The sequence below is a fragment of the Vibrio sp. 10N.286.51.B11 genome (genome assembly GCF_041469245.1).
Lineage (GTDB): Bacteria > Pseudomonadota > Gammaproteobacteria > Enterobacterales > Vibrionaceae > Vibrio > Vibrio crassostreae_C.
In genome coordinates, this window is sequence record NZ_JBFRKI010000041.1 from 14,426 (window position 1) to 124,141 (window position 109,716).

Consider the following 109,716-nt stretch of genomic DNA (forward strand, 5'->3'; position numbering starts at 1 on the left):
TCCAAAGTCCAAAGTCCAAGAGATTTTACGATTAATATCTTGAATATCAGCAGTTGTGTCTAATTGTTTAGATATGTGGAAAAAAGATGATAAAGAATTACGTGTTTTAATCGTTTTCTATTCATTAATATTATTCTGTTTCGAAACCCAGTGAAAGGGAATTCATTGGTTGCTAAGGGTAAAGGATGTGTAAAAACAATAAATACTATTCTTAGATAGGCAGTTAAATACAATGTTAAGAAAAACAACAATCACAACAGTTACAACAACTCTCCTGATGCTAGCTTCTGCTGTACATGCAAACCCATATATTGGAGCATCTGTTGGTCAAGCAAATTTCGAAAGTGCAGACTTTTCTGTTGATTCTCCACTTGGTTCTAGCATCTCTTCATTAGAGTTAGATGATGATTCAAGTTTAGCGGGCAAAATCTACGGTGGTTATCAGTTCAACCGTTATATTGCTTTGGAAGGCTCCATTGGAGGTTATGATGCTTTGGACAGTGGTTCAGTGACAGTCGGCGACATGAAATTTGCAGCGATTCAACCTAAAGTTATTTTACCGATTAATGACCGTTTTAACCTTTTTGCGAAAGCTGGGGTAGCATATTTTAATGCTGAGTTTAAGGTAAGTAATTCTTTCGTTGGTGCTGCTGGCCATTCAACACTTTCTGACACAACAGTGGCTGCCATATATGGCTTAGGGGCTGATTTTTCATTGACAGATAATCTTCGTATTGAAGCAACATGGGATTATATGATACCAGAACTAGAAGTGGCAAAAGGGCTTGGTGCGACTGCCACTGTGGATGCTGAGATTAGTGTTTTCTCTCTTGGAATGAATTACCACTTCTAATATTGAAATTCTAGGGAGCTAGGAATATATGGCTCCCTTTGCTATGTTTTAGCTGAGATAAATAGCAGTGGAATTGTTGTGAATGATGTAAACCTTAGACACTTAGATCAGTTGCTTAAGCATTTTGAGATTCACTTATCCCATTCCATAGGCTTAGGTGAATTAGAGGTTGCGCTATGCACCTCTAAACGTAATGCATCAATTGTTATGAAAAAGCTCTCCGAACAAGGTTGGATAGAATGGATCCCCGCAGTCGGTAGGAGTAATCCGAGTAAACTTACGATTAAAAAATCGTTGCAACAAGCGATTACCGAATTATTGATTAACGAACTAATTAAAGGCAGTTTTAAATTAGTATCCCGCCTCGTCGACCTCTACGGTTCGACAGCCGTCCGAGCTCTTACTATAGCAACTGAACAACTCAATCAAACCAATGAATCAAGTAATGCTGTATTGATAGCTTCCTATCCGTGGGTAAACACTATTGATCCAATTAAGACATTTCGCCATGCAGAACTGCATATAGCAAAAAGCGTATATGATGTATTGTTGGTTCAGAGTCCAGATGGTGATCTAATGCCTTCCTTAGCTCACGATTGGGTGATGGAAGATACAAGGATGACTCTATGGCTACGTCCCGGCGTTTACCGACATGATGGTGAGCTTTTGCAAGTTCAAGATGTAGTTTGGAGTATTAGACGTTTAATTGAGGGTAATGGCCCTATAAAAGAGTTATGGCAATGTGCCGAACGCGTAGATGCAGTCGCACCCAATTGTTTAGTTATTACTCTCAAGTACGCCAACAAGTTTTTTCCTTATATGCTAGCTATGTCTAACGCATCTATTGTTTGTCGAGATCAGCAAAGTTTCGGTGATAAATACAGTTACCATATTGGAACAGGGCCGTTCAAGATTGAACACTGGTGTGAAGACAGTATTCAACTTCGAGCACATAAAGACTATTTCTCTACTCGAGCTTTGTTAGAACGAGTTACTTTGTCGCATGCCGATGCCGATATGCAAAATATGATTAGCTTTAATTGCCCGTCGGACCAAGTTGAAGTTCAGGGTATTAGTGCTTTATTCTATTTAACTTATCGAGAAAGGGTTGACTCGAACATTTCGCGAGATACTTGGCGCCAACTAGCCGATTATATCCATCAGCAAAAACAGCTACATGATCCTATTAATGCGGTCGAAAGCTTAGCTTTTGATCCCTGTAAAGCTAGGCCAATGATAGCAAACGCCCCAAGCTTGACAGGGAAGATTGTCTTGGCTGAGCCCAAATGGACTATTCCATACTTAATTCGTAATTCTCAATGGTTACATAATGTTATCCGTTCAACAGGAGTGGAGTTGGAAGTTGTTATCGTCAGTAACATTAGTAATCCTCATTTGGTGTCTGAACTAGCTGATATTCTCCTTATTGAAGATGTAATAGAGACACCTGTTGATTACGGAACTTACGAATGGTTAAGTGTGTCAACGGGATTACGATTTAGTTTTGACCGTTTTAAAATGGATGAGCATCAAGCTAAGATAAAACGGGCGATAAGTGGCGAATCACCATCTAGTGAGTTGATGGAGATGGAAAGGGATTTACGTTTAAGTTATACCTATTTACCGTTATTTTCTGGTTATGAAGAAATGTCTAGAACTCAACAAGTCAGAGGGGTTCAAGTAAGAAACACAGGTTATAGTGACTTTTATCGACTTTGGGTCGAACAGTGATTGTTGAGGTTAGAATTCTCTACTAGAAGGAGCACAGCCAAGATGCTGCAACAGCACATAGATGCTTTCTTGATCGAGTGCCACACGACGAAATAGATCCGCAAACGTCTGGTCACCACCAAAACAAGTTTGGATGTAGTGGTTAATTTCGTTGCTGTCGTAGCCTTCGACGTACAAAGTTCTAACCCATTGGTACTCAACCGCCTTTAAATTGTTCAGTGTAGATTCGCTAAGAGTGGGACGTGTGACGCTCAAGAGTGGCTCCAGGAAATTCAAATACATCCATTATGATTGGCGGTATTTAAACAGAGCAAAATGACGACTTTATTACAGTCAAAATAAATCCGCGAACAAGTGCCGATTCATTTCAACCTTTGGCTGGGCATCACGCTCTCATAGGTCGTATTAGATCTACTGAGGCTTTGCTTGTAAATATCGAGGGTATTAGATCAACCAATGCCAAGCAGGTGCTTGGCATTGTAATAAGGTTTTGTAGGGGGAGGGCAGCTGGTGGACCTTACTTAAGGTACTTCACGTGAGCTTCCATCTCTTCACCAATCTGTTTTCGCATGTTCATTAGGCGAATAGCCGAATCTCGTAATTCGATGTCTTCTGGTGTCTCTGGCACCCATTCTGGCACCTTAGTCGGGTTACCATTTTCATCAACAGCGACCATAATAACGATACAGTGAGTCGTTAGGCGGTTGTTGAGTTCTTTAGGGTCGCTGGCTTGAACGTCGATAGCGATGTGCATAGAAGATGAACCGGTATAGATGACCTTCGCACTTACCTCAACAAGGTTGCCAACATGGATCGGAGCTACGAATCGAATCCCCCCTGCGTAAGCGGTAATACAATATTTACCACTCCACCCAGCAGAACAAGCGTAGGCTGCTAAATCGATCCACTTCATTGCTGCACCACCATGAACTTTACCACCAAAGTTCACATCCCCGGGTTCAGCTAAAAAACGCAGAGTAACGTCTCGTTTACCATCTTGTTGGCTATTGCTACTGCTCATCTATCTTCCTTCATTATTATTTTGCTGCGTAACATGCTTGTTACTTGCTAGTAACAATATACTTAAGATGACATAAGTTAAAGCGGATAATCTCATGGTTAAGACTATTTTTCAAACAGATGATCAGTTGATGAATATTGGTGCTTAAAGGCGTATCAGGCGAATGGCAAACATGGATGAAGTGATATCAAGCAAGAGAATAGAAATACTGATTAAGTCACTAGATAGGTCGATTGCAAAAAAAACACCTAGCGTAATGCTAGGTGTTTCTAAGCCGTGTGGTACTCATGTCGGTACTCTTTTGTGTTAGCCAACCAACCGCTGTTGATTTGGTTTAGTTAAAGTGGCTGTATCTCAGATACCACTAAAGTGATAGTGATTATTGTTTTCTTATCAGCTCACTTTTACTGTTTTAAAAAGTATAGATCCTTCGCGTAGATATTTCCTTTCGGATTATTGTTTGGGAAGCCTTTTAGTGTATTTCGTACTAATCGTGTGTGATTGTAATGATATAAAGGTATAACTGCTGAAGAATAGTTGAGTAACGACTCATCGTGCTGATATAAAGTAAAGCGTTTAGACTAATCTTCCGTTTTACTCGCTTGCTGTAAGGGCTCATCATAGTATGGATTACAGTAGCCACTCTCATTTGCTGTGTGAAACGTGAGTTGGAATTTTTACCCTAATGTGAGCGTTGGGTAATGCGTTTAGCTTTGTTGAGGGAGAGGAGCCTCAAGCCTTGGTTTTCTTCTGATTTGAGCAAGGATGACACCTGAAATCACCATCACACCACCAATGATGTGGAACTGGTTAATCTCTTCACCAAGCCATGTCGCGGCTAATACGATCGCAACAACCGGAAGCAAATTCATGAACATCGCACTTGAGTCAGCACCAATGGTGTCAATTGCTTTCACCCACATCCAAGGCGCTAAAATCGAAGCGGCAACCGCGGCGTAAGCTATCAATGGGATCGCTTGTTGCGGTGGTAACAGTTGTTCGCTGGTAAGCCAAAGTGGCGTAAGCATCGCGACAGCAAACAGACCCTGAATGTAAATCACCACCCAGCTACTGATGGGCATTTTCCAGCGTTTCAATAGCACACAGTAAGAAGCATAAACAAAGGCCGCAATCAGCATATAGCCATCGCCTTGAGTCAATTCTTGATGCATGAAGAACAAAGGGTCGCCTTTGCCTAACATCAGAGCTAAGCCTGACAGTGACAACACACCGCCAACAATACTTAAACTAGAAATGGACTTGTGCAACAAAGGAACGCTTAGAAATACACTGATCAACGGGACTAGAGACGTGATCAATGCCATGTTGGAAGCGGTTGTGGTTAAGCCGGCGTAGTAACCTAGAGATTGGTTCAACACCATGCCCAAAAAGCCGAGGAACGCTAATTTCGATAGGTTTGGCTTAATGACAGCCCACTGCTTCATCACCGGGCGAATACAGAAAGGCGTGAGAATTAACATCGCAAAAAACCAGCGGTAAAAACTCATCGCGCTAGGTTCTATGGTGTTTGCAGCAAGCTTGTTGACGATTGCATTGGCGCCCCAGATACAGACTGTAAAAAATGGTAATAGGTAATGCATGTGAATTCCGTGGCGAATGAGTTGATGCGGCTAGTTTGACAGGTCGTTATACTTACAAGTATCTTTATAAAGACATTAAGCGCGATAGGAAGACAAGTTTGAAAAAACACTCCAGAAACCTTCATCCATCCTTATTAATTGATAAGGCACCATCCAACGTATTTATGAATTTTGAAGCGTTTCTTTCGAACACTGAAACCCGAGTTCATAGCCACTCATGGGGACAGGTTCAATTGATCAGTGGTGGTATATTAGAGATGGAAGCGGAAAGCACTCGATTTCTAGCGCCACCACATCTAGCGATTTGGGTACCGGCCGGGGTGATGCATTGCAGTTATAACCGTAAGCCTTTGGACTACTGTTCACTAAATATCGCCCCAGAACTCACGCAACACCTGCCAGATAAAACCAGCCTTATAAAGATCACGCCGATTGTGTCTTCTATTATCGATGATTTTCGCGATCGTGGGATCAATGTTGCGGAAACCGAGCAAGACCAAAGGCTCGTTCAGGTACTGCTTGACCAACTTGCGCAGCGTGAGGTTGAACACCACTTCTTGCCTTCAACCGATAATAAGTATCTAGCGCCTATATTGGCTTCTGTTGAAGAGAACCCAACCGATGAAGTGACGCTGAAAGATTGGGCTGAACGTGTCCACACCACGGAAAGAACCCTTTCTCGCCACTGCCAGACCGAGCTTGGAATGAGCTTTACCGAGTGGCGACTGCGAGTGCGCTACCTATACTCAATGGACTTGTTGAGAAACGGCCAATCGGTTAAAGAGGTCGCTCTTACATTGGGTTATAACCAAGCAAGCCCATTTATCACCATGTTCAAACGTTACGCGAACCAAACGCCAGAGCAGTATAAGAACCGTTTGTTGTAGCTCGGTCTTGTTGCCAAAAGAACGGATGTTTGTGCTAGTTAGTACGTAGATAGACCACAAGTGAATAGATAGACCATAAGTGAATACGTGCAGTATGAGCTTATGGAATCGCCCCTAACAGCCCATATATTTCGCTCTGTTGTTCGGTGACATCCTCATAGTGTTGGTTCAATAGAGCACTGTTGCTGCCCACTTTGAACAGTATGTACGTTTCTCCGTCGACCTCGAACCAATTGAAGGTTCCATGCTGGTTATACGTGGTCATTGTTTTGTTTATCTTCATGAGATATACATTAGCAGCGCAAGACATGCAGACGTACATAAGCCAAAGAAAGAAAAGAAAAACCACGAGCCTAATACTGTTTTTTCTTTTCCTACCTCTTCATTACTTTGCTGCCAACCAAGTTCACGAACCTGATCCTTGGTAAGGTTTAAGTCTAGTTTCTCGATGTATCTGTTGAGTTCGTCATTGTGCACTGAGCTAAGCATGTTCTATCTCCTCTAACCATTTGATTGGTATTTTAGGGGAGCCCAGTGTTTGGTTAAATTAGATATTTTTCAACAGGCGTTAAGGTAAATAGAACATATGGAATAACAAAAAACCTCCGTGGTGGAGGTTTTGGTTGAAAGTGTTTTAGTTGATGGTTATCGCGATGTATTTGTTGTTAGATTCCACCTGTATTAATACACAATCTAATACCCAGTCAACTCCATATAGCCAGACCCAGAATGAGAACCTTTGATTTCAATTGGCCCTTCCCAATAAGGAACCGACAGCGGCATTTTGGCATTTGGATTGAGTGCCGAGACGGTCAGTTCTATTTGCTGGCTTGGAATCGAAACTTGCCACTCTGTTGGGTAGTCACGCCCGTCGATTTTAGTTTGCTTGATGGCGGTTAAGCTGATGTCTTGCTGCTTAATCGCGATGCCGGAGCCATCTTGATTCATCAACCTCGCATGAGAATAGCTGGCTTTGCCTGTAGTTGAGTTTCGAAGTTGAAATACCACCAAGCTGGTTTCATCACTCAGCCTTAGCGCAAACCAATCCCAACCTTGTTGCGAGTCGAGTAAGAACTGCGAGCTCCACTCTCTGTCTATCCAACCTTTACCAGACACCTGATGTGTGACTCCATCAATGGTTACCTCGCCCGATACATCGATGAATGGTTGGCTGTAGTAATAAGAAGCCACTTTACCATCGCTACTTTTAGTGCTGTAGCCTTGTTCGCCTTGCTTTTGATAAGGCGCGTTGTTGGTTAACTTAAGCGAATATCCAAATTGATCCGAGTTGGCGACCAATGTAGCTGGGAACAGGTCATCGGTCGTCGACGTCCATTGCCAATCATCAAGATAGACACGAAACGGCGAATCGCTTACACCCGCCAGTTCAGCTTGGTCACGTGACCATTTTTCATCGGCATAGTGTTTGTCTTCGGTGGTGACGGCACTATGTGCCATGTAGATCTGCTGACTTTGCCACGCGGTTTGCTTAGGCTGCTTGGCTTGATTGTCGTTTTCTTGTCGGGCAGAGGCGAAGCGAAACTGTGTCCATTGCACGCCTAACGTATTGCCTTCTTCATCAATCAAGTTTGCGGTTAAATACCACCATTCATGACGAAAATCAGGGTGTGCTTGATGGTCGGCAGGGAAGGTGATGTCGATACCTTTTACTACCGGGGTGAATTGCTCAGTCTCTTTTTGTACTTCATTCTCGGTTTGTGTTCCAGTGCCGAGTATCGAACCCATATTTTGAGCTGCTGGTTGAGTGGACTCGTCGCACCCTAAAAGGAGCAAGATGCCAATTGTGAGAACGAAAATTCTCATTGTTCGATTCATCACAACACCTCGCTCTGTAAACTGGATACCACGGGTTTGCTGACCAAACGCCACAGTGGAATCAAGGTCGCAATCACTGCCACTAAAATGGTGATGGTTGCGATGCTGAGTGCATCACTCCAATTCCATACGTAATTTAAGCTCCAACCAAAGGCGCGTAGGGTAACGATGTCCGTCAACACATAACCGACCATAGCGCCGAGTGGTAAAGCGATAACCAGAGTGAAGGCGACCAGAACAAAGATTTGCCCGACCACCATTGCCATCAATTTTTTCTGACTAACACCGAGTGCATACAGCCTTGCAATGGCGGCTTTACGTGCATCGAGCAACATGAAACAGGCGCAGAACAACCCAATCACCGCCACCATTAATGTGACGCCATTAAGCGCCCGCGTGATGGCAAAAGTTTGTGAGAATATATCCAACGCGATCGATTTGATCTGTGCTTGATTGTAAAGCTGACCTGGGTGCAGATTGAGTTGTTGGCGTAACTGTTCGTACACCACTTGTGGGTCGCCAGAGACTTTGATTCCCAAGCTGGTGGGTAAGTCAGTAAATCCGCTTTCGATCCACAAATTAGGTGCAAGTAACACTTCGCCATTCGGTGAGCCGTAATCGTGGAAAATCGCCCCGACGATGAGCGCTTTGTCTTGGATCGCGTCGAGCTTGAGTCGGCTTCCAAGCGGCAAGCCGAGCTTCACTGCCGTAGGTTCGCTGATCGCCACGAATTCACCTTGGTAAAAGCGCGTCCAGAAATCATCAAGGTGGGATTGAAATACCATGGTTTGCTCAAGTGTGTCTTTGTCTTTGGTGCCGAGCAAAGTAGGTAAGCCCTGCAAGTTATCATCGACATAATATTGCTTATAAACGGTTTCAACATTTTCAAACTGCTCTAACGCACGTTCCACATTCGCGATTTCACCTTGGGCAGGGCTAACGTAAATATCGGCATGTAAGCGCTGTTCAAGCCATTGCTTTAACGTGGATTCAAAGCTGCCGACTAAGGTATTCATTCCGATATTGGCGGTGACAGCGAGAAGCAACGCCATCATGGCAAGGGAGAGAGGGGAAATAAGTTCACGTAGCTCAGCAAACAGATATTGTATTAACCCCGATTGGGTGCGTTTTTCGCTCCAGTTCGCTAGCACGCTTAGCGTTTTGGGCAGGTACAAAGGAATCGATACCACTAACACACCGAGCCATGCCATGGTGAAGCGATGATGTTCGCTCATCCATAAACCTGCTAACGCGAGAATAGTTAATACTGACCCGATAACAAACAGCTGATTTTCGTTAGACGTTTCCGGCGCTTGATAGAAACCGCCATGGGAAGAGAGGGGTTGTCGCACCCGCTGTTTAAAGTGTTGCCAACAAGCGACAAGCGTTGCGGCCAGCGTGAGTAGCAGTGCCTGCACTAACCATTGCCACTGCCATGTACCGGGAAGCAGTGTTGCACCATAAAGTTGCTCAAGTGTTATCGCGACGGTTGGGTGTAGCCAATGGCTGAGTTGAATGCCGAAAATGAAACCAAGCGACGCGCCTAGTGTGACTAAAAGAGTCAGCTCGACTAACAGAGCTGAAAATACGATGCTTGGCGCAATGCCGGCTTGTTGAATTTGCACCAACAGCCGATTACGTTTCAGCAGACTATATTTCACACCGTTGTAAGCGATGAATAGGCCAACCAAAAACGCCAACAAACTCATGGCGGTGAGATTGAGGTGAAAGCTATCGGTAATTGAACCGAGATCTGTGCTTTGGTTGTTGGAAATCCATTGCCCTTGCTCGCCAATAAGGCTTTGCCATTTATCCTGTGTATTGCTGTTCGTGTCGCTCTTAGTGTCAAAAATAGCGATGTAGCTCAGTTGCCCTTGCTTGTTAAGCAGTTGCTGAGCGAACCCAATATCCATCAACATTCTGCTACCGAGCTGCCATTCATCTGGTAGCACTACCACTTGAGTGAGCACTTCATCCAAAGTGAGTGCGTCTACTTCGTCCAAACTCTGGTGCTGAGATTGGCTAATCATCACAATGGGTTCTCCCGCTAAGAGTTGCGGCAAAGGTAAGGCATTGTCGAACAGGGAAATGTTTGGCTCTTTGGCTTGAGTATTGCTTTTTTCGTCGATGCGAGCGTGGCGAGCTCTTGAAGTGAGGGCGGCGATTAGCTCACTGCCTTGAACTGACCAGCGTCGGCCTTGTTCGTCTCTTACTCGTCCTTCAATTACAGGTAGCGCAGCGCTTAATCCACTTTGTCTTAAGCTGAAGTAGAGCGATTCCGGCAAATAGTTTTGCCCTGGTGGTGGAATGATAAGGTTCTGCGCTTGAGCGCTAAGTTGCTCGGTCGATTCTGCATAACTGCGCTTGGCATTGAGGTTGATGGCTTGCACCGCGACAAACAAGGTGACCGCAAGCACAATGCCGATCAGAATCGCTGCGGCTTGCAATGGTGACTGACGATAGTGTGCCGCGAATAGATTCAGAGTCAGTTTGGTATGGGTGAGCTGGTTCTGAGCGAAGCCAGTTTGCTTCATTGGATTACTCACAACGCTGCTGCTCTTGGGGTTAGATCGGCGTTCCTTAAACAACCATCATCTAACACCAATTTTGTCTGCATAAAGCTGGCGCATTCTGGGCTGTGCGTAACCAAAAGCACCGCAGTGTTGCCTTGTGTGGTGATTTCACTCAGCAGCTTCATTACCTCAATGCCTGCTTTGTGGTCGAGGTTACCTGTGGGTTCGTCGGCAAGCAATAGTTTGGGTTTATGGGCTAGCGCGCGCGCTATTGCGACTCGTTGTTGCTGACCGCCAGAGAGTGCGGATACATGTCTTTCGAGTAACTCGTTGATACCCAATGTATCAACTAAATAATCACACCAGTTGTCCCATTTTTGTTGATTTAAATGGAGAGGGAAGGCGATGTTCTGTTTTACGTTGAGTGGCGTCAGCAAGTTGAACTGTTGAAAGATAACGCCTAATTTTTGATGGCGGAATCGGCTCCATTGTGGATCTTTCCAATTTGATGTGTTCTCGCCATCAAGCCACAATTCTCCACCGGATAGAGGTTCAAACCCCGCAATGATGTTAAGCAGAGTACTCTTTCCACTGCCACTCGCCCCTGTCAAAGCCACGCTTGCCCCTGTTGCCAAAGCGAAGTCGACATTTTCCAACACGCTATGAGTGTCTTTACCATCAACAAAGCTTTTGCTGGCATGTGTGAGTGTGACAATTGGGCTTTCCATTTCCTTTCCTTATAACCAAAACCTACCATCAAAAGGTGTCGTTACTTGTGGCAATTACTGAAGCGACAAGCTCTATAAAACTGTAGACAACAATTTGAAAAAGAAAGCGATTTATATCGAATAATTAATAACTTGTACTGCGAAAAGAGAGAAATAGATCAGTGTGAGGAGGAATACAGATGTTAGTGGGAGCTATGAGTCACCGAGGAGGCTTTTGGGGCTGTTTATAGATAATAAATATCTATGTTAAAAATTGTCCCAATTCCAATTCGTTTTAAAAGAAAACGCCCCCGATTGGTTGAAGCCAATCAGGGTTAGCAAGGCCCAAGAAAATCTAGTTACTTGGACTTTATTGCGAGGATTAATTTTGCTAAGGCACCTAACAAAGCAGCGATAGCGAAAACCAATTCAGGGTTATTCATATTATTACCTATAAAGAAGCTCTCGCCTTATGTGAGAGATTCTTCGTATTATCAACATGCATGTGATGGAAGGCAAGATAAAGAAATGGGGCTACCTGTGGATAACTATCTGATTTATTAGGTTTTACTAAAAGGGGGGGAGGCGGTGTAGCCTTCAAGTTGCAAAGTACTTGCTTACAATAGTAATGAGTGTGTCAAAGAGTCTGCTTTTACTTCTATTTTTCAACGTCACTTAATATGGATCGTACTCAACTTTCCGTAATCAACGACCTAACCACGCTCTAAGCGTTGTTAAGTCGTTATTGGTTGAGGTCAGGGGTTAATTGAGCGCTTCAATCAGAGTGATTTCGCGTTTGATCTGCTTACTCTCTTGCTCAGTCGCCTGCGCCAGTTTCTTTTCGCGTGTGGTTATGGCTGCTTGTTTGGCTTCGTCAGATTTGAACATCAGTTCTTTTACGTTGATAGAAGCGATGTTTGTGTAGCGGCCATCGTCACTGGTTGGGATTGATATGGTTTTATCATTAATCAATGATTTTACGATCTCACGCTGTTCATTGTAACGACTCTCTAAACCAGAAAGTGCCCATCGTTGTTGAGGCTTACCCTCATACTGGCCGTTCTTTTCTTCTTTAAGATACTTGATAGTCATGTTACGAATCGTGCCTGCTTCTTCTCCATACTCTGCTTCCGTATCAAAGAGTACAGGGAATGATTCACCTTCTAGCACGCCGCCTTTCTTGGTTAGATGACCCATTCGATAGCTATTCATACCAATACGGATCTCTGTTTGATCAGTAACCGGTGTGCCATCAGCAAACGCGAGGTTGGTGATGCGGGTACCTGCAGGTTGAGTGAGGTCGATGGTATAAGTCACGCCCGCGAAGAAGTCATTGGTCGAATATTTTGAAGCTCTACGTTCAGGGTTAAAGCTGTAGGTCACATCGCCAGGTTGTACTGAGTTGAAGTAGCCTGCAGACCATTCCATGTAGGTTCTCAGCTCTTTGCCTGTCATCTGATAGACAGTGATTTCGCCACCTGCGTATTGGTAGTTGTACGCGATGTCTTTGGCTTTGATTGGGCCAACATCGAGCTCTGCATTGTCGTTGTCTATTTGAAGTGCAATGACATTGGCTTTGGGTGCATAGAAGAAGCTCGCTTCTTGGAATAGCGCACTGATGCCTGTGTCTTGAACATGGACTTGAGGGATACCGCGGATTTCGTTTTCTGGGACTAAATCAACGCCGGTAAGTTGAGCGACAGGTCTGTTCGCCATTTCTCGGAGTTGTTTGTGGTAAGGCTGGTATAACTCGTCCATATTCTCATCAGAGTCGATACCTTTAATTTTATAGGTGAAGCTGTCTTTGTTGACGAGAGTGAATGTGCCATCGCGCTCTTCAAATTGAAGATCGATACGAGATAGGGCGCGGCCATATCTGTCGGGTTCAGTAATAATAACGCCATTTACAACGGCTTTATCGATGCGAGTGTGCATGTGGCCAGCGACGATGGCATCAAGCTCTGGGTTTGCATTGGCAATGTCGGTGACACCGGTGTCGGCAATGTCATTCTCGTTCTCAATTCCCATATGGGCAACCAATATGATGGCATCCACTTTATCCTCAATCTCTTTGACGATTTTCTTCACTTCCAAGGTTGGATTAGTGAAAGTGACGCCTTCTAAACGGTTGGTACCTTGCGCAAAGACTTCCGTCATTGGGGTATCCATTCCGATCACGCCGATCTTAATGCTACCGCGTTCTAGGATGGTGTAACCAGGCAGGAATGGGTTTCCGTTTTTGTTCTTGATGTTGCCACCGAGAGACTGCCCTTTAAATTGGGTAACGGCCCTGTTGAGGGTTTTGAGGCCAAAGTCGAATTCGTGGTTACCTAAAACCCACACATCGTATTTCATGTGATTAAAGCCAAGCATCATTGGATCAACGGGCTCGTCTTTGAAGGTTTCTACGAAGTTGCCTTGGATGGTATCGCCAGCGTCGACAAGGATAATGTTAGATTGCTCTTTGCGGATCTCACCAACTTTGGTCGCGATTTGGCTCAAGCTACCACGAGTGTTGAGTTTATCTGCCGCGTAATCCCACGCCATAAAATGACCGTGGATATCTGAAGTACCCAGTATCGTGACATCGTGTATATCGCCATCAGCTGCAAAGGTGGGAAAGGCTAGAGAGAGTAGGATGGCGCTTGATAGTATGTGTCTTTTCATAAGTATGTTCACATCGTGGTTTTAAGTATGACGCTACCATATAGAATCGAGGTTATCTTATGGGTGATCAGTATCATATTTCTAGTGATACAAATTATTGATGTTTCAAATAAATGTGACTCATGACCATCTCGTAACCACTTAAGTTATGGAGAAATGCACCACAACTCTTCGCTATCTTTTCAATCTTCGATTTCTTTAATCAAACTTCCTAAGCGATGGTGTATTAACAAGCACGCTTGTAAGCTGTTGAACGTCTTGCCTGTTGAAATAAACAAGGTATATATCGTCCAACTCTCACTTACTGTGGCAGTAAGATGATCTTGCCCTCTAGGCGTGTGGTTTTCGATTCAATGAGATCAATCGCGGTTTGCACTTCATCGAATGGTAGATAGCGGTCAACGTCGAGCTGAATGTCGTTTGTGATGAAGTGATCTAGCATGGTCGTGAACTTATCACGGCGAACATCTTTACCTTCTGCTTCCTCCCAATAACGCAAGAAGAAGGTGCTGAAATCGATGTGTTGGTTTTTCGCGTACTCAAAGAAGCGTGGCTCGTAAAAATCCAACGACAGCGTCCCATAGTTGATAAAGCGCCCGTTGTTGCCAAGGGTGTGAACAAGATCGGTTCCGGGTGAGCCGCCAATCGCATCAAAGGCAACGGTTGGCATAGGCAAGCCTAATGCCTTAATTTGAGAAACTAGATCAGCGTTCGCATCTATCACCCAACAGGAAGTGGCAGGGTATTGTGTCTGCTGTGATGTAACGACAATGATGTTGAAGCCGAGTGATGCTGATAACTGGGAGAAGATCTTACCGATGGCTGAACTGCCCGCGTTGATGATCAACACATCCTCTTGGGTCAGCTTGGCTATTTCTGTCGTTAGCACCCATGCGGTTAGCGCATTAATGTACAACTGACAGGCGTAGCCATTGTCTAAATGTTGAGGAATTTGGAACAGATCATCTGGTGATACATCGACATAGTTCTGCCATGTTCCACTGGTTGCCACAAGCACTCGTTGATTCACTATAAACTCAGCACTGCTGGATTCTACAATCCTTCCTACCGCTTCAAATCCCGGTACTCTCGGCGGCTGATGGCTATGTTTGTATTGGCCCACACCATAAATCGACAACAGATCACTAGGGTTGATGTTAGTCGCTTCAATTTGTACGCGAACTTTATCTTTGTCTAGTACCCCTAAAGCGACATGTTCTAACTTGAGAGATTCTTTTGGCTGACCGAAACGGAACTGGCTAATTCGGGTATTTTGCTTAGTGTCAGTCATAGTTTGGGCACCTTTATGGATTATGAGTACTGCATTGATTTTAAGTGTAGCGTGTTCATAAACAACCTTGGGTCGCTAATATTGCTTAACATAGCTGGCGTCGGTAAACAGTCGTCATCAACGTAGTCGACATAGTCTGCCGCCGAATCGAAGATCAAAATATCCAAAGCCAAACGATCCAAGCCATATCGGCCTCGGTGGATCATATCCGCTGAAAACACCAATAAGTCACCTGCGGCTAACGGTATCTGCTTACCACCAGAGATGTCATCGCTGCTCACTTTGCCGTTTTCTTCTTGGCGAACATTGTACTCTTCTTCGTTATCCCAACGTTTGTGCGTGCCGGGGATAAGTTCCATGCCGGGCTCATCAAAAAGGGGCACTCGCAGATGCAATACTTGGGTTTCCATGATGACTTTCATCTGGTCATCAATGTCGTAGTCGTATTGACAGTCACGATGCCAGAAGTCTTTTTGCTGCGGGTTTACTGGGTTGAAGAACAGCTGTGTATTCATGAATGCCGGCTTGTTCGGAATCACCGCATCAACCACATCCATCACTTGTTTCGAGCTGATGAAGTCGAAAAGCACGCTTCTATCGTCGGCAGGCAAATACTCGCTTCCCGTAATTAAAGACGAGTTAAATGCTTCTTCTTTATAGAATTCTTCGTTGTCTGCTTTCCATGATTCATGAAATTTCAGCACGACTTTTCTAAGCGATGCAATTTGAGCTTCATTGAAATAATTTCTGATAACAAAGTAACCATGTTCGTCGTAACGGTCACTTAATTGTTGGCTGTTTTCTACCACTGACTACCTTCGTTCATTCTTTGCTGTATAATAACTAAGGTCAACAGCCCCTAGAGATTTCTTGGGCGCATAATGCCAGACAGTTGTCGTTCAACCAAGTAACGAGTGAAGAAGCCTGTAGATTCGGTGATGCTATGAAGCAATATTGAGGGCGAGTGTTACATGCCTATCCACATCATGGACTCATGCGATAAAAATCTCCGCATATGTGATCTATCCCTTATTTTGTAAAATACAAGGATTCATATAGTGAATGTTTCTTTTGTTTGTATGATTATTAACCATGTTGTGATTTGGTTTGCGTATGGAAGATAGAAAATAATGGATGGTTTTTCGCTGGATATGAGAACACTTAATTTCATTATTATTTTGTTCTCTTTCATTTACTGTATTGGCTTATTGTTATTTCAATTCACTCAACAGCCGATTAAAGGGCTTTCAATCTTTTCCATTTCAATATTTGTTATCGGAACTGGGCCGTTGATGTTGAGCCTAAGAGGGGAATTCCCTGATTGGGTCACCGTTATTGGTGCCAATATGGTCATTGCGCTTGGTTTTCATCTCGCCTTGTATAGTTTATGTCTGTTTCGAGAATATTCTCTCAAATGCACTTACCTCAGTAGTCTAATGATGTTGGCTCTTTTGCCATGTTTTATTTACTTCACGTTCTATGAGCCTTCCATAAAGGCTCGAATTATCCTCATTAGTTTATATCTGGCTTTTGTGACTCTTTGCACTGCCTTTGCGGTATTAAAGGGCCGGCGTGATGACTTGACTCTAGGTATTCGGATGATGGCCTTGTCATTTACGATATATGGCGGGTTTATGGTTTTTCGAGTTGTGGTGACACTATTTTCCGCTGAGCTCCAGGATTTCATGGCGGCCACTCTCATTCATCAACTTGCCTTTTTAGTGAGCATCGTTCTTATTGTGTCGATGAGCTTTACAATGCTTTGGCTGATTAACGCAAGGTTGCTTAGTTCTATTCACGAGCTGTCCTACAGCGATCCTCTAACGGTACTGGGAAACCGCAGAGCATTAGATGAGATGGTTCCAGTTATCATGAAGCAGGCGGAAACTGCACCTGTTAGTGCCATTATGATGGATATTGATAATTTTAAGTCGATCAATGACCAACACGGACACATTGTAGGTGACCTCGTGATCAAGTCTTTTGCTGAAATGGTTCAAAGTGCAATCAAAACATCGCCAACAGCCAGTGCGTTTCGTTTTGGCGGAGACGAGATAATGATTTTATTGCCCAATGTTAATTTCCAACAAGCTCAGGTTATTGCCTGCAAGTTACGATTGTCTATTTCAGAGGTATCAGCAGTACAAGAACATGAGATGTTTCTGACATCGAGTTTTGGTGTTGCTCAGCTTCACCCGCATGAGAGTTGGAATGGGTTTATTAGCCGAGCCGACAAAGCGTTATATCAAGCGAAAACAAACGGTCGCAATATGACTTCAATTTGTCCTAGTCATATTAACGAGCTCGTCACTGCCACATAACCAATACTGCTGCGATAGAAAGCAAGATGAGCGCAAGAATGTCTTTGCGCGCGATGCTTTGCCCTAACCAGAAATAGGATATCAACACCATGAAGATCACTTCGACTTGCCCGAGTGTCTTTACGTACGGCACGGCTTGAAGCGACATCGCGCTAAACCAACCCAGAGAACCGATAACACTCGCTAAGCTTGTCATGATGACTAGTTTCGACTTCTTGAATATCAGGCGCAGCGTGTCGCGTTCTCTGAAAAAGAGATACGTACAGATAATCACTGTCTGAAGGGAAATGACGAGGAACAGCACCCAAGCAGCGCTATGAGGGAAGGGCAACCCTATGCTCAAACTTGCTTCCCGTACCCAAAGAGACGTTAAAGCAAAGGCGGTGCTACACGCCATACCTAATAAGAACACTTTCGGGGACAAGCTTCGCCAGCCAGAAGCGCTACTCATGATTAGCACGCCTAAAGTACCAATAAGTACGCCGACCCAACCTGTTAGTGTCAAAGCAGTACCAAAAAACAATACGGATAGCACAGCAGATACGGGGGCTTCACACTTGGCTAAGCCTGCGCCTATCGCATAGTTTTCGAGCTTGAACAGCATCACCATTAAGCCGGTCGCGAGGATCTGCATGATGGCGGCAGCAACAATATAGAAAACAAACTCACCCGAAAAATCCGGTGCGGATACGGGCTGCCATTGATAGAGGGCGCAGAGGTAAATAAGGGCGATAGGGCTAGCCCAAATAAATCGCGCTAACGTTACGCCAGCCACGCTCATGGTGCCACTTAATTTACTTTGAAAGGCATTGCGCCAAGATTGGCTAAAGGCGGCAAGGAGAGTAAAGGCTATCCAACTAAAAGACATGACGCGTCCATGTGTTATGTAATTTGGTGGTGATACTAACAAAAAATCACTTGATAAGAAGTGTCATTATCTGTTTATAGCCACAGGCTCACCTTTATTCTCTATTCGGCAGTAGAGATATCTTCAACAGTTCGATGCTTTCTTCAGAAGATCGGCTGTTTCTTGTTTTTGAAATAGAACAGCGCGCTGATCGAAATGAACAGTAAGGTGAAGTAATAGAAAAACGAAGACAGTGAGGCCAAGAAGGCAAGGTTCTGTTCTATTTCTTGTTCGGTGAAGCCCTGAGACACCAACTTATAGTAGTAAGCGTACAAGATCCCGATCAGCCCGTATCCGAGGTTAAACATTAAACCTTTGAAACTAAGAACGGTGGCTCGGTTGTGCGATTCGGTCTTTTTATTCAGGTGGTAGCTGATGAAAATGTTCATCGTCATGATGATAAAGATTAACACCAACGCCGGAATGACCCCGTAAATCGACCAACCTAAACTGATCCAGTAATAAGTCGCCATGCTTGCTAAACCCATGACCACAATGAAGGTTTTAGGCTCAATACTCTCTGCTAATCTTCGGCTTTGTCCTGCCAATATAATCTTAAGCAAACTTATACCCGCACCAATAAAACCAAAGTAGATAATTGGAATATCAATCGCCAGATAGTATTGGCTGTTCATGGTTAGGAACATGCGTGAGGTGTGTTCGAATAGGCTGTAGTAGAGCAAGATGAACAGCACGTAAGGTGTAGCGAATACCCATTTACCCGCATCGATCGTCAATTTAAGACTTGAGATGGTGGTTGCCAATTTGGTTTGGTCGCTTGGCATCACCTTTTTCTCTTCGCGCATATTAATCGCGGCATAGATGGCGATCATCGCTACAAATAGGGTGGCGAACACAGGAATACGCATCAGATCTTTGGTGCTTTCTGGTTCGGCTAGTCCAAGGAAATGAAAGATGTTCGTCATAAAATTCACGTCGTACATCGCCGCACCAATTAGTGTGACAAAGATACCGACCGTTGAGGCGACACGAAGCTGGATTTGCAGCACTCGAGGCCACAACTCTTCATTACCTTGTTCTTTTAAGGTGTCGTAAGCCAATGCCTCGTCGGCGCCGCTGGCCAGTGCCATCGCTAAGCCACTGAGAATCCGGTTAATCAGAAAGACTATGAACACCAAGTCGGGGTTTCCGGTTGGCACTAAGGCGATCATTGCGATCTCAACAAACATCACAATCGAAGACAGCACCACCAGTTTCTTGCGGCCTAAGGTATCGGCGAATGCACCCGACGGTACTTCAGCAAGCACAATGGTGGCCGCCCAAACTACATTGAGCATCGCGAATTGAGACAGGGTTAACCCGTAATCTAAATAAAGTAGTGTGAATATAGGGTAGTAAAAACGCGCAAAGTAGCTGCTTCTAAACATCAAGAAGTAGCGGACATTGGGAATTTTAAGGATCTCTTTGAGCGTCATGATAATTTCAGTAATTTAGATAACACATTATTATGTATAACCCTTTTACTCTTTTAAATCATGGAATTGTTGCCAAATCCCTAAAATATCTGGTTTGGGTGATCTTCGAACTCATTGTTCATAGTGGGTTATAGGTTTCTCGTCTTCAAATCACTTTCCCCTATTCATTTAGTTTGTGGTGCCGTTTCACTTGTTCGACTGATTTTGGTGCAAGATCGAACTTCTACAACGTCGCTCTCGTATTTACATCTTATTGTATGATTTAATTATTGGTAATAACGATACGCAATGAATCCAATGTAATTGAGGAAGCGAGCATGATCTTAGAGTCATTCAGTCTGGAAGGTAAAGTAGCGATAGTGACGGGCTGTAACACGGGGCTTGGGCAAGGTATTGCATTAGGCCTAGCGGAAGCCGGTTGTAAGGTTGTCGGTGTTAACCGAACAGAGCCTGAAGAGACTATTGAGAAAATGAGTGCAGCAGGTCATTCGTTCCTAAACGTGAGTGCTGATCTTCTCGAGCAAGCGTGCATTCCAGGGGTTATAGAGCGCACTTTGGCTGAGTTTGGCCAAGTCGACATTCTCGTGAACAATGCAGGAATTATTCGCCGCCAAGATGCTATTGAGTTCTCAGAGCAAGATTGGGATGACGTAATGAACGTGAACACCAAGACGGTGTTCTTTATGTCTCAGGCTGTTGCAAAGCAATTTAAGGCTCAAGGTACTGGCGGAAAGATCATTAACATTGCATCGATGCTCTCATTCCAAGGTGGCATTCGAGTTCCTTCCTATACGGCTTCAAAAAGTGCTGTGATGGGCGTGACACGTGCGATGGCGAACGAATGGGCGCGCGATAATATCAACGTGAATGCGATAGCCCCCGGTTATATGGAAACGAACAATACTCAAGCTCTGCGTGAAGATGCTGAGCGTAATCAAGCGATTCTTGAGCGTATTCCGGCTGAACGTTGGGGTAAACCGCAAGATATCGCAGGTCCTTGTGTGTTCTTAGCATCATCAGCATCGGATTACATTAATGGCTATACCATTGCTGTTGACGGTGGTTGGTTAGCACGCTAGTTGGTTTTTTATTCTAAATTTTGAGTTTGCAGCAATCTTGCAGGAGAAGATAAATGAAAATCGCTTTAATGATGGAAAACAGTCAGGCAGGTAAAAATGCCATGGTTGCAGCTGAGCTAGAGTCAGTGGCGGGTGGCATTGGTCACGATGTTTTCAACTTAGGTATGACCGACGAGAATGATCACCACTTAACGTATATCCACTTAGGTATCATGGCCAGTATTCTGATCAACTCAAAGGCTGTGGACTTTGTTGTGACGGGATGTGGAACAGGGCAAGGTGCTTTGATGTCACTGAACCTGCACCCGGGTGTGGTTTGTGGTTACTGCCTAGAGCCATCAGATGCTTTCTTGTTTAACCAAATCAACAACGGCAATGCTCTCGCTCTCGCTTTTGCTAAAGGCTTTGGCTGGGCAGGTGAACTCAACATTCGTTATATCTTTGAAAAAGCGTTCACAGGCGAGCGTGGTAATGGGTATCCACTAGAACGTGCAGAACCACAGCAACGTAATGCAGCAATTTTGAATGAAGTGAAAGCGGCGGTGGTAAAAGATAACTTTATTGATTCTCTGAGAGCTATCGACCAAGATCTAGTGAAAACAGCGGTTGGCAGCGAGCGTTTCCAACAATGCTTCTTTGAGCATTGCCAAAACCAAGAAATCGCTGATTATGTTCGTTCACTTTTAGATTAATTAGAGCGTTTAGTTCTGATAGAGCCAGCCTTGTTCGGCTGGCTTTTTGATGAATAATTAAAGCAATGTAATGAGACAAACAGTAATCAGCTGGCTAAATTGCGATTCGTGTTTTCCTGAATTTACTCTTCATCTTCGGTTTCTTTGGGAGCATTCGACGCCCAGTCTTTTTCAAGCCAGTTATCGAGCACGTGTTGCAGTACGTTCAAGGAGGTTGGTTTCTCTAGGCGACCATCCATCAACTTGCTGATCATATCTAACTCGTGCTGTCCTGATTCGCCAGACAAAGCAATGATTGGCGTTTGAGGAGAGCGTGCCTTGATGATTTGGCTTGCGTCAAAACCATTCATTATCGGCATTTGTACGTCCATTAAGATCAAATCGACCTTGTGTGTTTTGAACAGCTCGACGGCATTCTCGCCGTTTTTAGCTTGTAAGCTATTTACGCCAAGTCGACTCAGGTACATCTGAACAAGCGTGCGTTGCACTTCTTTATCATCGACGATAAGCACGGTTGGAGCCAAATGGTTCTCTGGGGTTAGCGTACTTGTTGGCTCTGAACTTTGCGTTTCCGCTTGGTTATCTGGCTTAACTTCTGCGTTGGGTTTGTTTTCAGTTGTGGTTTGATTACTTTTCCAATCATTGAAGTAAGGCGTACGAAGTGCGTCTGCTTTGGGTGCATTGGGTACTACCGGGAAGTACAGGTGGAACTCAGTAAACTCCCCAAGTTTAGAGTGGCACTCAACTCGGCCGCCAAATGAACGCATCACACGTTGGCAATAGCCAAGCCCTAGGCCGCTACCACCGCTTTTTTGGTAAGAGAAGAAGTCATCAAAGATCTTATGTGCAATGGCTTCGTCAATGCCAGGGCCGGTATCTCGGAATATCAGAACGTTCTCGTAAGGCCCTGTGTTGGTGCTGATCTCAATTTGGCTTTCTGGATAAGAATCAAAGTAATAGATTGCATTACGTATCAGGTTGAAAATAACGAAATTGAATAAGGTTTCATTGAGCTTTGCTACAAAATCAGCGTGTTGTGGTAAACGAATGCGTTCAATGATCTTTTCATTCTCAAAACCATAGTGGCTTACGGCTTGATCTACGGCTTTGTGGATAGAGGTCATGGCCACAGGGCCGTGTTCAGGCGTACTGTCACTGACTTCGCGCAGGATGATATCAATCAGTTGTCGCCCGCGTTGAATCGCCGCTTGGCCATTCTCAATATCCTTTAGGATTTGTTTAGCTGGGGCTTGGTTATCAATGTGCTGTTTTAACACCTCAAAATGCAGCTGCACTTGAGCCAGCGGGTTACGCATTTCGTGTGCGATAGAATTAGCAAGCGCGCGACTTTGGCGAATGCGTCTATCGGCTTCAATGGTGCTTTGTACACGAGTTAACAAGGTTTGCAGTGCAGAGATCTCTTCGTTAGAGAACATCTTATCGTTGCTCTTATGTGATGAGACCAATAAGTGCGTGACCGATTTCCCCTGACCAAATAAAGGCATCACCAAAGCGGTGTCGTTTGAGCTCATCTTGTCATATAGGGCTTTTATCGAGCGCTTGGCTGGTGCGGTGTAATCAAGCTCCTGAGACAGCTCATCGAACACTAAAACGGACTTGTTGGTAGACAGGTAATCTTCGTAGAAGGTTTCGTTGTAGTTGCTGTTCACCAGACGCAACTTGTCTTCGGGAATCTGCAATAGGCTACCTAATCGACGCATTGCATCATCAATCGACAGCTTGAAATCGTCTTCTAGTGAGAGGATCTGTTGTACTGGCGTTTTCTTGTTTCCGTAGACAAAGAACGAGGCGTAGTGGCTTACGCGCTTGTAGAGAACATGCCACGTGATGCCGATAATCGCGCAGATTGGGATAGCAACAAGCCATTGACTGTCGTCTGTCAGCGGGATAAATATCGCGCCAAAAGGGATCACCAAAATAGCACAAACCAACATCGCATTTAGGCTCATGTACGCCAGGTATTTCACGCTGTAGAAGCGCGAGGTCAGCAGGGCATAGCCAACGAACAACATTTCACTTATCGACAAAGCTGGTGGCAGCCAAGTGAGCGAGAAATCACGCAAGAAGTAGGTCATGCCTAGGTGGATCGTCGCAGTAGACAGCATGAAGACTAAAATGCCGGCGATCATATAGTTGGTTTTGGCTAAAGTTAGCTTGCTGCTGTTGGCGCGCATGGCCACCAGGTTGAGTAGTGTTAGCACTACAAAGCTAATCATCCCAATAAAGAAGTACGGCGTATGCGGGCCAAACTCAATCACGAACTGGCTTGGGCCTGCAATGGTGACGTGTTCAACGGTTAACCCCGGACTTAAATTGATAAAGAAGGAGTAGACGGTCAGGGTGACGAAAATGGCTTGCTGCCACACATGAACCTTACCATTACGTTGTTCAGCGGCGAGTTTGCACGAGAAGTAATAGGCAAAGGCAAACGCAAAGAACGAGGCGAGGTTGGCAAACTTTGCGGCGAACACGGCGGCCGAGGCCCCAAGTTCCGGTAATAAGTCGGTATGGAAATAAGCGTTACTGCTGATCCACGCAACAATGCAGATCGAATACGCGATGTAAGGGGCATGGTGTGTCCCTGCGATCACTTCGTTCTTCTGTTTCAGGCGATAGCAGTAATAGAACAACCACATGACAACCACAGCCACGGTTGCAAGCAGTGTGATTGCTTTTGCATAGATGATCGCCTCTAGGCCGAAATCAAACATGTTCATCCTTTTTCACCGAGCTAGTTTTTCCTGCCGAGCGCGACTTTTCTAATGACTTTCTGCTTTCTCGCACTGCGCGTTTGTAGCTTCGAAAATCGACATTATTGAACGCTTTTACCATCATCTCAAAATTCCAGAATCCACGATAAATTGTCGTGCCATCGTCATTTAATTCGCAATATCCAGAATGGAAGTATGCATTGGAATCAATGGTTTGATAAAACTGAAGCATGAAAGGTTGCTCGATAATAGTGAAGCCAATCTTATAGCCTATTTGGTGTAACACACTCATCAGCTCTTTTTGAGAAAGGTAGAGGAAATAGAGCTTTTGTTGGGTATTGCCACTGACTGTCAGACGTAACACCTCACACAGGGCATCTTTGTCGGACAATTGTAACTGGAATTGTTGGTCAAATTCTGGGAGAGAGTAACATTTTGACAGTGTAGGCGGTGTGAAAAGTTGTAACCCTGCGAGTTCATCGTTGCCGTAATTGGGTAAACAGTATTGCCATTGCTCATTGCTGAACGGCGGTGCGTAACTTAGCCAAGTGTCATTCTTAGACCAGTCTTGAATCAGCGCAGAGGAAACCAGTGTTGGAAAGGCTTCATCGACTGGATGCTTGAGCAGAATAAAATGCTTACCTGCCTGAGAAAGGTGTAATAAAGGCAGCATCTCAAACCATTTCTCGCCCTTGATGAACACCTCGAGATTGCTTAAAGCAATGGCATCGCTGATTGGCATTCCTTGTGGGTGACTCGGTGTTTGTACCAAAAGTGGCTCATGTTCTATCTGTTCGATGATCGCACCGTAATAAGCACTGTCATTGATAGGGAGGTCGACATGAGAAATGGAGCTTGGATTTAATGGAGATTTTGCTTTGATCGCAGCAATTTCACACTCACACCAGAAATCTAGCCAATGCATATAGCACTGCCCTACAGCCTGCTCTAGAAGAGCAATCTCTGCAGATAGTGTATTTGGATAGCGCAGAATCAGATCGCGGTAGTCCATCACCTCAAACAATACAGAGTAGCTTTTGTTTTGATGCTCTGGGAAAAGCAATTCTAATTGGCTTCTACGATATTCAGTCACGCTTTGAAAAAGCTCAGTGCGCTCATGTGGCTGATAAGTGTTGATGACGAGCTCTATCAGCGCTCGCTGTTTTATTTCGATAGACAGACTGCTAGCCAACAGTGAGCCTAAAGACGACGTTAATTTCATGTTTAACCTAGCCTAGGTTTATATAATTATTTTTATTTGATCTGCACTATCTATAGGACACTGATTTTAGGTATGTGTTTGAAGTTACGTTACTTTGAGAGAGCCAATCGTAACTTTACTTGTGTCCATGTTGTGAGAAGTAAGTTGCATAATCGGGTGAGATTTTACTACTTGCACCCACCCTTAACAATAAAGATTTTCCATATTTGAATGAATTCACAGATGAACAAAGTACATTATTATCAACAACTTGTAGGGATGGATCACAGTTTTAAAATCAGACATGATTAAGCCGAGCATAAACTTTTGAATTTATAAAATAATCTCAAATATCTATTTTTTGAACCAATATCATAATCCAAATCAACATGAGCTCATCTTATTAATTACAGCGTGAATGTATTTGGTGTGAGATATGTAATTAACTGATGCATTATATCTGTCTTATACTCGCTTATTCTCTCGCTACTCATTTTAATGATTTAAATATCAGGTGGATAAAAGCAGAGCTCCAGTGCTCGTCTTGTTTTCCTGACAATCTCCTGTGTTTATAGAGTAGTTACACCATAATCTCTGATGAAGTGATGACATTCGAGGTTTAAGCTTGCCTGCATATGAAACATTATTGCGAGTAATCCCTCGTAAATGATTGAGGTAGAGAGAATTTATGAAGAACGTACGATTAACATCATTACTTGGAACAGCAACCTTGTTTAGTGTCGTGGCGTTAGCTGGGTGTAGTCAGAAATCAGAAGTACCAACTCAACCGCAAGAGAATGCGAACCCCATCTGCAGCACTAAAAACCTGACGGGTGGTTGGTCGAAAAGTGAGATAACACCAGAAGCCAAGCAAGCTTTAAACGCAGTTCTTAGCCAAATGAACACTTCAGCTGAGCTCAAGCAGATCTTGAGTGTTCGAACTCAGGTTGTCGCGGGTTTGAATTACGCTATTGAGTTTGAAATGGATAATGGTGAAGTGTGGAACACCATCGTTTACCGTTCTCTACAAGGTGACATCGAAATGACGCAACCTGCACAGAAAGGTCTTCTGTGCTCATAATCTAGATGTGCCAGTGTCTTGTGAGATAGGCTGATAGCAAATAAAAATGGCTCCGTGTTGGGAGCCATTTTTGTTTTTAAGAAGACTGATTTGTTGAACGTTTTCAGTCGGCCAACTCGGGCTCAGCTAACTCCTGAACACAAGCACGGCTGATGTCTTCATCAATGTAGGCCATACCGAGTTTATTGAGGTAGTCCATGCGATCGGCAGTGCGAAGCTCGATGTCGGGGCCTGCAATGTTGTTGGCTTGATAAATTTCAGTGAGATGAGACATGAATTGCTCGCCCACACTCATCATCAATAGACTCATTGCGCCTACGTCCGGTCTTACTTTGGTGCGTTGCTTTTCAGATAGGTTTACCGCTAGTACGATAGGTTGTTCTTCACCTTCGAATCGAACGCCTCGCTCACGAACGGTTTGTTGAGCCCAGTAGTACGCCAGTTCTTTACTCTGAGTGAGAAACACTGGCTCAACCGATTCGGTATAGTTGTTGCCGATGGTTGCCATAGTTTTTGAAGCTGCTTCGTTGAGCGCTTTGTCTCCAGAACGTTTTAAACCTTGGCCTTGAATCGAAGCCAATAAAGCTGAAGATGTGCCGTGATACCAAGTATCACCCGTCGCGAAACCATTCTCTGATAACAGTGTTTTTGCATCTTGTAGGTGTGTAGGTATTGAAGTCATAGGCACTCTCAACAAATAGGAATCTGAACAAATATGTATACAGTTAGCTTAAACAGAAGTTGTTCGGTTAACCGTGGTGTGGAACACAAATCTGAGGCTTTGAGATAAAGCTGGCAGTACAAGCTTTATCTCAAAGCCTTCCCCCGGATCTTACCTAAGTAAGAGAGAAGGACGGGGGAGGCTTTAGCGTTAGCGATTAATCAAATTGGTTCGATGTATTCGCTTCACCTGCAGCTTTTAGTGCGTTCTCACCAGCAAAGTACTCTTTGTGGTCATCACCCATGTCAGAACCAGACATGTTTTGGTGTTTAACACATGCGATGCCTTGGCGGATTTCTTTACGCTGAACATTCGCAACGTAACCTAACATGCCTTGGTCGCCGAAGTACTCTTTCGCTAGGTTGTCAGTAGACAGCGCAGCAGTGTGGTAAGTCGGTAGCGTAATCAAGTGGTGGAAAATACCCGCTTCACGTGATGCGTCTGCTTGGAATGTACGGATCTTCTCGTCAGCGCTTGCAGACAGTTCAGTTTCATCGTATTCCGCGCTCATTAGGCTTGCACGGTCGTAAGCTGAAACATCTTTACCTTCTGCTACCATCGCATCGTATGCTTGTTGGCGGAAGTTTAGCGTCCAGTTGAATGATGGAGAGTTGTTGTAAACCAGCTTCGCATTAGGGTGAACTTCACGTACGCCGTCCATCATCTCTTTGATTTGACCGATGTGTGGCTTCTCAGTCTCAATCCATAGTAGGTCAGCACCCGCGTTGATTGCTTCAATACAGTCGAATACACAACGGTCTTCACCAGTACCTTGGCGGAATTGGTATAAGCCTGAAGGTAGACGCTTAGGTCGAACTAGCTTGCCGTCACGGTTAAAGCAAACGTCGCCTTCTGCCATATCTGCAACATCGATCTCTTCAACATCTAGGTATGAGTTGTAGATATCACCTTGGTCGCCCGGCTCTTTCACTACTGCGATTTCTTTTGTTAGGCCAGCACCTTGAGAATCGGTACGAGCAACAATAACGCCGTTGTCGATGCCTAGTTCAAGGAAAGCGTAACGAAGTGCGCGAAGTTTTGCGTGGAAGTCAGCGTGTGGAACCGTTACTTTGCCGTCTTGGTGACCACATTGCTTCTCATCGGCAACTTGGTTTTCAATTTGTAGACAACATGCGCCTGCTTCAATCATCTGCTTAGCCATTAGGTAGGTCGCTTCTGCGTTACCAAAACCTGCATCGATATCGGCGATGATTGGCACCACGTGTGTTACGTGATTGTCGATTTTGTCTTGGATAAGGTCTTGTTGGTTAACGTCGCCCGCTTCACGTGCAGCGTCTAGCTCACGGAATAAACCACCCAGTTCACGTGCATCAGCTTGGCGCAGGAATGTGTATAGTTCTTCTACTAGGCCTGCAACCGATGTTTTCTCATGCATAGATTGGTCTGGAAGTGGACCAAAATCAGAGCGAAGTGCAGCAACCATCCAACCAGAAAGGTATAGGTAACGACGGTCAGTCTTGCCATCAAAGTGCTTCTTAATAGAAATCAGTTTTTGTTGGCCGATGAAACCATGCCAACAACCCAGAGACTGAGTGTATTGAGAGCTGTCTTCGTCGTAAGCCGCCATGTCTGCACGCATGATATCTGCCGTGTATTGTGCAATATCCAGACCTGTTTTGAATTTGTTTTGAGCTCGCATACGAGCAGCAGATTCAGGGTTAATTGCATCCCATGGAGCACCAGCAGCGCTTTTTGCAACTTCAATCATTTCGATATCTTGTGTAATTTGCGACATAACTATTCCTTAGTTTCACGTGGGGTATGGTTGCCAAATTGGCTTGGATTAAAACTTTGCTATGGACAAAGAATAACCACTCATGTGATAATTTTGTTAATTTATAGTTATTATATTCGGTATTTTTCTTATGAATATTGCTCGCATAGACCTTAATTTGCTTGTGTATTTAGACATGTTGCTACGTGAAAGAAACGTTACACGAGCAGCAAATCAATTGGGTATTACTCAACCAGCCATGAGTAATGGCCTTCGCCGATTGCGTGATCTGTTTGAAGACCCGCTATTAGTAAGAACAAGTGAAGGGATGATACCGACCGAACGCGCGCATAAGTTGCAGCCACTGATTCGAAACATCTTGGCGAATGTAGAGAAGACACTGCAACCGACCACAGAGTTTAATGCAGAAGACAGTGAACGCGTGTTTCGTATCATGGCGAGTGACTATGCAGAGTCGACCATTATTCAACCTCTTCTGAAAAGGTTAAGTGAGATAGCACCGAAAATACGACTGGATATCATGACGCCAAGTGACGTGAGTTATCAGGATGTAGAGCAAGGTACCGTTGATATAATTATCAACCGATTTGACGATATTCCTCAGTCGTTTCACCAGATGAGCCTCTGGCACGACGGGTTTTCTTGCCTATTTAGTTGTGACAACCCGATCGCCGACAACTTCGATATTTTGTCTTATTTAAAGGCACAACATATTTGGGTAAGTAAGACAGGTATGGGAACGGGAGTGGGAATAAACCCAAGTGAAGCACAAAAGCTTGGTTGGATAGATGAGGCATTAATGCGCATCGGTAAAACCCGTAACATCACGGTGTTTACTCGACACTATTTGTCGGCGATTCTCTTCGCTCAGCAGAAGAACCTTATCCTGACTATTCCTACCAAAGCAGCTCAACTGCAGCGCAATAATCCTAGATTGTTGATCAAGCCTGCGCCATTTGCGATTGAACCCTTTGAGGTGAAGATGGCGTGGAGTCCATTGTTACAAACCAATCCAGACCATCAGTGGATGCGTCGTTTGATTAAAAGTGTCGCTAACGAAATCGAGAGTGGAGTGACGGAATAACATAGTTTGTAGGGTATTTTTTATATGAATATCCAATATAACCGGCATAAATTAGCTAAATTCATGTCCGTTAAGTAAGTTTAAATCAGTAAAGTAAATTTGAGCTAGTCACGAAAATTTATTGAGTAGCCATCAATTAGTTTGAGAGAGATTTTATGAGCAGTCGTATTCAACAGGGAAGCTTGAACATTGATAGCACCCTCTACCAATTAATTAATGAGCAGGTGATTCCTGGAACAGGCATTGTCGCTGAAGACTTTTGGCAATCATTTGCAACCATTCTTGAAGATTTGGCGCCAAAAAATCGCGCATTGCTTATCAAGCGTGAAGATCTTCAACATCAAATTGACGTTTGGCACCAAGAGCGTGCCGGGCAAACGCTAGATCCTGTAGAGTACAAACAGTTCTTACAGCAGATCGGTTATTTGGTTCCTGAAGGCGATGACTTTCAAGTGACGACAGCCAGCGTAGAACCTGAGATCGCAACACAAGCAGGGCCGCAGCTTGTGGTGCCAATCATGAACGCACGCTTTGCACTTAACGCAGCCAATGCGCGTTGGGGCAGTCTATATGATGCGCTCTACGGAACGGACGTGATCAGTGAAAGTGATGGCGCGGAAAAGGGCGGAAGCTTTAACCCTGCTCGTGGCGCTAAAGTAGTGACTTATGCTCGTGAGTTCCTTGATGATGCAGCGCCATTAAACGGTGTCTCTCATAAAGACGTGACCAAATACAGCATCAGTAACGCTAGCATCGGCAATAAGCTCATAGCGACACTCGATAACGGCGAAGAAGTCACTCTCATTGATAGCGACCAGTTCATTGGCTATCAAGGTGACGCAAGTTCCCCTTCGTGCATTCTTCTTAAACACAATAATCTGCACATCGAAATTCAAATTGACCCAAGCGCACCGATTGGTAGCGTTGATGTGGCGGGTATTAAAGATGTGTTGGTCGAAGCTGCCCTAACAACCATTATGGATTGCGAAGACTCGGTTGCTGCAGTTGATGGTGAAGACAAAGCATTGGCTTACCGTAACTGGTTAGGCTTGATGAAAGGTGATCTGCAAGAATCACTAGAGAAAAACGGCAAAACTATTGTTCGTAACCTTAATCCCGATCGCCAATACACCAGCGTGACGGGTGGTGAGATTTCACTAAAAGGCCGCAGCATGTTGTTCATCCGTAATGTCGGCCACTTGATGACTAACCCTGCGATTATTGATGCCGAAGGTAATGAAGTGCCTGAAGGCATTATGGATGGCATGATCACTTCGTTAATTGCGATGCATGATTTAAAAGGCAACAGCGCGTACCAAAACTCGACTGCGAACAGTATCAACATCGTAAAACCTAAGATGCATGGCCCTGAAGAAGTCGCCTTTACTAATGAATTGTTTGGCCGTATTGAAGATGCATTAGGGCTAGATCGATTCACGATAAAAGTCGGCATCATGGACGAAGAGCGTCGTACTTCGGTTAACCTTAAAGAATGTATTCGTGCAGCTAAAGATCGTGTTGTGTTTATCAACACAGGTTTCTTAGACCGAACGGGTGATGAGATTCACACCAGTATGGAAGCGGGGCCTTTTGCTCCTAAAACACAGCTGAAAACCATGACTTGGATTGGCGCATACGAAGATCAAAACGTTGATCTTGGCTTAGCTTGTGGCCTGCAAGGTAAAGCCCAGATTGGTAAAGGTATGTGGCCAGAGCCGGATAATATGGCGAAGATGATGGACGCGAAAATCGGACATCCACAAGCGGGTGCCAATACCGCTTGGGTTCCTTCTCCAACCGCCGCGACTTTGCACGCGCTGCACTATCATAAGGTGAGTGTACCAAGCCGTCAGAAAGAGCTTCGTGAGCGAGTGAGAGCCAATGTCGATGATATTCTTACTATCCCGCTACTGGGCAACCAAAAGCTTACCGCGCAAGATATTCAAAGTGAACTGGATAACAACACCCAAGGTATTTTGGGTTATGTGGTTCGTTGGATTGACCAAGGCGTTGGTTGTTCGAAGGTACCTGATATTAACGATGTAGGGTTAATGGAAGACCGAGCGACGCTGCGTATTTCAAGCCAGCATATTGCGAACTGGTTACGTCACGGCATTTGCGAGGAAGCTCAGGTAATGAAAACCATGAAGCGTATGGCCGCAGTGGTGGATGAGCAAAACGCTGGCGACCCGAGTTACCGTAACATGGCGCCTGATTTTGAAAACAGCATTGCATTTTCAGCGGCGTGTCAGTTGGTATTCGAAGGCTGTGCTCAGCCGAGCGGTTACACCGAGCCAGTGCTGCACGCGATGCGTCTAAAACTGAAAGCGCAGGGATAGTGAAGCAACCGAATAACAAAAACAGAGAATGTAAAATACTAAAAAAAGAAACCCCCTTTAACCGAGCCCAAGGTGCCGCGCTTTTATAGCGCGGCTTTTTTTTGATTCATTTTTGTGGTGGGAAGGGGGGAAGTGGGGCAGGTTAGTGCTCACTAAGACTTAATTATTTCCGAGCCCTAATCACTGCCAGAACTTAGTTACTACCAACCTTATTTTCCGCCAAAGCAAAGATACTTAATGTCCATGTACTCATCGATGCCTTCTTTCGCACCTTCACGGCCAATACCTGATTGTTTCACACCACCGAAAGGCGCGACTTCGGTTGAGATTAGACCATCATTAATGCCGACCATACCGTACTCAAGCGCTTCTGCAATGTTCCACACTCGGTGGATGTTCTGACTGTAGAAGTAAGACGCCAAACCATAAATCGTATCGTTGGCCATCTCGATAAGCTCTTCGTCCGTGTCGAATTTCATCACGGGCGCGACTGGGCCAAAGATCTCTTGTTGAACGATGTCCATGCTGTGTTTTACATCTTTAAGAACAACAGGTTGAATGAAAAGCCCATTAAGTTCCTGAGTTGGCGTGACAGGCGTGGCACCTTGTTCAATCGCTCGGTTTACCAAAGCTTGGATGTTGTTCTTTGCGTTCAGGCTGACAACAGGGCCAATCGTGACACCTTCATCTAAGCCGTTACCAATCTTAAGCTGCTGAACCGCTTGATCGAATTTAGCCACAAACTCATCGTACACTTTACTGTGAACGTAGAATCGGTTTGCACAGACACATGTTTGACCTGCATTACGGAACTTCGACGCCATTGCCCCTTGAACGGCTGCATCGATGTCGGCATCGTCAAACACAATAAATGGTGCGTTACCGCCAAGTTCCATTGAGGTGCGTTTGATGCCTTTTGCGGCTTGAGCCATCAAAATACTGCCCACACGGGTCGACCCAGTGAAAGAGATTTTTTTGATAAGCGGATGCGAAGTGAATAGGTTGCCCACTTGTTCAGGGCTTTCACCAAGCACCACTTGAAGTAGATCTTTAGGGATACCCGCTTGATAAGCCAGTTCAACCACAGCAAACGCAGAAAGCGGTGTCTCATCCGAAGGTTTCACGACAAAGCTACAACCGGCAGCTAAGGCAGGAGCCGCTTTACGAGTGATCATTGCGATAGGGAAGTTCCATGGCGTAATCGCACACGCGACGCCGATAGGTTGCTTGATGGTCACTAAGCGTTTGCCTGCAACTGTGCTCGGAATGGAATCACCATAAGTGCGCTTCGCTTCTTCTGCAAACCACTCAATGAAGCTCGCGCCATACACGACTTCACCTGTCGCTTCGGCTAACGGCTTGCCCTGTTCCATTGTCATGATTCGAGCAAGGTCATCTTTGTTTTCGAGGATCAACTGGTGCCAGCGATGAAGCAGTGCAGCACGAGATTTAGCAGGAATTTTTGCCCACTCTTTCTGTGCGACATGAGCTCGTTCAATCGCGCTCGATAACTCTGTTTCTGATGATATCGGTGCGTGCCCGATGAGTTCCCCCGTTGCTGGGTTTGTGACTGCAACTGCGTTGTTCGCTTCTGTCACCATAAAAGAGAGTAAGTGCTGGTTATCAATGTTTAGCATCGTGATTCCTTTGTCGTGATTACTTTAGACGTGTTGCTGATGTGCGGGTTGGCGAGTGTTCAGAACACTTGGACCAAATGTTGATTAGTCGCAGATTGTGGTCGTTAATTCGATAGTTTTGAAGCCCTTGTTTGCGTAAGCATTGTTTACCAAATCATGTCTATCAAAGTAGGTTTTTCGAAATCCATGATCAGCTAAGTCATGGACTTCGAAATTCTCTAAGAAAGTGTTTACTGCTGACTCCAATTATCAGCTTCGATTTTCGCCAGCGCTTTTGCTGCTTTTTGAAGTGCGGGCAAGAATTTTATTGCTTCATCCGGTTTCACTCGAATCACAGGCGCTTGTATCGCTAGGCCTAGGTTTGATTGACCTGTTGGTGAGGGGATCAGCACTGCGATACAGACTAAGCCTGGCAAAAACTCTTCATCATCAATAGCAAAACCTTGGATTTTCGCTTCTTCGATGTCTTTCTCTAGAATCGAATAGTCGGTAATCGTGTTTACGGTGTATTGAGTCAGCGGCACATTTTCAATTAATCGTCTGCGCTGCGACTTAGACATGTGCGCTAAAAACAGTTTGCCAGTAGCCGAGCAGTGCACGGGAACGCGAGAGCCGGGGTGCAGGTGAAAGCGAAGGGGAGCTTCAGTTTCGGCACGATCGAGATAGATGATTTCACCACTTGAAAGAGCCGTCAGGTTACAACTCTCACCGACTTCTGCTCTTAGATTTTCAAGGATGGTGCGTCGCGCGCTGTGCATGGTGCTATTCAAAAGTAGGTTTTCGGCAAGTTTTCTTAGTCGAATGCCTGAGCTGTAGTGCTTTTCGTCGCCATCTCTTTGAATGATGCCCGCGGCTTCTAATTGCTGAAGCATTCGGTGCAGCGTGGGTTTTGGTAATCCGGTCTCTTCGACTAAACCTTGAAGAGAAATAAACTCGTCTTTTTGCGCTATCACCTCTAATAGTGCAAAAAGTCGGAGGGTCGGTGTATCCCCTTGAACTTGCGGTGTTTCTGTTTGCATACAGTGATTCATCCTTGCGATATGTCTATGCCTAAGAGTGTACATACCAAATCATTATTCTTCAATTATCTGAATAAAATTTGACCTTTTTTATTATTCCAATAATATAAATGTAAATTATGGAACAATTAATCTCAATAAATGGAATTTAAAGATGAAGGCGATTGAACGGATTATTGATAAAGCTCATTTAGATCGTAAGCGTGTTGTTTTGAGTGAAGCGGAGGACCCGCGAGTGCTAGCTGCTGCAAGAATGGCAATCGACAAACAGCTCGCTCACATCACACTCGTGGGCGATGAATCGGCGATCATCGCTGCTGCAGAACTGCATCACATTAACCTGGCTGGCATTCATATTGTTTCTCCTCAGGCGCCGTCACTCAAAGAGGTGCTCGCTGAGCGGCTGTATACATTAAGAAAAGCCAAAGGCATGACTTATGATGACGCTCTAGAGCTGGTTCAAGATCCACTTGTTTTTGCCAATCTGATGGTCAGAGAGGGGCTGGTGGATGGCACAGTTAATGGTGCGGTTTATACCACGTCTGATGTGGTGCGAGCTGCGCTTCAGATTATCGGCCCCGCGCCAGACAGTGAATTGGTATCCAGTTTCTTTCTGATGATGTTGTGTGAGCCTTTCCATAATCTTAAAGGCGGCATGATTTTCAGTGACTGTGGTTTGGTGATTAACCCCAATGAAACCGAGCTAGCATCGATTGCCGTAGCCGCATCAATCAGTGCTCAAACGCTACTGATGGAAGAACCTAAAGTCGCAATGCTGTCTTTTTCGACCAACGGCAGTGCCAAGCACGAATCGGTCGATAAGGTTCGTAATGCGGCTCAACTCGTAAAACAACGTTGTCCCGGAATCGCCGTCGATCAGGATGTTCAACTCGATGCCGCGATTGTGACTGAGATTGCCGCGAAAAAGCTGCCAGATTCAGAGGTGAAAGGTCAATCGAACGTGTTGATATTTCCCAATTTAGAAGCAGGTAATATTGGTTATAAGCTTGCGGAAAGGTTAGGCGGGGCAGTTGCGATTGGTCCACTGTTACAAGGGTTGAATCAACCTGCGAATGACTTATCAAGAGGGTGTTGCGCACAAGACATCTTTAATGTGATCGCGGTGACCGCGGTACAAGCGCAGCAAGGGAAAGTGTCTGACTCTAAGGCTGATACTGAAGCTGAGGTTGAAGAAAGACAAGAGTCGACGTTTGATTTTAGGTATTAACATCTCGCTCCTGAATCTAGCACTCAAATTCGCACTCATATCCAATCCCCAAACAACCTAATTAGGATTGCTAATGGAGTTACCTGTTTTACTCGCCATTCTTACCACTATTGCGGTGGGTACCTATTTTCAAACTGTCACCGGATTTGGCCTCGGTATCATCGTGATTGGTTTAACGGTTAGCCTTAATCTGGTTTCCTTACCCGTTATAGCTGCTGTGGTCAGTATTGTGACTTTGTTCAATTGCTTGGTTGCATTGATGGGTAAGCCACTGCTTGGGGAACTCAAGATTCTGGTGGTGTTGGTCATCGGTATTATTCCCGGCGTTTCGATGGGGGTGTACTTGCTGGACGAGTTAAGCGATTCGGCAACGCATATTCTCCGAGGACTATTGGGTGCGATGGTGCTATTCGCAGGTCTGAGCTTTATGTTCAAACCTAAAACCAGAAAGGATCGCTCGGCAACCGTATGTTTTCTTGTCTCAGGCTTTAGCTCTGGGTTAGCGGGTGGGTTGTTTGGGATGGCAGGTCCACCGATTGTTTATCATCTCTATCGGCAACCTTTTTCTCTCGATCTGGTGCGAAGCACACTGCTGATGGTGTTCGCTTGTACGTCGATGTCACGTACGGTCAATGTCTACGCTGCAGGCGACATGGAACAGAGCATACTGTGGCTATCTGCTATTGCTGTTCCCTTGGTGGCGCTTGTCACGATGTTTGCTCGACGTTTCCCACCACCGTTGTCCAATGATCAACTCAGAAAGCTGGTGTTTATTGTGTTGATGTTGATTGGTGGGTACTTGATGGCGGTCTCTGCATGGTCGTTGTTTGGCTCTTCGTAAACCATTCTCGACAAAGGAGGCTAGTGAGTCGCTAGCCTAAGCTTCCCTGTTTAAACACGCTTCAGCATCTCAAATACGCTCTTAGATAATCCGAACAAGCAGCTCTCTTGTACGTCCAAGGTAATGTTGTTGCGGTAATATGGGCTCAAATCCACTCCCATCCCCACGCCATGAATCTCAATTCCGTTTTTGGTCGACTCACGTTCAATGACTTGTTTGAGGTGGTTATCCAAATAGAACTGATCGTTGGCGGTGCTGGTGGCGGTATCCATTGGGCAGCCGTCTGAGAACACGATCAAAACCTTTCGTTGAGCAGCGTGCTGTTGCAACCGCTGGCTCGCGAACTGTACCGCTTCGCCATCAATCCCTTCTTTAAAGACGTCTGCTTTACGAAGACTCGCAATGCCAAGGCGAGATCGTCTCCAATGGGTATCAAAATCCTTAAACACGATGTGCCGAACTTCGTTCAAGCGGCCTGGGTGCTTTGGTTGGCCTTGTTTAAGCCACTGTCGATAGACCTTGCCACCGTTCCAGTTGTTGGTAGTGAAGCCAATGATCTCAAATGGGATATCAGCCAATCCTACGGATTTGAGAATGGTGTCCATCAACAAACTTAGCTTGTGACTGTGCTTTTGCATTGAACCTGAACAATCCATCAAAAACGTGATAGCACATTGATGAGATGCACCGATGTCAGGTTGATAAAAGACAGTGCGATCCAATGGCGACGTGATGAGCTTGGTGATGGTGGTGGCGTTAACAATGCCTTCTTCTAAATGGTCCTGACGTCGGTTCCTTTGTGGCGTCGCGACAAAGTTGGCGAGCATAGCGGCTAAACGGCGAGTATTGACTTGTCTCGCCATGATTTCATCGGTGAGTTTCTGCCTCAGTTCGAGTAATAGGGAGCGCCTGACGAGTTTATCTGCGGCGACAATTCGATCAAATTCTGAATTAAAGACCTGATAATTCGCGCCCGACAACTCGAATACCTTGCTACTGCCTGTGATGTCGGTATCGACGTCTTGATCTTGAATGTCTCCATCAACGATAAGGGCAAGCTGCGCAAGGATTTTTATGTCTTCTTCAACCGTTGGCGTAGCCGAGCTATCGCTCTCTTGCTCTTGGTTGATGAGCTCTTTTGCAAGGGCAGCAAGCTCATTGGCGCAGTGAGCAAACTGTTGTTGGTCGGTTCTATGTTGCTTTAAGCGCTTCAGGCTGTACCCGAAAGTAGGCACGATGCCGGCGCGAGTCGACTCAATGGTCTCAGCGATAGGCTCAGACACCGGAACGCCAGTTAAGCGGGTGTAGATGACTTGCATCAGTGTAAACAGCAACATGCCTATTCGTGATTCGGTAAAGCCATTTTGATGATATTGGTTGCTCCAATACGCAAAGTTGAATTGGATGCTGGTGGTCACGCCTTTTAGATAAGGCGGGACTTGAGATTCAATTCGGACCTGTTCGCAGAAGTCGTAAAGCAGACGTTCTATTTCGTTTTGAGGGCGTAGTGAATAGTGGAGGTCAGCGTCTGAAAGCAATAATCGCAGTGCCGATGAATCGATCTTGCCCTGCATCGATAGCTTGCTGTTTTTTAGCTCGTGGCGAGAAACAAAGGTGAGATCGTTAGTATGCGCAGACTGATAATAACAGGGGCTATTGCCTTTATAGAGACGTTCTCCCCGGTAGTTCAGATTGAGTTCGCCACTGATTGCTCTGGCGACAGACACACCAATATCGAGGATCTTTTTCTGCTGGGAAGAAACATTGGCCATGGTTTACGACTCCGAGTGCGAATAGTTTTGAGTAGGCGTTTCTAAATCTTCACCAAAGCAACGGAAATAGTATTCGCTAACCAGCTCTTTCTCTTCGTCTTCACATCGATTCAAGAATGACAATCTAAATGCAGTCGCTACATCGTCGAATATTTGGATGTTTTCGGCCCAAGTGAGCACCGTTCGCGGAGACATCACCGTTGAAAGGTCACCAGCCCGAAACCCGTTACGCGTTAATCCTGCGGTGGCGATCATTTTCTCGACCAGTTGTCGACCACTCTCATTATTCAGCTCTGGAAGCTTGGATAACACGATCTTAGTTTCATGTTGTGGATCTAAATAGTTGAGCGTGGCGATGATGTTCCATCTATCTAATTGACTCTGGTTAAGCACTTGAGTGCCAGAATACAAACCTGAGAAGTTACCCAAGCCAAGCGTGTTGCAGGTAGCAAACAGGCGGAAAGAAGGGTGAGGCGTGATCACTCGGTTTTGCTCTAAAGAGGTGTATTTGCCGTCTTGTTCTAACAGTTGTTGAATCACAAACATCACGTCAGGGCGACCAGCGTCGTACTCATCTAATACCAGTGCGATGGGTTGTTGAATGCTTTGCGGAAGAATGCCTTCTTTAAACTCAGTCACCTGCATTCCGTCTTTAATGACGATGCTGTCTTTACCAATGAAATCCAAGCGACTTAAGTGTCCGTCTAGGTTGATCCTCAAGCATGGCCAGTTCAATCTCGCGGCGATTTGTTCAATGTGAGATGACTTGCCCGTTCCGTGTGTGCCTTGAATCAGCGTGCGACGATTGGAGGTGAACCCTGCCAATATAGCCAGCGTCACTTCGGGGTCAAAACAGTAATTAGGATCGACTCTCGGCACATATTCACCCGGATGTTCAAATGCCATCACCGTTAGGTTACTGTCGATGCCAAAGCGTTCTCTCACGCTTACCGGCTGCGTTGGTACCAATTCCGCCTCTTTCATCATATTTCCCTCTATATAGCTCATCACTTGTCGCTGCTATCGCGATATGTCATCGATTATTAACAGCTCCAGTTAAGTTAACGACACTTTTTGTACGAAAAACTACCAATAATGTGATCCAGTTTTGTTAATTAGAATGAATTGTTCCAATTTAATATAAAAAGTTGACGTGCAAAAATTCTACTACTAAGGTGAAAATGAATTCTAAAAAGAGACAATTCATTCCGAAAAATGAAATTTTGGTTAACTCAAGGAGAATGGAAGAATGAGCGAGCAAGAAAAACGTACGGTTGTTTCCGGCACAGTAACAATGACACCATCAGAAGCGTTCGTTGAAACTATGGTTGCTAATGATGTTACCGATATGTTCGGCATCATGGGGTCGGCATTTATGGACGCAATGGATATCTTTGCTCCTGCTGGCATTCGATTAGTCCCAGTAGTACACGAGCAAGGCGCTGCCCACATGGCAGATGGTTACTCTCGTGTATCTGGTCGCCATGGCGTGGTTATCGGGCAAAATGGCCCAGGTATCAGTAACTGTGTAACAGCAATTGCAGCTGCGTTCTGGGCACATAGCCCGGTCGTAATTGTGACGCCAGAGACAGGCACTAAAACAATGGGCTTAGGTGGTTTCCAAGAATGTAACCAGCTTCCAATGTTCCAAGAGTTTACTAAGTATCAAGGACACGTAACGCACCCAGATCGTATGGCGGAATACACAGGACGATGCTTCGACCGTGCGATGAGCGAAATGGGTCCAACTCAGCTAAATATTCCTCGTGACTACTTCTACGGTGAAACTCAAACTGAAATCCCTAAACCAGCGCGTTTAGACCGAGGTCCTGGTGGTGAGAAATCTCTGAATGAAGCAGCAGACTTGATAGCTGAAGCGAAATTCCCAGTCATCATTTCTGGTGGCGGTGTGGTAATGGCTGACGCAGTTCAAGAGTGTGCGGCACTGGCAGAAAGACTGGGTGCTCCTGTTGTGAACAGCTACCTACACAATGATTCTTTCCCTGCTAGTCACCCATTATGGTGTGGTCCTTTAGGCTACCAAGGTTCGAAAGCAGCAATGAAATTGATGGCTCAAGCGGATGTGGTTATCGCTTTGGGTACACGTCTTGGTCCATTTGGTACCTTGCCTCAACATGGCATGGACTACTGGCCGAAGAACGCGAAAATCATTCAGATTGATGCAGACAACAAGATGCTTGGTCTGGTTAAGAAGATTTCGGTTGGTATCTGTGGTGATGCAAAAGCAGCAGCGGTTGCTCTATCTGAAAGATTGGAAGGCCGCGCACTGTTGTGTGATGACAACAAAGGCGCTCGCCAAGATACAGTCGCAACAGAGAAAGCACTTTGGGAAAAAGAGCTTGATGAGTGGACACACGAACGTGACTCGTTCAGCTTAGATATGATTGAGGAAAACTCACACGAGACTCCGTTCTCTGGTGGCGAATATCTACACCCACGTCAAGTATTGCGTGAACTAGAAAAAGCGATGCCTGAAGACGTAATGGTCTCGACGGATATCGGTAACATCAACTCAGTGGCAAACAGCTATTTACGCTTTGAGAAACCACGTAGCTTCTTTGCTGCAATGAGTTTCGGTAACTGTGGTTACGCATTCCCGACCATCATTGGTGCGAAAGCAGCGGCACCTCATCGTCCCGCTATTTCTTATGCAGGCGATGGTGCGTGGGGCATGAGCTTGATGGAAACCATGACATGTGTTCGCCATAACATTCCAGTGACAGCCGTGGTATTCCACAACCGTCAATGGGGTGCAGAGAAGAAGAACCAAGTCGACTTCTACAACCGACGCTTTGTTGCCGGTGAACTTGAAAACCAAAGCTTTGCAGAGATTGCACGAGCTATGGGCGCTGAAGGTATCACGGTTGATAAGCTAGAAGATGTAGGTCCAACCTTGCAAAAAGCCATCGACATGCAGATGAATGAAGGCAAAACAACCATCATTGAAATCATGTGTACTCAGGAATTGGGCGACCCGTTCCGCCGAGATGCACTATCAACACCGGTTCGTTTCTTAGATAAATATAAAGATTACGTATAAGTCGTAGGAAGTTTGTCCGGCCGCAGATATCTCGAGAGTGTTAGAGAAAGTGCTATCGAGAATGTGGTCGGGCAATACCAACGGGTATTGGCAAGTACTTAGGTGAAGAACGTAAACGCTTAGTTCAATAATTTCCAGTTAAACATTAGAACACTAATTAAATGTTCATTAGGGAAATAAGTGGTTATAGCTATATAAACTTTGTTACTCGTTATTATTAATCGACCATTAACTCATAGCTACTTAGTGAATGGCTCTAATACTGATACTTGTTTATGAAGATATATACTTATTATTATTTTAGAAAATACAATAACGACACTCGTTGACTATTGGTCAATCGTTATTATTAGTTGATTTTTATCATCGATTGATAGGGTTGTTGATATTTAGATTTACCGGATTTAAATTAAGTGAATCGTAGTATGCATGTTGTGGAAAATAAATATTATATAAGCTCACTCTAAGAGCTGTATAAAATAATCGATTCACTTATTACAGAGTGTAGTGGGCATCGTGGTTTGATTTATAACGTATGTGATTATGAAAATCAAAACCTGATGCCAAGTTTAGGTCGCTCAAATCGAAAGAATATTCGCCGTGTCGAACAAGAGCTTCTTTCGACCGTGAGAGTTTATGGCGGGCATTCGTTGAGTGCACACGAGATAAACGATTGGTTATTGATGTGTTTAGCCAAGAAACAGGGGTTTCCAACCCGTTTACTTGAGTGGACAGATAACCTGGTCAATGCGTTGTGGTCTGTGTGTCATAGCCAAAGCAAAGACTGTATCAATATTATTAAAGCCATTGATTATCATAAGGTTAGTGTTTTTAACTCACCATGTGACCTGAATAGAACTCAGATATTCAATGTGGCTGATTGTGATCAGCAAGAGCAACGAAAAGATAAGTGGTATTCCATTCACCCATTTAAGGAAGGTGGCAATGATGCCATTCAGCCTTTGTACGATGAGAAAGAATATTCAAACGGTCTAGTGTCCGTTCATATTCTTCCATCAGCGAAAGTAAACCTGATAAAGGAATTAACCTCCATGAATGTTTTAAATGAACCGACAGAATATATTGAAGAGAAACTGGCTGATTTGAAAAATGAAGCCCATGTAGATAACAATCAAGCAATTAATAAAGGTGAGGGTAATATCGAATTACAAGTTAATACTCATGATCGCCAGCTTGAGCAGTATGGCCGAAAGTACCATCAAGATTTTGACTTCGACTAAAGTCTAATATTTCTAATTATTTTATTTAGACCTCGTATAAATCTAGTGAGTGACTGTGTAAATAAAATTAGAACACTAATTAATTTATAAAAAGATGAAATCTGTGAGCTTAAAGATTGTTTATAAAGTAACTCGAAGTTAGAGTGGCGAAGCTTGTTATCAAGTTGTTAAATTTCACAGATCTAGTTTAAACACTCTAATAAAAAAGTGGCGCAAAGCTACTGAAATTTAAACCAATAACGAAAACATAAAGGATTCTGGAATATGAATATGCAAACCAATGCAGCGACATTCGTGCTGGAAAACCAAGTCGACACCGCCTTTTTACAGTCTTTTAGTGATGCATGGAATAACCATGATATTGAAGCGCTAATGTCGTTTATGACCGAAGACTGTGTCTTCCACACCGTGGCAGGAGAAGGCGTACTTGGAAACACTATCGAAGGGTACGAAGCCGTTCGCAATAGCTTTGAATTGGTTTGGCAGAACTTTCCAGATGCAGCCTGGAGCGACCCTGTCCACTTTGTGTGTGGTGACCGCGCAGTAAGCGAATCAACGTTCTCTGCGACTAACCCTGATGGCACTGTCATCGAAGCTCGTATGGTTGATGTGTTTACCCTGAAAGAGGGAAAAATCAGCGTAAAAAATGCCTTCCGTAAAACACGACCTCTTTTGACTCCCAGCAATACTCCCAAGAGTTAGACACGAAACCAAAATCAGTCCACGTGTTATGACTAGGAGAGTCGAATTATGAGTTTAGTAATGGAACAACCGGCAGCCGATGTGCCGCCAAAGGTGACAAGCACCCAAGCACAAGAAAGTACCCAAGCAAAAGAAAGATACGATCCAAAATACGATCCACTTAAAGACAAGAGCCCAGGTCACGGTAAGGAATACGCCCCGACTTATTGGGTAGATACCGCAGGCGCGCCACCTGAAGATGATGGTCCAATTACATCGGATATGGATGTCGATGTGGCGATAATCGGTTCAGGCTACACAGGCCTAAGCACCGCGATACACCTTGCTGAAATGTATGGCATTAAAGCGACTGTGATTGAAGCTAACCGTATGAGTTGGGGTTGCAGTACCCGAAATGGTGGCCAGGCTCAGTGTGCGTCAGGACGTTTGAAGCGTTCTCAGTGGATTGAACGCTGGGGACTCGAAACCGCACTGAAAATGCACCGCGAATGCGTCGATGGTATGAACACCTTTAAGTCTCTGATCAAAGACATTGATTGTGACCCACAGCCGGGCGGCCACTTATACGTTGCCCATCGTCCCAAAGTGATGGCAACACTTGAAAAAGAAGCCAAGTTGCTGCGTGACACGTTCGATTACGATGCGCAGATCTTAGATGCGGAAACCGTAAAACGTGATTACGTTGGTGATCAAGAAGCGGCAGGCGCAATGCACGAACCAGAAGGCATTGGCATCCATGCAGGGAAACTGGCGTTTGGTTATCTAAGAAAGGCGAGAGCACTCGGCGTAAAAGTTCACCCAGCAAGCCCTGTGATGGGTTGGGAAACACGCAACGGTGTGCACTACTTAAAAACACCAGGTGGTGTGGTTAAGGCTCGTTCTGTTGGTGTTTGTACCGGTGGTTACACCAGTCAAGGTTTGCATTCAGAGCTTAAGAATCGCCTATTACCCGTACTTTCTAACTCAATGGTGACGCGTCCGTTAACTCAAGACGAAATCGCCGCGTGTAACTTCAAAACCAATCAGGTGATTACTGATACTAGAATTCTGCGTCATTACTACCGTTTGTTACCCGATAACCGAGTGCAGATAGGTACACGCAGTGCCATCAGTGGCAAGAATGCACCTGAAAAGAAATACGAAGATATGTTGAGAGCGGATTTAACCCGAAAATTCCCTTCTCTCGATCAGATCAAAATCGATTATTCATGGTGGGGTTGGGTTGATGTTAGCCACGACATGATGCCAAGAATCTATCAGCCGAATCCAAAGCAATCCATATTCTACGCACTAGGGTATGGCGGCAATGGTGTGATGTATTCCGCTCAAGCAGGTAAGCGCCTTGCTCAGTGGATAGCAGGCGAAGGTCACAAGCTCGACCTACCAATATTTGAATCAAAACTTCCGTTCCCCAACGTGAGGGAAGTGGTGGAATCAGAGATGTTTGCACCGTTTCGAAGAATGGGGCAGCGGTTCCTTTATCAGTGGTATTCGTTAAAGGATGAAAGGCTGTAACTACCCGAACATTGTTTCCAAAATAGGGAAATAGAATTACGACCAGGAAAGTTGTACCAGGTCACCTTGTGAGCAAAGTACAGGCAGGAAGTCTGTATGATAGGAAAGGTTAAGACTATGAAATTGATTAAAAATAAAATTATTGCTGGTGTCACTATTGTAGCAACAACGGTGTTATCTCATACCGCGGCAGCAGCGAATTTTAAAATGGCTATCGGCGATGCTGCTGGTGGTACGCAGTGGGAATTAGCGACCTCATTCTCTGAACTGATGGAGCAAAAAACAGACGGTAAAGTGAAAATCGATCTGTTCCCGAACGGCCAATTAGGCAATGAGCAAGATACCGTCAATGATGCGGCAATTGGTCTTCTCGACTTCTCTGTACTGGCGATCAACAACGTGACGCCTTTCTCTCCAACCGTTGGTCTATTGACCATGCCTTACGTGATTCAAAGCGCAGAAGAAGCAGTGCTACTGACTCAAGGTCAAGTAGGCCAAGATTTAGTTGATAACACGATTCGTGATGCTGGTGTTCGCATCGTAGGTTGGGCTTATTCTGGCTTTAGGGTTTTGACTAACTCGAAAAAGCCTGTTGCTTCACCAGAAGATCTAAAAGGTCTAGTGATTCGTGTTCCTCGTAACGAAATCATGATCGCGTCTTACCAAGCATGGGGTGTAAACCCAACACCAATGGCGTGGTCTGAGACTTTCACTGGCCTGCAACAAGGTGTGGTAGATGGTCAAGATAACCCTTACATCACAGTCCACGCGATGAAATTCAACGAAGTACAAAAGTACGTGACCAACATTCGCTACATTTTCTCTTTGGAACCTCTAATTGTGAGTGAAACGGTCTTCCAACAACAGACTCCTGAAATGCAAAAAATCATTCTTGAAGCAGGTCAGGAAGCGACAGAGCACAGTTTTGCTTATCTAGAAAATACGGAAAACAAGATCCGTGAAGAGCTACAAGCGAAAGGCATGGTATTCACAGACCCAGCAGACAACGAGCAAGAGTGGATCAGCAAGGTGACTAAGTCAGTTTGGCCTAAGTTCTACTCAAGTATTGGAGGCAAAGACAAGCTAGACGACGTTCTTGAGTTACTAGGTAGAAAGTAACGATTAGATTCGCCCTATCTGCTGTTCTGCGCTACTTAATCACCTAGCTATAGAACAGTGAGATAGGGCATTTACATGGCTGTACTCGTTGATCTGTTCTGTACCTGATCTTTTTAGGACCGTGAGCGACTGGTTGTCATGTGGAAATCAACATTGGAGGTTATATGTCAGTCGCTAAAACAATAAAAACGCACCTAAACAACATTGAGGAATATACCTGTTGTCTGCTGCTCGCAAGCTTTGTCCTATTGCTGTTTACACAAATCCTTACTCGTCAGTTCTTTGATTACTCTATCCCTTGGGGGGATGAGGTCGCTACTTACATGTTCGTTTGGTTTGCCTATCTAGGGGCTGTTGTTGCGGCCAAGATGTCGGCGCACAACCGAGTGAGCTTTCACTTTAAATTCTTTCCGCCAATCGTGCAGACCGTGAGTGAAACCATCGCTGACTTCTTATGGCTCTGTTTCAACGGCTACTTCGTTTACCTCAGCTACGACTTCGTGTTCAACAAAATGAATCTGTTTTGGAAGTCTCAGACTACAGGTATCCCGATGAAGTACTTCTACATGATTTTACCTATCGCGTTTTCACTGATGATGATTCGAATTATCTGGAACAACTATGAGCGTTTATTCAAAGGCGCAACCAACGAAGATCCAGAAGTCAAAGAGCTGCGCAAAATGACGGCACAAAAGTCAGCGCAATAGTCATCACAGAGAATAGTCGTAATAGAGAGATGTAATAATGGAATCCTATTTAACTCTAATTTTATTTGGTGGCTTTTTAACGCTGTTAATTCTGGGCGCACCAATCACAGTATCACTGGCTGGCGCTTCGATGGCGGCCTATATGTTGCTCGACAAAAATCCCATCGCTTTAGTACAAATCGCGTTTACCTCGGTGGGTAACTTCCCGCTAATGGCCCTGCCAGCCTTTGTTCTTGCGGGTGCATTAATGGAGGCGGCGGGTATCTCCAAACGTCTGGTGGATATCGCCGAAAGCTTAGCGGGTCCCGTAACAGGTGGCCTTGGCGCAGCAACGGTAATGGCGTGTCTTTTCTTTGGTGCTATCTCGGGTTCAGGCCCTGCAACCACCGCTGCGGTAGGCATGCTAATGGTGCCTGCGATGGTCAAGCGTGACTACGATAAGAGCTACGCATCGGCAGTTACTGCTGCATCTGGTGGCTTGGGCATTATCATCCCACCATCCATTCCCTTGGTTATCTTTGGTATCTCCGCAATGGGCTTAATGGCGCCACCGGAAGCCATTGCTCAACACGGCCAGTTTGCTTCTTTGTCTATTCCAAAACTGTTTGTTGCTGGGGTTGTACCGGGCTTCATCATGGCTTCGACGCTGGTGGTAACCAACTACTTCATTGCTAAGCGAGAAGGCTATAAAGGGTTGACTGAAACCTGGTCGTTTGGCGATGTAAGGCACTACTTGCGCCGCGGTTTATGGTCGATATTAGCGCCGTTCTTGATTCTTGGCGGTATCTACAGCGGCATGTTCACACCAACAGAATCTGCGGTTGTAGCGATATTCTATTCGTTGTTTGTGGGTGTATTTATTCACCGCGAATTGTCGTTCAAAAGTGTGATGAAATCTCTATCGACCACGACATGGATCACCGGACGTGTGTTGTTGATCCTCTTTGCAGCAACAGTATTTGGACGCTTGTTGATCGAGCAAAAGATCCCGGTTGTCGTGGCTGAATCATTACTCAGTTTTACCGACAACATGTACATGGTGTGGGCGCTAACCATTACCTTGTTGTTGTTCATCGGCATGTTTATGGAAACCTTAGCGGCGATCATGATCATCGTGCCAGTGTTACTGCCAATCATGTACATGCTGGGCGCTGATCCAACTCACGTGGGCATCGTGGTGGTGTGTACCTTATCGATAGGTTTTGCAACGCCGCCGCTTGGGGAAAATATCTTTGTCGCCTCGGGGATTGGTGGCTCTACGGTTGAGCAGATCACCGCGAAGATCCATCCCTTTGTACTTGCATCTGTCGTGGGCGTTTTCGTTATCGCTTTCTTCCCACAAATCACGCTTTGGCTACCGTCCTTAGTCGGCTATTAGGAGACACAACGATGAATCTATCCAGAATAATCCTTATTGGCTGCGCCTTGTTTGCTGTGGTCAGCGGCATTGGATTGCGTGCAGAGCATTCAGAAGTCGAGAAAGAGATTAAGCCAGTCAATGTGCTCGATATTTCTGAGCCACATGTGGTCAGTGACGCTGAAAGAAGAGCTAAAACCTTGCTTGCGAAAGCGGTGGTGCACGTTCAAAAAGAAGGTGACGACAGCGTGAAAGACTTCATGAGTGATGCCGAATATATAGACGGTGAGCTCTATGTGTTTGCTCTTGGTATTGATGGCCAATTCCTTGCCAGTGGCGGCTCTTCCATGGTCCTGGTAGGCGACAGTGTGTTGGATACCCAAGACGTTTACGGCAATCCTTTTTTCCGTGAAATGATCACCAAAGCGGTCCACAAGGGTTTTGGTGAAGTGAAGTATCACTGGACCAATCCGACCGATCGAATGGGTGAGCCGAAAACGACTTTCTTTGAACGTGTGGGTGATGTGATTGTCGCTGTCGGTTATTACCCTGAACGTTCCAGTGCGGCCGAAGCAAAGAATTTACTGGCGAGAGCGATGACCGCGATAGTGGAGTCAGAACAAGAGAGCCTAAATGAGTTTAATGATGCCGATGGCAGCTTTGTAGAAGGGGATTTGTATGTGTTTGTGATGGATATGAGCTCTGGAAAGTTGCTGGCGCATGGGGTCTCTCCTGAGCTAGTTGGGCGTTCGCACAGCGAGATTCTAAGTCCTGACGATAAACCGATTCTCACTGAGATGTTAAATCTAGCCAAAGAAAATGGTCGTGGCGTTTACACCTATCGATGGTTAAATCCGCTGTCGAGCAAAGTGGAAACTAAGCACACTTACTATCGAGTTATCGACAATAAGTTGGTTGGGGTGGGTTATTACACAAATTCAAACAACACGTAAACGCGTTTCTACGGAACCCTCAACCCAGTTAAATAAAGGGCTGGGGGCTCGAAATGCCGGTTTGTGTAAAAAAGCAATTTAGTAAAATTCACACTGTGTAATTTTTGTTGTGAAATTGTTTCAAAAATAACAGTAGTATGAAAAACATGGAAACCACACAGTAAAGAACAATTTTGAAAAGGGTCTATTGGGATGTTTGACCTAAATGAAATTTAAAGCCGTACGAGGGATAGACTATGAATATGCTGACACTAGACAAAACAGAACTTCACAGAAACCATTCAACATTTATTGCTGAAGCTGTCTTTGCCGTCGAAATGGTGAAAGCAGACAAGCAACTCGAAAAACAAAAAATGGCGAAACAGTTGCTTGATACTCTATTTCCTCTCGAGTCTGGTTCTCACGAAGATGTAGTGAGCTACGAGATTGACTACCGACACGTTCAGGTTTATTTCAAAAACGGTGAACACACAGGTTTGAAACGCGCTAAACACTTTGTGGCTTACACAGGTGATAAATCTAAGCCTTCAGCAATCCTATTCCGTGATGAAAGCGGTACGCACGTTGAAGTGACAATCGGTGCTCGTAAAGGCACTGGCCGCCTGGAGTTGGTTGATATTCAAGATATCCAATTAGAGACGTGCACCACGTTTGGTCAAACTGAGGCGAGCCGTTCTTCTGGCATCCGTCACTGGGTGAGCTTAGTAAAAGGCGATGAAAGTGGCCGCCCGAATGCATCAAGTGAAGACAAAGAGTTCACGGCGAAAAATGGTGAAGACTATAACCTAGGTTTTTGCTTCGCAATCTAACGAACTGTCTTTGAAATGTGCAGTGCTGATCTGTGAGACGCAGCACTGACATTTGAGCACTGATTTCTCTTTTACCTTTGGTAACTTTCCCCGCCCCTATAGCGGGGCTTTTTTATTAGAGCTATAAGTAAATTGGGCGATTATCAAAATTATATGCAGAAATTTTGGATGTGACGTTACAGTGTGTGGTTTTGATTTAAGTTGTTGTATTTAAATAATTTTGTTCTTTTGTTTTATTCTGTTTTTATTAGGTTAACTATCATTGTCAACGGTGGCTTGGGCGACTATTGAGCGAAATCTCAGTCAAAATGCTTTGAGCTGTGCTATAATACGCGCCTTGGGATTGAGCCAGTAAGTCCATTTATCACTAACTATTGTGATTTTTATTGCCTTTTATTTAGGCGATGCGGCGAGCCAATCAAGTAGTAGTTGGATATGGAGAGCGTCCTTATATTCGTTGAATCGGATATGCGAACATCATAATTTATGAGTTTTAAATCAAAAAAGTACAGTATTGATTCTACTGACTATCAAGTTGGTCAAGACAACGTCAGTAAATGGGGCATGGATGTCCATAACACAGTTTTCGTAGCCTCAGTTGGCTTATCTCTTCTCTTCATCATCACTCTTCTTGCTCTTCCTCCTGCAGATGCTAAAGCTGCAATTGATTCTATTAAGGGTGCTGTTCTATCAAAGTTTGACTTCCTGTTTATGTGGGGAGCTAACATCATGCTAGCGTTTGCTGTTGTTCTTGCTTTTTCACCGTTGGGTAAAATCCGTTTAGGTGGCGAAGACGCGACGGCGGACTATTCAATGTCATCTTGGATTGCGATGTTATTCGCAGCAGGTATGGGTATTGGACTTATCTTCTGGGGTGTTGCAGAGCCAACTGCGTTCTTCACTAACTGGTTCGGAACGCCATTAGACGCAGAACCTTTCACAGCCGCTGGTCGTGAACTGGCGCTAGGCGCAACCGTATTCCACTGGGGTTTTCATGCATGGGCTATCTATGGCATGACGGCGCTTTGTCTGGCGTACTTTGTTTATAACAAAGGCTTACCGCTATCAATGCGTTCTGTGTTTTACCCAATTCTGGGTGAGCGTGTGTGGGGCAAAACTGGTGATGTAATCGATGTACTAACCGTACTGGTTACTCTGTTTGGCCTTGCGACTTCATTGGGCTTAGGTGGTACACAAGCAGCAAGTGGTATTAGCCACGTGTTCGGCTTGGAAAACAACATCTTCCTTCAGCAATCTATCATCGTTCTGATCATGGGCTTGGCGATCATCTCTGTACTACGTGGTATGGACGGTGGTGTTAAGTTCCTAAGTAACCTGAACATGGTTATTGCATTCATATTCCTTGGTCTTATCGCTGTATTGAACTTCACAACTGTGCTTGATTCAATGGCAACGGCGGCAACGGGCTATGTGAAAAATATCGTAGCTTTGAGCCAAAGTGCGGGTCGTGAAGACACAACATGGCTGCATGGTTGGACTGTGTTCTACTGGGCATGGTGGGTAGCGTATGCACCTTTCTTCGGTATGTTCGTAGCGCGTATTTCTAAAGGCCGTACGGTTCGTGAATTCCTACTTTGCGTATTGATTATCCCAACATTGGTGACTTCAGCTTGGATGTCTATCTTCGGTGGCGTAGCTATCGAGCAAGTGATTAATCAGGTGGGGCAACTTGGCCTCGACCAAGGCATTACAGACGTATCTCTAAGCTTGTTTTACATGCTAGATGCTTACTCGTTCGGTAGCATTCTGTCTGTTCTCGCAGTCGCGCTGATCATCGTGTTCTTCGTTACAACGTTGGACTCAGGTTCTATCGTTATCGATGGCATGACGGCGGGTGGTAAATTAGAAGTGCCAGTGAAACAGAAAGTCGTTTGGGCGGTTATCTCAGGTGCTATCGCGATGGTGATGCTGTGGATTGGTGGTACTCAATCAATCCAAGCTCTGCAATCTATTACGATTATTGCAGCACTGCCGTTTACGATCATTCTTTTGATTGGTTGTGTGAGCTTGTTGAAAGGCCTACTGACAGAAGTCGGTAAAGGGCAAGAAACCGTAACTCAAACTACAAAATAAATCGTGAATTAAGTAAGTCGCTAGATAGAGATTTACTTTACTCAGCATGATTCAAAGCTCTCTTGTACTTGGTGCAAGAGAGTTTTTTATGCCTAGGAAGAAATCAGAGACCAGATAAAAAAGAGCCACAAGTGAATCATCACTTGTGGCTCTTTTAGTTCTTGGCTCTTAGTTATTAGTCTAGGTGCCCGGTTCTAGCTATGAGCGGGTTTACGCTTACGCGTTCAATTCGTGCTGAATAACGTAATCCAAAGCACCAACAACAGCAGCAACTTGAGCATCGTTACACTCTTCGTCTGTTACTTTGTCACTGTCTGGGTAAACCTCTGTGGTTGTACCGTACTTACAGTCAGTCACGCCGCCACATAAGCCAAGCTTCTTCATTGGGTAGTTGATCACGCCGTGTTGAGTGACGTTTGAACCAATGATCTTGCCTTCGTCATCCGCAGGCGCAATGTGGGTTACTTTTTCAACTGAAGCGATGACAGCAGCTTGGAATTCAGGTTGTGGGTTTTCAGTATCGCCAACAGTGTAGAAACCGTCTGGGATCATACCTTCGATGTACTCAATGCCATCACGAGCTGCGAGTGCAGGTCGGAATTCAGTTTCATCAGAGTCAGTCGTCTCATGCAGGTCAACGTGAACCAATACTTCTGGCAGAGACGCTACTAGAGCTCGTAGGTTTGCTGATTCTTCTGCTGGCGTACCGTCGTAGAAAGAGCGGTTTGGATCAACAGCATTTGGATTCCAGCGGTTGATCACTTCGTAGCCCCAAGGGCTCACACAAGGTGCGACAACAATGTTGAAGTGCGCCGTGTATTTTTCTGCTTGAGTCGCAGCGAATTTGATCGCGCCATGCACGCCACTGGTTTCGTAACCGTGAACACCACCTGTTACCAGAATCGTCGGCTTTGACTCGTCCCAGTTTTTGCTCTTGATAGCGAAGAGTGGGAAGCGAGCTTCGTCGTAGCTCAGTGCGCCGTATTGTTCGATGTCAAAGCGGTCTGCAAGTGCTTTAATCTTTGGTACAACTTCTTGCTGGTATTCACGCTTAACCGTTCGTTGAGCTAACCATGCTTCACGTTCTGCTTGTTGCCATTTTTGCCCTGGCTTACCAATCGGGTAGGTAGATTCACTTTTCATCAATACTTTTTCTTTTATGTTCGTGAAAGATTAAGACAGATTATTCCTGTCTAACAGAGACAGCAATAGAAAACACAACTTGTGACTTTATTTTTTACAGACTCATAACTTTGATGAGTGAATTGATGGTGTTACATTTTATTGATGGTTCAATTCTTTATAAAGAGACAACAAAATGGCTGGAGCAAGTTTACTAACACTGCTAGATGACATTGCAACCGTGTTGGATGATGTCGCATTGATGTCTAAGGTAGCCGCTAAAAAAACCGCAGGCGTATTAGGTGACGATTTAGCCCTTAACGCCCAGCAGGTATCCGGTGTTTCTGCTGAAAGAGAAATCCCAGTGGTATGGGCGGTCGCCAAAGGCTCATTTAAAAACAAGCTGATTTTGGTTCCGGCAGCACTATTGATCAGTGCATTCATTCCTTGGTTGATCATGCCACTACTGGTGATTGGTGGTCTGTTTCTTTGTTTTGAAGGGGCAGAGAAAATCTTAGAAAAGCTTTTTCCTCATGCTCATCAACACGAAGAGAAAGATGAGGAAAGCAGCTCGGGTGAATCTGTTGAAGAGTATGAGAAGAGAAAGGTAGCAGGCGCGATTCGGACTGACTTTATCTTATCTGCGGAAATCATTGTAATTGCGCTGGGTACCGTAACGGGTACAAGTATCGTGACTCAGATTCTTGTGGTGAGTTTGATAGCGGTTGTGATGACGATTGGTGTTTATGGCTTAGTGGCAGGGATCGTTAAGCTGGATGATTTAGGTTTCTATCTCCAACGCACATCAAATGGGAGTGCCATTAAAACCCGATTGGGTAATGGGTTAGTCGCATTTGCACCAAAGCTAATGAAGATGCTTGCGGTTGTCGGCACGGCTGCGATGTTCTTGGTTGGCGGCGGTATTGTGGTACACAACGTTCCAGCAATTCATCACTTAATTGAACCGATTATTATGGACTTCAGTGGACATACGATTGCGACTGCGGTGGTACCAACGCTATTAAATGGTGTGATTGGGGTTTTATCTGGATTGATTGTCGTTGCTATTTGGACTGCTATCGGAAAAATTCGCGGTAAGTAATCGTTAAATTACTGCTGGGAATAAGACAGTCTTTCATCGAAACAAAAAAGGGTCACCATAATTACTATGGTGACCCTTTTCGCTAAATGGAGGGTGTTTATTTAACAGCCCAAGTGCTTATTTTACAGACCAAGCAATCGCCTCGCCGCCACGGATGGGCACAACAATGTCTGAACCGAAAGGCATTGTCTCAGATACATTCCACTCTTCTTTTACTAGAGTGATGGTGTCTGTGTTACGTGGGATACCGTAGAAGTCAGGGCCATTGTGGCTCGCGAAACCTTCTAGGTTCTCAAGCTTACCTTCTAGCTCGAATACTTCTGTGTACAGCTCTACTGCAGCGTGCGCAGTGTAAGAACCCGCACAACCACATGCTGATTCTTTAGCGCCTTTCGCGTGTGGTGCTGAGTCTGTACCCAAGAAGAACTTCTTGCTGCCGCTTGTTGCCGCTTCGATAAGCGCTAATTGGTGAGTGTTACGTTTAAGGATTGGTAAGCAGTAGAAGTGTGGCTTAATGCCGCCAACCAACATGTGGTTGCGGTTGTAAAGCAGGTGGTGAGCGGTGATAGTCGCAGCAACGTTGTCGTTCGCGTTCTTCACGAAAGTCGCAGCATCTGCAGTTGTGATGTGCTCTAGAACAATCTTCAGGTTAGGGAAGTCGTTCACAATCGGTGCAAGTACTGTGTCCAGGAACTGCTTCTCACGGTCAAAGATATCAACATCGTGAGTCGTTACTTCACCGTGTACCAAAAGTAGCATGCCAACTTCCTGCATTGCTTCTAGTACGTGGTAGATGTTCTTAGCAGAAGTTACGCCTGAATCAGAGTTTGTTGTTGCGCCAGCAGGGTATAGCTTCGCTGCTACAACAGCGCCAGATTCTTTCGCTTTACGAATTTCATCAGGTGTTGTGTTGTCTGTTAGGTAAAGTGCCATCAGAGGCTGGAATTGCTCGCTTGGCTGCTCTGCCATGATGCGCTCACGGTAAGCTAAAGCCATTTCGGTATCGGTTACCGGTGGGATGGTGTTTGGCATGATTAACGCTCGACCATTGTAGCGGCTGATATCGCGCACTGTATCTTTTAATACTTCGCCATCGCGTAGATGAACGTGCCAGTCGTCAGGACGAGTAATCGTAAGTTGTGTCATTGAAGGCTCCCACCATTTGAAGTGTTATGTAGTTGGAGCCTAAACTCGGCGAAATCTGTGAAAGCAATCGCTTACGTTTAGGCGACAGGATGATAGTGGAAAAGCACTTTCATTTCATCCTATTTTTAACTCTTCAGGGCTAGGAGCTTGTTTTTATGCCGTTTTAATTCAGTATTTATTTTTGGATACGGGTTAGCGAGTCGCCACCCAGAGTCCATGGATCATCCCTGGCACCCAGAAGAAGAAAGTCAGGATGATGTTAATCAATAGGTCTTTACCTGCGCCACGAGCGAAGAACACGCCAACAGGCGGAAGTAGTACACATAAGATGATAATGACGAGTTTGTTCATGATAAATCCTTTTTATTCAATGAAAGTTCAATGCGATAACCGTGTTCACATTATAGAACGTATGGAGAGTGTTACTGCATTGCTGCCTTAATGTATCAAGATAGAAAGCTAAACATCTCAAGATACTAGCTTAGTATCAAGTGTTTAATGCCTGCCAGTTTATCTATTTATAACCATTTGTTAGCATTGGGACAAACAACAAAACATTGGAATCGTTATGTCGCAGTCACCTATAGATCGAAAGGCTTCAGAGCAAGCTCCTTCCTTATCTCAAATCAACGTGTTTCCGGTTAAATCAGTAGGTGGGATTGCACTCTCTTCTGCTTGGGTCGAAAAACAGGGCCTTACCTTCGACAGACGTTTTATGTTGGCGTTGGCTGACGGATCAATGGTGACGGCGCGTAAGTACCCTAAAATGGTCAAGGTGTCTTCTAGCTTGCAGCCAGACGGCTTGATTTTTACTTATGAAGGTAAAGAGCCGCTGCGTCTGAAATATGCAAACTTCAAGATGCAAGAAGCGCCTGCAACGGTGTGGAAAGATAGCTTCACTGCGTATACCACCAACGACGAGGCGGATGATTGGTTCAGCGATGTGCTTGGTGTTCGCGTAGAACTGCTGTTCTGTGGTGAGCAATCCAATCGTGTTCGAGAAAAGCTTGGTCAGAATGTCAGTTTCGCTGACGGCTATCCAATGTTGGTGATTAGCCAAGCCTCTCTAGATGAGCTCAATCGCCGCAGCCCTGAAGTTCATTCAATGGATCAGTTCCGCACTAACTTTGTTGTTTCAAATACAGAAGCCTTTGCCGAAGACGGCTGGAAGCGTATCCGAATTGGTGAGGTTGAATTCGAAGCGGTGAAGCCTTGTGAGCGCTGTATCCTGACGACAGTCGATGTTGAGAGTGGCGAATTTAGATCAACAAAAGAGCCGCTTAATACCTTCTCTACATTCAGAGCCAACGAGCGTGGTGGTGTCTTCTTTGGCCAGAATCTAGTGGCGAAAAATGAAGGTCTGGTGAAAGCGGGTGATGTGGTTGAGGTACTTGAAACCAAAGAGAAAGAGCACTACGAAGACACTTGGGTAGAATCACTGCACTTAACTTGCGTCGAGCGTGAAGAGATCGCTCGCGACTTCACAACCTTTTGGCTAGAGCCAGCGAAAGAGAACCATTCATTACCAAGCTATCAGCCAGGGCAACATTTACCGATTGAGATGGTGATTGATGGCGAGAAGTTTTCTCGTCGTTACACGTTATCTTCTAGCCCTTCACGAGCGGGTCGTTTAGCGATTTCAGTGAAGCGAGTGGACGATGGCCAGATCTCTAATTGGTTGAATGATCATTTCCAAGTGGGCGATACGCTAGTTGCTCAAAACCCAGATGGTGCGTTCTACTTAGAAGCGAATCCAACTCACCCATTACTGCTGTTGTCTGCAGGCAGCGGCATTACCCCTATGTTGTCGATGCTTCGTTACTTGGCAGACCATGGTCAAATTGATGATGTGGTTTTCTATCATCAATGCAGCAGCGAAGAAGATATCCCTTATCAAGCTGAGATTGATAAGATCGCCAGTGAGCACGCGGGTCTTCGTGTGATCTATTCATTAAGCCAACCAACCAAAGAGTGGGATGGTTTGTCTGGGCGTCTAAGCGTGTCGCATGTCGCTAAAATTGAAGAGCTACACAAGCGTCAAGCGTTCGTGTGTGGCCCTGACGGCTTTATGGACAATGCCAAGAAACTACTGATTCAAATGGGGCTTAACCCTCAACATTATCATCAAGAAGCGTTTGGTGTTGCTCAGTCTACCGAAGAGGCGGTGAAGCAGCTGCAGTTAAGTGTGAACGGCTACCTGTTTGAAGGTAATAACCAATCAACCCTGCTAGAGCAAGCTGAGTCGGCGGGTGTGTCTATCGCTTCAAGTTGCCGTGCTGGTTTCTGTGGCGCTTGTAAAGTGACCCTTGAGTCAGGGCAAGTTCACCAACCGGATGTGCCTGCATTGCAAGAACATGAACGTAATATGGGTCAGATACTGGCGTGTTGTAGTGTGCCTCAAACCGATATCGAAGTTGTTGATTAACGACGCGTTCGGTCAAAAGGAAAAGCACTAAATAGAAAAGGCCGGAAGTTCGTGAATGAGCTTCCGGCCTTTTTGATTCTGAGACTAATTCAAAAACTAATTAATCGTAGATCGTTGGGATAGGTTGACGCTTGTGCTGTGTTGCTTTGTAGATACTCACTAAACGATCGGATACGTCTTGAGAAACGGCTTTGCCTTCAAGGAAATCATCGATCTGATCGTAAGAAAGGTTCAATGCTGCTTCATCGGCTTTCTGTGGGTCAAGCTCTTCTAGATCAGCAGTTGGTACTTTCTTAACCAGTAGCTCTGGAGCGCCCAGTGTTGCTGCTAGTTCACGAACTTGACGTTTGTTCAGGCCGAACAGCGGTGCTAAATCACATGCGCCGTCACCGTGCTTGGTGTAGAAGCCAGTGATGTTTTCCGCTGAGTGGTCAGTACCGATTACAAGGCCGCCAACGTAACCTGCAATTTCGTATTGTGCGATCATGCGAGCGCGAGCTTTCACATTGCCTTTCACAAAGTCGATTTTAGCTGAATCTGTTGGTAGCAAGCCTGTGCCTTCTAGAGCAACGTGAGATGCAGCGTGAAGCCCATCAACACCCGCTTTAATGTTTACAGAAACAGATTGAGAAGGCTGAATGAAAGACAGCGCAAGTTGCGCTTCGTCTTCATCTTTTTGCTCACCATATGGTAGGCGAACGGCGATGAATTGGTAGTTGTCGCTACCAGCGCTTTCATTCAGGCTATCAACGGCCATTTGTGCTAAACGGCCACAGGTCGTTGAGTCTACACCGCCACTGATACCAAGGATCAGAGACTTGCAGCCTGACTGCTGAAGTTTAGTTTTGATAAAGTCCACACGGCGAGTCACTTCGAAGTGAGGGTCAATTGAAGGTAGTACGCGCATTTCGTCACGAATTAACTGTTCCATTCGTATTCCTTTCCTGCAAGCAAATTAAAAATCTAGTGTTATCATACCTAAATCATCCGATTTAAAAACCTCTTTGCACAAGCTTAGAAAGAGAAGGCAGTAATAAATAATGGAAAAAATAGCCATTTTCGGTAGTGCGTTTAATCCGCCGAGCTTAGGGCACAAAAGTGTGATTGATTCGTTGGCTCACTTTGACAAAATTCTACTTGTTCCAAGTATTGCCCATGCTTGGGGAAAAGAGATGCTAGACTTTGATACGAGATGTCAGTTAGTTAACGCATTTATTAGCGATCTTTCACTGGATCAAGTGGAGCTTTCTTTGATCGAAAAGAGCCTATTTACTCCAGGTGAAAGCGTCACGACTTATGCAGTGCTCAGTGAACTCCAAAAGTTACATCGTGACGCTGAACTGACATTTGTTATTGGCCCAGATAACTTCTTTAAGTTCTCATCTTTCTATAAATCAGATGATATTACCGAGCGGTGGTCTGTAATGGCTTGCCCTGAAAAAGTGAAAATTCGCAGCACAGACATACGTAATGCACTGATAAGTGGAAGCGATGTTGCAAAACTGAGTACAAAGTCAGTTACAAAGATGTTGCAAGATAGTGGACTGTATCAGATAATGTAAGTTCACTAATCAAGAGGTCAGAGGACTATGCTAAAGAGCGCGATATCAGCGACGTTGATCATGGCAGCATGTAGTATGCCTGCGTATGCTGAGTGTGATTTTTTTAGCTTAGATTCAATCATGCTGACTTCTGATGAAGATGACAATTGTCTAGATTTCTCGACCAGCATTGAGTCTTTTGGCCAACGTATGATGGAAATCAGTGGGCTGAGCGATGATGAACCTGAAAGCACACCGGACTATTGGTCTGACTGGGTTCTTCAAACCAAAGACTCGCCATTGCTGACACAAAGCATTGAGTCAAACTATGTTGGCTTGGGTATGTGGTTTCCAGAAGACCTTGAAGATGAGCAGTATGATATGTCTACAGAGGAGTGGTTGATGAATCATGGTCTTCAACTCAGCATCGGTTTTGGCGAGAAAGTCGAAGGGCAGCCGCGTATGCGCTTTGATTATCGTTGGCACGACTCACGTGACGCCGACCTAATGATGCAGGTTGAGTTGCCATTTTAGACAGGCAGATACACAGATAGATTGCTATCTACGTCTAAATAGTAAGAATTAAAAAAGCCGCAAAAACTCAGTTTTTGCGGCTTTTTAGTATCTGGCTTGCGAGTTTAATACCAGCACTCACTTTCCGGCAAGCTATAAATCTTCACCAAAAACAAGCATACACAGTTGCTCGAACTCTTCTTCTTTACCTGAGAACAGATCATCAATCACAAGTGAACGTTTTTGACCTGACTGCATGCGCTTCTTCGCTTCTCGCATCACCATCACCAGAGTGTGCTCTTGTGGCAGGTTTGAATCATCAATGTTCCATTGATTGAATCGCTGAGAAAGAGCACTTTCACAAAGCAGTGGTTTAAACGACAACACTTCTTGCTTCAATACAGAAAGCATATCTTTAAACGCTTGTTCCGTATTATTGGCATTGGAAGCGCGAGCTTTGGTTTGCTCTAGTTTTTCTAGTAGTGCCGAAGAGAGGTTGGTTTGCGTAATGTAACCCGCTTGTCTTGGGAATGAATCCGTCAAACGAACAGAAAAATCGACACGGTTAACCTGAGTGTTTGGAAAGTAGGTCAGTGACGTTAGGCAGTCGTGAGGAATCCAGACGCTTTGTCCTGGTTCAACGGCATACTCTTGTTTGCCTAACTTAATCAAAACCAAGCCACTTTGAACCGATACAAGGCTATGTTTAAGTACTTTCTTGCGTGGTGTGATCACCAAGTGTGAAAAGTAAGCCGATGTATATTCAATAGCGAAGTTCATAGATAGTACCTTAATTTTGGGGCGTCAAGATTACCGTTAATCTTAAAGAATGCCAACAATAACAGGGGATTTTCAATGTTTCTGGTCTGACCTTGTCAAAAGTATGGGCTCTGTAGCTGCGAGAAGTCAAAACAACGCGTAGAATGAGCCAGCTTTTTATTATATGAATTAAAAAATGACCTCTCCAACCGATCCATATGTTGATATTCGTCCTTACGGCGATGATGAAATTCCAGCGGCACTAAACCGTCTTATTAATGATGAAGAATTTATCAGTGCAATCTTGCACTACCGTTTTTCAAACCATGCGTCTTGGTTCAAAGCATTAATGAGCCCGATTTTGCGTGTGTACTTAAAAATGAAGTGGAGCAAGCTGACTAGCGTTGAATCCATTCAGATTGAAGTGAAAAAGTACTTACGCGACACGTTAGCGAAAACCACTAACGGTGTGACGTACACTGGTATCGAGTCACTGGATGCGAACCAAGCTTATCTGTTTGTATCAAACCATCGTGACATTGCTATGGATCCTGCGTTAGTAAATTACGCTCTGCATCAAAATAATCATCAGACTTGTCGTATCGCTATCGGAGACAACCTGTTGAAAAAGCCATGTGCGACTGAATTGATGCGTTTAAACAAGAGCTTCATCGTAAAGCGTTCTTTGAAAGGACCGCGTGAGATGATGAAAGCGCTAGGGCAGTTGTCTTCTTACATTAAACACTCTCTAGAAACGGGCAACTCAATCTGGATCGCTCAAAAGGAAGGTCGTGCGAAAGACGGTAACGATTTTACTGAGCCAGCAATTTTGAAAATGTTCCACGTTGAAGGACGTAAGCAAAAAATTGCTTTCCCTGAATACGTGAAGTCATTGAAGATTGTTCCTGTGGCTATTTCTTACGAGAACGACCCATGTGACACGGCTAAAGCGATAGAGCTTTTCGAAAAAGACGTAAACGGCAGTTACGAAAAGGGTGAGTTTGAAGATATCGAAAGTATCATTCAAGGCATCATCGGTGATAAAGGACGCGTTCACGTTGGTTTCGGTCAGGTTATCGACCAAGATTTTGATACGCCTGAAGCGCTTGCTGAAGAGATCGATCGTCAGATCCACGATAACTACAAACTGTTCCCAGTAAACTTGCTGGCAGCAGAAAAAGAAGATGAGTCGATTACAGCGGCCGTTAAGCAAGAGTTTGAAGCTAAACTATCGAGCCTGCCACAAGGTGCACGTCAGTACTTGATCGATAGCTACGCCAACCCAGTGAAGAACATTGGTTAACGAGCGTTAGTTAGCTTGCTAGTTGATTAGCAACTTGATTGAATTGAAAAAGGAGCCTTGGGCTCCTTTTTTGTTTCTGAATCACCATTTGTTGCTGCGATCGAGCATTAACGTATTAGAGCATTAGAGCATTAGAGCATTAGCCTGAATTAGCGAGCGACTGCACCACCGAGATCTAGATTGGTTGGCCATTTGGTTACGGTGTTGCCGCCCAGATAGATGTTGCCTTTGACTGTCATGGTCTCGGGGAATGTTGTAATCCCAGAACCACCTATATAAAGGTCGCCGTCAATCACGATCCCGTTGGGTAACTCGGTTAAAGGAGTGCGGATCACGCTCAGATCGCCTTTTACTCTAAAGCCATTCGGTAGCCTTTCCAGTGGAGTGTCGGTGAGGTTGATAAAGCCGCCCACTCTTACACCTCTTGGCCAGCTGGTGATTTGGCTGCCAATCAAGTCGACGTAACCTTTTATCTTAACCCCGCTCGGGACTCGAGCGAGTTGGCTGTTAGAGCCTTTAAGGCTGCCGTTCACTTCTAACCCTTTGGGTAGGCGTGTGATCGCAGTATTCTCTATATTGAGATTACCATCTACCACCAAGCCAGTTGGAAGTGATCTATAAGGCTTATTTCGTAGATATAAGTTTCCGTAATTATCGAGATGGTTCAATATTTGATAGTGATCGAGTGGTTCAGCACTGACATTTGTTATGGTTAAGGAACCAATAATAAGTGCAATTATTCTGAGCATAACAGGCTTCTTATTACGATAGACGCTTACACTATAATGGAAAAATTAATCTCGCATAGTGTTTTACCCATTTGGCGGTAGATTAACGAGGAATGGAGCAAAGATGATAGGTAAATTAATGATTAGAGTAAATATACGAATTATTAAGGTCTTTCTGATAGCCGCTTCAGTGTTTGGCTCAATGTCTGCGAGTGCCAACAAAGTAATTTCAACGCCCGGTAAAGCTGCGGTGGTGGTGACACAAGGCGGTCAACAGCAACGAGTTTGTTATTACGATGACAAGGCTTATAGCATTGGGGCAGTGTTAGAGGTGGGGGGCGTAGTGATTCAGTGCGCTGCAGAAAACGATTTTGAGCAAAATGGGTCACTGGCTTGGGTTCAATTAAAAAAAGACGAGTAATTCACTCGTCTTTTAATAAGCATATAAATGCTTATATTAACGCGCTAGAGAGCGAGTCTTAAGTTCAAAAATAATCTTCTCAGCGCTAACTTCAAATTTAAAGCGAGCGTGCAACTCTGTGCTTTCTTCAGTCATCTCTGATGCTTCGAACTCAACGTTGCTAGACACTTGTTTAGCAAGTTCAACATACTTAGCAAACTCAGCTTCAATCAGTGCTTTTGAGTTTCCGTAAACCGTTACTTCAGCAACATCGTCGCCTTCTTTAATGATGAACCCGATTTCGCCTGCACAGCCGCAAGCCTCACATACATCGTTGTTACCAATATCTTGGCTCATAAATAATCCTCTTACAAAGTCTGAGGTTATTCTAACGAGCAATTTGAACTGTATCTACAAAAATTAAAACCTTTGAACTAATTTATACTGGTATGCTATGTTGTTTGTTAAGGTGTTTGATGAATATCTATATTCGCGCCGCCAAATATGTATGTGATTTACCTCACGTTTTGTTGAAAAGGAATGTTATTAATATGTCAGAATATCATTCACTTAGTTGCGCCAGAAATGATTTTATAAGACTATCTATCGCTTGATAGGTATTTATACAATGAATTTTTCGTTGGGTATTTCATATTCTAAGTAGTTATTTAAACTTATCGACTTAGGATTGTAAGGTGATTTTCGAAGAATAATTAGACAAAGTGTCCAAAGAGGCATCACTGTAAAATTGTTCGTACATAGTATTTGTGTGAATTTAGTTATAAATACTTGCGAAAAAATACCTTGCTCACATAATGCTGATAACGATTTTCATTCTGACTTCATTTGATTGAGTTAGATGGATTTACAAAGAGAAGAGCCTGAATATGCCAAAGCGTAGTAAAGAAGATACAGAAATCACGATCCAGAAAATCATGGATGCCGTTGTAGACCAGCTACTAAGATTGGGTTACGACAAGATGTCATACACGACGTTGAGTCAACAAACGGGTGTTTCTCGTACAGGTATAAGTCATCACTTTCCAAAGAAAACGGATTTTACTGCTGCTCTAGACGGTCGTATTTTCAAGATGTTCGTGGAACACATTGACTTCGAAAATGGCCTTGACGCATTTTCAGCTAGCTGGGTTGCAGCACTTGAAGACGCTGAGTTCCTAGCAATCTTACGTTTACTTTTCCATCATATCGTTACTGCTGAGAGCGCGCATGAGTTCGCTGCAAACGGTATTGATCGTCTATACAAGCTGACTGAAACTCAGTTTGGCGATACTAGCGGTAAAGAACTAGAGTGGCTGATTGGTAAATCATTGATTCGTATGAGCCAATAATCAGCACTCAATAAAAGAAGCTCCTGCGGGGGCTTTTTTTGTGCCTGCCGTTTCACTTCTTGTGCGTTTTTCTCTCAATCCCACACCGATGTTGCTGTTTGCTGAATGATGTTATTTCTTTTCTTTTTATATGCTTACGCCCGCGGCTTGTTTTTCTCTTCAGTGTTAAAAGCTAAGTAACCCTAACAAGTAGAGTTCATTTCTAGAGCCTCAAATGCTCAAGGTGAGTCGTTTTGGTGCTTGCTGTTGTGGTTGTTAATAAAATTGAGTTTAAGCCGAGAGAGTGGCTGTGAGCCAATAAAAAGCCCCGAACAAATCGAGGCTTAGGATTACGTCATTGTTATCAAGAACGAATACTCAAAACGAGTCGCTCCTTAATCGGACTTATTGTGCGGGGTGAACCTGAGGGAAGCTCATGGTTGGGTGTTTTTCTACGATACTTTTGTAACCATACACATCTTCTATCATCGAAGGTTTCAGTGCATCCCAAGGCTTGCCATCACACACCAAATTGCCATCTTTCAATACCACTAATCGATCGGAATACTGCGCGGCTAAGTTGAGATCATGCAAAACCACGATAACCGCGGCATTGTGGTTATCGGCTAATTCTCTCGCAATCTTTAAGGTGTTGTGCTGGTGGGCAAGATCCAGTGCAGAGGTTGGTTCATCAAGCATCAAAATACATTGGTCACCAGAGTGGTGAAGCTGAGTTAACACTCGAGCCAAGTGCACTCGCTGCTTTTCACCGCCTGATAGCGAAGGATAAAGTCTTTCACTCAGGTGAGTCACATCAGCAACATCCATTTTTTGGCTAGCAATGCTAGTTAGTTTTTTGTTGGATTCTTGCAGAGGAATCCCACCAAGCTCGACAACTTCATGTGCCAAGAATGGGAAGGTCAAGGTGCTGTGTTGAGGAAGCATAGCAAGGTGCTTCGCTAACTTGTGAGAAGGCCACTTGTCTTTGCTGTGTCCAAAATACTGGATATCGCCGTTGCTTGATATCTCTTGGCATAAAGCTTTAAGCAGCGTGCTTTTACCTGCGCCATTTGGTCCAAGCAGTGTAGTTACCTTTCCCGCTTCAATCTCAATAGAAACGCCATCTAATATCACTTTACTGCCGAACTTCACTTCGATATCGGTCGCTTTTAAAGCTGAAGGAAACATTAAAGGATTCTCCCTTTCTGTTGAAATAGTAGATATAAGAAGAATGGGGCACCGATAATCGCAGTGACAATACCTACAGGTAGCTCTGCCGGAGCAAGTACCACACGTGAGAACATGTCTGCGGCGGTTAGCAGCAGTGCGCCTAGTACCGCTGATAGTGGCAACAGAACTCGGTGGTCAGGGCCTGCCAACATGCGACCTAAATGTGGGATAACCAATCCAATAAAACCAATCATGCCAGACAGGCTAACTGTGATACCAACGCCCGCAGCCGTCAGTAGAATCAGCTTTCGTTTCAGCTTTTGAACTGGGATACCAAGGTGTTGCGCTTCTGACTCGCCCAGTAATAGAGCATTTAGAGACATCGCTTGGCGGTAGAAAACAACAAACAAGCCAACGAGCGTGACAGCTGCCAGCAAAATTCCTGACCACTTAGCGCCCGCCAATGAACCCATCGACCACAATGAAAGATCGCGCAGCATTTGGTCATCAGCAATGAAATTCAAGAAGCCAATACCTGCGCCAGAGAGCGCACTGATCGCCACACCCGCCAACAACATGATGGTGACAGAGGTGCCGAATTTACCTGTACCCAGCTTATACACCAGCAGCGTGGTTAAAGCGCCGCCAAGAAAAGCGAACACAGGAACCGCAGCAAAGTTCATGAAAGCAGGGTATTGAAGCGATAGCTCAGAGAACAAAACGATAGCCAGTGCAGCACCTAATGCTGCGCCCGCAGACACACCTATGATGCCCGGTTCTGCAAGTGGGTTTCGAAACAAACCCTGCATCACTGCACCACACAAGGCGAGGATCGCACCAATCAGCATGCACAAGATGGTTCTAGGTAAGCGGATCTCTTGAATCACTAAGTTGATGTGAGGTGCTAAGTCATTGTTTGGTTTAATTAAGCTTGTGGCGCTGTCCGCTAAGCTAATGTTCATTGGCCCAACAGTGATCGAGTACAGCGCGACAAAAGCTAGGGTAGCACCTAGGCCTAACATCGACGTTTTCAGTGGGACGGAGCGTAACAACATAAAGGGCCTCAATATCTATCGCTAACTTCGACCTCCTTCAACAACAGCGTGAGTCAGTTGGTGAGGGAAGCGAATTAGCGATAGCAGAAATAGGGTGGTTGAGTTATAGCGGGTAGATAAGTGCGTTTAGACGCTTTGCTTCAGAGAGGCTTTCTAGGCCAAGTCCGCCAACCAAAGCACTGCCATTTACGGTAATGATTTGCTTGTTCATACCTGCAGGCGTTGCCGCTAGCATAGGCAGTGATTTCAGGATGGCATCTGCGCCGCCCATTTTTTGATAACTACGGCCGCTTACTAAAATGACATCAGGTTGCATCTCAACGAGTGATTCCATTGAAAGTGGCTTGTAAGACGTTAAGCTCTGAGCGGCAGGGTTGATACCGCCAGCTAACTCGATGATTGCGTTTGGTGATGTTTCACCGCCAGCAACGTTGGCAGGGCGACCTTCATGCAGCAACAGGAATAGAACTTTCTTCGCTTCGTTGCTTGGTACTTGGTTCGCTTTCAGTGCTGCGATCTTTTGATTCACATCGGTTTTCACTTGCTGCGAGTGGTCTTCGGTATGGGTGATCTTTGCGATTTGGTCGATACGCTTTAATAGCCCTTCCACGTTTGCTTCAGTGTTAACAATCTCTACATCGACGCCTGCCGATTTTAATTGAGAGATAGCGTTGTCTGGTCCCATTTCATCCGAGCCAATCAATGTGGTTGGCTCTAGGGCGAGTAGACCTTCAGCAGACAGGTTTCGGTGATAACCAATCTTTGGCAGGTTTTCTCCTTGAGGGAAGTGGCTGGTCACATCAATCGCGACTAACTGCTCTTCGGCACCTAATGCCAAAACCAATTCAGTAACGGCACTACCAGCACTGATGATTCGAGGTTGTTCAGCGTCGTTGGCCATTGCGGGTGCGCTAAGTGCCAGGCTGATTGCAGCTAATGAAAGAAGAGGTGTCTTGGTCTTTAATTTATTGAGCACGTTTAAGTTGTTCATAATAAGTTCTTTATATTTTCTTTTTGTATCGCGAAGATACTCAGTGAGCAGTCCGTTCGCATTGTGAGTTCGAATCGATAGAGAGGCTTAGTCTGCTTGTTTAGTTTTATCAACCAGAAGCCAAACCTCGTGAAAATTGAGTGTCGCTCTAGCCATCGTCCGTGAGCAATTGAGTCGCTGGTATTCCGTTTTCTTGAAGGAATGAAAGCAACTTCACTAGGTTCTCCACGTTAGCGGCTTTATCTGCGCCAATGATGATCGGTTTTTTATCCGTTGAACCAGTCTCTTCTAACAGGGCAATCTTGAAATTTTCCCAGTCGATGTATTCTTGGCCGTTAATTGCCCAGTAGGGTTCGCGGTCTAAAATATTGACGCTAATCGAATCCTTGTGGACTTCAGAAACGTTTTTGACATCCGAGCTTGGCAGCTCAACTTCCAGTGACTCCAGCTTTACTGATGCCGTAAGCAATAGAAAAACCATCACGATAAAAATGATGTCGAGCAGCGGTGTTAAGTCTGGCGCTAGGCTCTGTGTGTGAGATGAGTGGGGCGTTTTAATCATGCTTGACTCACATCACCGATAGAGGTTTTGTTGATAGGCTTACCTTGAGTATCATCAGACTGATTGGTTTGAATCGACATGCCTTCTAGCCACACATTCACATAGTTCAATGTATGCTCCAATTGAGCCAGCACTCGATCGGCCCATAGCCCTAGTAGCTGAGCACCAGAAATAGCAGGAAGCGCAATCATCAAACCTGCTGCTGTGGTTCGCATTGCTAATCCAAGACCGTCTGCCAAATCATTAGGCGTGATGCTGCCTGTTGTCGCGGCAACGCCTTTAAACATCTCAATAAGACCAAGTACCGTACCAAGCAAGCCGATGAGTGGGCTGATCACGCCGATCAAACCAAGCAGTCTTAAACCTGCATGAAGCTGGTGGCGTTTTTCTTGTAGCCAGATCCCAGCGGCATCTTCACGTAACCCTTTTGAGAAAGAGTGGTGAGCAAGCAACATTGACACGCCCTTGTACAAGAGCGGGCGTTTACCTGAAATCGACTGAGCAAGCGCTTCAATCTCTTTGCTGTTGGTTGGTGAGGTTTGGTTTAACTCGCGACGAATGGCACGTTTGCCCACACCAATGCTGAGCATGACTTGGAAGACACGTTCAGCGATGATCATTGCTGTTAATGCTGAGCAGATAAGAAGAGGCCAAGTCATTAAGCCAAGTTGATCTTGTAAGTAACTGATTTGTTGCATGATTAATCCAACCTAAAACGAACAGGTATTTGTACTCGGTGAGCAATCGCTCGACCATTGACAGTGTGAGGTGAGAATTTCCATTGTTTAATGGCATCTAATGCGGCGTTATCGAGCATTAGCGCGCCTGATGAATTTACTAATGCTTGTTTAATTTGTTTGCCTTCAGCGTCTAGCCAGATCTCATAAGTCGCGACACCTTCAACGCCACGACGTCTTGCTTGGCGAGGGTAATTCGGTGGGGTAGGACGCGCAGAGAACGAAGGCTTAGTGACTAAAACCGGCTCTTGGTTTGATACGCCTTGGTTTACTTCCTGAGACTGGTTGGCAGATTCGTCCATATTCTTATCGACTTTCTTGTCGGCCAGTTTCTCTGGTTGAGTGGCTGGCTCTGGGCGTTCTTTCTTCACCACCTTTTTCTCAGTCACTGGTTTCTTTTGAACAGGCTTTTTCTCGACAACCTTCTTTTCAATCACTTTTTTCTCAACTTTCTTTGGTTGAGGTTTATTGGTGATCGCTTTTTTCTTTGGGGTTGGCTTAGTTTGCTTTGGCTCAACCGTTTTTGGTTCGGCTTGTGAGACCGTTTCTTTGATTGGTTCTGGTTCAACCGGCTCTGTGATGGTTTTTTGTTGAGCTGGAGAAGGCGTGCTCTTGGGAGTGAAGTTGATCGATACCGTGTTCGATTGGCTACCTGCAGGCATCGCGAATACTTTGGATTCTTGAGCAACAAATAATAGCGCTGCATGAATCACTAACGATGCACCGCCTGCAATAACATATCTAGGAACGTTCACACTCAATCCTTTACCAAATCCAAAATCTGTATCGGATTATTGCTTAGAATCTAAATAAGATCAATTATCAATTGCATTATCATTTGCGTCTATTTATGATTATTTCAGTTTTAGCGAATAGTCTTCCAGACTTTGCTATGTAAGTGTTTAGAGAGATTATATGAGTCTTAATATTTATAAATTTGACGAATCAATCTTGGGCGTTTCTAGCCCTGATCCGCTTCGTTTTGCGTTTGCGAAAAAGCATTCTGCACACGCCGGAGGAAGTTCAATTCCGGTCGACCCCAGTAAGAAGTTAGAACTCTTTGACGAACTGATGCTGAGTGAAGGGAAAAAACAGGATACGCGTTGCTTGTATATCCATATTCCTTTCTGTCGTGTGCGTTGTACGTTCTGCAATTTCTTCCAAAATGCCGCAAGCCGTAAATTAGTGGATGAGTATTTCGATGCACTGATGGTCGAGCTAAAGCAGAAAGCCAAAACACCTTGGGCTCAGTCTGGACTATTTCACGCCGTCTATATTGGTGGCGGAACTCCCACCGATTTGTCGTCTCAACAAGTTGAGCAGCTGGGTAAAGCGATTCGTCAATATTTCCCACTAGCAAACGATGTTGAGATGACATTGGAAGGGCGCATCAATCGATTTGGTGACGAGATGTTTGATCGTGCGCTTGAAGGTGGCTTCAATCGTTTCTCGTTCGGTATTCAAAGTTTCAATACTCAGGTTCGACGTAGTGCTAAGCGCCTAGATGACCGAGAGGTTGTGCTAGAACGTATCAGTTCACTAAGCCGCACCGAGCAAGCGCCAATCGTTCTTGATCTGTTATACGGATTACCACACCAATCTATGGAAGTGTTCCAACAAGATTTAGAAGACTACATGTCTACTGGCGCACATGGCATTGACCTCTACCAACTGATTGTTGCGGGCAATGCACCTATGCTTAATCTTGTTGAGAAAGGAAAAATCCCACCGCCTGCGAATACGCCAGATAAGGCGAGCATGTATTTGGCGGGTGTGGAGTTCATGGCAAAAAATAAGGTCAAGCAACTGAGCGTAAACCACTGGACTCGTGATAACCGCGAACGCAGCATTTACAACAGCTTAGCGAAAACTTATGCCGAAGTTCTACCCATTGGTTGTGGCGCTGGTGGCAACATCGGCGGTCATGGTGTGATGCAGCATCGAACTTTAGACAGCTACATGGAGTCTATAAAGCAAGGTCAATTACCTATTGCCATGATGACTAAGCAAAGCTCATTAGAGCCTATCTTCTCAACATTAAAGGCAGGTTTCGATTCTGGTGTTGTTAGAAGAAGTACGCTACCGAGATTTATGGGGCAAGATACGTTCGACTACCTCAAGCCTTTGTTCGCGCATTGGGAACAGAACGGTTTAGTTGAGCTTTCGGAAGATTACTTGAGCCTGACCATTGCAGGCAGCTTCTGGGCAGTAAGCCTCGCTCAGAGTGTGATTCAAGTGCTTAACGCTGGATATCAAGCAATGCACCCAGCGCCGAAAGCGTCAGGCTCGGGCGTTCACCCGCATGCAAGCTTGAAACACGCTTAATATCGAATTTTTAATTTAAAACTTACGTAAATTACTCGTTTATACGGAAACATATTCAATGACAGATACAACATTAGAAATGACAGAAACTCTAGAACAACGTGTCGCTCGCATTCTAGAAGAAGAACCAAAACTGCTTCCTAATGCAATTGCTGAGAAGCTCGGAGTTTCAGAGGTTGAAGTGGTTGCTGCTTTTCCAAACGACATGGCGGTAATGCTAGATGGCAGCCGTGCTCAAGAGATTCTAGAAGGTTTAGTGGGTTGGGGCCCTGTGACCACTATCGTGCATTCATTTGGTTCTATCTTTGAAGTTAAAGCGCCATTCCCGAAAGGTAAGGTAGCGCGTGGTTACTACAACCTAATGGGCAAAGAGGGCGAGCTTCATGGTCACCTTAAACTTGATAACGTTAAACATATCGGTTTGGTGAGCAAGGCGTTCATGGGTCGTGAAAGTCATTACTTCGGCTTCTTCAGTGAAACCGGTGAGAACATTTTTAAGATTTACCTAGGCCGCAACGAAAAGCGTGAGCTTATTGCCGACCAAGTAGAACGCTTCAAAGCGCTAAAAGAACAAGCTTAAGTTCAATTTACAGTAAATAATCAGCAGCAATCTTACATAGGGTTGCCAACTGGCTTAAACAAGACATCAATGCTCGAGGATCGTTTAGTTCGCTAATGATCGCTCAACCTTGGGCAAAAATAATAAATCAGAGAAAGTGAAGAAAGGAATTACCCATGGAACAGCAAGTAAAACAAGAACGTCTACAAGGTCGCCTAGGTCCAGAAATTAAAGAGTTTCGCCAAGAGCGCCGTACCCTTCAACTTGCAACGGTTGATGAAGAAGGTCGCCCGAACGTAAGTTACGCACCTTTCGTTCAGAACCAAGAAGGTTACTTTGTTCTAATTTCTGATATTGCTCGTCATGCTCGCAACTTGAAAGCGAACCCTCAGGTCTCTTTGATGATGATTGAAGACGAAGAGAGCTCGAAGCAACTTTACGCACGTAAACGTTTAACGTTTGATGCTCAAGCAAGTGTTGTGGAGCGTGAAACGGAACTTTGGACTCAAGTGATTGGCCAGATGCAAGAGCGTTTTGGTGAAATCATTGATGGTTTGAGCCAACTTCAAGACTTCTCTCTGTTTAACCTTAAAGCTGAGAACGGCCTGTTCGTTAAAGGCTTTGGTCAGGCATACCAAGTGTCAGGCGACGATCTGGTGGATTTCGTTCACCTACAAGAAGGTCACAAAAAAGTATCTAACGAGTAATCTCGTTTAACCGATTTCTTCAGGAGCCCTCCAATGTGAGGGCTTTTTTATGTCTAAATCAAAGAGTTTGGTATATTGACGTTTGATGACTATTTATGTGTAAGGATCGGTACGTGAAACCAGTAAGTCGAGATTGGGACGAGTTTTGTTACCCGTTTATCTATGAAGACAGTCCTATCTGTGATTTTGAGATTTTGTCGGATGAACTTTGTTGCCGAGTTGGATTGGTGTTGTCTTTAGAGCTAGAGCCTCAGGTTCGTGAGATCCTGCAACGCTTGCAGCCAAACATCTACCATTTGAATGGCTCTGTGCGCGGTAAGCTTGCCATCACCGAGTCTGAATTGGTCGAGCTCAAGCAAGATTATCATCGTATCCGTGAGCAGTTAGAAGGGGGGGTTAAAGGCTTTGTCTTACCCGGTGGACACCGAGTGTCTAGTGAACTTCACTTGTGTCGTTGTCAGGCTAAGAAAGTTGTGCGAGCTTTGGTGAGTATTGAACATCATGAAAGCAAAAAGTCGCCAGACCCGATTCTTTTTAAATACGCCAACCTAGTCGCGAACACTCTCTATGCATTGGCCTCTTTTACCAATCATGTGAATGAAGTCGAGGAAGTGGAATTTGTGAGTAAGAGCTACTCTATGCCGAAAAAGTCTATGCCAGAAAACAAAGACTAACGGTTAGCTCTATTCTTATTAAGATTTGAAGAAAGAAGAGACTAAGAAGCTAAACCATTGAGCACTATGCCAGGTTTAGCTTCTATAACAGAGCCTAAGCAGCCGTAGAGGCGCCGTTTAAGACTTTTGCGCCGCGTAGCATAGCTTCGATTAATTCACCCGCGTTGAACTTCTCAAGCGCTTCATGCGCCCCCACCTGATTAGCACGGTCGACACAGATCTCACTGGACAGTGAGGTATGCAAAATACAGTAAGCGTGACTTAAAGCGCTGTCGTTTTGCACTTCAAATGCAAGCTCATAACCATCTAATCCCGGCATCTCGATATCACTTACGAGAAGATCAATGGCACTACCAGCACTGGCTTGACGTCGCATCAGGTCAATCGCATCTAAGCCATTGTTACAGATGCTATAAGGGATGTTGATGCTGTCTAGAGCGTCAGATAGTTGCTTACGTGCAATTAACGAGTCATCAACCAACAAGATGTTCAACGCTTTGAGACGTTCCCTTTCTACATCGGTCAGCATCGGGATATGAGCATTCTCATAAGCTGGGTAGATCTTAGAAAGCAGCAGTTCCACATCGAGCATTTGCACAATACGGTCTTCAAAACGTGTAATACCCGTTACAAACACATTGCGACCCACACTGGTGGGTGGAGATTCAATGCTCTTCCAGTCGCATTCAATGATTTTATCAATTGAACGAACCAAGAACGCCACAACTGTTCTCAAACAGTCAGTAACGATGAGTACACAATCTTGGTACTCAGCGGGTGTTATCGGACGGAAGCCAATCGCAGCGGACATATCAATCACAGGAACTGTAACGTCGCGGATAGTCACTGTACCAATCACGTGATGATGGGAGTAGGGGATCTGAGTCATCGGCTGAAAAGGGACGATTTCTCTGACCTTAAGCGTGCCAATCGCAAAACTTTGAGTGAGGGACAACTTGAACATCAACATTCCCTGTGACTGACTCGCTTTACTGATCGGTTTGGCCATAAGTGGCTCCTACTTAATACGCGCTTAATTTATAAGGATTAATTTAAAGGGAAATGGAAGCCGCAGCAAGTCGCGATGCGGTTTTTAATGGCCTTTAAGGCAGTTGTTTTCGGTTATAGAGTGAAGAATAGCGGTTCTTGGGTTAAAATCACGCTAAATACTCGCTGTCGATGGTTAGTCGACAAGCAGACAGCAACAAACTGAGAATTATCATGGCAAGAACAGCAGCAGCGCTTCATATTCTGGTGAAGCATAAAGAACTAGCAGAAGACATCATGACGCAGCTTAAAAAGGGCGCTAAATTTCAAACGCTAGCGAAGAAACATTCAACCTGTCCATCTGGTAAAAAGGGCGGCGACCTAGGTGAGTTCAAAAAAGGTCAAATGGTGCCTCAGTTTGATAAGGTTTGTTTCTCTGGCGAGACGCTTGTACCACACCTTGTGAAAACAAAATTTGGCTGGCACGTCGTGAAGGTTCTTTACAGAACTTAGTTATAAATATGTGTTAGATTGAATAAAAGGAGCGTATATACGCTCCTTTTTTGTGACTTTTGTGCGCGTTTTAAAGCACTACGGTTGAGTGTTCATCCCAGACGTTATGCGATAATTGGTGCTACGCCCTCAACCATCCACCGTGAGTAATTGGTAGGAGGAGGAGGGTTTTTAATGAGTAACTCATATAATAAATGCCATTCTTGAGGAAATTTATTGCAGCTTTGCCTTTTAGCCTTTGCCTTTTCTAAAAAGCTGTAAACGAGTTTGGTAGGAGAACAACATGGAGAGTTCAGCTATGTTAAGCAAACCAGCGACAGATGTCATATTGCATGCCTTTGACTGGTGCTACGCTGACGTAATGAAGAACGCCCCACTGATCCAAGAGTTGGGTTATAAATCTGTTTTAGTATCACCGGCGATGAAATCGCTGCGCGGCCCTAAAGGTTGCGATCGAAATTCTGGCACTCAATGGTGGCAACGCTATCAGCCCCAAGACTATCGTGTGATCGATAATCAGTTGGGTGACACACAAGATTTTAAAGCGATGGTCGACACGTTAAAGCGACATGGGCTTCGTACTTATGTGGATGTGGTGTTTAACCACATGGCCAACGAATCGGGTATCCGCGGTGATCTAACGTATCCCAATCAGCAAGACATGGCGTCTTATCAAAAAGATGCTGACTATTATGAATCCATACGTTTGTTTGGTGACCTTTCTGAGCCTCTATTTGATGAGAACGACTTCGTGGAGGCGTTTGGCATCAAGAACTGGAAAGACACTTGGGAAGTGCAAAACGGGCGTATTACCGGTGGCGCGAGCGACCCTGGCCTGCCAACGCTGCTTGATAACGATAATGTGGTGGCACAGCAAAGAGCCTACCTAAAAGCACTGAAAGAGATTGGTGTGAAAGGGTTTCGCATTGACGCGGCAAAGCACATGACACTGGCACATCTACGCAAGGTGTGGACTGATGACATCTGCGAAGAAATGCACATCTTCGGTGAGATCATTACCGATGGCGGCGCGACAGAAGAAGAGTATGAGCTGTTCCTTGAGCCTTATCTTAAACACACTCGCTTAGGCGCTTACGATTTCCCGTTGTTCAACACCATCTTCAAAGCATTTGAAGAGCAGGGCAGCTTTAAGTCTTTGATTAACCCATACTGTTTTGGTCAGGCTCTGTCGAATATGCGAGCGATCACGTTTGCGGTCACTCATGATATTCCCAATAACGAGGTGTTTTTGGAGCATGTGATGGATGAAGTGGATGAGCGATTGGCTCATGCTTTCATTCTTGGTCGAGACGGCGGTGTGCCGCTTGTTTACAGTGAACTGAGCACCAGCGGTATTCTGGACAAGAGCGGTCAGCCTCGTTGGCTTAACGACTGGCAAGCGCCTTACATGAAAAGCATGATTCAATTCCATAACCATGTTCATGGCGAAGCGATGCGTGTGGTTGAAGCGAATGATGATTTGTTGGTGTTTGTCCGTGGCGATAAAGGCATTGTGGTGATCAACAAGTCGAAGCGAAGCAAAACAGCCTCATTAAATTGGACTGGTGCGGTAACCGATTTACTGTCGGATGATGTGTTTGAATGTGTTGGTAAGGATTTAACCATCAAGGTGGAATCGAACCAATGTATGATGTTAACGACGAATGAATTGAAGCCTGTCACGAGTTAACTTGGATAGACTAGAAAGAGAAGCCCCGCTTACTGGCAATCAGTAATCGGGGCTTTTTATTTTAAGCTATTGCTCGGTAACTAAACCAAATGGCGACTCAGCCAAACGGCAACTGAGCCAAACCTTGGTTAAACCGTAAACTTATTCAATAGCTCGTCTTGTTGGCGAACATTGTCAGTTTGCTGCTGCATTGCGGTATTCGCTTCTTGGGCCGCTGTTGATACTTGTGTTGAAAGGTCTTTGATCTTAACAGTGTTGTTATTGATCTCTTCCGCTACTAAGCTCTGCTCTTCTGCCGCTGAAGCAATCTGGATGTTCATATCTGAGATGCGTTGAATCGCGTCACGGATACGGTCAAGTGAAGAGTTCGCTTGCTGAGCGCGTTCAACGGCGTCAGTGGCTGTGTCTTTACTTTGGTTCATCGCGTTCGATACTGAGCTTGCACCCGCTTGGAGCTGCTCGATCATGTTGCGGATTTCCGTAGTTGATTCTTGAGTACGTTGTGCCAGAGTACGAACTTCATCGGCAACGACTGCGAAACCACGGCCTGATTCACCAGCACGCGCCGCTTCAATAGCCGCATTCAATGCCAGTAGGTTGGTTTGGTCTGCAATATCGTTGATTACTTTTAGAATTGTTTCGATGTTGGCTGTTGCTGATTCAAGTACTTGTACTTCGGCAACCGCTTGGTCGATACGTGCTGAAAGGTTATCAATCGCTTGAGTGGTGTCACTTACGACAGATGTGCCGTCTAGCGTTGCTTCGTCTGCTTCACGGGCTGCCGCTGCTGCGCCTTGAGCATTGTTTGCAACTTCAGTTGCAGTAACCGCCATCTCGTTCATTGCAGTCGCTAACTGTTCAAGCTCTTCCAGTTGGGTATTCATCGCTTTCGCTGATTCGCCTGCACCTTTAACCGTGATTTCAGTACCACGCTTAATTTCAACACCAATCGCTTTCGATTGAATGATCTGATTTTGCAGGTTTTCAGTAAAGGTGTTGAAACCTTTCGCTAGGTCAGAGAACTCTTGGTCTGTGTTGGTATCTAGGCGCTTAGTTAAATCACCTTGACCGCTCGCCACATCTTGAATGGCTTGGTTAAGCGCATCCAGTGGACGCATTAACACACGAATCAGAACAGTCAGTGCAATGATGCTGAGAATAACTGCAATCAACGAGTAGATCATTGAGCTGTTCTTCAATTCTTCAACGGTTTGGAACGCGATCTCTTCATCGAGGATTGCACCTATATACCAATCTTCACTAGGGATGTGGGTGAAATTAACTAGGAACATTTTGCCGTCGACTTCAATTTCTTGAGAGCCTTCACGAATAGTCGCTTGTGGCATGTAGCTTGATAGCGTTTCACCGTTGTTTTTCGCATTTGGGTGAGCAATCGTGGTGCCGTCGGCTGTTACTAGGAACAGGTAACCCGCATCAAACAAGTTCACTTGGTTGACCAAGGTAGCAAGGTTCGTCAATTCTAGGTCGTAGAACATACCCGCAGTAAAGCGGCCGTTGTCTTTAACTGGAGTACCTACTGATATGATGACTTTCTTACTTGATGCATCCACATAAGGAGCGGTAACAACTAAACTGTTTTTGGATTTAGCATCAATGTACCAAGGACGAATTCGTGGGTCGTAGTCTGGACCGGCATCCCAACCATCATCATTTTCAATAACGAAACCGTTTGCTTCATAACCAAAACCAACCGCTAGGAAGCTGTTTTTAAGCTTTGGCTTTTCTAAGATTTCTTTAACGTAAGCGCGATCTTCAGGGTTGATCTCGATGACTTCAGTCGTCGATTGAGCCAACGCTTTCTTGGCGTTCATCTCCGATACGACGGTATTTTTCACGCCCGAGACCATCTCTTTCAGGCTCGCATTGACGTGGTTTTCTACTGCACTTCTTACAGTGTAAAGTTGTTGTATTGAAAGCAATGATACTGTCACTAGCAGCAAGGCTGATGATGCAGCAACCACCTTATGGCTAAATTTCATTGAGTTTTCCCCTTCTCACAGGCTTTGCGAAGACTAAAGTTAATCGTGTTTTTGTAATTATATATATCGACTAGATTGGGTTTTACTTGAATGTAATTTCACAAAATAGACTGCAAAAATACAACAACCTAAACAATACAAAATTCACTAAATCACATATTTGTTACTTTTAGTATTTGGTTCAATGAGTTGGGGAATGGGGCTAGACAGAGTTTAAGGAGGGATTAAGAATGTATTAATTTGACGATTATGCGTTCAGTTTTCTATTAACAAGAGGTGGGTTGAATAAATGATATGAAATCAAGTGATATACAGAACTTATAAATTGATTGAACTCTAAATAATGCTGTGTATATATTTGTGCTAATAAAAAGCCCCACAAAAGTGAGGCTTTATAAACTGAATCTTTATTGAGTTACATAAGTAGTATCTAATTTAGAATATTAGATGCGCTACACCAGCGATAACTGGAAGCGTAATTAACGTACGTAGAATAAAGATAATAAACAGTTCTAAGATGTTCACTGGAATCTTACTGCCTAGAAGCAGAGCGCCCACTTCAGACATGTAGATCAGCTGAGTTACCGACATTGCTGCAATAACAAAGCGAGTCATCTCGTTGTCGATAGAAGCCGCAAGGATTGCTGGAATAAACATATCCGCAAAACCAACAACAATCGTTTCAGATGCTGCAACCGCTTCAGGAACACCAAGTAGCTCTAGGAATGGAATGAAAGGCTGACCTAGGATTGAGAACACAGACGTGTATTCCGCAATAACCAGTGCCATTGTACCTAAACCCATAACAACAGGCAGTACGCCAAATACCATATCTACGGCGTTACGAACGCCTTCGCCAAATACAGATTTAGCCGACTTTACTTGAGATGCTTTATTTACCGCTAGCTCAAGACCCCAAGAGAACGTTGAGTGACCTGCTGGGATCGCGTCAGCGTCTTTGTGCGGCTTGCTGCCATCAATGAAAGTATCTTTCTTCATGCTTAGTGGTGGAAGGCGAGGGATGATCACCGCTGCCACAATACCCGCTAAACAGATTGCTGCGTAGAAAGGTAGGAACAGGTGCTCTAGTTCTACCTGAGCAATAACCACAAGACTGAATGTGATAGATACTGCTGAGAAAGTCGTACCAACAACCGCAGCTTCACGCTGAGTGTAGAATTTCTTCTCGTACTGTTTGCTTGTAAGCAGGATACCAACACTGCCGTCACCCAACCAAGAAGCCATACAGTCAATAGCACTGCGGCCTGGTAGGTTGAAGATTGGACGCATGATTTTACTTAGTAGCGTGCCAAACAGCTCTAGTAGACCAAAGTTAAGTAGAAGCGGAAGTAGCAAACCAGCAAAGATGAATACTGAGAACAGTGTCGGAAGCAGGCCTTCTAGAACCAGACCACCAGTATTTTCTTCCCAAATAACCTCAGGGCCAACTTGGAAGAAAGCCATAACGGCTGCAGCACCACCAATTAAACGAACCAGCAACCACAGTGGAGATGGGTTGAAAAGGCCGTTTAAAAATGAATTTGATGTAATGAATGTAGGCTTAAAAATGGTGCTTAAAACTGAAGCTACAGACATGAAAGCAACGATCGCAGTGATGATAGGGACTAGATATTCACCGAAAACCGCTTGAATTGATTTGGCTAAGATAGCTACAGGGATGGTTAGATCACCTTGATAGCTGATTGGCGCCATGAAAAGGAATAAACCAATCAATGATGGGATTAAGAAAACCCAGAAACTGCCTTTAGATTTCTCTGTTTGAGCAGTATTCTTGTTGTTAGACATGTTATTGTTCTCGAATTTCTACACGTAAAAAAGCCACATCCTTGGCATTTTTATTCACTAAACGTCCGTATTTTCTCATTGGGTGCAAGATTACCCAGTATTAATATCGCTTGCAATACTATTCATCAAATATCGCTAAATATTCATACTGGTTATTCTGCAACGTATTAATAGTTTAGAATAAAGTGTTGCGGATGTTACGTAGTTTGAGGTTATATTGCCAGATATTTATAAATTGACTGGGGTTTCAGTTCGATAGGTCAAGTATAACCAGTAGCTAAACGCAATAATGAAAGCAAAAGAGGCAGGGAAAGCCAATGCCAAGATTTCGAAGCGTTGGAACAGACAAGCGCCAATTAAGCCGCCAAACAGGAAGCCAACCACAATGAAAATTAGCAGTTTGGCTTTACGGCGGTCAAAAGGCATCCCCTTTAAGCGAGCGCCAATCATGATCCCAAGATCGGTAATGATCCCGCTCATGTGTGTTGTTCGAATGATTGCCCCGCTGTAAGTGGTGATCATCGCGTTCTGCAAACCACACGCGGCTGAAGCGAAATACTGACCTGAAGTATAGCCTTGCAACAGTGTCCACAGCGCCAAAAACAGCAATCCACCCTCAATACATAGTGCAACACCGTAACGGCGTCCTAACTTCAATGCTTGGTTTTCAATAAAGAACCCGCTGAACGCCGCACCTAACATGAAGCTCATGATCACCAATAGGAGGTGAACAGAAGCCGAGGTCGGTGTAAGCAGGCTACTGCCTAGCAAAGACATGGTGCCGGAGATATGGGAGATAGCTTGATGTTGGAAGCCAAGTAAGCCGATAGCATTAACACTGCCAGCAAGACCAGCTAACAAAAGGGCGCCGTATTCAACCCAGCGAGGTAACTTAGAAATCATGTGGTTCACCCTGGGTTAAATAGAGGAGCAAGATTATAACGCTAGACAAAAGATACGCTAGCGCTGTGAAGCGGTGATATTTGATCTTAGGCAACAGTATTGCAGTTTGTTTTAATACTGTTGCTATATAAAGATAACGGTCAATAACGAGATAAAGATAACGCTCAATGACGAACTAGTTGTAATGGCTCATTTGGTGGTCGAACTTAACCCAACCGTGTTTGCGTTCTTCATAAACCGAAAAGCTCGGCAGTGGGAAGTCTTGCTCTTTAAATAATCCGAGCGGGACGATATAAAAATCAGCGGCGGCAACCGACTGCAAAAGCATGGTGGTGCCACACTTGGGACAAAACTGATAGGTGACTTCATTACCCGTATCGCTGATGCGTGAAAAAGAGGTCACTTCACCGCTGAGTGTAACTTGTTCTATTGGGAACCGAGCTTGAATGCCGAACACACTTCCGGTGCGTTTCTGACACTCATAGCAATGGCAGACAGATGTACGTTGAGGTTCACCTCGGCATACTAGGTTGACTGCTCCACAGCGGCATTCGCAACTTCTGATATTTCTATCTTTAATATGATTGATATCCATCCATGCTCCACTTCTGGTTAACCCTGTATTGATAATTATACTAAAGCCCTTTATGGTCTGCACAACTGGATGAAAACAAAAGAATATAATTGCCCATGAAAAAGAAAATCTTACCTATCCCTCTGATTCTACTGATTCCAATTGTCATGCTGGTTGTGGTGATAGTAGCGGGTATTTATCGCTTTAGCTTAAGTGATGAAGAGATCTTGGCGAAGTTTCCTTCTTCTCAAGTGAGTTATGACCCAGTCGTAGAAACCGTTTTTGATTTGAAGACGACCAATCCATGGACAATTAAAGTTCCTGAGACTAACGCCTACGCTTTTATCAATGAAGTTGATGAGCCTAGAGCCATCGCGTTTGGACGCTATGACTCAGGTGTTGAGCGCGGTGTGGTAACGGTAGACACCAATAATCTTTCAGCCGCCACGTTGGGCAAGGCGAGTTTCTTTGTCGCGCCGATGTGGATATCTAACCAAGGCAGCGGTGTTTTCTATTATCTAGGCCTGTTTAAGCATGACCAGCAACGAAGCCGTGTGGTGTTAGTCGACCAACTTTTACTGGGTGATCGTATACAAATTCAGACATTGGAGGTAGCTCAGCAGCCAGGTTCGCAATCACAGAATAAACTTACTGGGGAAGGTTTTATCGGCTTTACTCAGCATTCTGCGGAACAATCATTTGCAGACCCCCCTTCTGAAAAGGTGTTAATGAGTTTTTCTTTTGATACGCAATCAATTGGTAAGCAATAACGTTTTCGTGAATGTAAGGATCTGTTGTTTATGTGAGCCAAATTACATATTATCTTAGTTAGATGAATGAAATTTAGACACAGTTAGCTTTGTGTCCGCTTATTATTACAAATGGAGCTTGCGAATGATTAATAAACGTTTTTTTAAGACGAAAGATGAAGTTGAAGTGACCTTCGAGCTAGAAGCTCAGGAAGCGAACTCTGTATCCATCGTTGCTGACTTTCTTGATTGGAAAGCCACCCCAATGAAAAAACTGGCCAAAGGGAAGGTTTACAAGTTTAAAACTCGTCTACCTAAAGATGGCGAGTTTCAATTCCGCTACCTAGTTGATGACCAACAATGGGTGAACGATGCGAATGCCGATCGTTACATCCCAAATGAATTTGGTGAAGACAACTGCCTAGTGTCGACGGTAAACGCATAATCTTTTCTTAAAGCCAGCGACTAATTCGCTTCGTTTATTAATTATTCGAAACGGAATAACGTCAACCAATAGAAAGCAGAAACTAGCCGTTTCTGCTTTTTTATTTTTAAATTTAGCGGTTAATTTTATTTCTTATCTAGTGGCTCTTCATCTACGGCAACTCAATGACTTAGGCTAAGTTGGGAAGATTCACATCATATTATGACAATGCATTGATGATTTATGCGTTTGAAAAGCATATCATATGCCTTTATATCGTAGAAAGACCTGTTTACCGTGTATTCAAAAATATTTCCCTCTCCGTTTGCTGAGCTTTCACCTGTAAAAAAAGTAGCTATTTTGGGACTGCCACTTATTGCTGCGATTGGTGTTGCTTTGCAATCGTCACAATCGGATCTGACGAAAACGATCGATCTTGATTTGCCCGACTCAACCGTGATTGAGTCAATTCTGTCACCTTCTTCTGTTACTGTTATCGAACCGCCAACGTTTGAGTACCAAATTCAATCTGGCGATAACTTGAGTAGCATCTTCACTCAGCTTGGATTTTCTTACAAATCGATGATGAGCGTGATGGAAACTGATTTGAACTTCCTTGCTTTAGATACGCTTCGTCCGGGTAATACATTACGCTTTTGGCGTGATGAAGCGACCGGCGACCTTTCTAAAATGGAACTTCAATTTAGCGTCGCGGACAAAGTGGTTTACCGATTACTTGATGACGGCAGCTACGAATTCGAAGACATCTCTATTCCTGGTGAATGGAAGCAAAAACCTCTCGTGGGTGATATTCATGGCAGCTTCTCAATGTCGGCGAATAAAGCTGGCCTGAACAGCCTTGAGATTGACCATATTGTGACTCTTCTTAAAGACAAGCTGAACTTCAGCCGCGACCTACGTGCTGGCGATCAGTTTGAAGTGCTTCAAAAAGCGCAATATGTTGATGGTGTTGCAACCGGAAAACGTGAAATTGAAGCAATTAAGATCATGAATCGTAACCGCGTTGTGTCAGCATACTTACACACCGACGGACAATATTACGATGCTAATGGCGATAGCCTTCAACGTGCTTTCCAACGTTACCCAGTGAGCAGTAGCTGGCGTCAGAGTTCTCAATTTAACCCTAAACGTCTACACCCTGTGACTGGCCGAATCTCACCGCACAACGGTACGGATTTCGCGACACCAATTGGCACACCTGTTCAAGCAACGGGTGATGGCAAAGTGATCATGACGCGTAAACACCCTTATGCGGGTAACTATGTGGTGATTCAACACGGTAGCACTTATAAAACGCGCTACTTGCACTTAAGCAAGATCCTTGTTCGTAAAGGACAAACGGTATCTCGTGGTCAACGTATTGGCCTATCGGGTAAAACGGGTCGAGTGACAGGTGCTCACTTGCACTATGAACTGATCGAACGTGGTCGCCCTGTTGATGCGATGAAAGCGAATATCCCAATGGCCGATTCTGTGCCTAAAAAGGAAAAAGCGACATTCACAGCCGCGAGAGATGAAGCCGACAAGCTATTGAAGGCAGCGTTAGAAACGCGCAATCTAGCAATGGTTAATAATGCTAGTAAGTAGCTAGCCATTAAACTGTTTTAAAGCCGCAAGAGCATCACAAAGCACAGTCAGTGTTAAGTGATGCTCTTGCGGCTTTTTAGTTCTCAATAGAAGGTTCGGTAAGGGTTTAAACTAAAGGCTCTGAGTGCGCGACATAGCTAACGATAGCTTCAGGTCGCATTGGAGGTGAGTAGAGGTAACCTTGGATCTTGTCACATCCCATCGCGTGCAGCTTTTCTAATTGCTCACGCTTCTCAACACCTTCCGCAACCAAAGATACATCGAGTCTATGGGCCAGTTGAACAATCAGCCATACTACGCTCTCTGAGGTCGAACTAGTTAACAAGTCTCGAATAAAGGTCGCATCAATTTTAATGCAATCGATAGGGTAGCTGTGGATGTAGTTCAAACTGGAGTAGCCTGTACCAAAGTCGTCGAGTGCGATCGTGAAGCCTTGTCCTCTCAGAAAGTTAAGCGCGGATTTTGTCTCTTGTGTTGGCGATAACAGAACGGTTTCGGTTAACTCGATAACAAACTCATTCGCCTTAAAATGGTGCTGTTCAATGGTTCGAGTCAGGTAGGATATATAACGTTTCGAATCAGTAAGCTCGTGCGCAGAGCAGTTGATTCCAAGTTTAACCTTGTAGCCCAAGCCTTGCTCTAGTGTGGTTTTAGCGCGGCACACCAATTCAATAATGCGTTCACCTAATTCGACAATCAGCCCTGACTCTTCTGCCACTTGAATAAACTCTACGGGTGAGATGTCTCCATGTCTGGCGGTTTTCCAGCGAGTCAGTACCTCGAAATATTCCCATTGCGTTTCACCTTGACCCACAATCGGCTGTACCACTACGTACATTCCATTGCTGTCGGGGATATAGCTTTGTGAAATTGGGTTTTCCAGCTCACTTCGTAGCGCTGCGACTAGCTCGGTTTTTCTTTGGTAACGAACTCTTAAGTGAGTGTCATAACATTGAATATGAGTATCTTGGCTGTGTTTACACTCTTTAAGCGCCAAGCTGGTATTGAAGATGATTTGCTCAACGTCTTTGTTGTCTCCATCCGAACTGGCAATACCGATGCTGACGTCGAAATCTATCTTGATATCAACGCTACTGTAGCCCTGCTTAATTTTGGCCAGTATTTGTTCGCACACGGCTATCGGATCAGAATGGTAGGTGATGAAGGCGAACTCGTTGCCAGCAGTCCGGAAAGTCAGGTTGCTTTCAGGTAAAGTTCGGCGCAATATTTCTGCGACAAACTGCAGCACCTTGTCGCCAATATAATTACCGTGCATATCATTAATGGCTTTGAAGCTATTGATATCGAGTAAAGCCAGTGTAAACGGAGTGACGCTCTGTTGAGTAATCGACTCTAAGGTATCTGATAAACAGCTTCGGTTGAGTAACCCGGTTAGGCTGTCGTGTGACACCTCATAACTAAGCTGATTTACAAGTTGTTCGGAACGATCGTTAAACCACATTTCACGCAAGGTGTGGATGATGATGTCGGCGAACAATTGATGGTGCTTTACCACGTCTTGTTGCTGATCAGGGCTAAGAGGCGAGGTGAACGTTGAAAACAGCACGCCCATCACTTCGCCACTTTGAGTTTGAGTCGGGATCGCGATGGAGTTTTGTGAGGTGATTTCCTGCCTAAATGCCGATGTTGGCAATGACTGGACGATGTACTGAGAAAATGAGCAATCTGGGTGTCTTTGATTGAAGGCTTGTTGGTAGATGTGACCATGGCGCGCATTGATTTTGTCATGTAATACATGATCAGAATGGGCGATCACCAAAGGAACGGTTTGGTCAGGGAAGTACTTCTTCTCAATGATGCTAGTGTATTGAGTATCAAAGGTCTGATGTAAAGTAAGCACAGCTGACTCTAAAAGGTCGATACCTTCCAATTTCAGCAAACGGCCAATGCGCTCTGTGTCTATCATGCTATTGTGCGTATGTTGAGTCATAGCCACCACCCCTAGTTAACCAGATTCACTGTGTAAGCGGTATACGTATTATCTTGTATATGTGCGAACTTGTATAATCTATATGCGTCAAGTTTATTATTGACCGTGTTGTATAACTTTTCAAATTAAAATGTGACTTATTTCACAGAGCTTGCGTGCTACGCTCTTTGTCTAGCCTGTCTTTCAGATGGTCCAAAAAGAGCTTGGTTCGCGTGTGCGAGTAATCAAGCTTAGGGTAGTACGCGTAAACCATCACTTCGTCGGCGGTAATATTTGGCAATACTGGAACTAATGTCCCTTGCTTTAGATCCTCTTTGATCATCGCTTTGATGGTTAACAGTACGCCCATTCCTCGCTTCGCAGCATGAAACAAAGCCTCTGGATTGGTGGTCGCAAAGTTACCATTGAGGGTGATGCGTTGCCCTTTGGTGAGTGTGACTTCTCGGGTAGGGCGCTCTCCCCAAATCAAAGAGTTGTGTTGTTCTAAGTCCTGCTCGTTGGCGGGGTAACCATGTTTAGCTAAATAGCTTGGCGCTGCATAGAAGCTGGCTTTGTGTTCAAACAGCGGTGTTTTCTTGAAGCTTAAGGAGTTGAGCTGTTCCAGTTCACGACTGATCACCAGATCTAAGCCCAGTTCAGGTAATTGGCCTGGCGTGGTCGTGATCAGCTGCACCTTAATGTCTGGGTATTTTTCTAAGAAGTCGTCCATGTATTGCACCAGAAACTTAGAGCCAACCGCAATCGTAGCGCCAATCTTTAATAGGCCTGCTGGGGTTTGGTTAACCGAGCGAGTCTCATCAATAATGGACTGCCAATTGTCGAGCTGATCCTTGGCTCGCAGGTAAAAGAGCGCACCTGCTTCGGTTTGGCTAATTGATCGCGTGGTACGCTTTAACAGTTGGGTGCCGATGCGCTCTTCTAACCAGTTCACTCTTTTACTGATCGCCGAGCTGGTGGTGTTCAGCTTTCGAGCAGCACCATTGAAGCTGCCTTCTTCGACTACTCTGACGTAGCTTTTTACGTTAAGAATCCAATCCATATTATTTCCTGTTGGGACTTAATAAAATTCCAATTTAGCTAATTATCAATTATTGGTTTTGAATGTAAACTCGTCTAATGAACAAATATCAAACGAATAGGGAATTTTTTGAGCCAATCGACCTTTAAAAAAACACCGTTACTCTTAGCAATGATGATTATTGCTACGGGGCAGGTGGGTGTGAGCATCTACTTGCCAGCATTACCGTTAATTGCTTCTGATTTAAGTGCTACTCAAGTAGATGTACAGCTTCTCGTCACGCTGTTTCTGGTGGGTTTTGGCTTGTCTCAGCTATTTTACGGACCGATGTCCGATGCGGTGGGAAGAAGACCTATCTTCTTGTTAGGTCAGGGTGTTTATTTGATTGGTACAGTCGTTTGTGTTGTGTTTTCTGACAATATGACGGCGCTAGAAGTTGGTCGCTTGCTGCAAGGTTTAGGGGCGGGCAGTGCCTCGGTTCTTGGGCGAAGTGTGCTTCGTGACAGCTATGATGGTTCACAGCTTACCAAAGCGTTGTCTTATATCTCGATCACCGCTTCGATCATGCCGATCATCGCGCCTGTATTTGGTGGCTGGATTTCATTCCACCTTGGTTGGCAGGCGGTGTTCCTTTTCGTTCTATTGTATTTACTGGCGATATTCACACTGGGTTACTTTGTTCTGCATGAAACTTTGCCATACGGAAAGAGCCGCTTTGATGCGTGCCAAGTGGTGAATAACTACGGACGCTTGTTGACCAATCGCCAAGTGTTGACCAGTGCCAGTTACAACTGGATGAGCTACATGGCGAGTTTGGTATCGCTGTCGTTGTTTCCATTCTTAATGCAAGAGCAATTGGGGCTGACCGCCGCTGAGTATGGTTCATTGATGATTGTCCCTTCGGCAGGCTTACTGATCGGTAGCGTGGCTTTGAACTTGCTCAATCGTAGGTTTAGTACGCCCCAACTGATGAGCCTAGCTATTTTGATTATCTTGGCATCGGGAACTTGGCTTCTTACTCATGAGTTATCCATCTTTAACTTAGTTTGGGCGTTTACTTGGTTGGCGATAGCACAAGGCATCTCGTTCCCATTATCAATCAGCATGTTATTAGAACCTCATAAGAAACAAGCGGGAGCAGTGTCGGCATTGTCTGGTTCAATTCAGATGTGTTTAGCGGGTTTATTGGGTGGGTATCTTGTAGAGAGTTGGGTCACGACTCATCTTCAATTAGGCGTGTTCTACCTCATTATTGGTGCAGCCATGGGCGGAGTGCTTTGGTCTTCAACCAAAATGAACAACAAAGGCGATACTGTTGAAGTGGAATATAGCTAAATGCCAAATTCACTATCGTTTAACGCACCATCGTTAATACGTTGTATTTGTGCTGATGGTTTTCTACAATGCTTCGGTCCATTGAATAGGTAAAAACAAAATGCAGCAAAATGAATTTGAAGTACTGGTAAAAGCTATCTGCGCACTAGATGGCCTGCCTCAAGCGCTTGAGCTATTGAAATCCAATGAGGATACAGAAGTCGCTGAGGCTGCTGCATCACTGACTGGTCAATTTGCACTTGCTGAAGTGGAAGGCGAAAAGCGTATTTACCACGTGACGCTTCAAGAAAATGAACAAGGCGAAGAGCAAGAGTACATCGAACATGTTATGAATGAAGGCGATGACTTAATCAAATTTGCAGCTTGGTTCTTTGAAACGATGTTTGAATTGAAGCAAAAAGACACATACCAAATTGCCGGTAAAACTTACAGACAGCCAAAGCGCAGCTAGGTTTCTCAGTAAAGCATTTTAGAAAGCAGCTCTATTGAGCTGCTTTTTTTATCAGTGTCTAAATCAATGTCTTGGGTTGTTATTAGGAATGGAGCATTAAGCTCAAACCAGAATTTAGGTTAACTCATTGATATACAAAAACAATGCTGATTAGCACAGAGACAAAATTAGGCTAATTGCAAATGGATGCTTAATATCGCATTAAAGTGTGATTTAGATCTTGTTTTTGGGCGTTTTAAGTGTAAAATCCGCGCTAAAGAAAGTTGATTATGTGCGGAGATAAGCATGAATTACGAACTAGGCCACGCATACCTTGGTCAAATGGCAGCAAAAAACATGATGCACGAAGCATTGTACGGCACTTCAAAGCCAAAGAAACCATCGTTCTTTAAGCGAATGATGAAGAAAATGGCTAAATAAGCATTTTCAAAAACGGAATTTTAAAAGGCCTTAAACTCGATGAAGTTTAAGGCCTTTTTCGTTTTAGCGATTGGTGAAAGTTATCGCTTTGTTTTGTTGTGGATGGACACAAAAAATACCAATTAAGCTTCTGACTAATGGCTTTTAATGAACTCAGCCAGCAGATTGATTGGATAAGTCGACCACATTATTAGGGATGCTATCTAAGCCATTCTCTTTCATCCACGCTTCTAAGTTATCGGCACCACCGATGTACTTACCATCAAGCCAGATCTGCGGGACGGTGACCGGTGTTTTCTCACCAATGTGTGCTTTTACCTCTGGAATCATACGGTACAAAGCGGCGCTGTCTTTTACGACATCGTGGTATTGGTATTCAACACCCGCTTCATCCAGCATTTTCTTCGCTTTAACACAGAATGGGCAGGTCGCCTTACCATAAACGATGTTGCCTTTTAGGCTGTCTCGTTTGGTCCACTCTTTGATCACCGATTGGATTAACACACCGCGATTCAGCGCTTCACCTTGGCTGACCACTTTGCCTTCAAGAACAAGGATTGGAGCATGCCAAGAGCCTAGTTTTAGCGGCTCCCACCAGTGAGACAACCAATCTTTCACTTCCAGTTCGACATCGACATCGGCCAACTCATTCTCAAAAGTATCCTTCAGAATGTCTTTGGTAAGGGTACATTCTCCACATGGGATGTTAACTTTAAATGGACCCCAGCTGCCTGCCCAACGGTATAGTGTAATCTTGACTGGTTTCTTCATGGTTACGGCCTCGTTTGAATTCTCTTATCCATATAGAACGGACTGTCGAACTATTTATTTCACCAACCTTAAACTTTCTTCACTTTTGAAGGTTTTTTAGTTTCCCAGTGCGTTATAAATGCAACTGACGCAATAATAATAGCAGCCCCTAGCCATAAACGACCCGGTGGAACCCAACTAAATACAATCCAACCTGCTAAAACATTTAGCGGTAATTTGGCGTGGTCAAAAGGTTGCACAAACGAAGCATCAGCGACCGAGTAGGCTTTTACTATCGCCCATTGAGCGAGTGCCGTCATAACACCGATAACAATCAATATAGCCCAGATTGTACCGCCGCTTGGCGTTTGCCAATCTGGCGCAGCAAGCAGGATGTTAAATGGTGTGATTAATAGTAGAAGATAGACCACCATGGTTGAAGGACTGTCTTGCGAAGAGAGTTTTTTCACCATCAGTGAGTAGCATGCCCAGAAGAAAGCGGCACCGACTGGTAATAACGTTGCCCAGTTAAAATCTTCAGCCCACGGCTCTAGAATCACCATCGCACCCACGAAGCCTGCTAAGGTCGCGCCCCAGCGAGCAGCCCCAACTTTCTCTTTTAAGAAAAGCCCTGAACCAATGGTTGCAAACAATGGCGATGTCATGAGAAGGGCAATGCCTTGCCAAATTGGTACTGGGTAAGCCAGTGCCCATATCCAAAGTTGAATACCAATAACAGACAAGAAGACACGGAATACGTGCAATTTGAGGTTGTCGGTTTTTAGTGCGCGACGAATGCCCAGCGTTTTCAGATAAGGAAGAATAGCGAACAACGCGATGGCGTATTGAATGACGGCAACGGTGGTAGAAGTAAGTCCGAAATGAATGCTAGCAATTTGAGTTAGGCTGTTAATAACGGCAAAGGCTAGGCCTGCGGTTAGCATCCAGCTAGCGCCTTGGATCGGATGGTGTTGTGACATGATGCTTCTAATTATTTGATGTGGTACACCTATGATACGGATTTAGCACCACTTAACCAGAAAAAGCATTGATGAAGTTAGTCAGAATATTCGAATATGAAAAAAGGTTGAGCCATTGCCCAACCTTTTTGGTCTTCATCTAAAGTAGCTTTAGATTAGAAGTCGTAGCGTACACCTAGGCGAAGAGAGTCTTCACTTTGTGTTTCTAAACCTGCAACTTTTACGTCGTCTAGATTGTTTAATTGGTAAGCAACGTATGTACGGATAGATTTGTTGAACTTGTAAGTACCAGTCAGCTCAAAGAAGTCAGCTGTGTCTTCAGTTAAGTTCTGTGTCGCGTCTTTTTCTTGTTTTTGGTACAAACCTGCCAGTTCAAATTGGTCTGTTAGCTTGTATTTAGCAGCAACTTCCACACCAGAGAACTCAGTTTTTGCTTTGTCGTCTAGGTCACCCATTGTGTAGGTTGCACCTAGGTATAAAGCATCCATTTTGTAGTTAATACCAGCAATCAATGCTGTAGCTGAACCATTACCAGTACCGTTGTCGTTACCTGAGTAACCAAGACCGAAACCTAAGCCCATCGGTAGTGTGTAAATGCCAGAGATACCGTAACCGTCAGTATCTTTGTCTTCACCAGCAATCAAACTTGCTTTAAGAGAAAGTGCGTCTGCGTCGTAAGCGTATACAAACGTGTTATTGATTTGCTCGTCACCTGCATTGATGAATGCTTTTTGGTCACCAGAGTAGATAGTAACATCCGACATTTCTGAGATTTGAGCTGCAGCTGTATCTTGACGACCTACTGATACTGCGCCGAAGTTACCTTCAAAACCTGCATACATGTAACGTTGCTTAAAGTTGTCAGTTTCATCATTGTCAGCTGAAGAATTTACGCCTTGTTCTGCTTCGTAGAAACCAAAACCAGATAGGTCGCTAGTGATTTCTGTAGTACCGCCAACATTTAAACGTACACGGCTTTTATTTTTCATTGTTCCGTCGATTTCTTTACCGCCTGAACCAATGAAATCACCACGGAATTCCGCACGACCGCCAATTTTAAGTTCTGTACCGTCAGAGCTGTAAACTGTTGCTGCTAGAGATGAACCTGAAACTAGTGCCGCTACCACTGCAGAAGCTAGAACTGCCTTTTTCATAATCACTTACCTTGTATTTTAAAATCCGTGAGCAATGTGCTCTCCGTTTCGATATGAAGCTAATTTAGAGCAGATAAATTAAGCTTTCATTTCCATAAAATTACATTTTCGTGAATGGGGAACTTTTTTAAGTGTTGATTTTATTGCATTTTTATTTCATGCGACTGAGTGTTCTATGAATAGTTATACAAGTTGCGTGTATTTCAAAGGTCACATTGGCAAGTTTTACCTTGCAATCACGTATGTCGATGGTGGTGAATTTTGGCTGCGCTGAGAGCTTGTTAATCTGATTAACTGCTTGTACTGGTAAGGATATCCTCTATGATGCAAAAACTTAGAAGAGAATAGATTCTGCTCAACAATATGGAGACGTTGGATGAAAACAGAGTACTTAGGCGATGTTTTACAAGGTAGGCAGGTTATTGGCTCCTTGAATGTTGAAGACCTACCCGTTGGAGAGCACCAGTTTTGGTTTCAAGTCACCAGTGATGGGCTAGGGCAACCTAAGAACATGCCGGTTTCTGTTTTCAAAGGCAGTCAAGAAGGTCCTAGTTTGATGATCACCGCCGGTATTCACGGTGATGAGCTAAACGGAGTGTTGGCTGCACAGCAAATTATCAGGGACTTAGTCGGTAAAACGCTCAAAGGCACGGTAACGATTGTACCTACTGTGAATCTGTCTGGCTTGCTGAACCATAGCCGTGATTTCATCTCTTCGGATCCGGGTTCTTGCCCTGCTAATCTTAATCGACTCTTTCCGGGTGACGCGAATGGCTTGGCTGCGGAGCGCTTTGTTGCGTCTTTGTGGGAGCGTTTGCTTAAGCATAATGCCACCTTCGCCGTTGACCTCCACACTCAAACTCGTGGCGCAGTTTATCCACTTTATGTGTTTGCTGATTACCGCATAGAACAATGTTTGGAGATGGCGAGGCTGATGCAGCCCGATTGTGTTCTGAATGACCCTGGTGACCCAGGTATTTTGGAAACGGTTTGGAATCGAAGTGGAATTCCGAGCATCACGGTGGAAGTTGGGATGGGGAAATTTACTCAGCCTGACATGATTCAACGAGCGGTAGACGGTGTTTTTAACATGCTATCTTATTATGAAATGTTCGAGGTTGAAATAAATCATCCCGAGAAAATGCAGCTGCCGAGCATGGATTGGATAGAGGGTAATGATGTGGTTTCTATCCGCGCTGATATTGGTGGCTTTGTATTGCCGCAGGTTGAGCTTCTGCAGAGCGTAGAGCAAGATGATTTATTGGCCATTCAATATGACGCTTTTGGTAATGAGTGTCGCCGTTATCACGCGCCGTCTGCCGGACGTGTCCTTAGCTATAACGTGGATGCGCTAAGGGAGCCGGGTGCGCTTGTTTGTCGCTTGCTGAGTTAAGGCTCAGTCGGTTGGACGTTTCCGTGTTAATGCACTGTGTTGTTATCTAAAACACGTAAAAAAAGACCGAGCTAGGCTCGGTCAAAGGACAGTTGTCTAGAGTAAGCACGTCTTGGACTCATCGAGAGAACTGCTTTTAGAGTAGCGAGGCTAGATTAAGAATCCATTGCAAGATAGTGACACTTCGACTGCTTTTCTATTTCAAAAATAATATTGAAAACATTATCTTAAACTCATCAAAAACCCGACTGCGGGTTGCGCGAGTCGGCTTTTATTCACTTCTCTTTCGAGTCTTTATCTCTATCTACGCACGATTAAAAAGCGTCATCCACGATATCTTTAAGTCGGTCGTAAGGCACATACCCTGGTAAAACATTTCCGTTCATCATCATGGTTGGAGTGCCCGTTAAGCCGAGTGCACTGAACGTTTGATGGTTAGTGGTTAGAACCTGGTTTTGTTCTTGAGTTGTTTTTAGTTCCGCCTCTGTTCCCGTCTTCTTGGCAACGGCTTCTAGTGAGCTTTTCGAGTGAATACCGCTTTTCGCCATCAGCAATCTATCAACTTCAGGGAATGCTTCTGGGTTATCTTTCCATACTTTCATCGCGTATAGCGCCGCGTTGGTGTCTAGCCCCGAAACCTGTTGCTGCTTAAACGATAAGTACACGTTGATCACTTTAATGTCGCTGTTTTCAGAGGCTAATTGAACCAAGCCTTTTTCCAAGCGCTTACAGTAAGGGCAGTTATAGTCGGTAAAGTTAATGATGACCGATTTGCCATCCGGATTGCCCGTGATTGGGTGGGCGTCATTGTTGTATAACCAATCATGGCTTTCCGCTTGGGCTTTTTTCGTTTGCTCTTGACCTGCTACGTACTGCTCTAAACTGGTATGCAATCCAGAGATCGTCGATGGATTTTCCTTCAGGAATTGATTAATTTCTTCAAGTTGTTGAGTTTGTTCTTTGTTTAATTCTGCGAAGGCATTAGTACTCATTAATGAGCCTATAATCAGTGCGCTTATCAGATGCTTTTTCATATTGTCTTTTCTCAAATTCGTGATAATCGTGAGCGCTTATTAGGTTGCGCTTACATTAATATTGTTTGTTAAACTGGCTGAGTCGGTTTATTTACTTAGCTTTGCTCTGTTTTTCTTTGTGAGCGATTTAGGCAAAGTAGGTTCTTAACCACAGGCCGATAGGGGATGTAACGCCGGTTGCGATACTGCTAATCTTTCCATCTTTGATGATGACAATACTTGGCGTGACATTGACTCCCCAACTTCTGCTGATCGATCCAGAGAGATCATTGATCACAGGGAAGTCATACTCTTTCGCCTCTAAGTAGCGCTGGACACGTTCGTCTGGACCAGACGATAGAGCGACCGAAACCACCTGATGGGAATCACTGAAGCTATTAACCGTCGGGCTTACAAATTTGCAGGCACCACACCAAGTCGCCCAAAAATAGACAATGACTGGCTTACCATTTTTGCTTAGCTCGATAACATCAATATCTTCGCCTTGGAGCGATTGACCCACAATTGGAATCGCATCGCCCTGAGGCATGCTTCTGCTGTGATAAAAGTCCATGGCAAATGAAACCACGCCAACGATCAATATCATTGAAACCAGTTCCTTTCCCCACTTCTTAAGACGACTTGGCTTTTTGGCCTCACCCTTTACAGCGTCGTCTTCAATCGTGCTAGATTTATCTTCATTGTTGGGAGTCTTCATCAGTTATCTCGCAGCGTCGATGGCTTGAACGACAGTGTCACTGTTGAGAATGACAGGCAGTGGAATACCGCTTTTATAGCTCGGGCCGTAGACGATATTAAATGGCACACCAAATCGCCCATTACTTTGTAAGTATTGAGTGACACTTTCACTTGGTGTTGTCCAATCACCTTTCATCAAAACAATGTCTTCTTGCTGTAGGTGACTGTAGACAGGGTCTTGAAGGATGACGCCGATCTTGTTGGCTTTACAAGTGATACACCAATCAGCAGTCACATCAACAAACACCGTTTTGCCTTCATCAACGAGCTGAGGGATTTGCTTCGCATCCAGCTTTTGCCAAGCGAGATCGTCAACAATCGGAGTCGCCCAGTTATCAGCGGTGACACTACCGACGATCAATGCAGCACCAAACACCAAGGTTGTGGTTGCGACGATAGGAATAAGCACCTTGCGACCCAACTTACGGCCAATCCAAATCAATACTGAAATCACGATAAATAGCGACAGCAGGATAGTTGGGAATTTACCAATGAATGGGCTAAGGAGGCTTGTTAGCCATAGGCTGGTAATGAACATCATTAAGCCAAATACCAGCTTAACTTTGAACATCCACGCCCCAGGCTTTGGAAGCAATTTGGTTAGGCTTGGGAATAGCGCAAAGATCAACCAAGGCGCACTCATACCGATACCAAGCGTGATGAAGATAGCCCATAACTCTTGGTAGCTTGCTCCAAGTGCATACGCGACAGCGGTTCCTAGGAATGGCGCGCTACACGGCGTTGCTAACAGCGTTGCAAACATGCCTTGAACAAAGTGGCCTGAATGTGAGTCATCGCCTTTGGTTGCCATCCAGGTGTTTAAACCTGATGGTAGTCTGAATTCGAATAACCCAAGCAGGTTAATCGAAAACAGCAAAGTGATGATCAGCATGAACCCGATGAACCAAACATTTTGGAACTGGATTCCCCAGCCAATTGCATTACCACCCATTTTTAGAGCGGTCATACCTAGGGCTAACAGCGCAAATGATGTAATGACACCTGAAGCAGAAGCTAAGAATGAGAGTCGAATATGACGATTAGATGCACCTTGGTTTTGACTGATGCTGTTTAATTTCATTCCTAAGACTGGCAACACACATGGCATGATGTTGAGGATCAAACCACCAATTAAAGCGAAGCCTATCATCGCCAAAAAGCCGTTGTTGCTTGTTTGGTAAGCGATCGGTTCTGAGCCAACTTTGGCCGTCATCTCTTCGGCGAAATTAGTGTCTGAAACGGTGACACTCACGTTACGGTCCGTTAAGTCGACTTCACCTATCCAGTTGCTCACATCAAATACGGCCGTCATTGTATTGTCTGTGATGTGGACGCTTGGTTGAGAGAAGAAGTCATCAATCACTTCTTGCCCGTCAATCAACACCATCGGCTTATCCCAGCCATTTTTACTTGTCAGCTGAGTAACCAGTTGCTGCTTGCTCTTGTCCCAAAATAGACCATTGACTGAAGTGCGATTAGCTTCTCGTGGAGATTGGCTCATGCCTTGGTTGAACAAGAACATCGCTTCTTCATCGAGCGCTAAAGTTTGTGGGTCAATCGGCAGTTCGATATCGTAATCGGTTAACACACAGATATTGGTACACGACGGAAAGGTAAACGATGCCCTGAATATCGCAGGCTTCGTGTTGTCTTTCAGGGATAAAGTGACAGGAAAGCTGACATGTTTTTTGTAGCCTAACGTCATGACGTCAAGCTGCTCGTAGTATTTAGGTATCGGCCAGTGCCACTCTACTGACTCAATGTTTGTTGAACCAGACCAGTCCCAGCTTGGCGGAATGCCACCTTCGCCTGGGCTGCGCCAATAGGTTTTCCAGTCGCCGTCGAGCACGACATCGAGCACGGTTTGGATCTTAGAGCCGTCATCCGACTGTTCACCCGTCGACATCATTCGCATTTTAACAGGCGGATGCTCAGGCACACTAAGCCAGCCCGTTGTCTGTGCCAAGGCGGTAAATGACGTCATAACCAAAAGGGCAGTGACTAAGGTTTTCGCGCATGTACGCATAGAGAATGCCAATGAATCGACAAACTTAGTTAGTAGTGTGTTGTACACAAATGTATCTCCAAAAAATAAATAAAAGGGTGTAGTAGCCCGGTTATTTACTCTCTAAATATACAGTGCTTTAGATGCAATCGGTGTTTTGTCGGTCGAGTAGAGCGATGATTGTCTCTAGATAATCTCGAGATGTGAGGAGGTAAGTTAAACGCAACAGCAATAATAAGTACGAATGGGATCAGCCAGCCGGTTTTTGGGGCGGCAAAGGTCAGCATTTTTGAACTTAGGCTGCATGAACTTGAATTGGGGGACGTTAACATTTTTGAGGCTTCTAAGCCGAAAACACTGGCGTATAGAGTGGCCATTTTTTCTGAAGAAGCGATGTCGGTTTGAGGGTTACTGGTTTCTGTATGAGTTTGTGCGCCAACTAGGACTGATTGACCATTAGCGGATGCAGATAACGATACTTTCTTTACGGCCAGAGTGCTCGCCAGACAAGTTACGATAACCAGTCCGGTAAGGAAGAGCGCCCAAAGCGAATGCTTTTGTCGGCGGTTCTTTGTGGATAAGAAAAGTAGTGATGTGTTCAGCAAATTAGTCAGTAATCAAATTTGTTATTAGTTAAAGCCAGCTCATTGAATTGTGGCTAGCTTAGATAAGTTCTCTTCGCGCCACAAGTCATAAAATGGTTAAAGTGAAACTATGTATAAACGCGGAAAACGGCAGGTACACGATAAAAGACGCATAAACACCAATTCACGCGAATACGACCTTGAGTTCTAGCTAAAGTTCACAACAACTGAAAGTTATCGCTAATTATTCTGTATCGAGTGGTCTAACCAAGATGAGGCGATACAAAAAAGCCCAACAGACCGTCAGTGAATGTGTTGGGCTTTAATCATTGGTGCTATTGGAAAGGCTTAGTGAGTGCGGCGAGGGCCGTTACGTACCAAGTCTTTACCGTTATCAAACACTTCTTTGGTGATCCAGCGAGCAAGCAGAACTTTGTGACTGCTGTTGAATACAGCAACGAAGTGACGACCATCTGAATTATTGGTTGCCATGCCTACACCTTCAACCCCTTCAAGGCCTAAACCACCAGCTTCCACTGAAATTAGGAATTGCTCTAGTTCTTCTAGAGACTCAATAATATCAAGTTCGTTGTTCATTTTTATGATCTCTTGCTGTGAGCCAACATCCTATTTAAGGCGCTTTAGTGCATGTGCCAGAATGAAGATATTGGTCGTTGTTCTTTGTTGGATGCGTACTCTACAGGTCATAAGAGGGGATTGGAACTCTCAAATATTAGAAGAAGGCTGATAATTTGCGAATTTTTAGCATAACATACGTTTAAATGCTTGTTATCCATATTCTTTTTACTACTATTTATAGGGTCAATTTAGACAGTAATAGGAATTAATATGATGAAGGTTTGGCGTTGTCTATTGTTAATGTTGGCGTTTGTCGCATTTGGAAGTTATGCGCAGAGCGTTGAGAAAATCGCAGAAGTACAAGATCAGTTAATGCTCGATCTAGCAACATTAGAAACGGCGCATGATGCTGAGAAGCCCTTTCTTGAAGATATCTTAAGGCGTAAGAATCAGGGCCTACGCGAAGAGATTTTTTCACAGCTATCGTCAGATAAAAAAGAGGGGCTGGATGTCACTCTTGCTCAGCAGGTCGAACTGCTACAAAAATTGCTGTCGTTGAATGAAACTAAAATCGTTTCAATGAGTAAAGAAAACCGTTCCGCTGAGGGTGACGCTAAAAAACGCCTTGAATTGCGTATTCAAAAACGAATCGGAATGATGGATGTCTATTATCAGCAGCTTGCTAAGACCTTAAATTGGTCGAAAGAGCGTGGTGTTGATGTTGCTGTTCCTAAAGGTGAACTTAAAACGGCGTTAATTGCTCGTTCTAAATACCTGACTAATGCCATTCTTTACACAGACACACAGCGACAAGATCTAGAAGCGCGTTTGTCTTTTGTGAATGAAGAAGAGAAAGCGACGATTAAAAAGGAGCTTGAGCGTTTCAGCGAGCGTACTAGCGTTATGGTCGCGAGCTTAGAAGAAACCATCACGCTAATGGAACCGTTTGGCGTGGATGTGACTTCGTACAAACGTGTTTTGCTAGCGACGACAGGTGACATTAACGCCGATGTGTTGGATGTTGATGTTGCACTGGAGCTGTTGGATGGTTGGCTTCGTTCGTTCAGTTCATGGGCTTTTGAAAATACCCCTTCTTTTATCGTTAAACTTGCTCTGTTTCTCGGTATTTTGTATGTAACTCGCCTTATTGCTAACGTGGCTCGCAAAACCGTTCGTAAGAGTGTTTCGCACTCTAAAATGGACTTCAGTGTATTGATGCAGGACTTCTTTGTATCCATCGCATCTAAAGCGGTCGTGTTTATTGGTTTGCTTATCGCACTGTCTCAAATAGGGATAGAGCTAGCACCTCTTCTTACTGGTTTCGGTGTAGCCGGTGTCATCATTGGTTTCGCATTGCAAGACACACTATCTAACTTTGCATCGGGTTTGATGATCTTGATCTACCGTCCTTATGACGTCGGTGACATGGTTAAAGTGGCAGGCGTGCAAGGCACGGTAAAAGACATGAGCTTAGTATCGACGACTGTTCAAACCATTGATAACCAACGCTTGGTGATCCCAAACAACAAGATTTGGGGTGACGTGATCAACAACATCACGGCAGAACGTGTAAGACGTGTTGATATGGTTTTCGGTATTGGTTATTCAGATGATATCGATAAAGCGAAAGCGGTATTGAACGACATCATTCTTGCACACCCTCTAGTGTTGAAAAAACCAGAGCATATGATCAAGCTTCATACCTTGAATACGTCTTCTGTTGATTTCGTAGTACGACCTTGGGTTAAGACTGATGACTATTGGGATGTGTACTGGGATGTAACGGAAACCGTGAAGAAACGCTTCGATGAAGAAGGCATCACGATTCCATTCCCTCAACGAGATGTACATATTTACAATCACGAAGAGAACTAAACGAAAGATCTAGTATGAAAAGCTATTACGAAAAAGCTAAGCATGGCTTAGAGCCATCATTCTTAATGTGATATCAAATGGACGCTGAACAAGCGTCCATTTTTATTGGCTGCCGCTTATGTTGAGCTTCATTCTTTTATGTCACTCAACCACCTTAGAATTACGTTATGATGGGGTAGGCTTAATCTGGAAAGTTGAAATCGAATGGACGATTCACAGCAAAAAACGAATACTAGAAATACAACGGTAAGAAAAGCGACGCGAATTGAAAGTGTTATGAACTCTGCGATGTGGCATTTAACTCAGAGAGACATGACGGAAAGCAAGTTAGTGGCGAAGCTCAAAGTGAAAACCGACAATCAAGAATGGATCGATGAAACGTTGAATACTTTGAAAGGCTTCGGGTATCTCAAGTCTGACCAAGTGTTTGCAGAACAATTCGTGGAACAAGCTTTCTCTGGTGAATTCGGTTCTCGATACATTGTCGAAAAACTGAAGAAGAAGGGGCTGACCGATTCAGTGATTTCTGATGCAATCCATAAAGTGTCGTTCGAAAAGTCTATTGATGAACAAACCATCTTGATAGACCGAATCAACCACTACTATTCAAGCTTTACCATGAGCCGTGAAAAGCTGGTTGCGACACTGCAAAAGCGTGGCTTTAGCTATCAACAAGTTAAGGTAGCGATTGACCAGCACCCACAAGCGCATCAACTGAAAAGTAACATTCAAATTAAGGCCGAGAAAGCCGACTTGGAAAAAGAGGTGCTCAAGTACGCTCGTAAAGGCAAGGGACTGACTGCCATTCAGCAAGAACTTAGACAACGACAAATTGACACAAGTGAACTGTCATCGCTCATCGACCGATTGATTAATGAAGAGCAGCTAGATTTCTATTCTTCGTGTATAGAACAGTTGCAGAAGAAGCCTTATGACCTAAACGATCATAAAGAACGCTCTAAGGCTTACGCGATGCTAAGTCGAAAGGGGTTCTCTTCTGACGAGATCAAATTTGCATTGAGTGAAGATAACGAATAACTAAGCCGGAAAAATTTCCTATTGTAGTATGTTGGTTTGTCCTAAGTAACTATTGGACATAAGTGAGCTATATAGATTGGTAAATTAGCGTTTAACGGATTATTTAGGGTATTGCAAAGTCGCTAATGTAATGGCTCAATTCACCTACCCACAACAATAAACTTAGACCACATACTTCTTCAAATAACGCTCGATAAACGACATCAAGCGTTAAAATTGACAAGTGTCAGTCCATTTCAGGATAGGTCATTAGGTTCACAAAACCGTCAAAACAGTATCAAGGTCTAAGCGCGACTTTGGTAAATTTGCATTGTAATCTTCATCTTTATGATGATAGCCCATCGCCAAAGCAACGTCGCATTGATAGCCACCAAGTTCCTCTTCAAACTCTTCACCAATTAGATCTGAATCAACACCTTCCATCGTTGTGGAATCGATATTTAATCGTGCCAAAGTATGTAGAGTATTACCTAATGCAAGGTAGGTTTGGGCTTTTGTCCATGCAGTTGTATCACCTGATTCACTCGTGTTTAACTCGGCAAATGCAAACCCACCAAATGCTTGTTCACGATTTGCAGGATCTAATCTACCGTCTTTAATGCTTTTATCGACAACTTTTTCATAGTCTGCACGCGTATAGCGAGTATTGTGAGCAAATAAAATAATATGTGATGCTGCATTAATGTGTGGCTGATTAAACTGGTGTTTGTTCTTGAAAGTTTTGTTCATTCGTTCTTTGGCTTCATTGCTTTCAATTATTATGAACTTCCATGGTTGAGAGTTAATTGAAGACGCTGATAGACGAATAGCCTGATAAATCACACTTAAGTCTTCTTGTGGAATACGCTTAGTCGCATCGTATCGTTTAGCAGTATAACGTTGCTCCAGATCTTTAATTATTTGGTGCGTCATATCATGCGACCTGTGTCATTTCGTTCAAGGTAAAGCTTGCTACCGCTTCTTCTGTTGCAGCCATGTATTCAGCTAAATGTGTATTACCCATATGTGCTTGCCACAGTTCGCGAGATTGCCAGTTCTCGTAGAACATAAAATGTGCTGGGTTTTCGTTATCTTGATGAAGGTCGTAGTTAATGCAGCCTTCTTCAGCACGCGTGATATCAATCAACTTTAATAGCTCTGCTTTAACCAGTTCAACTTTATCTTCGTTCGCAACAATATTTGCAACAATAGTCAATTTAGTCATCTTTATTTCCTTTATCTCTCTACTTGTTAACAACAATAATAACCCTAAAAAAACAATACCTTATTGATGTGGGTTGCTGTAAGCACTGGCAATACCAATCAGTGTAGACAAAGAATTGTCATTGATTATCTAATTATTTTTTAAACATTATCTAAAATAACTTGATAATCATAAACGTTATGCGCTTGGTCTTGTGTTTATTCGGGGTCGTTCGAATGAGATTATGGTAGGCGAGTTATTAAAAATTAAAAACAGGCTTTAATTTGAATTATTATCAAAAATAAATTGAATATGTATTGTTCTGTTGTTAAGACTGCTTTATAAATAGCAGCAACGTAGCATTTACTGCTGCCCCTTTTTCGAATGAAGGTCTCATCATGCTCTTAGAAGATTTACAGGTTATTTTGAAAGTTGCGGAGTTTCGCAGCATCACCGCAGCGGCAACCAATTTAGATATGCGTACCGCCACAGCCAGTGCAGCGGTAAAGCGCGTTGAGGCATCACTGGGCGCGGAGCTTTTTGTCCGTACAACCCGTCACTTGCGATTGTCCTCTGCTGGTGAGCGTTATTTACCTCAGTGTGAAGAAGCGCTAAAGATGCTTGAGCGGGCCAAAATGAATATGCATGAAGACTTGGGCATTATTGATGGTGAAATTCGTATCGCGCTATCGTCTGATTTGGGACGTAACCTTATTACTCCTTGGTTAGATGAGTTTTTATTGCAGTACCCGAATGTCTCACTGCGTTCAAGTATTAGCGATAGCAATATTGATTTCTACCGTGATTCTGTCGACATGGCTCTGCGCTATGGCTCACCAACCGATGCCAATATGTATGGCTTTAAAATCTGTGATGTACCGAGAGTGCTGTGTGCAAGCCCTAGCTATTTAGCGGAAAATCAAGCACCCACTCAGCCGAACGATCTACTTGAGCACAATGCGTTGTTTTATCAATTGCATGATGTGTTGCAAAATGAGTGGTTATTCAGTCATGAGGATACGACTCATAAGGTAAAACTGAAAGGCAATAGAGCTTCGAATGATGGCGATCTGGTGAGGCGTTGGTGTGTTGCTGGTAAAGGGGTGGCAATCAAATCGTGCCTTGATATGTCTGATGACCTTTTAGCAGGTCGAGTGGTGAGTATTATGAAAGAGTACAAACCAACGCCGACTGAACTCTGGTTGGTTTGCCCGAGCCGTCAGTCCATCACACCAACGGTTCGGCTGTTAAGAGATTTCTTTAGAGAGAAAACTAACGTGATACTTGAGCAATTAGCAGAAAAAGGAGTGCTATAGATACTGCCGATGACTTATAGCGTGGTGACTCCAGAGTACAACATTTTTATAGCCGTAATGAATAATACGCTATAGCTGATTTTGTAAATCAGCTCTTGAGTGATGATGTTAACCAACCAAACACCGGTTCTCACCCCCAGAAATGCAATAGGTACAAGTACGAGTGAGGTCATCAAGTTTTGTGTATCAAGCTGTCCCATATAACTGTATGGGACTATCTTAACAAAATTAAGCCCAGCGAAAAACACAACGCTGGTGCCGATAAGTTGCTCTTTAGGCAGTTTCTTGGGTAGCAAATACATGCTTGCTGGCGGCCCCCCAGCATGAGCTATCGTACTCGAAAAACCTGATAATAGGTTTAATGCATAGCCTTTGATTCGGTTAGGTGAACCTGATTGCTTCAACAATAACTTTTGCCCCAGAAAAGTCAGCGCCAATCCACCAATCATTAGTTCAACAATGTGTGTCGGAAGACTGCCCATGAAGTAAGAAGCGGCCATAACCCCTAATACCGCAAAAGGCATCATGACTTTGAGTTCGGCATAATTGCAATTTTTACGATGATAAAACAGCGCCATTAGATCCATTCCACATAAAAGTGGCAATAAAATAGCAGCAGCTTGGACAGGCGAAACACTCATTGCCATTAGTGGCACCGAGAGCATACCCAAAATTCCTCCAACACCGCCTTTTCCCATCCCATAAAAGAACACAGCAGGTATCGCAGCTAGACGGCATAACGGGTAATTATGGCAACTTCCATGGCATCAATGTATTGACGGAACTTAATGGACAATTACCACAAGATAAAGAGACATTTTTGCGTACCATTGATCATTTCATGATGATGAAAGAAAACGAGCAAAATAACTTTATTTTAGGCCGTCGCACCCACCACTATGCAACACTGAATGACATGAACAATACGCTTATGTATGACACGGTGCAGCAACAGCTAAAGCGCATAGAGCAGCAAAAACTTGGTGACCTTGAAGATATTTTTTATAGCCTTCGCCAACGCATGATTTAGACCCAAGGAGTCCGAGATGAAGAATTTAAACGACTGGTACATACAAAATGAGAACCCAAGCCATTGGTCATTTGAAAATGGGCAGTTGTCGATGCAAGTGCAAGAGGGCAATATTTTTGGCGCGGGTTCAAGTGACGTGGATAACATATTCATCCACCCCGTATCTCAGCCCAATTATAGCGCAGAAGTCACCATCACCTTAGAGCCAACCTTGCCATTTGAACAAGCTGGCTTAGGCATTTACTGGGACAACAACAACTACATCAAAATTAGCAAAGAAATGTTCATGGGCGAGCTTTCGATTGTGTTTGTTATAGAGCAAAATGGTCGGCCTGAGATCAAACAGCGCTGCTCATTTGAAGGCGCGACAGCCTCAGTTAGATTAGAAAACAATGAGGGTACTATCACAGCCTACTTGGGAGGCAATCAAAAGCAGTCTTGGCATGTCATTGGATCTGCGAAGACATTAAATGGACTAGCAAAAGGAGTGATGCTTTATACCTTCAGTGGAAGTTCAAACACACCGAATTTTGCTAAATTTAGTGAATTTCAACTAATGAGCTGAGTCAACCTGGTGTATAACAATTGGCTTTTGGTAATAGTTTTATTCTTGAAAAAGTCATGTTAACCGATAGCGCTTAGCGGGGTCGAAACACACATTGGGGCAAGAGTGTGTTTGCCATGATCATTCCCAGCAAGTATCTGTCATAGTCGTTTGTTGTCTCGCTGACTCACGTTTTTCGTCCCAAGTCTCAAGCACGAACATTGCTATTGTATGGGCTGAATGAACTGCTAATCGAGCATGACGAGGCTTTAATTTATACATAATACGTCCCTCACCGTGCGCGGAGCTAGCATGTGTACGGAAAGCACCAATACCATCAACAATCGATAGGATTCCCGATAGTACCTTTTTGAGATCGTCGTCCTGAACTAACTTAGGGTCAAAACCTAAGTCGCCACGCACAACCTTCCAAACATTTTGTAAGTCTTGCTTCTGGGGTTTGTCTAATTGTTCGTCCGCAATGTATACCTTAAATATTGATTCCAAAATGTTACATGCTGCTGATACTGATTCTCTAGGTTCAGAGTTTACGTTTGCTAGTGCCCTTGTAAATTCGGCTTCAATCGAGGGAATGTCTCTACCTTTAATTAAATCTGATAACGAGCGACTCGGAGCAGAACTACCATCAGATACAAGACCGCCAGCGATGTAAGTCAGATTGCACTGTGAAAGAATTGATTCGAGCTTTCCTTTGAATTCTTTTTGTGATTGGTAACGTTAGTTCCCCACAATAAAACATCTTCCTCTTCTTGCTCTGGCAACTCCATGAACGTCTCAATTAGCTTACCAAGAACCTTTAGCGGGTCATCTGACTCTTTATTAATGAGCCTTAGCCACGCTTGCACTTTGACAGGTTTTGAACCTTCAGGTGGTTCTCCTGGTGCATCAGCATACAGAAAAAGATTATCTAGACTTGCATGGGTTTCAAGCGCAGCTAAATTGTTTGATAAAACCGCTATTACTGGTGCGGGAATGCTTCTTTTCATATAGCCTCTTAAATCCTTATTATTACCAGCAAACGGCGCGTGAAGTGCTGGGCAGCGCCAACTACCGTGGTTAAGTTATTGTACCGTTAGTACTTAAATGGTAAGGCACCCAGATTAACAGACATTACACAGACAAGAAAAAGTAGGTCAAACCACCACACTGTGATTTGTGAAGTTGAACGTTACTGGCAAGCAATGGGGCATTTCTGAGTTACATCGTCCCGCCAGCAAGGTTCTGGACAATTCCGTTTTAGCGAAATTGCTAATTCAGCAACACATGGATCATTAAAAGTATGGCAACGTCACTTAACTAACCCACTCAATCTTTATTAATGGAGCAGGCCAGTTCATCTTATGCGGGATGCACATTAGTTCAAATCAGTTAGCTCAAACTCACTAAATTCAGCAAAGTTGGGCACAGTGATTCTGCCGCTAAAGGTGTAAAGCATAACGCCTTGCTCGTGCCCTGATAGTGCGGCAGTGCTTATAATTGACTGCCATGTGTCGTTATCTTGCGTTCGATAATAAGCGCGAACTTTAGTGTCGCTTCTTTCAAGCTTTACCGATACTGTCGACTCACCGAATAATAAGCGATGTTTAATATCAGGCTGACCATTTTGTTCTACAACAAACACCAGCGATCGCGCACCCATAAACATCTCTTTACTGATTTTTATATAGTTATCATTGTCCCAGTAAATCCCTAGTCCAGCCTGCTCGAAACTGAGGTTCGGATCTAGATTAATCGTCACCTCCGCGCTGTATTCTGGCTTGTCTACCGGATAAATAAAGATGTTTTTTACATCATTAGCGCCAGCACCAAAGATATTGCCCTCTTGAACTTGCATTGTAAGCACTTCATTTTTAAACGACCAGTGCTCTGGGTTTTCATTTTGAATCGTCCAATTATCTAGATTGTTTATCATTGCGCTGTTCCTTACTATTAGATCATACGTTGGCGGAGTTGATAGAAAATATCGTCAAGATTGCCAAGATTTTGCAGCTTAATTCGGTCTAGTTCTTTTTGTACGCTGTCATACATAAGCTGATTTCGCATATCACTCAGTGTGGCGTAATAGTGCATGCGGCGACCTAAAACAAAGTTATTCTGGTCGTTTTCACTCATCATCATAAAGTGCTCAATGGTGCGCAAAAATGTCTCTTTATCTTGTGGTAATTGTCCATTAAGTTCCGTCAATACATTGATGCCATGGAAGTTGCCATAATTACCCGTTATGCCGTCTAGCTTGCTGATAAGCTGATATTGTTCTTCAAGCATCTCTCGCTCTGTTAGTGGTGTAAATTGGCCGTTTTGTACTAACTCATCCAATTCAGTTCCCGATTTAACCGCCAGCGAGAGTATGCGAATTTCGTCTGGGTTGATTTGATTCAGTAGCTCGGCCGTTGCTGCGATATGTTGCTCTGACAGTTCTTTTCCACCTAAGCCAAGGATAATGAAGGTCATCATTTTCATACCCGCTTGCTTGGCATATTCGGCTGACTTCAAGATTGATTTCGGGGTGATCCCCTTTTTCATCAGTTTTAGAACCTCGATAGATCCCGACTCCATACCGCAGTAAAGCATGTTTAGCCCAGCATCGCAGATTGCTTTCATCTCCGCTGGCGATTTTTTAGTCATGGTCTGCGCCCGGCCATAAGAGCTGATCTGTTTAAGCTCCGGAAAAGCCTCTTTCAGTGTATTGAGCACGTCAAGTAAGTCTTGGGTTTCCATGGCGAATGAGTCGCCATCTTGCAAAAAACAGCTATCAAAGGTTCTGTTTTTATAAAACGCCCTCGCCGCCCAGATATCACGCTTAATATCTTCAACCGGACGAATAGAGAACTCCATGCCTTCAAAAAGGGTGCAGAACTTACATTTATTCCACGGGCACCCTTGTGTGGTTCTGATAAGCAAACTGTCTGCTTCTGATGGTGGGCGTATTGGGCCCTGTTGAAAATGTATCTGTGACATGGCTATTTATCCAATGAATTGAAATTGATTTGGCCATCCTACGGCAAATTTTACACGGTAAAAACGCGGTATTATTTGAATTATTATCAAAAACAAATAGATAAACACCGTGCACATCACCACACAACGCGATCTAATTCCCTCTTTATGGTCAGACTTAAAAATCAATTCTCAAACTAAATTTGATAATAAATCAATTTCTAAACTGTTTTTACTTTGCAATAATCACCGTAATATACACCCAAACCAACAACGCAGCACACCATCAGCTGCTTCAACTCCATACAAAGGAACACACTATGACTAAGCTAACTATCGTTGCAAACATCGTGGCCAATGAAGACAAAATCGAACTGGTAAAAGCAGAGCTGTTGAAATTAATCGACGTCACTCGCGCTGAAGACGGTTGCATCAACTATGACCTCCACCAAGACAACGACAACCCAG

102 protein-coding genes and 1 pseudogene are annotated in these 109,716 nt (G+C 44.4%); 47 read left to right on the plus strand and 56 right to left on the minus strand.

Annotation, left to right across the window (positions count from 1 at the left end):
* The first annotated feature begins 232 nt into the window (after nucleotides 1-232).
* Nucleotides 233-853: an outer membrane beta-barrel protein gene (locus AB4154_RS19825; protein ID WP_017079793.1), complete on the plus strand. Its 621-nt coding sequence runs from the start codon at nucleotides 233-235 to the stop codon at nucleotides 851-853.
* A gap of 78 nt (nucleotides 854-931) precedes the next feature.
* Nucleotides 932-2,584, plus strand: a complete 1,653-nt coding sequence (locus tag AB4154_RS19830; protein WP_017079794.1) for an ABC transporter substrate-binding protein — start codon at nucleotides 932-934, stop codon at nucleotides 2,582-2,584.
* A 9-nt stretch (nucleotides 2,585-2,593) separates the two neighbouring features.
* Here AB4154_RS19830 and AB4154_RS19835 read toward each other — a convergent pair whose 3' ends face one another.
* From AB4154_RS19835 to AB4154_RS19850, 4 genes and pseudogenes are all read right to left on the minus strand, one after another.
* A complete protein-coding gene (locus tag AB4154_RS19835) occupies nucleotides 2,594-2,866 on the minus strand; it encodes a hypothetical protein (RefSeq protein WP_017079795.1) in 273 nt (90 codons plus the stop codon).
* A gap of 235 nt (nucleotides 2,867-3,101) precedes the next feature.
* Nucleotides 3,102-3,605 (minus strand): acyl-CoA thioesterase, encoded by a 504-nt coding sequence (locus AB4154_RS19840; RefSeq protein WP_372123916.1) that lies wholly within the window; start codon nucleotides 3,603-3,605, stop codon nucleotides 3,102-3,104.
* Between the two features lie 404 nt (nucleotides 3,606-4,009).
* Nucleotides 4,010-4,264: pseudogene (locus AB4154_RS19845) on the minus strand (peptide ABC transporter substrate-binding protein); the annotation flags it as partial.
* Nucleotides 4,265-4,312: 48 nt separating this feature from the next.
* Complete coding sequence (locus tag AB4154_RS19850; RefSeq protein WP_372102771.1) at nucleotides 4,313-5,206, minus strand: DMT family transporter; 894 nt, start codon at nucleotides 5,204-5,206, stop codon at nucleotides 4,313-4,315.
* Between the two features lie 98 nt (nucleotides 5,207-5,304).
* On the opposite strand from AB4154_RS19850, the gene AB4154_RS19855 reads away from it, so the two are divergent.
* Nucleotides 5,305-6,093, plus strand: a complete 789-nt coding sequence (locus AB4154_RS19855; protein ID WP_029235520.1) for a helix-turn-helix domain-containing protein — start codon at nucleotides 5,305-5,307, stop codon at nucleotides 6,091-6,093.
* 100 nt (nucleotides 6,094-6,193) lie between these two features.
* On the opposite strand, the gene AB4154_RS19860 is transcribed toward AB4154_RS19855, so the two are convergent.
* From AB4154_RS19860 to AB4154_RS19895, 8 genes are all read right to left on the minus strand, one after another.
* Nucleotides 6,194-6,376, minus strand: coding sequence for a hypothetical protein (locus AB4154_RS19860; protein ID WP_017060054.1), 183 nt, complete (start codon nucleotides 6,374-6,376; stop codon nucleotides 6,194-6,196).
* Nucleotides 6,373-6,582, minus strand: a complete 210-nt coding sequence (locus tag AB4154_RS19865) for a hypothetical protein (protein ID WP_048609786.1) — start codon at nucleotides 6,580-6,582, stop codon at nucleotides 6,373-6,375. The genes AB4154_RS19860 and AB4154_RS19865 overlap by 4 nt, the downstream gene beginning before the upstream one ends.
* Before the next feature lie 204 nt (nucleotides 6,583-6,786).
* Nucleotides 6,787-7,917 carry a lipocalin-like domain-containing protein gene (locus tag AB4154_RS19870; protein ID WP_372123918.1) on the minus strand — a complete coding sequence of 377 codons (1,131 nt, stop codon included), beginning with the start codon at nucleotides 7,915-7,917 and terminating at the stop codon, nucleotides 6,787-6,789.
* A gap of 11 nt (nucleotides 7,918-7,928) precedes the next feature.
* A complete protein-coding gene (locus tag AB4154_RS19875; RefSeq protein ID WP_372123968.1) occupies nucleotides 7,929-10,463 on the minus strand; it encodes an ABC transporter permease in 2,535 nt (844 codons plus the stop codon).
* An 8-nt stretch (nucleotides 10,464-10,471) separates the two neighbouring features.
* Nucleotides 10,472-11,170, minus strand: coding sequence for an ABC transporter ATP-binding protein (locus AB4154_RS19880; RefSeq protein WP_372123919.1), 699 nt, complete (start codon nucleotides 11,168-11,170; stop codon nucleotides 10,472-10,474).
* A gap of 741 nt (nucleotides 11,171-11,911) precedes the next feature.
* On the minus strand, nucleotides 11,912-13,816 hold the full coding sequence (locus AB4154_RS19885; protein ID WP_372123920.1) for a bifunctional UDP-sugar hydrolase/5'-nucleotidase: 1,905 nt from the start codon (nucleotides 13,814-13,816) through the stop codon (nucleotides 11,912-11,914).
* A 301-nt stretch (nucleotides 13,817-14,117) separates the two neighbouring features.
* The gene (locus AB4154_RS19890) at nucleotides 14,118-15,107 is read right to left on the minus strand and encodes a zinc-dependent alcohol dehydrogenase family protein (RefSeq protein ID WP_017059992.1); all 990 of its coding nucleotides are present in this window, start codon (nucleotides 15,105-15,107) and stop codon (nucleotides 14,118-14,120) included.
* 20 nt (nucleotides 15,108-15,127) lie between these two features.
* Complete coding sequence (locus tag AB4154_RS19895) at nucleotides 15,128-15,916, minus strand: phytanoyl-CoA dioxygenase family protein (protein ID WP_017059991.1); 789 nt, start codon at nucleotides 15,914-15,916, stop codon at nucleotides 15,128-15,130.
* 321 nt (nucleotides 15,917-16,237) lie between these two features.
* Here AB4154_RS19895 and AB4154_RS19900 point away from each other — a divergent pair, with 321 nt between their 5' ends.
* Nucleotides 16,238-17,428 (plus strand): GGDEF domain-containing protein, encoded by a 1,191-nt coding sequence (locus AB4154_RS19900; RefSeq protein WP_372123922.1) that lies wholly within the window; start codon nucleotides 16,238-16,240, stop codon nucleotides 17,426-17,428.
* On the opposite strand, the gene AB4154_RS19905 is transcribed toward AB4154_RS19900, so the two are convergent.
* Entirely contained in the window at nucleotides 17,415-18,296 is an 882-nt protein-coding gene (locus tag AB4154_RS19905; RefSeq protein ID WP_372099890.1) for a multidrug transporter, read from the minus strand. The two genes, AB4154_RS19900 and AB4154_RS19905, sit on opposite strands and share 14 nt — an antisense overlap.
* A gap of 143 nt (nucleotides 18,297-18,439) precedes the next feature.
* Nucleotides 18,440-19,771, minus strand: coding sequence for an MFS transporter (locus AB4154_RS19910; RefSeq protein WP_017067925.1), 1,332 nt, complete (start codon nucleotides 19,769-19,771; stop codon nucleotides 18,440-18,442).
* A gap of 317 nt (nucleotides 19,772-20,088) precedes the next feature.
* Between AB4154_RS19910 and kduD the strand changes: the two genes are divergently transcribed.
* Both kduD and AB4154_RS19920 read left to right on the plus strand, forming a co-directional pair.
* Nucleotides 20,089-20,850: a 2-dehydro-3-deoxy-D-gluconate 5-dehydrogenase KduD gene (gene kduD / locus AB4154_RS19915; protein WP_017067926.1), complete on the plus strand. Its 762-nt coding sequence runs from the start codon at nucleotides 20,089-20,091 to the stop codon at nucleotides 20,848-20,850.
* 53 nt (nucleotides 20,851-20,903) lie between these two features.
* Nucleotides 20,904-21,542 (plus strand): RpiB/LacA/LacB family sugar-phosphate isomerase, encoded by a 639-nt coding sequence (locus AB4154_RS19920; protein ID WP_017059986.1) that lies wholly within the window; start codon nucleotides 20,904-20,906, stop codon nucleotides 21,540-21,542.
* 122 nt (nucleotides 21,543-21,664) lie between these two features.
* Here the strand turns inward: AB4154_RS19920 and AB4154_RS19925 are convergent, their stop codons facing one another.
* On the minus strand, nucleotides 21,665-24,274 hold the full coding sequence (locus AB4154_RS19925; RefSeq protein ID WP_372123924.1) for a response regulator: 2,610 nt from the start codon (nucleotides 24,272-24,274) through the stop codon (nucleotides 21,665-21,667).
* Nucleotides 24,267-25,496: an acyl-homoserine-lactone synthase gene (locus AB4154_RS19930; RefSeq protein WP_372123926.1), complete on the minus strand. Its 1,230-nt coding sequence runs from the start codon at nucleotides 25,494-25,496 to the stop codon at nucleotides 24,267-24,269. The genes AB4154_RS19925 and AB4154_RS19930 overlap by 8 nt, the downstream gene beginning before the upstream one ends.
* A 667-nt stretch (nucleotides 25,497-26,163) precedes the next feature.
* On the opposite strand from AB4154_RS19930, the gene AB4154_RS19935 reads away from it, so the two are divergent.
* On the plus strand, nucleotides 26,164-26,556 hold the full coding sequence (locus AB4154_RS19935; RefSeq protein WP_017064277.1) for a cystatin domain-containing protein: 393 nt from the start codon (nucleotides 26,164-26,166) through the stop codon (nucleotides 26,554-26,556).
* Nucleotides 26,557-26,659: 103 nt separating this feature from the next.
* On the opposite strand, the gene AB4154_RS19940 is transcribed toward AB4154_RS19935, so the two are convergent.
* Nucleotides 26,660-27,238: a hypothetical protein gene (locus AB4154_RS19940; RefSeq protein WP_017059982.1), complete on the minus strand. Its 579-nt coding sequence runs from the start codon at nucleotides 27,236-27,238 to the stop codon at nucleotides 26,660-26,662.
* A gap of 196 nt (nucleotides 27,239-27,434) precedes the next feature.
* Nucleotides 27,435-29,033, minus strand: a complete 1,599-nt coding sequence (locus AB4154_RS19945) for an isocitrate lyase (RefSeq protein WP_017067477.1) — start codon at nucleotides 29,031-29,033, stop codon at nucleotides 27,435-27,437.
* 130 nt (nucleotides 29,034-29,163) lie between these two features.
* Here AB4154_RS19945 and AB4154_RS19950 point away from each other — a divergent pair, with 130 nt between their 5' ends.
* Together AB4154_RS19950 and AB4154_RS19955 are read left to right on the plus strand one after the other, a co-directional pair.
* Nucleotides 29,164-30,117: a LysR family transcriptional regulator gene (locus AB4154_RS19950; RefSeq protein WP_012600244.1), complete on the plus strand. Its 954-nt coding sequence runs from the start codon at nucleotides 29,164-29,166 to the stop codon at nucleotides 30,115-30,117.
* 155 nt (nucleotides 30,118-30,272) lie between these two features.
* On the plus strand, nucleotides 30,273-32,456 hold the full coding sequence (locus AB4154_RS19955) for a malate synthase G (protein WP_102321306.1): 2,184 nt from the start codon (nucleotides 30,273-30,275) through the stop codon (nucleotides 32,454-32,456).
* Nucleotides 32,457-32,665: 209 nt separating this feature from the next.
* Here AB4154_RS19955 and AB4154_RS19960 read toward each other — a convergent pair whose 3' ends face one another.
* Together AB4154_RS19960 and AB4154_RS19965 are read right to left on the minus strand one after the other, a co-directional pair.
* Complete coding sequence (locus AB4154_RS19960) at nucleotides 32,666-34,093, minus strand: NAD-dependent succinate-semialdehyde dehydrogenase (protein ID WP_372123927.1); 1,428 nt, start codon at nucleotides 34,091-34,093, stop codon at nucleotides 32,666-32,668.
* 230 nt (nucleotides 34,094-34,323) lie between these two features.
* Nucleotides 34,324-35,112: an IclR family transcriptional regulator gene (locus AB4154_RS19965; RefSeq protein ID WP_372123929.1), complete on the minus strand. Its 789-nt coding sequence runs from the start codon at nucleotides 35,110-35,112 to the stop codon at nucleotides 34,324-34,326.
* Nucleotides 35,113-35,266: 154 nt separating this feature from the next.
* On the opposite strand from AB4154_RS19965, the gene pta reads away from it, so the two are divergent.
* Nucleotides 35,267-36,340, plus strand: a complete 1,074-nt coding sequence (gene pta / locus AB4154_RS19970; protein WP_372123931.1) for a phosphate acetyltransferase — start codon at nucleotides 35,267-35,269, stop codon at nucleotides 36,338-36,340.
* A 73-nt stretch (nucleotides 36,341-36,413) separates the two neighbouring features.
* Nucleotides 36,414-37,181 (plus strand): sulfite exporter TauE/SafE family protein, encoded by a 768-nt coding sequence (locus tag AB4154_RS19975; RefSeq protein ID WP_104215640.1) that lies wholly within the window; start codon nucleotides 36,414-36,416, stop codon nucleotides 37,179-37,181.
* 50 nt (nucleotides 37,182-37,231) lie between these two features.
* On the opposite strand, the gene AB4154_RS19980 is transcribed toward AB4154_RS19975, so the two are convergent.
* Both AB4154_RS19980 and AB4154_RS19985 read right to left on the minus strand, forming a co-directional pair.
* Nucleotides 37,232-38,953, minus strand: coding sequence for a cobaltochelatase CobT-related protein (locus tag AB4154_RS19980; RefSeq protein ID WP_136974689.1), 1,722 nt, complete (start codon nucleotides 38,951-38,953; stop codon nucleotides 37,232-37,234).
* 3 nt (nucleotides 38,954-38,956) lie between these two features.
* Nucleotides 38,957-39,940 (minus strand): AAA family ATPase, encoded by a 984-nt coding sequence (locus AB4154_RS19985; protein ID WP_170962820.1) that lies wholly within the window; start codon nucleotides 39,938-39,940, stop codon nucleotides 38,957-38,959.
* Nucleotides 39,941-40,202: 262 nt separating this feature from the next.
* On the opposite strand from AB4154_RS19985, the gene xsc reads away from it, so the two are divergent.
* The 10 genes from xsc to AB4154_RS20035 all read left to right on the plus strand — a co-directional run bounded on the left by xsc (nucleotide 40,203) and on the right by AB4154_RS20035 (nucleotide 52,511).
* On the plus strand, nucleotides 40,203-42,014 hold the full coding sequence (gene xsc / locus AB4154_RS19990; protein ID WP_004731917.1) for a sulfoacetaldehyde acetyltransferase: 1,812 nt from the start codon (nucleotides 40,203-40,205) through the stop codon (nucleotides 42,012-42,014).
* A 470-nt stretch (nucleotides 42,015-42,484) separates the two neighbouring features.
* Nucleotides 42,485-43,255 (plus strand): FRG domain-containing protein, encoded by a 771-nt coding sequence (locus AB4154_RS19995; protein ID WP_372123970.1) that lies wholly within the window; start codon nucleotides 42,485-42,487, stop codon nucleotides 43,253-43,255.
* 264 nt (nucleotides 43,256-43,519) lie between these two features.
* On the plus strand, nucleotides 43,520-43,957 hold the full coding sequence (locus AB4154_RS20000; RefSeq protein ID WP_102332696.1) for a nuclear transport factor 2 family protein: 438 nt from the start codon (nucleotides 43,520-43,522) through the stop codon (nucleotides 43,955-43,957).
* A 48-nt stretch (nucleotides 43,958-44,005) separates the two neighbouring features.
* A complete protein-coding gene (locus tag AB4154_RS20005; RefSeq protein ID WP_372123933.1) occupies nucleotides 44,006-45,472 on the plus strand; it encodes an NAD(P)/FAD-dependent oxidoreductase in 1,467 nt (488 codons plus the stop codon).
* 117 nt (nucleotides 45,473-45,589) lie between these two features.
* Nucleotides 45,590-46,591: a TRAP transporter substrate-binding protein gene (locus AB4154_RS20010; RefSeq protein WP_136974686.1), complete on the plus strand. Its 1,002-nt coding sequence runs from the start codon at nucleotides 45,590-45,592 to the stop codon at nucleotides 46,589-46,591.
* Nucleotides 46,592-46,755: 164 nt separating this feature from the next.
* On the plus strand, nucleotides 46,756-47,298 hold the full coding sequence (locus AB4154_RS20015; protein ID WP_017059970.1) for a TRAP transporter small permease: 543 nt from the start codon (nucleotides 46,756-46,758) through the stop codon (nucleotides 47,296-47,298).
* Nucleotides 47,299-47,335: 37 nt separating this feature from the next.
* Entirely contained in the window at nucleotides 47,336-48,676 is a 1,341-nt protein-coding gene (locus AB4154_RS20020) for a TRAP transporter large permease (protein ID WP_017064290.1), read from the plus strand.
* Between the two features lie 11 nt (nucleotides 48,677-48,687).
* The gene (locus AB4154_RS20025) at nucleotides 48,688-49,608 is read left to right on the plus strand and encodes a cache domain-containing protein (RefSeq protein WP_136974685.1); all 921 of its coding nucleotides are present in this window, start codon (nucleotides 48,688-48,690) and stop codon (nucleotides 49,606-49,608) included.
* 236 nt (nucleotides 49,609-49,844) lie between these two features.
* Nucleotides 49,845-50,417 (plus strand): malate synthase, encoded by a 573-nt coding sequence (locus AB4154_RS20030; protein WP_017059967.1) that lies wholly within the window; start codon nucleotides 49,845-49,847, stop codon nucleotides 50,415-50,417.
* 486 nt (nucleotides 50,418-50,903) lie between these two features.
* Nucleotides 50,904-52,511 carry a BCCT family transporter gene (locus tag AB4154_RS20035; protein ID WP_017064293.1) on the plus strand — a complete coding sequence of 536 codons (1,608 nt, stop codon included), beginning with the start codon at nucleotides 50,904-50,906 and terminating at the stop codon, nucleotides 52,509-52,511.
* A 216-nt stretch (nucleotides 52,512-52,727) separates the two neighbouring features.
* On the opposite strand, the gene AB4154_RS20040 is transcribed toward AB4154_RS20035, so the two are convergent.
* The gene (locus tag AB4154_RS20040) at nucleotides 52,728-53,654 is read right to left on the minus strand and encodes a M14 family metallocarboxypeptidase (RefSeq protein ID WP_372123935.1); all 927 of its coding nucleotides are present in this window, start codon (nucleotides 53,652-53,654) and stop codon (nucleotides 52,728-52,730) included.
* Between the two features lie 175 nt (nucleotides 53,655-53,829).
* On the opposite strand from AB4154_RS20040, the gene AB4154_RS20045 reads away from it, so the two are divergent.
* Entirely contained in the window at nucleotides 53,830-54,735 is a 906-nt protein-coding gene (locus tag AB4154_RS20045) for a DUF808 domain-containing protein (RefSeq protein ID WP_017064295.1), read from the plus strand.
* Between the two features lie 117 nt (nucleotides 54,736-54,852).
* Here AB4154_RS20045 and pyrC read toward each other — a convergent pair whose 3' ends face one another.
* Both pyrC and AB4154_RS20055 read right to left on the minus strand, forming a co-directional pair.
* On the minus strand, nucleotides 54,853-55,881 hold the full coding sequence (gene pyrC / locus AB4154_RS20050; RefSeq protein ID WP_017070686.1) for a dihydroorotase: 1,029 nt from the start codon (nucleotides 55,879-55,881) through the stop codon (nucleotides 54,853-54,855).
* 192 nt (nucleotides 55,882-56,073) lie between these two features.
* Nucleotides 56,074-56,232: a YqaE/Pmp3 family membrane protein gene (locus AB4154_RS20055; protein WP_004731890.1), complete on the minus strand. Its 159-nt coding sequence runs from the start codon at nucleotides 56,230-56,232 to the stop codon at nucleotides 56,074-56,076.
* Nucleotides 56,233-56,449: 217 nt separating this feature from the next.
* Here AB4154_RS20055 and AB4154_RS20060 point away from each other — a divergent pair, with 217 nt between their 5' ends.
* Nucleotides 56,450-58,306 carry an MOSC N-terminal beta barrel domain-containing protein gene (locus AB4154_RS20060; RefSeq protein WP_372123937.1) on the plus strand — a complete coding sequence of 619 codons (1,857 nt, stop codon included), beginning with the start codon at nucleotides 56,450-56,452 and terminating at the stop codon, nucleotides 58,304-58,306.
* 100 nt (nucleotides 58,307-58,406) lie between these two features.
* Here AB4154_RS20060 and nadE read toward each other — a convergent pair whose 3' ends face one another.
* Nucleotides 58,407-59,237, minus strand: coding sequence for an ammonia-dependent NAD(+) synthetase (nadE, locus tag AB4154_RS20065; protein WP_065681642.1), 831 nt, complete (start codon nucleotides 59,235-59,237; stop codon nucleotides 58,407-58,409).
* Nucleotides 59,238-59,346: 109 nt separating this feature from the next.
* Between nadE and AB4154_RS20070 the strand changes: the two genes are divergently transcribed.
* Together AB4154_RS20070 and AB4154_RS20075 are read left to right on the plus strand one after the other, a co-directional pair.
* The gene (locus AB4154_RS20070; RefSeq protein ID WP_102535294.1) at nucleotides 59,347-59,868 is read left to right on the plus strand and encodes a nicotinate-nicotinamide nucleotide adenylyltransferase; all 522 of its coding nucleotides are present in this window, start codon (nucleotides 59,347-59,349) and stop codon (nucleotides 59,866-59,868) included.
* 27 nt (nucleotides 59,869-59,895) lie between these two features.
* Nucleotides 59,896-60,381: a hypothetical protein gene (locus AB4154_RS20075; protein WP_372123939.1), complete on the plus strand. Its 486-nt coding sequence runs from the start codon at nucleotides 59,896-59,898 to the stop codon at nucleotides 60,379-60,381.
* 132 nt (nucleotides 60,382-60,513) lie between these two features.
* On the opposite strand, the gene AB4154_RS20080 is transcribed toward AB4154_RS20075, so the two are convergent.
* Nucleotides 60,514-61,140, minus strand: a complete 627-nt coding sequence (locus AB4154_RS20080; protein ID WP_017067957.1) for a hypothetical protein — start codon at nucleotides 61,138-61,140, stop codon at nucleotides 60,514-60,516.
* Nucleotides 61,141-61,315: 175 nt separating this feature from the next.
* Between AB4154_RS20080 and AB4154_RS20085 the strand changes: the two genes are divergently transcribed.
* A complete protein-coding gene (locus tag AB4154_RS20085) occupies nucleotides 61,316-62,422 on the plus strand; it encodes a 1-acyl-sn-glycerol-3-phosphate acyltransferase (RefSeq protein WP_017062764.1) in 1,107 nt (368 codons plus the stop codon).
* A 149-nt stretch (nucleotides 62,423-62,571) separates the two neighbouring features.
* On the opposite strand, the gene AB4154_RS20090 is transcribed toward AB4154_RS20085, so the two are convergent.
* Nucleotides 62,572-63,171, minus strand: coding sequence for a hypothetical protein (locus AB4154_RS20090; protein WP_065583700.1), 600 nt, complete (start codon nucleotides 63,169-63,171; stop codon nucleotides 62,572-62,574).
* Nucleotides 63,172-63,274: 103 nt separating this feature from the next.
* Here AB4154_RS20090 and AB4154_RS20095 point away from each other — a divergent pair, with 103 nt between their 5' ends.
* On the plus strand, nucleotides 63,275-63,571 hold the full coding sequence (locus tag AB4154_RS20095; RefSeq protein ID WP_017067955.1) for a YnjH family protein: 297 nt from the start codon (nucleotides 63,275-63,277) through the stop codon (nucleotides 63,569-63,571).
* A 36-nt stretch (nucleotides 63,572-63,607) separates the two neighbouring features.
* Here the strand turns inward: AB4154_RS20095 and AB4154_RS20100 are convergent, their stop codons facing one another.
* Entirely contained in the window at nucleotides 63,608-63,907 is a 300-nt protein-coding gene (locus tag AB4154_RS20100; protein WP_017062761.1) for a YfcZ/YiiS family protein, read from the minus strand.
* A 530-nt stretch (nucleotides 63,908-64,437) separates the two neighbouring features.
* Here AB4154_RS20100 and AB4154_RS20105 point away from each other — a divergent pair.
* Entirely contained in the window at nucleotides 64,438-64,899 is a 462-nt protein-coding gene (locus tag AB4154_RS20105) for a TetR/AcrR family transcriptional regulator (protein ID WP_017062760.1), read from the plus strand.
* 384 nt (nucleotides 64,900-65,283) lie between these two features.
* On the opposite strand, the gene AB4154_RS20110 is transcribed toward AB4154_RS20105, so the two are convergent.
* The 6 genes from AB4154_RS20110 to AB4154_RS20135 all read right to left on the minus strand — a co-directional run bounded on the left by AB4154_RS20110 (nucleotide 65,284) and on the right by AB4154_RS20135 (nucleotide 70,148).
* On the minus strand, nucleotides 65,284-66,066 hold the full coding sequence (locus tag AB4154_RS20110) for a heme ABC transporter ATP-binding protein (protein ID WP_050620596.1): 783 nt from the start codon (nucleotides 66,064-66,066) through the stop codon (nucleotides 65,284-65,286).
* The gene (locus AB4154_RS20115; protein ID WP_372123941.1) at nucleotides 66,066-67,103 is read right to left on the minus strand and encodes a FecCD family ABC transporter permease; all 1,038 of its coding nucleotides are present in this window, start codon (nucleotides 67,101-67,103) and stop codon (nucleotides 66,066-66,068) included. Before AB4154_RS20115 ends, AB4154_RS20110 begins: the two co-directional genes overlap by 1 nt.
* A gap of 103 nt (nucleotides 67,104-67,206) precedes the next feature.
* Nucleotides 67,207-68,094 carry a hemin ABC transporter substrate-binding protein gene (locus tag AB4154_RS20120; protein WP_017062757.1) on the minus strand — a complete coding sequence of 296 codons (888 nt, stop codon included), beginning with the start codon at nucleotides 68,092-68,094 and terminating at the stop codon, nucleotides 67,207-67,209.
* Between the two features lie 148 nt (nucleotides 68,095-68,242).
* Nucleotides 68,243-68,656: a biopolymer transporter ExbD gene (locus AB4154_RS20125; protein WP_017062756.1), complete on the minus strand. Its 414-nt coding sequence runs from the start codon at nucleotides 68,654-68,656 to the stop codon at nucleotides 68,243-68,245.
* On the minus strand, nucleotides 68,653-69,354 hold the full coding sequence (locus AB4154_RS20130; RefSeq protein WP_065583702.1) for a MotA/TolQ/ExbB proton channel family protein: 702 nt from the start codon (nucleotides 69,352-69,354) through the stop codon (nucleotides 68,653-68,655). Before AB4154_RS20130 ends, AB4154_RS20125 begins: the two co-directional genes overlap by 4 nt.
* A 2-nt stretch (nucleotides 69,355-69,356) precedes the next feature.
* Nucleotides 69,357-70,148: an energy transducer TonB gene (locus tag AB4154_RS20135; RefSeq protein ID WP_372123943.1), complete on the minus strand. Its 792-nt coding sequence runs from the start codon at nucleotides 70,146-70,148 to the stop codon at nucleotides 69,357-69,359.
* A gap of 160 nt (nucleotides 70,149-70,308) precedes the next feature.
* Between AB4154_RS20135 and hutW the strand changes: the two genes are divergently transcribed.
* From hutW to AB4154_RS20155, 4 genes are all read left to right on the plus strand, one after another.
* Complete coding sequence (hutW, locus tag AB4154_RS20140; protein WP_372123945.1) at nucleotides 70,309-71,718, plus strand: heme anaerobic degradation radical SAM methyltransferase ChuW/HutW; 1,410 nt, start codon at nucleotides 70,309-70,311, stop codon at nucleotides 71,716-71,718.
* A gap of 58 nt (nucleotides 71,719-71,776) precedes the next feature.
* Complete coding sequence (hutX, locus tag AB4154_RS20145) at nucleotides 71,777-72,298, plus strand: heme utilization cystosolic carrier protein HutX (protein ID WP_372123947.1); 522 nt, start codon at nucleotides 71,777-71,779, stop codon at nucleotides 72,296-72,298.
* A 155-nt stretch (nucleotides 72,299-72,453) separates the two neighbouring features.
* Nucleotides 72,454-72,984, plus strand: coding sequence for a heme utilization protein HutZ (gene hutZ / locus AB4154_RS20150; protein WP_004731858.1), 531 nt, complete (start codon nucleotides 72,454-72,456; stop codon nucleotides 72,982-72,984).
* A gap of 113 nt (nucleotides 72,985-73,097) precedes the next feature.
* The gene (locus tag AB4154_RS20155; protein ID WP_017062752.1) at nucleotides 73,098-73,658 is read left to right on the plus strand and encodes an ATP:cob(I)alamin adenosyltransferase; all 561 of its coding nucleotides are present in this window, start codon (nucleotides 73,098-73,100) and stop codon (nucleotides 73,656-73,658) included.
* Nucleotides 73,659-73,752: 94 nt separating this feature from the next.
* Here the strand turns inward: AB4154_RS20155 and AB4154_RS20160 are convergent, their stop codons facing one another.
* Nucleotides 73,753-74,667, minus strand: a complete 915-nt coding sequence (locus tag AB4154_RS20160; RefSeq protein WP_372123949.1) for a chemotaxis protein — start codon at nucleotides 74,665-74,667, stop codon at nucleotides 73,753-73,755.
* A gap of 170 nt (nucleotides 74,668-74,837) precedes the next feature.
* Here AB4154_RS20160 and ppiC point away from each other — a divergent pair, with 170 nt between their 5' ends.
* Both ppiC and AB4154_RS20170 read left to right on the plus strand, forming a co-directional pair.
* Nucleotides 74,838-75,158 carry a peptidylprolyl isomerase PpiC gene (ppiC, locus tag AB4154_RS20165; RefSeq protein WP_017630085.1) on the plus strand — a complete coding sequence of 107 codons (321 nt, stop codon included), beginning with the start codon at nucleotides 74,838-74,840 and terminating at the stop codon, nucleotides 75,156-75,158.
* A 283-nt stretch (nucleotides 75,159-75,441) separates the two neighbouring features.
* Nucleotides 75,442-76,848: an alpha-amylase family glycosyl hydrolase gene (locus AB4154_RS20170; protein ID WP_017062749.1), complete on the plus strand. Its 1,407-nt coding sequence runs from the start codon at nucleotides 75,442-75,444 to the stop codon at nucleotides 76,846-76,848.
* A 128-nt stretch (nucleotides 76,849-76,976) separates the two neighbouring features.
* Here the strand turns inward: AB4154_RS20170 and AB4154_RS20175 are convergent, their stop codons facing one another.
* The 4 genes from AB4154_RS20175 to AB4154_RS20190 all read right to left on the minus strand — a co-directional run bounded on the left by AB4154_RS20175 (nucleotide 76,977) and on the right by AB4154_RS20190 (nucleotide 82,215).
* The gene (locus tag AB4154_RS20175) at nucleotides 76,977-78,848 is read right to left on the minus strand and encodes a methyl-accepting chemotaxis protein (RefSeq protein WP_017062748.1); all 1,872 of its coding nucleotides are present in this window, start codon (nucleotides 78,846-78,848) and stop codon (nucleotides 76,977-76,979) included.
* A 435-nt stretch (nucleotides 78,849-79,283) separates the two neighbouring features.
* Nucleotides 79,284-80,654 (minus strand): YjiH family protein, encoded by a 1,371-nt coding sequence (locus AB4154_RS20180; protein WP_017067418.1) that lies wholly within the window; start codon nucleotides 80,652-80,654, stop codon nucleotides 79,284-79,286.
* A 228-nt stretch (nucleotides 80,655-80,882) separates the two neighbouring features.
* On the minus strand, nucleotides 80,883-81,557 hold the full coding sequence (locus AB4154_RS20185) for a YoaK family protein (RefSeq protein WP_017062746.1): 675 nt from the start codon (nucleotides 81,555-81,557) through the stop codon (nucleotides 80,883-80,885).
* 175 nt (nucleotides 81,558-81,732) lie between these two features.
* Nucleotides 81,733-82,215 (minus strand): GFA family protein, encoded by a 483-nt coding sequence (locus tag AB4154_RS20190; RefSeq protein WP_170791798.1) that lies wholly within the window; start codon nucleotides 82,213-82,215, stop codon nucleotides 81,733-81,735.
* Nucleotides 82,216-82,247: 32 nt separating this feature from the next.
* On the opposite strand from AB4154_RS20190, the gene AB4154_RS20195 reads away from it, so the two are divergent.
* The 3 genes from AB4154_RS20195 (at nucleotide 82,248) to AB4154_RS20205 (ending at nucleotide 84,912) form a co-directional block, all read left to right on the plus strand.
* A complete protein-coding gene (locus AB4154_RS20195) occupies nucleotides 82,248-82,901 on the plus strand; it encodes a hypothetical protein (protein WP_372123951.1) in 654 nt (217 codons plus the stop codon).
* 124 nt (nucleotides 82,902-83,025) lie between these two features.
* A complete protein-coding gene (locus tag AB4154_RS20200) occupies nucleotides 83,026-83,325 on the plus strand; it encodes an isoamylase early set domain-containing protein (RefSeq protein ID WP_009845720.1) in 300 nt (99 codons plus the stop codon).
* A gap of 276 nt (nucleotides 83,326-83,601) precedes the next feature.
* Entirely contained in the window at nucleotides 83,602-84,912 is a 1,311-nt protein-coding gene (locus AB4154_RS20205) for a peptidoglycan DD-metalloendopeptidase family protein (RefSeq protein ID WP_029235892.1), read from the plus strand.
* Nucleotides 84,913-85,018: 106 nt separating this feature from the next.
* On the opposite strand, the gene AB4154_RS20210 is transcribed toward AB4154_RS20205, so the two are convergent.
* Nucleotides 85,019-86,863 (minus strand): putative bifunctional diguanylate cyclase/phosphodiesterase, encoded by a 1,845-nt coding sequence (locus tag AB4154_RS20210; RefSeq protein WP_372123953.1) that lies wholly within the window; start codon nucleotides 86,861-86,863, stop codon nucleotides 85,019-85,021.
* Between the two features lie 142 nt (nucleotides 86,864-87,005).
* Entirely contained in the window at nucleotides 87,006-87,902 is an 897-nt protein-coding gene (locus tag AB4154_RS20215) for a LysR family transcriptional regulator (protein ID WP_017062741.1), read from the minus strand.
* Nucleotides 87,903-88,010: 108 nt separating this feature from the next.
* Here AB4154_RS20215 and AB4154_RS20220 point away from each other — a divergent pair, with 108 nt between their 5' ends.
* The 3 genes from AB4154_RS20220 to AB4154_RS20230 all read left to right on the plus strand — a co-directional run bounded on the left by AB4154_RS20220 (nucleotide 88,011) and on the right by AB4154_RS20230 (nucleotide 90,087).
* Nucleotides 88,011-89,216: a multidrug effflux MFS transporter gene (locus AB4154_RS20220; RefSeq protein WP_017062740.1), complete on the plus strand. Its 1,206-nt coding sequence runs from the start codon at nucleotides 88,011-88,013 to the stop codon at nucleotides 89,214-89,216.
* 100 nt (nucleotides 89,217-89,316) lie between these two features.
* Entirely contained in the window at nucleotides 89,317-89,667 is a 351-nt protein-coding gene (locus tag AB4154_RS20225; protein WP_017057980.1) for a hypothetical protein, read from the plus strand.
* 285 nt (nucleotides 89,668-89,952) lie between these two features.
* Entirely contained in the window at nucleotides 89,953-90,087 is a 135-nt protein-coding gene (locus AB4154_RS20230; RefSeq protein WP_010431176.1) for a hypothetical protein, read from the plus strand.
* Between the two features lie 153 nt (nucleotides 90,088-90,240).
* Here the strand turns inward: AB4154_RS20230 and AB4154_RS20235 are convergent, their stop codons facing one another.
* From AB4154_RS20235 to AB4154_RS20245, 3 genes are all read right to left on the minus strand, one after another.
* The gene (locus AB4154_RS20235; RefSeq protein ID WP_372123954.1) at nucleotides 90,241-90,858 is read right to left on the minus strand and encodes a glutaredoxin domain-containing protein; all 618 of its coding nucleotides are present in this window, start codon (nucleotides 90,856-90,858) and stop codon (nucleotides 90,241-90,243) included.
* A 68-nt stretch (nucleotides 90,859-90,926) separates the two neighbouring features.
* Entirely contained in the window at nucleotides 90,927-91,817 is an 891-nt protein-coding gene (locus AB4154_RS20240) for a DMT family transporter (RefSeq protein WP_017062738.1), read from the minus strand.
* Between the two features lie 155 nt (nucleotides 91,818-91,972).
* The gene (locus AB4154_RS20245) at nucleotides 91,973-92,971 is read right to left on the minus strand and encodes a porin (RefSeq protein WP_372123956.1); all 999 of its coding nucleotides are present in this window, start codon (nucleotides 92,969-92,971) and stop codon (nucleotides 91,973-91,975) included.
* 376 nt (nucleotides 92,972-93,347) lie between these two features.
* On the opposite strand from AB4154_RS20245, the gene AB4154_RS20250 reads away from it, so the two are divergent.
* On the plus strand, nucleotides 93,348-94,364 hold the full coding sequence (locus tag AB4154_RS20250; protein ID WP_017071615.1) for a succinylglutamate desuccinylase/aspartoacylase family protein: 1,017 nt from the start codon (nucleotides 93,348-93,350) through the stop codon (nucleotides 94,362-94,364).
* Nucleotides 94,365-94,678: 314 nt separating this feature from the next.
* On the opposite strand, the gene AB4154_RS20255 is transcribed toward AB4154_RS20250, so the two are convergent.
* The 4 genes from AB4154_RS20255 to AB4154_RS20270 all read right to left on the minus strand — a co-directional run bounded on the left by AB4154_RS20255 (nucleotide 94,679) and on the right by AB4154_RS20270 (nucleotide 99,322).
* Entirely contained in the window at nucleotides 94,679-95,398 is a 720-nt protein-coding gene (locus AB4154_RS20255) for a DsbA family protein (RefSeq protein WP_065583707.1), read from the minus strand.
* A gap of 127 nt (nucleotides 95,399-95,525) precedes the next feature.
* The gene (locus AB4154_RS20260) at nucleotides 95,526-96,095 is read right to left on the minus strand and encodes a protein disulfide oxidoreductase (protein WP_229647366.1); all 570 of its coding nucleotides are present in this window, start codon (nucleotides 96,093-96,095) and stop codon (nucleotides 95,526-95,528) included.
* Between the two features lie 3 nt (nucleotides 96,096-96,098).
* On the minus strand, nucleotides 96,099-98,162 hold the full coding sequence (locus AB4154_RS20265; protein ID WP_372123972.1) for a protein-disulfide reductase DsbD family protein: 2,064 nt from the start codon (nucleotides 98,160-98,162) through the stop codon (nucleotides 96,099-96,101).
* Nucleotides 98,163-99,073: 911 nt separating this feature from the next.
* Nucleotides 99,074-99,322: a hypothetical protein gene (locus tag AB4154_RS20270; protein WP_017062732.1), complete on the minus strand. Its 249-nt coding sequence runs from the start codon at nucleotides 99,320-99,322 to the stop codon at nucleotides 99,074-99,076.
* A gap of 252 nt (nucleotides 99,323-99,574) precedes the next feature.
* On the opposite strand from AB4154_RS20270, the gene AB4154_RS20275 reads away from it, so the two are divergent.
* Together AB4154_RS20275 and AB4154_RS20280 are read left to right on the plus strand one after the other, a co-directional pair.
* Nucleotides 99,575-101,179, plus strand: coding sequence for a mechanosensitive ion channel family protein (locus tag AB4154_RS20275; protein WP_136978909.1), 1,605 nt, complete (start codon nucleotides 99,575-99,577; stop codon nucleotides 101,177-101,179).
* A 204-nt stretch (nucleotides 101,180-101,383) separates the two neighbouring features.
* Nucleotides 101,384-102,217 (plus strand): RecX family transcriptional regulator, encoded by an 834-nt coding sequence (locus AB4154_RS20280; RefSeq protein WP_372123958.1) that lies wholly within the window; start codon nucleotides 101,384-101,386, stop codon nucleotides 102,215-102,217.
* Between the two features lie 255 nt (nucleotides 102,218-102,472).
* On the opposite strand, the gene AB4154_RS20285 is transcribed toward AB4154_RS20280, so the two are convergent.
* Nucleotides 102,473-103,129: a nitroreductase family protein gene (locus AB4154_RS20285; protein WP_136974670.1), complete on the minus strand. Its 657-nt coding sequence runs from the start codon at nucleotides 103,127-103,129 to the stop codon at nucleotides 102,473-102,475.
* Between the two features lies 1 nt (nucleotide 103,130).
* Nucleotides 103,131-103,421, minus strand: coding sequence for a putative quinol monooxygenase (locus AB4154_RS20290; protein ID WP_136974669.1), 291 nt, complete (start codon nucleotides 103,419-103,421; stop codon nucleotides 103,131-103,133).
* Nucleotides 103,422-103,798: 377 nt separating this feature from the next.
* Here AB4154_RS20290 and AB4154_RS20295 point away from each other — a divergent pair, with 377 nt between their 5' ends.
* Nucleotides 103,799-104,716: a LysR substrate-binding domain-containing protein gene (locus AB4154_RS20295; RefSeq protein WP_372123960.1), complete on the plus strand. Its 918-nt coding sequence runs from the start codon at nucleotides 103,799-103,801 to the stop codon at nucleotides 104,714-104,716.
* A gap of 14 nt (nucleotides 104,717-104,730) precedes the next feature.
* Here AB4154_RS20295 and AB4154_RS20300 read toward each other — a convergent pair whose 3' ends face one another.
* Nucleotides 104,731-105,414, minus strand: coding sequence for a sulfite exporter TauE/SafE family protein (locus AB4154_RS20300; RefSeq protein WP_372123962.1), 684 nt, complete (start codon nucleotides 105,412-105,414; stop codon nucleotides 104,731-104,733).
* On the opposite strand from AB4154_RS20300, the gene AB4154_RS20305 reads away from it, so the two are divergent.
* Both AB4154_RS20305 and AB4154_RS20310 read left to right on the plus strand, forming a co-directional pair.
* Entirely contained in the window at nucleotides 105,357-105,746 is a 390-nt protein-coding gene (locus tag AB4154_RS20305; protein WP_170962819.1) for a hypothetical protein, read from the plus strand. The two genes, AB4154_RS20300 and AB4154_RS20305, sit on opposite strands and share 58 nt — an antisense overlap.
* Before the next feature lie 16 nt (nucleotides 105,747-105,762).
* Nucleotides 105,763-106,311, plus strand: coding sequence for a DUF1349 domain-containing protein (locus AB4154_RS20310; RefSeq protein ID WP_136974665.1), 549 nt, complete (start codon nucleotides 105,763-105,765; stop codon nucleotides 106,309-106,311).
* A 120-nt stretch (nucleotides 106,312-106,431) separates the two neighbouring features.
* Here the strand turns inward: AB4154_RS20310 and AB4154_RS20315 are convergent, their stop codons facing one another.
* The 4 genes from AB4154_RS20315 to AB4154_RS20330 form a co-directional block, all read right to left on the minus strand.
* Entirely contained in the window at nucleotides 106,432-106,797 is a 366-nt protein-coding gene (locus AB4154_RS20315) for an abortive infection family protein (RefSeq protein WP_372123964.1), read from the minus strand.
* A gap of 167 nt (nucleotides 106,798-106,964) precedes the next feature.
* Nucleotides 106,965-107,297: a hypothetical protein gene (locus tag AB4154_RS20320; RefSeq protein WP_372123966.1), complete on the minus strand. Its 333-nt coding sequence runs from the start codon at nucleotides 107,295-107,297 to the stop codon at nucleotides 106,965-106,967.
* A 368-nt stretch (nucleotides 107,298-107,665) separates the two neighbouring features.
* Complete coding sequence (locus tag AB4154_RS20325; protein WP_198589518.1) at nucleotides 107,666-108,223, minus strand: DUF1349 domain-containing protein; 558 nt, start codon at nucleotides 108,221-108,223, stop codon at nucleotides 107,666-107,668.
* Nucleotides 108,224-108,240: 17 nt separating this feature from the next.
* Nucleotides 108,241-109,269: a radical SAM protein gene (locus AB4154_RS20330; RefSeq protein ID WP_055023927.1), complete on the minus strand. Its 1,029-nt coding sequence runs from the start codon at nucleotides 109,267-109,269 to the stop codon at nucleotides 108,241-108,243.
* A 299-nt stretch (nucleotides 109,270-109,568) separates the two neighbouring features.
* On the opposite strand from AB4154_RS20330, the gene AB4154_RS20335 reads away from it, so the two are divergent.
* Nucleotides 109,569-109,716, plus strand: a 148-nt coding sequence (locus AB4154_RS20335) for a putative quinol monooxygenase (protein ID WP_372123973.1), incomplete at its 3' end; no start/stop codon positions are given.

What these genes read in the sequence shown, in the direction of transcription:
- AB4154_RS19980 (WP_136974689.1), bottom strand. Translation starts at nt 38,953, where the DNA reads ATGGCCAATGTTTCTTCCCAGCAGAAAAAGATCCTCGATATTGGTGTG.
- AB4154_RS20235 (WP_372123954.1), bottom strand. Translation starts at nt 90,858, where the DNA reads ATGAAGAAACCAGTCAAGATTACACTATACCGTTGGGCAGGCAGCTGG.
- AB4154_RS20255 (WP_065583707.1), bottom strand. Translation starts at nt 95,398, where the DNA reads ATGAAAAAGCATCTGATAAGCGCACTGATTATAGGCTCATTAATGAGT.
- AB4154_RS20115 (WP_372123941.1), bottom strand. Translation starts at nt 67,103, where the DNA reads ATGTTGTTACGCTCCGTCCCACTGAAAACGTCGATGTTAGGCCTAGGT.
- AB4154_RS20225 (WP_017057980.1), top strand. Translation starts at nt 89,317, where the DNA reads ATGCAGCAAAATGAATTTGAAGTACTGGTAAAAGCTATCTGCGCACTA.
- AB4154_RS20300 (WP_372123962.1), bottom strand. Translation starts at nt 105,414, where the DNA reads ATGGGAAAAGGCGGTGTTGGAGGAATTTTGGGTATGCTCTCGGTGCCA.
- AB4154_RS20045 (WP_017064295.1), top strand. Translation starts at nt 53,830, where the DNA reads ATGGCTGGAGCAAGTTTACTAACACTGCTAGATGACATTGCAACCGTG.
- AB4154_RS19945 (WP_017067477.1), bottom strand. Translation starts at nt 29,033, where the DNA reads ATGTCGCAAATTACACAAGATATCGAAATGATTGAAGTTGCAAAAAGC.
- AB4154_RS20290 (WP_136974669.1), bottom strand. Translation starts at nt 103,421, where the DNA reads ATGACTAAATTGACTATTGTTGCAAATATTGTTGCGAACGAAGATAAA.
- AB4154_RS20265 (WP_372123972.1), bottom strand. Translation starts at nt 98,162, where the DNA reads ATGCGTACATGCGCGAAAACCTTAGTCACTGCCCTTTTGGTTATGACG.
- AB4154_RS20295 (WP_372123960.1), top strand. Translation starts at nt 103,799, where the DNA reads ATGCTCTTAGAAGATTTACAGGTTATTTTGAAAGTTGCGGAGTTTCGC.
- AB4154_RS19860 (WP_017060054.1), bottom strand. Translation starts at nt 6,376, where the DNA reads ATGAAGATAAACAAAACAATGACCACGTATAACCAGCATGGAACCTTC.
- AB4154_RS20200 (WP_009845720.1), top strand. Translation starts at nt 83,026, where the DNA reads ATGATTAATAAACGTTTTTTTAAGACGAAAGATGAAGTTGAAGTGACC.
- AB4154_RS20100 (WP_017062761.1), bottom strand. Translation starts at nt 63,907, where the DNA reads ATGAGCCAAGATATTGGTAACAACGATGTATGTGAGGCTTGCGGCTGT.
- AB4154_RS20175 (WP_017062748.1), bottom strand. Translation starts at nt 78,848, where the DNA reads ATGAAATTTAGCCATAAGGTGGTTGCTGCATCATCAGCCTTGCTGCTA.
- AB4154_RS20210 (WP_372123953.1), bottom strand. Translation starts at nt 86,863, where the DNA reads ATGACTCAACATACGCACAATAGCATGATAGACACAGAGCGCATTGGC.
- AB4154_RS19880 (WP_372123919.1), bottom strand. Translation starts at nt 11,170, where the DNA reads ATGGAAAGCCCAATTGTCACACTCACACATGCCAGCAAAAGCTTTGTT.
- AB4154_RS19920 (WP_017059986.1), top strand. Translation starts at nt 20,904, where the DNA reads ATGAAAATCGCTTTAATGATGGAAAACAGTCAGGCAGGTAAAAATGCC.
- nadE (WP_065681642.1), bottom strand. Translation starts at nt 59,237, where the DNA reads ATGGAACAGTTAATTCGTGACGAAATGCGCGTACTACCTTCAATTGAC.
- AB4154_RS20025 (WP_136974685.1), top strand. Translation starts at nt 48,688, where the DNA reads ATGAATCTATCCAGAATAATCCTTATTGGCTGCGCCTTGTTTGCTGTG.
- hutW (WP_372123945.1), top strand. Translation starts at nt 70,309, where the DNA reads ATGAGTCTTAATATTTATAAATTTGACGAATCAATCTTGGGCGTTTCT.
- AB4154_RS19925 (WP_372123924.1), bottom strand. Translation starts at nt 24,274, where the DNA reads ATGTTTGATTTCGGCCTAGAGGCGATCATCTATGCAAAAGCAATCACA.
- AB4154_RS19885 (WP_372123920.1), bottom strand. Translation starts at nt 13,816, where the DNA reads ATGAAAAGACACATACTATCAAGCGCCATCCTACTCTCTCTAGCCTTT.
- AB4154_RS20110 (WP_050620596.1), bottom strand. Translation starts at nt 66,066, where the DNA reads ATGTTTCCTTCAGCTTTAAAAGCGACCGATATCGAAGTGAAGTTCGGC.
- AB4154_RS20245 (WP_372123956.1), bottom strand. Translation starts at nt 92,971, where the DNA reads ATGAAAAAGGCAGTTCTAGCTTCTGCAGTGGTAGCGGCACTAGTTTCA.
- AB4154_RS19865 (WP_048609786.1), bottom strand. Translation starts at nt 6,582, where the DNA reads ATGCTTAGCTCAGTGCACAATGACGAACTCAACAGATACATCGAGAAA.
- AB4154_RS19840 (WP_372123916.1), bottom strand. Translation starts at nt 3,605, where the DNA reads ATGAGCAGTAGCAATAGCCAACAAGATGGTAAACGAGACGTTACTCTG.
- AB4154_RS20310 (WP_136974665.1), top strand. Translation starts at nt 105,763, where the DNA reads ATGAAGAATTTAAACGACTGGTACATACAAAATGAGAACCCAAGCCAT.
- AB4154_RS19985 (WP_170962820.1), bottom strand. Translation starts at nt 39,940, where the DNA reads ATGATGAAAGAGGCGGAATTGGTACCAACGCAGCCGGTAAGCGTGAGA.
- AB4154_RS20275 (WP_136978909.1), top strand. Translation starts at nt 99,575, where the DNA reads ATGATGAAGGTTTGGCGTTGTCTATTGTTAATGTTGGCGTTTGTCGCA.
- AB4154_RS20280 (WP_372123958.1), top strand. Translation starts at nt 101,384, where the DNA reads ATGGACGATTCACAGCAAAAAACGAATACTAGAAATACAACGGTAAGA.
- AB4154_RS20325 (WP_198589518.1), bottom strand. Translation starts at nt 108,223, where the DNA reads ATGATAAACAATCTAGATAATTGGACGATTCAAAATGAAAACCCAGAG.
- AB4154_RS19930 (WP_372123926.1), bottom strand. Translation starts at nt 25,496, where the DNA reads ATGAAATTAACGTCGTCTTTAGGCTCACTGTTGGCTAGCAGTCTGTCT.
- AB4154_RS20170 (WP_017062749.1), top strand. Translation starts at nt 75,442, where the DNA reads ATGGAGAGTTCAGCTATGTTAAGCAAACCAGCGACAGATGTCATATTG.
- AB4154_RS20215 (WP_017062741.1), bottom strand. Translation starts at nt 87,902, where the DNA reads ATGGATTGGATTCTTAACGTAAAAAGCTACGTCAGAGTAGTCGAAGAA.
- AB4154_RS19910 (WP_017067925.1), bottom strand. Translation starts at nt 19,771, where the DNA reads ATGACGCTCAAAGAGATCCTTAAAATTCCCAATGTCCGCTACTTCTTG.
- pyrC (WP_017070686.1), bottom strand. Translation starts at nt 55,881, where the DNA reads ATGACACAACTTACGATTACTCGTCCTGACGACTGGCACGTTCATCTA.
- AB4154_RS20095 (WP_017067955.1), top strand. Translation starts at nt 63,275, where the DNA reads ATGATAGGTAAATTAATGATTAGAGTAAATATACGAATTATTAAGGTC.
- AB4154_RS20030 (WP_017059967.1), top strand. Translation starts at nt 49,845, where the DNA reads ATGAATATGCTGACACTAGACAAAACAGAACTTCACAGAAACCATTCA.
- AB4154_RS19905 (WP_372099890.1), bottom strand. Translation starts at nt 18,296, where the DNA reads ATGTCTTTTAGTTGGATAGCCTTTACTCTCCTTGCCGCCTTTAGCCAA.
- AB4154_RS19940 (WP_017059982.1), bottom strand. Translation starts at nt 27,238, where the DNA reads ATGACTTCAATACCTACACACCTACAAGATGCAAAAACACTGTTATCA.
- AB4154_RS19900 (WP_372123922.1), top strand. Translation starts at nt 16,238, where the DNA reads ATGGATGGTTTTTCGCTGGATATGAGAACACTTAATTTCATTATTATT.
- AB4154_RS19965 (WP_372123929.1), bottom strand. Translation starts at nt 35,112, where the DNA reads ATGCAAACAGAAACACCGCAAGTTCAAGGGGATACACCGACCCTCCGA.
- AB4154_RS19835 (WP_017079795.1), bottom strand. Translation starts at nt 2,866, where the DNA reads ATGTATTTGAATTTCCTGGAGCCACTCTTGAGCGTCACACGTCCCACT.
- AB4154_RS20005 (WP_372123933.1), top strand. Translation starts at nt 44,006, where the DNA reads ATGAGTTTAGTAATGGAACAACCGGCAGCCGATGTGCCGCCAAAGGTG.
- ppiC (WP_017630085.1), top strand. Translation starts at nt 74,838, where the DNA reads ATGGTTAGTCGACAAGCAGACAGCAACAAACTGAGAATTATCATGGCA.
- AB4154_RS20080 (WP_017067957.1), bottom strand. Translation starts at nt 61,140, where the DNA reads ATGAACTTCGCTATTGAATATACATCGGCTTACTTTTCACACTTGGTG.
- AB4154_RS19890 (WP_017059992.1), bottom strand. Translation starts at nt 15,107, where the DNA reads ATGACTGACACTAAGCAAAATACCCGAATTAGCCAGTTCCGTTTCGGT.
- AB4154_RS20260 (WP_229647366.1), bottom strand. Translation starts at nt 96,095, where the DNA reads ATGAAGACTCCCAACAATGAAGATAAATCTAGCACGATTGAAGACGAC.
- AB4154_RS19975 (WP_104215640.1), top strand. Translation starts at nt 36,414, where the DNA reads ATGGAGTTACCTGTTTTACTCGCCATTCTTACCACTATTGCGGTGGGT.
- AB4154_RS20270 (WP_017062732.1), bottom strand. Translation starts at nt 99,322, where the DNA reads ATGAACAACGAACTTGATATTATTGAGTCTCTAGAAGAACTAGAGCAA.
- AB4154_RS20085 (WP_017062764.1), top strand. Translation starts at nt 61,316, where the DNA reads ATGACCTCTCCAACCGATCCATATGTTGATATTCGTCCTTACGGCGAT.
- AB4154_RS20055 (WP_004731890.1), bottom strand. Translation starts at nt 56,232, where the DNA reads ATGAACAAACTCGTCATTATCATCTTATGTGTACTACTTCCGCCTGTT.
- hutX (WP_372123947.1), top strand. Translation starts at nt 71,777, where the DNA reads ATGACAGATACAACATTAGAAATGACAGAAACTCTAGAACAACGTGTC.
- AB4154_RS20185 (WP_017062746.1), bottom strand. Translation starts at nt 81,557, where the DNA reads ATGATTTCTAAGTTACCTCGCTGGGTTGAATACGGCGCCCTTTTGTTA.
- AB4154_RS20070 (WP_102535294.1), top strand. Translation starts at nt 59,347, where the DNA reads ATGGAAAAAATAGCCATTTTCGGTAGTGCGTTTAATCCGCCGAGCTTA.
- AB4154_RS19935 (WP_017064277.1), top strand. Translation starts at nt 26,164, where the DNA reads ATGAAGAACGTACGATTAACATCATTACTTGGAACAGCAACCTTGTTT.
- AB4154_RS19825 (WP_017079793.1), top strand. Translation starts at nt 233, where the DNA reads ATGTTAAGAAAAACAACAATCACAACAGTTACAACAACTCTCCTGATG.
- hutZ (WP_004731858.1), top strand. Translation starts at nt 72,454, where the DNA reads ATGGAACAGCAAGTAAAACAAGAACGTCTACAAGGTCGCCTAGGTCCA.
- AB4154_RS20125 (WP_017062756.1), bottom strand. Translation starts at nt 68,656, where the DNA reads ATGATTAAAACGCCCCACTCATCTCACACACAGAGCCTAGCGCCAGAC.
- AB4154_RS20130 (WP_065583702.1), bottom strand. Translation starts at nt 69,354, where the DNA reads ATGCAACAAATCAGTTACTTACAAGATCAACTTGGCTTAATGACTTGG.
- AB4154_RS20060 (WP_372123937.1), top strand. Translation starts at nt 56,450, where the DNA reads ATGTCGCAGTCACCTATAGATCGAAAGGCTTCAGAGCAAGCTCCTTCC.
- AB4154_RS19870 (WP_372123918.1), bottom strand. Translation starts at nt 7,917, where the DNA reads ATGAGAATTTTCGTTCTCACAATTGGCATCTTGCTCCTTTTAGGGTGC.
- AB4154_RS20330 (WP_055023927.1), bottom strand. Translation starts at nt 109,269, where the DNA reads ATGTCACAGATACATTTTCAACAGGGCCCAATACGCCCACCATCAGAA.
- AB4154_RS20160 (WP_372123949.1), bottom strand. Translation starts at nt 74,667, where the DNA reads ATGGCCAAACCGATCAGTAAAGCGAGTCAGTCACAGGGAATGTTGATG.
- AB4154_RS20010 (WP_136974686.1), top strand. Translation starts at nt 45,590, where the DNA reads ATGAAATTGATTAAAAATAAAATTATTGCTGGTGTCACTATTGTAGCA.
- AB4154_RS19960 (WP_372123927.1), bottom strand. Translation starts at nt 34,093, where the DNA reads ATGCTAAACATTGATAACCAGCACTTACTCTCTTTTATGGTGACAGAA.
- AB4154_RS19955 (WP_102321306.1), top strand. Translation starts at nt 30,273, where the DNA reads ATGAGCAGTCGTATTCAACAGGGAAGCTTGAACATTGATAGCACCCTC.
- AB4154_RS20040 (WP_372123935.1), bottom strand. Translation starts at nt 53,654, where the DNA reads ATGAAAAGTGAATCTACCTACCCGATTGGTAAGCCAGGGCAAAAATGG.
- AB4154_RS20240 (WP_017062738.1), bottom strand. Translation starts at nt 91,817, where the DNA reads ATGTCACAACACCATCCGATCCAAGGCGCTAGCTGGATGCTAACCGCA.
- xsc (WP_004731917.1), top strand. Translation starts at nt 40,203, where the DNA reads ATGAGCGAGCAAGAAAAACGTACGGTTGTTTCCGGCACAGTAACAATG.
- AB4154_RS19875 (WP_372123968.1), bottom strand. Translation starts at nt 10,463, where the DNA reads ATGAAGCAAACTGGCTTCGCTCAGAACCAGCTCACCCATACCAAACTG.
- AB4154_RS20000 (WP_102332696.1), top strand. Translation starts at nt 43,520, where the DNA reads ATGAATATGCAAACCAATGCAGCGACATTCGTGCTGGAAAACCAAGTC.
- AB4154_RS20035 (WP_017064293.1), top strand. Translation starts at nt 50,904, where the DNA reads ATGAGTTTTAAATCAAAAAAGTACAGTATTGATTCTACTGACTATCAA.
- kduD (WP_017067926.1), top strand. Translation starts at nt 20,089, where the DNA reads ATGATCTTAGAGTCATTCAGTCTGGAAGGTAAAGTAGCGATAGTGACG.
- AB4154_RS20075 (WP_372123939.1), top strand. Translation starts at nt 59,896, where the DNA reads ATGCTAAAGAGCGCGATATCAGCGACGTTGATCATGGCAGCATGTAGT.
- AB4154_RS20180 (WP_017067418.1), bottom strand. Translation starts at nt 80,654, where the DNA reads ATGTCTAACAACAAGAATACTGCTCAAACAGAGAAATCTAAAGGCAGT.
- AB4154_RS20015 (WP_017059970.1), top strand. Translation starts at nt 46,756, where the DNA reads ATGTCAGTCGCTAAAACAATAAAAACGCACCTAAACAACATTGAGGAA.
- AB4154_RS20230 (WP_010431176.1), top strand. Translation starts at nt 89,953, where the DNA reads ATGAATTACGAACTAGGCCACGCATACCTTGGTCAAATGGCAGCAAAA.
- pta (WP_372123931.1), top strand. Translation starts at nt 35,267, where the DNA reads ATGAAGGCGATTGAACGGATTATTGATAAAGCTCATTTAGATCGTAAG.
- AB4154_RS20090 (WP_065583700.1), bottom strand. Translation starts at nt 63,171, where the DNA reads ATGCTCAGAATAATTGCACTTATTATTGGTTCCTTAACCATAACAAAT.
- AB4154_RS19950 (WP_012600244.1), top strand. Translation starts at nt 29,164, where the DNA reads ATGAATATTGCTCGCATAGACCTTAATTTGCTTGTGTATTTAGACATG.
- AB4154_RS20020 (WP_017064290.1), top strand. Translation starts at nt 47,336, where the DNA reads ATGGAATCCTATTTAACTCTAATTTTATTTGGTGGCTTTTTAACGCTG.
- AB4154_RS19850 (WP_372102771.1), bottom strand. Translation starts at nt 5,206, where the DNA reads ATGCATTACCTATTACCATTTTTTACAGTCTGTATCTGGGGCGCCAAT.
- AB4154_RS20320 (WP_372123966.1), bottom strand. Translation starts at nt 107,297, where the DNA reads ATGAAAAGAAGCATTCCCGCACCAGTAATAGCGGTTTTATCAAACAAT.
- AB4154_RS20105 (WP_017062760.1), top strand. Translation starts at nt 64,438, where the DNA reads ATGCCAAAGCGTAGTAAAGAAGATACAGAAATCACGATCCAGAAAATC.
- AB4154_RS20250 (WP_017071615.1), top strand. Translation starts at nt 93,348, where the DNA reads ATGAAAACAGAGTACTTAGGCGATGTTTTACAAGGTAGGCAGGTTATT.
- AB4154_RS20285 (WP_136974670.1), bottom strand. Translation starts at nt 103,129, where the DNA reads ATGACGCACCAAATAATTAAAGATCTGGAGCAACGTTATACTGCTAAA.
- AB4154_RS20195 (WP_372123951.1), top strand. Translation starts at nt 82,248, where the DNA reads ATGAAAAAGAAAATCTTACCTATCCCTCTGATTCTACTGATTCCAATT.
- AB4154_RS20120 (WP_017062757.1), bottom strand. Translation starts at nt 68,094, where the DNA reads ATGAACAACTTAAACGTGCTCAATAAATTAAAGACCAAGACACCTCTT.